Origin of the sequence: Streptomyces sp. G45 (assembly GCF_049542095.1) — a bacterium.
Classification (GTDB): Bacteria; Actinomycetota; Actinomycetes; order Streptomycetales; family Streptomycetaceae; genus Streptomyces.
In genome coordinates this window covers 9,041,225-9,153,068 of sequence record NZ_JBMUZU010000001.1, presented here as the reverse complement: position 1 = coordinate 9,153,068, position 111,844 = coordinate 9,041,225, and the positions used below count along the sequence as shown (strand labels likewise).

The window sequence follows — 111,844 nt, the reverse complement described above, 5'->3', positions numbered from 1 at the left end:
CGCTGCGCGCGAAGAAGCCAACCGCCCGCTGTGCGGGCGGCCGCTCCCGCTCCGCGTGAGCGCGAGCGGTTCGCTCCGCCTCCCCGCCAGGCGGCACGCGCGCCGCGCGCGCACCGTCAACTGCAGCGCAGGCGCCTCGCGTTGCGAGGCGCGGCCGGGCTTCGCCCGGCCGGCGGCTTCCGCTGCGCTCCAGCCACCTGTGGCGCTCCGCGCCGAGCAGGGCCGTGCCACGCTTCGCGTGGCCCGTCCAACGGGCCTGCGGCCCGGGCAACAGCGAGAGAGGGGGTGTGTTCGGGCTCTGTGTGGTGAAGCATTGGGCGGTAGATGGTTAAAGACCTCAGCCCCGCCTCACGCCGTGTCTCCCTCATGCATCAAAATGTGGTGCGGATCGTTTCTGGAAGGAGCGCCTCCCTCGCGGTGCGCCACCGGATCGGCACCCGGGTGTCACTGGTCTGCGCAGCCGGTGCCCGGATCTGTGGGGCCTTCGTGAGGGTAGGCCTGGGGAGGTTGTGCCTGATACCCCCGCGTGGGTGAACTCGGAGCTTCGTGCAACGCAGCACCTGAGCCAGCTTCCTGATATGGCGTCAGGCTTCACCCGAGTCTTGCTAAAGGCCCAGCGGAGCGTTTCCTGGTCAGGGTTGGCGCGACTGGTCCGTTCGAGGGCTGTGAGGGTGTGGGCAGTGAGCCGAGCCCAGTTGCGGAAGTTGCCGTGCGCTGCGTGGCGGTCAGCGTAGGCGATGTCGTCGGGGTCTGCGTCGGCCCAGATCGGGTGGTAGAGCGGGATAACCTCCAGGACCTCGTCAGCAGTGAGGCGAGTGAAGCGCTGCCAGATGAAGATCCGGGAGGACAGCATCGGTTCCTTGCGCAGCGCGGCGTGGCAGACTTCGCCGCCGACGAAGATGACGGCGAGCTGGGTGTAGGGGTCGTCCCAGAGGTATCGGACGTACTCCAACTGGTCGCTTTGGAGCCACTGGGCTTCGTCCAGGACGAGCGTGCGCGGGTGGCTGGCCAGCGTGTGTTTGAGGAGGTGATCGAACTCGCTGGCGTAGCGCGGGGGCTGGCCCGGCATTTCGAGGGCGGTGTGCAGTTCGTGGCGCACCGCCCGGGTGGTGGCGCGGGCGTGGAAGGTGATGCGGCGGATGTCCTCGTCCGGTTCGAGTTCGCGCAGGCAACTGGTGACGGCCATGGTCTTGCCGAATCCGGCGCCGCCGTGGACGCGCCAGTTCATCGCGCGGGCATCGATCGTGTCTGCGAGGTTCTCCCGGGCAGTGAGCAGCGCGCGGGTGCTCACCAGGCGGGCGTCGGGCGGAGTGACGTACTGGTCGGTGGGCGCGGGTGGCAGGTGGCTACCGGTCATGGGGTGTCCTCGCTGGAGGCAGAAGGTTCGGCAGGACGGGTACGGGCCCTCAGTGCCTTGGGGATGGCCCAGTCGGATGGGGGTGGGGCGGGTGGGATCGAGGTCGGGCAGCGCCAGGGCTGCGAGATCTGGGGGCTGGTCGAGTTCACGGGCGGCGGCGGTGGCGGTCATGGCATCCAGGCGGCGCGGTTGACCCGGTTCGGTGGCGGGGGCGAAGCGGGTATGACGCAGATGTTCAGCAGTCTTCGCCTCGGCGCGCAGGCGCCGGGCGCGCTGAGTACGGGTACGGCGCAGTGCGGCGAGTTGCTCGTCGGTGGCCTGATCGGCCAGATAGGCAGTGCCCAGGTGACGGCCGTGAGGTGTGCAGAGTTCGAGCTCGTGGGTGTGGTGGGGCATGAACCGCACCGTGACCTTCAGACCTGCTTGTCCGGTCATCCAGTCGGCGATGTAGTCGCGGTTGCGGAAGCGTACGCCGTGGCTGGTGATGGTGCGGGGGCGGGCGTCGTCCTCAAGCATGAACGACCATACGTCTGCCGGAGGGACATCGTTGAGCGGGGTCGGATCGGTCTGCCACGCTTCGAGTGGGGTGGCGCCGCGCAGTTCAGCGGGACGGTGCTCGGTATTCCACCACAGGGCCCAGGCCAGCAGGTGCTCGGTGAACGCCTCGAACGACAGCGGCTGCGCTGTTCGCGGGCGGGGGTCGGGACGGCGGCGCGGCTTCTTGGGGACGTAGCCGGGAAGGGCGGTGAACAGCATGGCGGTGGCGCAGTGGTTGAGGTTCTCGATACTGCCCTTCAGGTGGGGAGTGTAGGGCGGCAAGACGGTGATATTCGCGTCTAGGGCGGTCAGCGCGGTGGTGACGGTGCGGGAGGAAGTCACGGCCGCGGTCGAAGCGGACGTGCTCGGGCAGTCCGCCGAAGGGGCCATAGGGTTCGGTGCGCAGGACGGCGGAGCGCAGCGCGGCCAGGACCGAGGCACGGGTGGGGGTGCCGGGGGTGACGGCGAGGCCGGTGATGGCCTTGGTCACGCAGTCGATGAACCACGTGACGTACGGGGGAACGAGGTCGCCGTCCGCGTCGACGCGCAGCGGGGCCTGGACGTGATCGGCCTCCCAGACGTGATTACGCCACATGCGGGGCCGCTTGGCGAAGACATCCCGGGCACGGGCTACTTCAAGGCCGTAGCGGTAGCCAGCCCGCTCCCCCGGTGTCAGATCCCGGCGCACCGCGCGCAGGAACGTCGGCAGCGACGGCACAGGATCCAGCAGCGGCACGGCAGCTGGTGGGGCGCCGCCCGGAACAGGTTTGGCAGGCCGCGGCGGGTCGGGGTCGATGCTCGGCGGGGTGTCGGTCTCCTCGGACGGCTCGGGATCGGTGGCGGCCCGGGCGCGGGCGACAAGTTCACGGTGGACCGCGGAGGCATTGCCGTGCCAGTACGCCAACAGCACCCGGATCTCAGCAGTGATCTCGAACCGTTCGACACGGCGTGCCCCCGGACGGGCGGCCGAGGCGGGTGTGGCGGTGGCTTCGGCGAGTCAACGCCACACGGTGCGGTCCGAGACATTCAGGCACTGGGCGGTGGTGCGCACGTGGCCGCGGGTGAGCCGGCGCTGGGCACGCAGCGCGAGCAGACGGCGTACGGCCGGGGCCCGCAACGCGGTCAATGATGCGGCGTCCAGCACGGGCTCGTCCAGCGGTGGTGACAGCGTCGGGGCGTCGTCGTCGGGGGTGGTCGCGGTCATAGGGATGTCCTTCGGCCCGTGGGGTGGGGTCGGTCAGGGGGTGGGACCGAGACGGGAACAGGCCCCGGACAACAGGGCACGGTCCACCACAGTCCCGGGAGTGCGGGCGAGAGCCGCGTACGCGTGAGAGGTGATCTTCGCCCAGGTATGAAAGTTCCCCTTCGCGCACGTGGCATCGGCGTGCAGCAGGTCAGCGTCCGTCGCGGCGTCCCACAGCGGATGGAACAGGCGCAGCACCGCGGGGACTTGGGCCCCGTCCAGGCGGGGCACCTGCTGCCAGGTCAACACCCGGGAGGCCAGCGCGGGAGCCCGCGCCAGGGTGCGTTCGGCACCCGCACCGCACAGCACGAGGGAAGTCTGGGTCGTCGGCGCGTCCACGAGCAGACGCAGATAGTCCAGTTCGGGCGCGGCGATGCGCTGCACGTCATCGGTGACCAGCACGCCCGGGGCCCGGAATGCCTCAAGCAGCGCGCGATCAGCCGCATCCGTGCGACTCGACAGCGCTTTGGCGGGCAGGTTGAACGCGGCGAGCAGCGCAGCCCGTAGCTGCGGCAAGGCGGGTTTCACGGCCACCAGCGCGCGGTGCACCGGAAAGCGGCGTGGCAGCAGGCGCAGCGCCTGATGGACCGCGACGGTCTTGCCGTGCCCGGGGTCCCCGTACACGCACACGATCCCCCGCGCAGCGATGGTGTGGGCGAGAGCCTCAGCCACCTCGCCGAGCTGGCTCGTCGACACGACATGCGCACCCGGTACATACAGGCGCACACCGCTGTCGCTGAACGGCGAGGCACTGGCCGACTCAGCGCTGTCCGCACCCTCCTTCGGGGCAGGATCGGCAGTCGCCTGGCCAGCCTCGTCGACCGTACCCGGCAACGCCAGCTCAGCCAGCGCACGGTCGTATCCCGCGGGATCCACGCGGGCAAAGCGAGGGCGGGTGACCTGAAGGACGCGGCCTTGGCTGTGTTCACGGCGCACCGCCAGATGCAGCGTCGCGAGCGACGGCAGTGCCTCTCTGCCCAGATCGGGCAGGACCTCATCAACATGGTCGGTCATCCAGCGGTGCAACGCGGCCACGTTCCCGCCCACCTGGGACAGGCGCTTCCAAAGCGCGTCAGTGAACGTGAACGCGGGACGGCGTGGTACAGGCTCCATACGACCCGACTCCCGCGCAGCTGCAAGCCAGCGCCATACCGTGCGTGCGGATACCCCGGCGGACTGTGCCGCGATCCGCACGTGCACTGTCTCCAGCTTCCCGGCCTCATCCAGCACGAGAAGACGACGCACCACCACCTGCCAGGACAGGGCACGCTCCCGCGAACGCGACGCGGTGCGCTTCCAGTCCGGTGACAGCGACAGAGACGACTCAGCAGTCATAGCCCTCAGCACACACCCGCCGCCCAGACCCGAACACAGGAATGCTCATCCCCACTACAGCCAGAGACCAGGTGTGCTAAGCCGAACTCTCATGCCATAACAGCCAATTGATCACCTCATGACAGCCACAATCCAGCAGCGCTTGCCATCAGACATACCGCTCAACAAGCCATCAACCACTCAGAACCCACTGCCGACCAACCCACCACCACAACCCCGCCCATTCACATCTCTGATGAACCCCTAGATGATTGAGTCCGATGTTTGGGCTGGCCGCGACCATGGCGAAGGGCGCCCGTTGGCTTGGGTGTGATTCCTGGCCTGGACGCCCTTCTGGCGGCACTGTACGTGTTCATCGATGACCATGTGGTCCCGCGTCGCCGGATCGGGCGACCTCCGAAACTGGCAGACGCCGAACTGCTGTGCCTGGCGGTGGCCCAGGTCCTGCTCGGGTTCCCTTCCACCCGCCACTGGATCCGCTTCGCGCATGCCCGGCTGGGGCACCTGTTCCGCTATCTGCCCCAGCAATCGGCCTACAACAAGCGCCTGAACGCAGCTGGCCCGCTGATCAGCCACGCAATCGAGGCGCTGGCCCGGCAGATCCCGACCTGGCACGACAATCTGCGACTGATCGACTCCGCCCCGCTGCCCTGCGCCGCGTCCCGCGAGACCGTCAAACGGTCCAGCCTCGCGGGACACTGCGGCTACGGCTACTGCCGCTCCCACTCCCGGTTCTTCTGGGGATTGAGGCTCTACCTGGTCACCACCGCCGAGGGCATGCCCGTCACCTGGTGCCTGGCCAACCCCAAACTCGGCGAACGCGAGGTGATGGCCGCCCTGCTGCAACGCGACCACCACCTCCTCCGCCAAGGACAGGTGATCCTCGCGGACAAGGGCTTCGCCGGGAAAGAGTTCGAGGCCCTGCTGACCGATCGGTTCGGCGTCTACCTGGTGCGGCCCGACCGCAAGGACGAGCCGCTCCGGCACGGCAAGACCGCCCGTGTCCGCCAGTGGATCGAAGCCGTGATCGACACGCTCAAGGGCCAGCTCAGCCTCGAACAGCACGGCGGCAGAACCCCGGCCGGAGTCTTCGCCCGCACCGGACAACGACTCCTCGCCCTCGCCGCCGCTATCTGGCACAACTGGACCACCGACACCAAGACCAAACGATCCCTGATCGCCTACGACCACTGAAGACATCGGACTCAATCATCTAGTGGGGCTGCAGGGCTCGGCTTCTCCTGCTCTCGTCTCGGGCTACAGGGATGACTCCCAACAGCCAGTGTGGGGCCTGGAGTTCGCGCAGACCGTAGTCAGGGGCAACTATCCCTTCTTCCTCAGGACCGAGGCGAGGACGTCCGTCTTGGCGCGCTCCGCGGCCGCGTACGCGCGGGCCGATGCGGCGGCGTGCTCGTCGAGGGGCTGACGGGCGGACGCGGGGGCCGGCTGCTGGCTCATCCGGGGCTCCTGGGCTTCTCTCTGGCGTGTGTCACCACGGTATCGCCGGGGCGGGGCGCGGGAGCCGGGTACGGACGAAACCCACCCGATGACACAGCTGAGCAGTGACACAGGTGGTCGCGACGACCTGGGGAAACGGGGGCTCGATGACACAGGTCGGACTGTTCACGGCTGGCTGTTCAGGCGTTGGCGCATGGTTGGAGCAGGCTGGAGGTATGCGCGCTAAGGACGTCCAGGTGGGGCAGACGTATCGCTGCGAGGTGCCGGTCGCGCTGCCGCACCGGCGGTACCGGCCGGAGACGATGGACGACTCCTGATTGGCCCTGATCTGGCTGCGCGGAACGTACTTCCCGCTGTCCGTCACGGACGTCGACACCGAGGCCCGGACCGCCCAAGGCCCGTGGATGGTCTCCACGACCCACGTCACGTTGGAGCTCACCGAGGACCAGGTGGAGGCCGTCGGCCTGCCGCCCGGTCACGGCTACCAAGTCACCGGGACGCTCGAGGCCGCGGGCGATCCCGTGAAGCTCCCCCGGGGTCGGCACGCTCACCATTCCGCTCCGTTGGCTGCACCTCATGGACGCGCCCGTCTCCGGCGGCCACCACGACGCCTCGCTCCGAGGCTTCTGACCTGCCGGGCCCTAGTCGTGCTTCGGCGAGGCAAGTGTCCTGTCTCAGATGATCTGGTTCTGGATTGGGTCATTGGCCTGCGGCAACCAGTTCAACTGGAACGCGAGAGCAAGGTCGTAGACCTATCTGAGGTCACCCGCGTGACGTTGAGGGGTCTGCTGCAAGGCCATCGGCAAGGGCGGTTGATGCGGTGTTCGGTCGTCAGGTGATGGGCCCGACGCGGAGGCCGGGCCCATCTGCGCGAGATCAGTTGTACGGGCGGATGACCAGTTCAACGATCAGGCCCCAAAGGACCTTGACCGCCGCCGCGATGGCGAATCGCTCCACCAGTTCTCCGTGCTTGTTCTTGATCTTCGACACAGTCCGCACCTCCGAAATCCCGCTGATGGAACACGGACGGCTAATGAACCGCCCCTGTCGCGATGGGAGTCGAACCCATCCGCGCCGGCGCAAGCCGGTCGGGCTTACCGAGCCCTGACAGGACGGAACAATCGCAATTCCGAGCCCCGCGCGAGCACTTCAGGCTGCTTGGACGTCGCAAGCGTAAGCGGTGGGGTGTCACGCTGTCGCGTCTTGTCACGCGAAATCGGCCCGGAGGAGGAGCCGGGCCGATTTCGCACCTGAATGTCCGAATTAATTCGCTTTGGAGCGAGTGCTGTCACGCAGCTTCCCGGTGACGTGACAGGCGGCGTGACAAGGGGACGTGACAACCAAGCGTGACGCTCGGTGAGCGCGACAGGGGTGATCAGGTCTGTAGCGGCGGCCAGACGTGCGGGCCGGTGCACTGCCCGCAGGCGGCGTAGCCGGCGCACTCCAGACAGAACTGGCGCGGGTCGCGCAGGCAGTGGCAGCTCGGGTTGTAGTCGGGGCCGTCGTCGCCGGGGTAGAGCGTCTCGCCGAAGTGTGGCTCGGTCCAGGCGATGACCGAGCCGTCGGCGAGCAGGTCCTCGTAGTGGTGGCCGGTCTCGCTGTGTTCGCTCCAGGTGGCCACTACCTCGTCCGCCGCGCTCATGCCGTGCCGCCCTTCACCGCGGCCGCGTTGTCGAGCCAGGCGGCGAGTGCGGTCGTGGCGTCCGGGTCGGCCTGGGCGAGACGGCCGGCGAACTCGAGGTCGCCATCGGCGACCGGAGCGCCGGTGCGAGCGAGGGCAGTGAGCAGCGCGGCATGGGCCCTCACCCGGTCAGGCAGCGAGTCGGCGGCGGCCGTGCGCGTGGCCGGGTCGGCGTAGTGCCCGGAGCGGTCGGCGAAGGCCTGCGCCAGCCAGCCCTCGACCACGGGGTGGTGGTCGCCTCGGTGGATCAGGAGCTCGCGGGCCAACTCGTCTCCGGGCCGGGTCTTCACGGTTCGGTCGAGTCGGCCGGCTCGGGCGAGCGCGGCGAGTTCGTCGGCGCGGGCGGCGAGCTGCTGCTCCTGGAGGCGCTGCTGCTCGGCTTCCGCGGCTCGCTGGTGGGCGGCGAGCTCGTCCTGGACGACGGCGTCGCCGTTTGGGTCGTAGGTGCCGCCGGTGGTGGCGAGCAGCTGCGCGATGCGCTGCCACTCAGCAACTTCGGCCGGGCCGCGTTCGTCGTCGGCCAGGTTTTCGCGATCCCGGTCGATGTGCTGCAGCCGGGCGTCCTCGAGCGTGACGGCGGCCTCGTTGGCGGGTCATACCGGTTGCCCGCCGGGAGACCGAGCTGCGGCCGCCCTTCGCTTGGTCGACCGGCTGGCGGGGCGCGGCCGCGCCGGGCGCGGGAACGCGGGGACGGCGGCGGGAACGGGGCGCAGGGGTGCTCACACGGGCCTCTCAATCGTCACGGAGAATGGACGGGATATCCGACCGACGCGCGTCGGACGCGGCGGCTACGGATGTGCCGAAGCGCGATAGTTGTCACTGTCGGTGGCCCCTGACCAGCGGGGTCGGCGCGGCGAAGCACGGTAGTTGTCACCAGGCGGGCGCACTACCTGTCACCGGCAGCGCAAGCATGACTGTTGTCACCAGATGTACTGCTCCGTCAGACCATGGACAGGACAATGAGCCCCCGTCAACCTTGTGTGGTGATCACGCTTATGACTGCCATCGTCGGCTTACTCACCAGCCTGACGGCGCTATGGATCACCGTTGCGGACCGTCGGCGGGTCATCGCGAAGGAGCGACGAGAGAAGGCCGAAGCGGACCGGCAGCGTTCCGCCGACGAAGCCGCCGAGATGGCCCGGTCGCTCAGCCGCGCAAGGTCTGAGGAGGTGGCGCAGGCCAGAACCGTACAGATCAGGCTCACTCGCAGACCGACCGCTGATGACACAGACAGTGCGCCAGGCCCTTGGCTGGTCTCGGTCGCCAATCGGGGCCCGCTACCAGTCACGGACGTGCAGGTGGTCCACACCGTGGGCTCTGCGGTGCTGCACTGCTCGCAGCCCTTCGACCTGCAAGGCGAATGCACACATGAGGTCGAGCTGCCCACCTCAGGTGAACAGCCGCGCCTGGCCGAAATCACTACGCTGTTTACCGATGCGTCGGGCCGCCGCTGGCAGCGCAACCTCACCGGTGGACTTTGTCTAGGCACTCTCCAAGACGACGGTACATATCGGTGGGGCCCGCCCCGCCTCCCCGAGATCACCGGATCCATCGTTCTTGGCCCTCTGCCGTTGTACACGAGGTGGAGGGTGCGCCTCGCCCTCTTGGTACCGTTGCTAGTGCTCACCGCCGTCTGCTGCCTGCTTTACATTCTTCTCCGCTGAAAGGCGAGGCAAGTGGCCTGCACCGCGATCTTGGTGACAACTACCTGCTTCGGTGGCACCTATCGTGCTTCTGATCAACGGACAAGTTGATCGCAGCCGGGAATTCTGCGCTGCTAAAAGCGGATGTTGAGCCACTCCACGTCTGCGAATTTCACCTCCAGGCCCGCACGTCCGCCACCGCCTTGACGGAAATAGGCGTCCGCGATGGCCTCCGCGACCGCGTTATGCAGATCGCTCTGCGTCGCACCTTCCTCCTGTGCGGCGATGATGGCGCCCGCGGGGGAGGGGCTGACGGCGACCGTGATGTCCCGTACCCGGCCCGCGTCCGAGGTGCCCTCCGGACCGAGGCCGAAGTACGCCCGGCAGGAGATGACCAGCCCGCCCGAGGACGCCGCCCGCTGCCTGGCCTGCGCCCTGACCTGCGGTTGCCACACAGACTCGGTCTCTTCCACCAGCACGGCTTGGAGGCGCTTGTTGGGCTTGGTGGACGCGCCCGAGAGGTAGCGCTGCACCGTCTTGCGGGAGACGCCCAGACGCTCGGCCAGGGACTTGGTGGAGCCCTTCTCCCGCGTGCGAAGGAATTTCATCTGGGCTCGCGCGGATTTCGGCGCGGGCCGGGTGAACAGGGCCCGCTCCGCGCGGTCGAGGCCGTCCAAGATCTTGGCTCGGGTCCGGGCCGCGCGCTTCACGTCGTCGTCAGTCATGTGATCATCAGGCCCGACCGGGCCCGTGGACAGGGTCCCGCGCCTGGCAACCCGCAAGGTCGGCCGGGTCTGCATACCGTGGACGGCATGACGACGCCCTCGGACGGACCGCCCGCCCCCGTGCCGGTGCTGGTGGTCCTGCCGGACGGGCAGGAACTTACCGCCCGGCTGTGGGCCCGGCGCGAGACGCCGCGCGGCTGGCTGTACGAGGTGGGACTGCCCACGTACCACAACACCGCCGACGGCGACGTCCAGGCCGCGGAGTACCGGGTATGGGTGCGCGCCCCCGAGCACGTCCGGCCGGTCGACGGCATCTCCTATGACGCTGTGCCTACCGAGCGCCTGCCGCCGCCGTCGGCGGTCCGCAAGGTGCTAGGTTCTGTCGTCGAACGTCACGCCCACATCAGGAGTGACGCGAGGGCGACTGCTGCGTTGTAGGACTCGGCGGTCTTGTCGTACCGGGTGGCGATGCCACGCCACTGCTTCAGGCGGTTGAAGCACCGTTCCACGACGTTGCGGTGCTTGTAGATCACGCGGTCGAAGGTCGGCGGGCGGCCTGCGCGGCTGCCTCGTCGGGCCCGGTTGCGGACCTGGTCGGCCCGTTCGGGAATCGTGTGGGCGATGCCCTCGCGGCGGAGCCAGGTGCGGATCGCCTTCGAACTGTAGCCCTTGTCGCCCAGGACGTGGTCGGGCCGGACCCGGGGCCGCCCCGGTCCCCTGCGGGGCACCCGGATCGCCTCCATCACGGCGGTGAACCGGGTGCAGTCGTTGGTGTTACCGCCCGTCACAGGCCAGATGGATCTTGCTGGTCAGGCCGCCTCGGGACCGGCCGAGGGCCGGGGCACCGAGCCCCCTTTCGAGCCCCGGCCGCGTGCTGGTGAGCCCGGACGATCGTGGAGTCGACCGACACCAGCCACTCGACATCGCCCGCCACGTCGGCCTTGGCCTGAGCGGCCCGCAGCATCCGGTCGAATGTTCCATCCTCCGCCCACCTGCGAAAACGCGTATGCAGCGTCGCCCACGGACCATAGCGCTCGGGCACGTCCCGCCAGGCCGTCCCGGTCCGGAACTTCCACACGATCCCGTTCAGGACCCTACGGTCGTCCAGCCGCTTGCGCCCTCGCACCGACTTGCGCAGCAGCGGCCGGACGAACTCCCACTCGACGTCCGACAGTTCATGGCGACGTATCACGACACCATGATCCACCAGCAGTGACCATTTGAAGACCCTGCCTAGAGCCCCAGGCGCTGAAGCATCCAAGACTCCTGACGACGAGCCGACCGTCAGTCCGGGCGACGAGCTGAAGGCCACGACCGAGCGGTACCAGGCCGACAGCCGCAAGTACCAGCGCATTCACAACAGCCTGCGGACCCTCATCATGTTCAGCTCAGCCTCCACGACCAGGATCGCAGCCCTGGACACCGGCAAGGAGCTGACCTGGCAGAGCGTCACCCTGACAGGCATCAGCTTCGCCATCACGGTGGCCGCGTTGTTCACCGGCTACTACAACTACTTCCTCCAACAGACAGCCGACGCCATCGGAGAGGAGGCCAACGCCGTCCGGCTCGGCATCGGCCCGTACAGCGAGTACGGGAACGGCCGCGAGGGCGAGGCGCTGCAGGTGTTCATCCAGCGCGTCTACCAGCACCGCGACGAGCAGCGGCGCCACCAGCAGCTGGACCAGTCCGCCGATCAGGCCACGCCCTCCAGCCAGCCGCCCGCGGCCTGACGGCGAGCCGTCTACCGGCGTCGGCGGCCGCGGCCCTCGATGTGACGGTTAAGGATGTCCCGCCGCGCCTGGTGGGATCCGGCGGGCAGAGCGCACTCGGCATCCGGCTTGGCTATGAGTGAGCCTTCGTCAAGCGGGGCACACTGCCGCCCACACCCGCCCCGGCGGATACCCCGGACGCCTCGAGTACGGCGGGCTCGACTTGGACCAGGCCGCCGCGTTCTGCGCCCTGGCACCCGACCAGGTCACCGAGCACCCCGAGCTGCTCCTCGCCACCGACTGGCTCACCGACATCGAAGTCGACGCCGGTCACGGGCGGCTGCGCGGGCAGCTCACCGAGCGCGTCCTGCCGCTGTCCGGGCTGCTGTAATGACGGTGAACGCCACTGCGGCCATACACGAGGTTGCTCCACCGTATGAGCACTCGTATGCGCACTACGGTCACGCTGCCGGATGATCTTGTTGCCCATGCCCGCGCCGCCTCCGGCGGCAACCTGTCGGCCTACGTGGAGCGCGCACTCAGGGCCCAGCAGCTGCGCGATGCGGCCCCCGCCGTAAGGGCCTGGCGTGAGGTCGATTCTGAGACCGTAGACCGCATCCCCGCAGCCCTGCGCGTCGCCCTGGGCCTCATGTAGAAGCAAGCAGCTCCTCGGGGCCCGTCTTGCCGCTGAGCGGGCTGCTGCCACACGCCGGGCCGACCGGGCCCGGCTGGCTGTTCCGGCCGGATCGGTGGCCAGTTCTCACAAATGCACATAGCCTCCAGGTGCTGGCCACTACCGCCGTGATCATGGCGAGGGGGAAGATGTGCACCGGCCCGGCCGACTGGGCGCTGCGAGCGGCGCTGCGGCTGTGCACGCACGTCAGCATCCCGCTGTACCTGTGGTTCCTGCACCACATGGGCGGCCGCCGGGGCCAACAGCTTCCCGCCGACGATAACCGCCCCTGGCTGCCGATCGTCGTCCCGCTCCCCGGCTTCAGCCTCACCACGCTCTCCAGCACGCCCTGGTAGTGGAGCACCAAGGCCCGCCCGTTCCTCCTGGGCCGCACAGGCTGGGCGGTTCCTCACGGTCTTCGTCGTCGCCCTGTCCCTGATGGCCCGCTTTCGGGTCCGCGAACAGGGATGTCGACGCCGTGGTGCTGACCGTGATGGTCACGGCCATCGGGGTCGCGGGCCTGTGGCTCCTCCCCGCACCTGCTCGACACCCTGCGCTCGAACAAGACGCCGACGGGGACCCGCCTGACGACGCCCGAGGGGCACGCTCCGCTGACCGGCGAGTTCGCCGCCGACCTAGCCGTGTGCCATCACGCCTGCCAGGTCGCGATCGACTTCGGTCTCGTAGCCGTCGACGCCATCGCCGATCTGCTTCCCCAGGAGGAATCCCTCGCTCTGGTCCAGTGCATGGGGGTTCTGCGTCGCCCTGGACGACCACCTCACCCGCCGGGCCCTGAGCGTCGTGGCGGCCGCCAACATGACTGCCTGCCAGGCCTTGGTGCTCGCCGCGATCGACTACGCCCACCGCACCTTCGACGACGACGGCCTCAGCGCCCTGATCCACGAACTCACCGGAAGCAGCCGAGCGACCTTCGGTTCCCCACGCGAGGATGTGGCCCAGACGGCCGCCTCCTCGATGCCCGGACTCATCCCGCGCTCCTGACTCGCCATGGCGCCCCTGGCATCGGCGTACCGCATGAAAGCGAGGCGACTTCGTTGATCACGCCCCGATCGGGCCGGGTGCGCCGTACGGTCGCTTCTACAGATAGCGACCGGGCGGTGACGCCGGGTCAGATATGGGAGGGGATTCCGAGGATGGTCAACGCCCGTACGTACCCGCTGTGGCGGGATCTCGCGCTGAGCGAGGAGCTCCCCAAGGAAGCGCTCAAGACGGTGATCGAAGCCCTGTGCACTCCGGCGACGACGCCGGAGGGTTTCGACGCCCAAGCCGACCGGTGGCGAGAGAAAGCCCTCAAGGCCGCACTGCCCGCGCTGCTGGCCCGGACCTCCGCCAAGCGGCTGCGCGGCCAGCTCCTGATGCACGCCGACGAGAAGACGCTGGCAGCCCTGGCATCCGACGGCACCGTAACCGCCGCCGACGTGCCCGCTGTCCTCCGGCACCGCCGGGCCTGGGCCGGGCTCATCTCCGCACTGGCACGCCACGCCGACCAGGTCGCGGCGGCCATCGCGCTCCTGCCCCGCCTCCCCCAGCACGAGGTGGAACAGGTCGTCCGGGACTGGGACCCCGACCGCTACACCCGCACCAAGAACACTCCGTCGGCCCCGCCCGTGCCGCAGAAGCTGTTCGACGCCGTCCTGGAAGCCTGCCTCACCCCGCTCGCCGCGTACCTGCTCCACCCGGAGCCCGAAGAGGGCTGGAAAACCCTGTCCGCGTACTCGAAGGACTGGTCGCTGGAGCTGAGCGGCCGCGACGGCTGGGCGATGCTGGCCCGCTGCCCCGAGCGGTGGGCGCAACTCACCGCTCACCCCGAGCTCGGGGCGGCTGTCCAGCACCTGCTGCTGGACCAGGCCGAGACGCGGGCCCTCGAGGACGCCCGGCTCCGCGCCACCGACCCCCAGGGTGAGGAGCTCCCCGCCGACCCGGCTCCCGCGCTCAGCGAGGATCTGCTGCGCGCCTGCCTTCCGGCCCTGTGCCTGCCCGAGCTGGCCGACCTGCCCAACCCGCAGGTGACCGCCCGCCGGACCCTGCACCACCTCGCGAACCGCGTCCGCAGCAACCCGCGCCTGGCCGACCTTGCCGCCGACCAGCTACACGCGGCCGCCGACGCGCTCGTCACCCGCGGCCAGCTGCTCACCTGGTGCGACAAGCAGGAGGGCGACTACGAGTTCGAGGGCCGCGTCCTGCGCCTCGCCGAGGATCTGGCCCTCCTCAGCGCCAATCCCGACCACCTCGCCGGGGCCTGCGCCCAGCTCGCCCGGCTGGATCCGCCAGCCGTCGTCTCCCCCAAGCCGAGCCGGGCCCTGATCCGCGTGCTCGGCAACGTCGACCCGAACCACGACCGCCCGGCCCGGCTCCTGGAACGCCACTTCGAGCACCGCCGGGTCCAGGCCTTGACCGTTCTCGCCGCCAACCCGCACACGCCGCACGCCGCCGTCGCGGACGTTCTGAATGGGCTGCACCCCGCTGAACTGGCCTGGATCGCTGAGAAGGTCGACGGCCCCGACTGGTTCCTGGCCGCGGCGGCCGCCGTCCCGGTGCCCGAAGACGAGGGCGACGGTGTGGTGCGGCTGGTGGACGACGAGGAACTCGGCAAGCACCCCGATCCCGCGGCCGTCCTACAGTCCTGGCTCGATTCCCCCGCCGCCGGTGAGATCCTCTCCCGCTCTGAGGTCTACGGCGCCGTCGTGAAGTCCCGCTACCGCACTTTGGAGCACCTGCGCCAGATCCCCGCTGACGAGGTTCTCACCGGCCACGAGCCCGAAGTCGCCCTGACGATCCTGCTGGAGCATTGCGGACGCAGCAGGCAGCGGTGGGAGGCCCTCGCCGCCGCCATGACCTTCGATTACGACGATGAGAAGATGACCTTCGGCCAGGTCCTCGACTCCCTGGACGACACACCCGCCCAGGCACGCATGTCCTGACCTGGCGCTCCGCCAGCCACAGGCTCCGAAACAGGCTCGACTTCACCTGCCTTGGCCCGTGTGCCGCATATGGTGGCTTCGCCGCCCGCAGACACGCCTGGCACAGCAGGGGAAGCGGCGGCAGGCATCGCAGACCCGCGCTGCTCGGCGAGCGCCGCGGTGAGGCTGTCGTTGCCGACTCCGCTCGAGCGGAGGTGATCCGGCGGTGTTGATCGCCTCCGACTCAGGATCGCAACTCGCGCGGTAGCTCCCGTGCCCGTGGCACAAGACGAGCGCGTCCAGGACGCCACGAGCGCTCCTCCGCCTCCGCGATCGACGGGACCCGCGGCGCCCCAGGACGACGGCCCAACGCGCCGCGAGCGTGTCTTGGCACTCCTGCGGGTCCGGTGCATGGCGACCTGGGGAAGGTCGACACCGTAGACGCCTGCCGCCGCTCATGTGATAGCGGGCGATCCGGTGCGTGCGGCGCGGGCACGCCGCCCCAGCACCCCGGGCACAGGGCCAGGCCCTCAGGGACCAGCTCCTGGCCGCCGACGTCTGTGCCCGGGGCCGGAGCCGGGTCACGTCGGGACGGGGCGGGGCAGCACGGGCGATTCACCGCGCCCATCGTGTTGTGGCCGCGACCACTGCGGCTGCCAGCAGCGGAATGGCAGCCGGGACGAGGGCGGCGGACACGGACACGTGCTCGGTGAGCATGCCGGCGGTCAGGGTTCCCAGTGCGGTTCCCACCGCGTTGACGGACATGAAGAGGGCGAAGGCCTCGCTGTGCCGGTCTGGGCTGACGCGCTGGGGCACCAGAGCGAAGGTGAAGCTGACCGCGGGGCCCAGGAAGCATCCGGCCAGCAGGACAAGTGCCAGCACGGCGGCGAAGGGAGGCAGTGGCAGCAGGGCGAGGAAGACCAGCCCGTACATGGCGTGGCACACCACCGACCGGCGTGCGTCAGAGCCCTTGTCGAGGAACCGTTCAGCCGTCGGCACGGTCAGCAGCAGAACAGTCGCTGCGCTGGACAGCGACAGCGCAGCGATGAGCAGCCCGCTGCCTGCCGGTGCTGCGCCGCGCGTGTGCAGCAGTGCGGGGAGCGCGACATCGAGGGTGCCGAGGTTCATGCCGATGCTGAAGTCGAGGAGCAGCAGGGGCAGGACGGCTGGCCAGCAGTTTTCCGGTGCTCTGGGAGGCTGCTGAGGCTGGCGTGGGTGTTCGGTGGCCCGGGATTCTGCGTACTAGGAGGCAGCCGGTTGCCCAGAACGCGGCTGCGCAGGCGATCGGGGCGATGTGGCCAAGGCCGGTGATGAGAGCGGCGGTGAGTGCGGGCCCGGCCACCCAAGTGAGTTCGGTGATGGCGGAGTCCCCGGCGAAGGCCCGTGCGGTGGTGCGTTCGCCCCACAGTACGGGCAGCAGGCTGCGTATGCCTCCGGGTACTCCGCCAGTGGCCACGGCGGCCGCTGCGGCCAGTGCGGCCAGCAGCGGAACGGGCGCTCGGGCTGCCAGTGCGGCGACGAGCGCGGTCAGCAGTACGGCTCCGCCCGCCAGGGGCGGAGTGAGTCCGTTGGGCAGTGTGGTGCGGTCCAGGCGTCGGCCGCGCCAGGGGGCGCTCAGTGCTGCTGCGGCCGCGTACGCACCGGCCAGGATGCTGCCGGATGTGAAGGATCCAGTCACTGACTGTCCGGCCAGCACCAGGCCCAGCGGGAGCATGGTGCCCGGCAGCCGCGCCGCGGCAGCCGCGGCCGCGTAGAGGAGCCAGCGCCGGTCCGTCCACAGCCGCTGCCCGTGCGGCGGCCCATCGGTGTGTGCGGTTGTGTTGCTGGCGGGCATCGTTCGTTTCCTTCTCGCCGTCGTCCTTGAGCTCCTGTCCCATCAGCCGCTGTTGTCACCTCGCTTTTCAGCCACAGCGCAGCGCTTGCGTTCGACGAGGGCGGCAAGGTGCGCGACCGTGGGCTTGTCGAGAAATTCCCGCAGAGTGATATCTGTGTGCAGTTCCCGGCGGGCCAGGGACACCAGTCGCGCGGCGCTCAAGGATGACCCGCCCAGCTCGAAGAAGTCAGCCTGTGGATCTACTGTCACAGTGCTGCGGAAGGTAGGCGGCTCCGGCGCACAGGACCCCGAGAACGGTGCTGACCGGTTCCATCGAGGCCGGTCCGCACAGAGCGACGAGCTGCCCGGGCCGGATACCGGCCTGCTACAGGTCCACAGCCGTTCGCTCGGCGCTTTGCCTGAGATGTTGGAAGGTGCCCCGTGAAGAACCGCTCAGGAGGGCCGTGTGCTGCGGCGTAGCGGCGGCCTGACGTTGGAAAACCGCCCATAGATCGTCGATGGCTGTCTGCCGCTGTGGGTGCCGTGCGGCGGTTTGTGGCCGCGGTCGGGTCATCATGTCGGCCTCCTCGTCGCTGCTGACTCCTCGCTCCACCACGGTTGTGTGCCCGAGGGCTGAAGGTGGCTGAACCAGGTCGCCTCGGTGGTGGTTTTGGCAGTGAAGGGCCGACCGACCCACGCGGCGTTCCTGGACTGAACGAAGCACAGCTGCATCGTGACGTGGTCGCCCTCTTGTCGCTCATAGCCGTCGATGACGACCTTCCCTGGCGTTGCCGACATGACGGGGCCTTTGACCGTGCGGGCGAGCCCGGAGGACATCCGGTAGGCGGTAGCGAGGATGTCGTGAGCGCGGATGAGGGGCACCTCGAAGTAGCGGCGGGGGCCGGTGTCCCGTTCCACGAACATGTAGTAGGGGACACATCCGAGCTTCACCTCCGCGTTCCACAGCCGCTCCCACGTCTCCGGCCGGTCGTTGACGTGAGCGACGAGCGGAACCTGGCAGTAGATGTTCGCTCCGGTGCTGCGGGCCAGGCGTATCGCCCGACGGGTGGCGGCCGACTGCAGTTCGCGCGGATGTGAGAGGTCGGCCACCAGAACGAGGCTGCGGCCGGGTGCCACCACCTGTTCGAACAGCCGGAGCAGGTCCGGCGCATCAGCGTCGCTGCAGAAGCGGGCGGGCCAGAACGTCAGGGATTTCGTTCCGATACGGATGGCCTCAAGCCGATCCAGCCGGGGATCGAGCAGCGGTTCAACGTGGCGGCGCAGCACCGCAGTACTAAGGCGCCGCATCGTGGCCAGACCGGCGGGATCGAGCATGCCGGGCTGTGGGAACAGCAGTTGGAACATCGGGTCGTGGGGGATGTCGTCCCAGTCGATGAGGTTGTCCAGGACATGATCGTTGACGCGGAACGGCAAGACGGCGCCCACAGCGCGCACGTCGTCCACCACGTCCGGGCCGACTCCCCGCTGTTTCAGTATCTCGGTGACGTCCCGCAGGGACAGCGCTCGGTAGCGGGTGGTGCCTTGCGCATGCCGGTGTTCGGGTCCGACCGTGACGGTCACGGTGTGCCTCCCTTGCCGTGCGGCGTGTCCGGCCGCCCGGCGACGGTGTGCGGTGTCTCTTCGCAGTCGGTGCCAACCGTGGTGGAGACGATCCTGGCCACCTCCCTGGCTGTGTACGGGGCGGCTTCGGCCAGCACGTCATGCCGTGCAGGCACCCAGCGCAGCCCGTGCCAGTCCTTGGTGAATTTCGACCATCTCTCCAGCCTGACGGGCTCGATGCCGGTGTTGTACCGGCCCGCTACCACGGTGACCGGCACAGGCAACGGTGCTGCTCCCGTCGGGGCACGGTAGTTCTGCCAGGCGCGCAGGTCGCTGCGCAGATCCTGTGGTACGACAGCGTCCGCAGCGGCCGACAACTCGCCAGTGGCCATGAGGTGCTCCACTGGATCAACGTCGTCGTCCTGGGGCTCTGTCGGTGGCGAAGCGGCGGACAGTCGGTCGGGTGCCGGGCACGCCAGCACAATGAGGTGCAGTACTCGCGGCCCGACAGGCAACGGAGACGCCGCCCGGGCCATCTCATAAGCCACGAGCGCGCCCAGGCTGTGCCCGGGAAGGATCACCGAAGGGAGGGCGAGAAGACGCGCCGACAGCCGCTGGGCGTAGGTGGCGATGCCGACAGTAGCGCTTTCGCCCCCGGGACCGGGCGACGGTGCTGCGCGCGGGAGGTCCAGCGGGACGACGTTCACCCCGGTCAGGTCCGTCGCCCGCGACAACGGGCGGAAGGACATGGCGCTGCCGCCAGCACCCGCCACGCACAAGAGATCCACAGTCCGGTTCTCGGTGGTCGCCATCATCACCCGTCGACATCCCTGTCACTGGCTTGCGGGGGCGGTCGGCCCGGCGCTGGTACGCCGGACCGACGCACTGGGGGCACCGGCCTACCTGGTCGGCTTCACGGCCTCGACCAGGAGGTGGTAGCCGAGGTGGTTGAACGGCGGCACGTCGGCCAGGGTCCGCTCGAGCCCGCGCACGGCCAGCGCGACCGACGGGTCACGGAGCACTTCATCGGCCAACCACACCGCCAGGGGGAGTTGCCCCGCATGTGAGTGACGGTCATGCCGACCTGCGCGGCCAAGGCGTTGATCTCGTGCGGGCTGAAGCTGTACCACGGCGCCTTGTACTCCTCCCCCGACTGCGTCTGGGTGAAAAGGAGCTGCTTGCCGGGGACATCGGTGATGTCAACGGCTGCGAACCGGTCGGCCTTGAAGAACTGCTCGATGAGGGTGTTCTTCACGCCCAGCAGGATCCGGCCGCCGGGCCGCAGCACCCGGCGCACCTCGTGGAAGACGGCCTGCCGGTCCTCCAGCGGTATATGCATCAGGGCCAGCATGCTGGTGACGGTGTCGAAGGACGCGTCGTCGAACGGCAGGTGCGCCATGTCCCCCTCGCGCAGGTCGGCGGTGTGACCGCGTTCGGCCAGCTTCTGCCGGGCCTGGTCGAGCATGGCCTGCGAGATGTCCAACCCGCTCACCTTGGCACCCGCCTCGGCCATCAGCACGGTGAAGCGGCCGGTGCCGCACCCCATGTCGAGCACGTCCTCGCCGGGCCGGACCTTTCCGAGGATGAAGTTCCGCTCCGACTCGGTGAACATCTCGTCGGACGGGCCGCTGCCCGGTATGCGCTCGTCGTATTCCTGGGCGACCTTCTCGTAGACCGAGCGAACGGTCTGCTTCTGTTCCTGCACGCGCCCGTCGGCGTCGGCTTCATGCTGGCCGTTGGGCTGAGGCTCGGTCACCGGCTGATACGTGGTCATGTGCACTCCTGATGAGTCGTTTTTGTGTCAGCAGATACGTGTGCTGCCCGCCCGGCGTACGTGTTCAGGCGAGGGGTGCTGGCGCTGCTGTAGCCGCCCGGCGGGCTTCGCGTGCGGTGTGCCGCGATCGTCCGTCAGCCGACGGGGTCACGCAGCAGGGGGCAGGACAGACAGTGCGGCCCGCCCCGTCCACGCGCGAGCTCGGAGCTGGGCACGGTGACCACCTGGACGCCCGCCCGTTCCAAGTTGGCGTTGGTCGTGGTGTTGCGGTCGTAGGCGATGACGGCGCCGGGGCGCACCGCCAAGACGTTGGCCGCGTCGCTCCACTGTTCACGCTGTGCGCTGAACCGGTCAGTTCCGGTGTCGATGACCCGCAGGGCCGGAAGTCCCAGCGCCCGCGCGAGGACCTGCAAAGGCCGGTCCACCGTCTGAGCCTCGATCGATCCGTTCCGGCTCAAGGTCAGCCGGACCCAGGTGCAGGCGTCCTGGTGCACTGCACTGACCAGCATGGTCTCCTGGTCGACCATCGTGGTGACGGTGTCCAGATGCATGGTGGAGCGAGCCACCGGAAGCAGAACGGCGAAGACGTGCCGGGCCGCACCGGTGCACAGCAGATCCCGTGCCAGCGCTTCCGCGGCGTCGACCGTGGTGCGCGCGCCGACACCGATCAGCACGCGGCCCGCGCCCGCGAGCAGGATGTCACCGCCTTCCGCCCTGCCGCCCGAGCATGGGTTCATGCGGTACGTTCCGCCTGGCAGCAGCCTCCCGTGCCCTTCTTTCCGGTCCCGTCCCACGACGGACGCCTTCGCGGCCCGCAGCAGGCCCTTCAGAAGGTCGCCCTCCACAGCTCTGGCGGGCGTCGCCATGAGGCCAGGCACACACCGGGAGCCGACCCAGCTGCTGCTGTCCCGGACGAACATGGTGTTCACGCAGGGCTGCAGCAGCATGCGGTTCGAGGGCTGGCTGCGGATGCCGAGCGTCCGACCGGCTGCGAGGCGCATGTCGTCAGGAAGATCGTCGTAAGCAACGCCGACGAGCAGACGGTCGGCAAGGTCCGCCGGAGCGAGAGCCTCCAGCCACGAACATAAGACGTCTGCCAGATCCCTCCCCAGCCTGACTCTGCCGACGCCCGCCCGAGTCACATCGTGCCGTATGGAAGGCAGGGTCAGTGCTTCGGTGAGAGCCGACAGCAACGGCACCACCGAAACGCCGTGCTGACGCAGAGCGGCGGTGAACGCGTCGTGTTCCCGCTGCGCCCCGGGCAGCCAGGGAATCTCATCGAAGAGCAGCCCACGATGGTTGTCAGGCACCAGGCGCTCCAGCTCCTCACCTGGCCGGTGCACGAGGACACGACGCAATCGGCCGACTTCCGAGCCGACGTGGCAGTCGGTGAAGGCGGACAGAGGTGATAGGGGTTCGTCCTGGACTGGTCGCCGATCCATGACGCCTTCCTGCACGGGGGCGTCGGGAAGTGCGACGTCAGGCGGTAATCGCATGGGGCTCCCGGGTCTGGTTTGCCTGGGTCATGTCATCGTCTGGTTTGCCTGAGTCATGTCATCGGGCGACGCGTGTCTGCGAAATCAGGCCCGTCCGGGGCCGTTACCGCACAAAACTGCAGGTGAGAACACGCGCGCATTACCGGATAGCGCAGGAGTGGATGAGGTAGGGCATGGTCAGTGTGCGGCGAAGCTACATAAACACTAAGAGCCACCCGTGTAGGCATCAATCAGAGTTTCGGCCTGTCGCATCACAGGCCGAAATTTTCACTCTTCCAGGATTCCGGTAGCACCTCTCCAGCGGCGGCCGCTCTCGAACAGCAGCGCCTTTCACCGGACAGGGCCATCCTTCAACAACTTTTTACGGAGCGTTCGCACCGCACAACGGCCTGTGTCTTCTCCTGCGAGTCCACTGTGATTCTTCACGGGAAAGCGTACGCGACAGCAATCTGCTGTTTGACCGATGAAGCACCGGGTACCCGGTAATAATTTTCCGCCAGCGACTATGCATGGGGCACAAAGTGGACACCCCCGACCTGTCTTCAGGACAAGAGGCCCGGTGCACCACGAGCGAAGATGGCGAGATTTTCCAGGTTAGGAAAACTCTGCATGCGAAAGGAAGCGGCAGAAGGGGCCGCGCCCGCCAGCCATCCGCGGGCTTCACCCCCATTATGAAACGCCGCTGAATTATTCGGCTCCGCCGACTGCGGGCTGCGAAGAAGGCGTGTGCGCCCACCGGAAGGGCTGGATGCCGAGCAAGCGCGGCGGCATGACGAGGCGGAGGCATGCTGCGAGCGAGAGCCGACCTGGGGGCGCGCAGATCACTGTGCGCTGTCTGCCGCAGCTGTGGCCGCGCGGCGGTCCGCGGCTGCGGACGGCTCATCACGTCGGCCACCTCATCGCCGCGGGCTCCTCGTACCGCCGCGCGGTTGTGTACAGGGCCTGAGGACGGCTGAACCGGGTTTACCGGTGATGCGGTGCTGCAGCCCTCGTCTACCGCCCCTTTCTGCAGCAGTTGCGCAGCGGATACGGAGGCCGCCCGCAGCTGTCGCGCCCGATGTGCCTAGCCGTCGGCGAGCACACGCTTCTTTCCTCGCTGCACACCGACCGGGGACCATAGAGTGCGGTCGCCGGTGCGGTTGTCCTGGCGGCCTTGGCGAGGGAGCTGGCGTAGAGCCGGGGTTGGCGCCTGCCAGCAGGGCCGGACAAGGCTACCGAAGGCGGCGGGCTGGAGGCCGTGGCCTTCGGGTGTGGAGGCGGTGCCCCGGGGCAATGCTGCGGACACCGCCTTGGGAGCGACGGTCCGGCCCTGACTCTGGTTAGGAGGGCTCGGTGAGGACCCACAGCTGCCAGACTCCGGCGGGTCGGCACTCGTAGGCGCGGACGCCGTTTTCCAAGTACCACCGGCCGCGCTCGTGGCAGCGGTGCTCCTCGGCCGGAGGAAAGTCCGCCACGTGGTGCCAGCCTGGCGCTGCCGCCACCGTGGACTGTACGGGTGTGGGTGCGAGTTCGGAGGCTACGGCCGTTGCGCCGTGGGTCGCCGCAAGCAACGAAGCGGCCGCAGCCGCGAGGAGAACGCGTTTCATGGTTCGCATGGAATGCATCCTTCCGCAGCTGGCATCCAACGTCGACGGAGACCGCTCCCCCTTCCCCCGATTGACCTAATGGGCAACGCATGCAGCCTGCCTGTGGACATGACGCGGTTCTTGAAGGAGCGGCCGTCCGTGTGCCCGGCCATGACTCACCGCGTTCTCCGTTTACGGCGTCCCGCCCGGCCTTTCGCAATGCTTCGTGCCTTCTTGCTGTTCTTGCTGCGGCCTGTGGCTCTGTTCACGAGAACGGGTTCTGGCACGACTTCCGTGAAGCGGTCACGATCAGTGATCAATGGGTGTCTCGAGTGCTTGGAGGATCTGTCGTACTTCCTGGCGCCACTGGTCGGCGTCGGCGCTGTCCACCCAGCCGGTTGCCATTTCTGATCCGTCCTGGAGAACCCGGTCCAGTGCGAGTCTCGCCGACGCGCGAAGGGAGGCTGGCAGTTCGGGCAGCGGTTCCCTGGGGCAGTCGTCCGGGTCAATCACGATGGGACTGTCCGGGAGGGTGCTCGCGACGAGAGCACCGGCGGCAACAGCTTCGGCCCCGTCCCCGCCATCGACGCGTTCTCCCGAGTCGGTGACTCGCTGGAATGCCCGCCCCAGCACGTCAATGACCTGCTTGTGGGTGAGCCCCTCAAGTTCATCGACGAAGTCTGCGGCGAGGTCGCTGTCGAACGGGCCGGTTCCCCACGTTCCCATGCATGGCTCCTGATACGGCTGTCTCGGACGAAGGCATGGTTCCAGGAGCCACTGACATCGGTCACGGGGCGAGGAGGACCCGCTTGCGGAGGAGTGCGAAGCCGACGCGACCGAACATCTGGCGTTTGAGCATCTTGATCCTGTTGACGTGTCCTTCGACGACGCCGGAGTTCCAGGGCAGGGTCAGGCCGGCGATGACGGCGTCGCGGTCGCGGTCGATGCCAGCCGCGAGAGTGTGGAGGCTGGGGAGGTCGTCCTGGCGGACGGCGTCGAGCCACTGCGGAAGTCGTTCCCCCTGCCGCTCGGTGAGCATCTGGGCGAAGGACCGGACGTGACCGGTCAGGGCTTCGAGTTCAGGGCAGTTGGCCAGGACGGCCTTGAGCCGGAGCTGTTCGATCTCGGTCAGCGTCTCGGGTCGGCTGAGGATCCATCTCGTCACCACGCGGGGTGCCGGCGGCTGCGCGGTGACCGGCCGTGGCGAGGTGCGCTTCTCTCGCAGGTAGGCGCTGACCAGGCCGTAGCTGCCTCGATAGCCCAAGGGAACGATCTCCTCCCAGAGCTTCCAGGCGTTGGTGCAGCCCTCGTCCCAGCGTTCGTCCAGGTAGGGCTTGTACTCGTCGAGGACGGAGATCCTGTTGTGCTGCCACTGGCCGCGAAAGAGGTCTTCCGGCTTCGCAGCGTCGGCGAGGCTCTTGACGGTGCGGTGGGTCATGTTCAGCTGGCGCCCGATGGAACGGCGGCTGTGGCCGGCTTCCAGCAGCGCGTGGACCATGGCGTGCCTGGCTCGGACGCGGTTGGCGAACCGCTCGCTCCGCCATGGAGAGTCCGCCTTCTCCTCGGGCGGCGCAGGTGGTTCAGCCTTCCCCTCGCGATCGGGGGCCAGGACGCGAAGGCACTGGCGGTGTCGGGCGACAGCCCGCTCAGCGGCCTCCCCAAGGTTGTGCCACAAGTGCCAGCGGTCGGCGACCTGCGTCGCCTGGGGTGCCCCGGCTGTGGCGCCTTCCGCGAAGAACGGGGCGCGATCCCGGCAGACGATCTCGATCCCGGGACGCTTCTCCAGCCATGCGGCCAGGCTGGACGCCTCCCGGTCAGGCAGCAGATCCACCGGCCGACGGGACTCGACGTCGACGAGCACCGTGCCGTAGACCCGTCCTTTGCGTGTGGCGTACTCATCAACACCAACCACTCGCGAGGCCGGGACTTCGGGTTCGGGCAAAGCATCGAGCAGCCGCAAGACCGCGCTGCGACTGATGGGCGCCCCGAAGGCCCTTGCCATCCGGGCGCCGACCCGGCCGGCGAGGGCGAGACCCACTGCGGCAAGAGTCGACCGCAACCGCTCCGTCCACCTGCTGTGCCGCCGCGTCAGTCCCGGCATCTGCTCGGCGAACGTCCGCCGAGCACACGAAGCCTCTGGGCAGAAGAAGCGCCGAACTCGCAGTTGTAGGACCACGAGACGTCCCCCACTGGGCACGTCCGCAGGAAACCGCAGGTAAGAGCTGTGCACCCGGGTCGACTCGCTCCCACAGTCCGGGCATGCCGCCCCGACCGCCGTACTACAGACGTCGATGCATATCGCCTCGGGGCTCACGTCCAGCGACAGCACCGACACGTCCGCGATGGATGGGAACAGTAGGCCCTCCAGGCGGAGCGATGTCTCTTCCACGACGCCGCACTGTCGACCACACCAAGATCGGCCCTGGTCATTTTCAGGCAACTTCCCGGAGCCTGATTGGAGCGTCAGCCGTCACTCAGCGTGCGCGCATCACGGAAAGCGAGCCAGAACCCGTTCTCGTGAACAGAGCCAGTGGCAAAGATGATCTGATGTGCTCGTCCACGAGGGCGGGGTCGACGTCCACGCCGACGATGTTGCCCCCCCGGCCAGCAACAAGCTCAGCGCGGACTCTGCCGAGATGGGTCTACGACGACCGTGTGCGGCGGCCAGGGCCAAGCCGAGGCAGGTAGGACTCACGGCCGATGCGGCGGGCGGCGAGCGGCAGGGTCGGCCGCGGCCATGAGTAGGGCGGTGAGGGCGCTTCCGCGCACAGCCCGGGTAGCTGCTGCGTCTCTTCTTCCGCTTGGCTCTCGCCATGCTGTCCGCTGTGCGGCATACATCCCGGCCCGGTGCCAGGGCTCACGCGGGGTGCAGGAAGCTTCTGCGGGCGTTTCGGGTCGCCCGGCGCTCAAGGGCGAAGTGCGTAGCGCCGATGAGGGGAGCTGAGCAGTGTTTGTCGCCGCGAGTGGGCGCCTGGGAATGGCTTGAGCGGTGGCGGAGACCATCTTCTCTCTGACGGTGAAACGCTGGGCGGTGCGACGCGATGTGGGCTGCAGCGGCGGGGGCTCATGGGTCTTCTTCCTCCACGGGCGGCCGATGAGTTTGTGGCTCACGGCCGGTCCAAGCTCGTAGCACCCCAGAAAGGACATCGCCATGTCAGAGCTTCTCATCGACTTCATCACCTCCCTTGATGGCTACGCATCGGGCGAGGGATGGCCCGGGTTCTGGGGCCTTGAGGGCCCGGAGTACCTCGCATGGCTCGGCGAGCAGCCCGAGGCCACCTATCTGATGGGAGCGAACACCTACCGCCTGATGTCAGGCTTCGCCGCAGGTGAGGTCCCCGATGGCCAGGAAGAGTTCCGGCCCGAAGAACAGGATTCCGTCGACGAGCTCACGCGAGCGTCCAAGGTGGTGTTCTCCTCCTCGCTTGAGGAGCCCCTGACGTGGGCCAATTCCACGCTCGTCCGCGGCGACGCCGTCGAGGCGGTCCGTGCCATGAAGTCGAGTGGCTCGGGGCTTCTCAGCACGATCGGCAGCCTCAGCCTGTGCCGGTCCCTGCTACGAGCCGGGCTCGTCGACCGCTTCCGGGTCGTGATGTTCCCGGTGATCACCGGGGCCACGGGCGAAGAGCGCATCTACGACGGCTATCCGGACGTAGCCCTCGAAATGATCGAGCACCGCACCTTCGACGGCCGCATCCAGCTGGTCGAGTACAAGCCCCGCGTGCTCGAACACCCCCCGCTCGCCACCCCTGCGTGACACTGCCCCCGCCGGTGGCGCAGCCCGCCAACGAGCCTGGGGGTGTCTTGGCAATCAGCTTGCCCAAGGGGTTTCGCTACTCCGATCCCGATGGCCGCCAACGACGATCCTCGGTGGAAGAGGTCGGCGGAGGGCCCCACGCGGGAGATCAGGGAACGGGCCGAGCAGTTCGCGGCGCTGCGCGATGCGTGCGGCAAGTACCTGGAGTACGTCCGGGCGTGCTACGGGCGGGGCGTTGAACCGGCACTGGCCTTGGTCAGCGTGGCGCCGGGGCTGCGCGTCGCAAGGCGCCCAGGTGGTGGTCCTGCGGCCCAATCCCGGTAGCGGACCGCTCGCCGCCTGCGCCGCGGCGCCGTTGCCGCTGCTGGAACCCGGCCTGTCCGAGACCGAGGGCCACGGTCGGGGCGCGGACCTCGCCGGGCTGCTGCGCCGCCAGGGCTCGGCGGACGTCGTGGCCCGGCTGCTTTAGAGCTGGTCCTGGCGGTTGACCAGGTCGAGGAGGTCCTCGACCTGGAACCGGCCGCCGTGGACTAGTTCGCCGACCTGCTCATGGGCGGCGTACTGCCTGACGTCGTCCGCGTACTGATCACGCTGCGTGTCGGCTTCCTGGGGCCGCTGCTGGCCTATCCGCGGTTCGGTCCCGAGGCCGCCGGACACCTGCACGCGCGCGTTCGCCTCGCCGACGCCGGAGTGCCTGCGCTTGATCCGTGGAACTCGCCCACGAGGTGCGGTCCTTGCCTCGCGCGCCCTTATCATCCCCAGTCGGGCCCTGGGCGTATCTCCCCCGTCGGGTGGTGGCGGGCGTGGCATGAAGCCGTTCCCGCACGTGGGTGCGGCCTCGCGAGGGGAAGCCGCACCCACGCGGGGCGGGTCAGTAGCGGGTCCACACCTGCGTGGCCGCCCCCGTGCAGAGCGTCTGGCGCACCTCACGGCGGCTGCCGGAGGGTGCTGCGCCGTCGTCGAGGCACAGGCCGCTCGCGACGTTCTTGATGGTGACCTTGTTGTTGCCGAGTTCGATGAACTCCCAGCGCTGCCAGGAGATGTTGTCACAGGGCCGCTGGATGACGTTGGTGCCGGGCGTCGCGCTGACGGCCTGCATGCACTTGTTGGAGTGGGTGGCTCTCATCAGGGACGTGGGGTTGTCCACCTCGAAGCTGAGCGAGAACCGCTGGTGGGACTTGCCGTTGCAGCTGAACTGCTGGAGGGGGTGTTGTCCGCCGAAGAACCGGCCTGTACGTCGAGGCACTTTCCGGTGCCGGCGTTCTGGAACCGGTACTGGCCGGAGACCCCGGCGTGGGCCGGGCCTGCGAGCACGGCGGTGGCCGCGAGAGCGGCGCTCGCGGCGATCCCGGCACGGATGGTGAACGAGCTGGTCAGCTTCATACGAGGTCATCTCCCTGGATCGGGTGCGGGTACTGGCCGGGGGCCGCCCGGCGCCGCGCGGCGAACCGGGTGTTTCCCCCGTACGAGGGCAAGTCTTGCGGCGGCCCCGCACGGCCCTCAAAGCCCTTCGAGGAACATCGAAACCAGACATTTCATGGTCCCGTGCGGGGGCCTGGGACAGGGATGACCTTGGCCGTCCGTCGACCGTCGTCGGCAGGTCTCTGTTTCCGTGGCGGGGTGCTGCTGGGGAAGCTTCTGGGCGGTGATGTCAGTGGCGCTGGTTATGGTGCGGGGCACGAGGGCGACGTCACACAGAACGAAGGGCTTGAACCCATGAATCCCGTCAACGTCGAGCGTGAGTGCGTGGTCGATGTCATGTTCACCGGTCCGCAGCGGCCCAGCTTCGGTGACGTCTTCCTTCTCTGCGGTGACGAGAACCCGAGCTTCCCGCCCACAGACCCCCGCTGGGGATCGCTGGACCATTTGCGGTTCGAACAGGTCGACGACTACTTCGCGGTCCTCGACGAAGAGACGGATGACCCCGTCATCTGGCTGTATCCCCTGGTGCGGGGATCTGTCGTGCACCATCACCCGGGACCGTTCGAAGGCCTTCGACTGCGCTACGACCCCGAACTGGACGGCTCGGGTATGGTCGCCCACTTCGCCGACATCGTCGAGCGCCTGGCGGACCTTCTGCCCACGCAAGCCCTGTGGGGCCAGCGCCGTGAACCCCTTGGGCCGCCCATAGTCGCCGACACCCTCGCGACTAGCGTCCAGCGGTTCGTCGACACCGGCGAATGGCGGCACCAGGCGTGAGGAGTGGTGGGGCGGTCGGGAGCGGCGCGCGGCCTCGACGGTCCAGGCGAGCTGGAGCATGGGCGATCGTCTGGGGCCTCGTCGTCCTGCACCGGGTGCGGGGCCGCGGGAGCGTCGACGCTCCGCGGGCTCGAAGGGGTATCGCGCTCGACGCTACGGCCATCGTCCTGCCAGCGCTTCTCCTCCTGTGGCTGGCCTGGGCGCTCGGCCAGGCCAGCCACTAGACGGCCAGAGTCATCGTCCACCGAGGCCCGCACGTGGGCTGTTGTGCGCGGGCTGGCTCGGCCGCTCTGGCGTGCACGAGAGCGGCGCTCGCCGTCGTCGTCTCGGTGTCACGGAGGACGTGTGCGCCCCTGGCCGTACGGATAAATGGTTGGTCGGGGGCGAGCGGGGCGCGGCAGGATGCTCCGCATGACCTTGTCCACCCCTGAACTGCGCACCGCCCGGCTGCGGCTTCGGCCGTTCGGCGACGCCGATGCGGCGCCGCTGTACGAGCTGCACAGCAGCGCCCACGTGCTGCGGTATTGGGACTCCCCGCCGTGGACCGATCCGGCCCGTGCCCAGCGTTTCATCGAGGTCTGCCGGACGATCGAGGAGCAGGGCACGGGAGCGCGGGTGGCCGTTGAGCGCGTGTCCGACGGGGCCTTCATCGGCTGGTGCGGGCTGACCGGCTGGAATCCGGACTTCCGCAGCGCGTCCCTGGGGTACGTCTTCGACGCCGCCGCGTGGGGTCACGGTTACGCCACGGAGACGGCGCACGCCGTCCTGCAGTGGGCGTTCGACACCCTGGACCTCAACCGCGTACAAGCCGAGACCGACACCCGCAACGTGGCGTCCGCCCGGGTCCTGGAGAAGCTCGGCTTCGTCCGCGAAGGCACCCTCCGCGAGGACTGCGTCGTCAACGGCGACGTCTCCGACTCCTGGGTCTTCGGCCTCTTGCGTCGCGAATGGCAGCCGACGGGCACGCCGACACCTGGCCGCTAGTGCGTGCCCGCGAAGACGTCGTCGCAGCTCAACCCTCCGTCACCCACCGCAGTCACCGACGCGGGCGGTCCGGGGAGCTGTCGCTCGTCAGGAGGCGGGACAGAAGACAGCCTCCACGGCCTTGCTCACGTCGAGTTCCACGGTGCTGGGCTTGGCGCGCAGAGTGAACGACATCGCGAACTGGCGACGACCGTCTGCCGAGTAGAGGGTCAGGGCGATGGAGCCGGGGGCCAACCCGCCTGTGACAAAGAAGTCGTCACCGCAGCTGGTGCCGCCCAGGGCCTGGCGGTGCGCTGCGTTCGGCACGGCCGGGAGGTGCGTCTTCTTGGGCAGCCGTTCGGTCAGGACGCGCTGGAGTTCCGGCGGCAGCAGTTTGCCCTGGGCGAAGGCCCGGTTGAAGGTGCTGACGTCGCGCGCGGTGGAGACCACTCCTCCGGCCGCACCGGCGAGGCTAGGGTTGAACCGGTCCATGTCGCGCAGCCTGCCGTTGGTGTCGGGGTAGTAGCCGTGGCCGTGCGGTCCCTTGATGTCCTCCGGCGGCTTCACCCTGAGGTAGGTCTTGCTCATCCCCAGCGGGTCGAACAGGCGCGTGCGCATCTCGGTGGCCAGGTCGTGGCCGGTCAGCCTCTCGATGATGAGGCCCAGGAGGGTGTAGTTGGTGTTGGAGTAGGACCACTTCTCGCCCGGCTCCCCGGTGCGGGGCCGCTCGCGGCTCCACTTCACCAGATCCAGCGGCTGGTAGTGCGTCGTGAAGTCGAACACGTCGAAGGACGGGTCGCCCTCGCTCCCGTCCGGGTTCGGCTCGCTGGCCCACCAGTCGGGAATGCCGGAGGTGTGCCGCAGCATCTGACGCACCGTGATCTCGTCGGCCCGGGTCACCAGGTCCTTCTCGACCACCACCGGCAGCAGGTCGCCTAGCTTGTCGTCCACGCCCAACTTGCCTTCCTCGACAAGTTGCAGCACCACGGTGGCCACCATCTGCTTGGTCTGGGACCAGATCGGGAAACGGGCGTTCGCGGGGATCTTCCCGCCCTCGCCGTCCAGCAGCCGGGAGCCCCCGCTGCCGAGGCCGACGGGCCTCCCGTCGACGTAGGCGCCACCGACGGCCCCCACCACTCCGGGAATCCTTGCCAGCTCGTCCATCACCTTCTGGACGTTCCCGCCCCGTGCCGGGGCGTTCGTGGCAGAACGCTCCGGGGCGGCGGTGGCAGGCCCGACTTGGGCCAGCATCAGCAGGGTGACACCGGTGGCCAGACCGGCCCTCCTCAGCAGCGGACGAACGTTCCCAGACGGCATGGCGCTCTCCCTTTCGCGATCTCCATCCGAAGCCGGGGCAACAGGCCCTCGGCGGGGACCGCTGTGGTCCGTGCCGTCATTGAAGGCAGGGGGCCGTTCCAGTGGCGTATGCGTTTTTCGATACGTCCGCGATACGTCCGCGGTACGCCCGTGATCCACCCAGCCCACGGGGTTCCCCGCTCCGGGCCCTTCCCGCCCTTTCTGCCGTCGAGGAACTGGCGTATGCCGAGGGTGCGTTGGCGGTCAGGCGATGAAGGAAGGCCTCCGGACGCTTGCTCGCTCGACGTACGTCGCCATCCGCCCGGATGCGGGTCAGTCGTGCTCCTGCCGTCTGGGCGCGGTGCGTCGGCTTCGGCGTGGCTGCCCGGTGTCTTCCATCACTGCACCAGCCAAAGGATCGGCCGGGTCGCCGCCGTGTGGGGTGGCGGGGTCGGTCAGCGGGCCGATGGCGGGGGCCAACTCCCCCGGCCACGGGCAGCCGTGCAGGACCAGCAGCGGCGTCGGGTTCGGTTCCTTTCCTCGTACGTGGATGAAGTGGACCGGCGTGCCATCGACTTTGGCCTGTGCCCGACACCGCTGGCCTTGGGGTAGCGCAGGATGCTCAGCGATGCCGGGCGCTGGGGCGTTCGCCACCGAGCTGCGGGGGCCGCGCGGGTTGGGTGCCCAGGTGGCCCCGGGGCTGCTTCCAGTACTGCCCGAAGGGAGAACCGGTGTCGCGGCCGGGCAGAAGCTCCTGGTACCCGCGCAGCGGCCAGCCTCCGGAATCGGGGCAGCGGACCGCCGGTGGCCAGCGAGGAAGCTCCTGGTTCTGAGGGCGTCTTGACCGGCTCCCACCGCCCTCGCCCACGCCATGACGTCCGCGCGGAACGCTTGGGTGGCCCGCACCCTGGGATCCTGAGGCAGTCTCTTTCCTCGGCGCTCGATGCACTGGGACACGGGGTGAGCGGGAGCAAAGGGGAGCAACTGCAGCATGTGACCGGTCGGTTGAGCTCACTCGACCCGGAGGCGGGCGACACCCTGCGGATCGTGTCGTACTTCGACGTCCTCATCGCCCGGGACGCCGGACTCGACGGGCTTCTGCGCGGCGCTGCGGTCCTCTCCGGGACCGTCGCGGGCGCTGAGATCCGCGGGCGCGTGAGCCGACGCGACCCCGACGGGCCTGCGGTCACGGGGGGTCTGGAAGCCCGCCGCCGTTCCTCCCAGCTTCGACGCGGTCATCGATCGAGCCCGGCCGATCGCCGAGCGGATGGCACTCCTCGCGAGGTACCGGGTCGATCCCGCGACGCCGGTGCGGATCCTGGCCACCACTGCGGACAGCGCCGCGGTCAACGCGCCCTCCGCGATCGTGCCGACCCGGTGCGGGCTGCTGAGGGCCACCCTCGATGTCTTCGGCAGGCTCGACCCTCCGGAACCGGTCGGGCTGGGCATCTGGGTGCGTGCCGACCGGGCCCCCGAATCCTGGGACGCGGCCGTCATCGCGCTGCGCCTGACGGACGGCTCCACACCCGTCGTCGACGCGACCGACCTCGGCGCGATGCTCCTGCTCGCCCAGGCGTACGACCCGCGGCACCCGCACGACGACGTGTGCGCTCTCGCCGGACTCGACAAGCGTTCCGCGGCTGTACTCCGCACGCTGGTCGAAGCTGGCAGCATCCGCTCCGCCGCCGCCGAACTGGGCATGCACCACTCCACCGTGCAAGCACGCCACGAAGCGCTGACCCACACGCTGGGCTACGACCCGCGTACCAACGTCGGACGGATGAGGTATATCGCCGCGGCGGCACTGCCGCTCCGCCTCACCGACCCGGTCACCCCGGCACGCCCCAGGTCGCTATAGGCCCCACGGCGAGAACACTCACACCGCGCACGCCGGGCGCACGGCTCGGTCCGCCCGCGGCCGGACGGAAGCGTACAGCTGGCGGGCTGGGCGCGGGTCCGCGTCGTGGCCAAGCCCTATGTGGTCGTACGCCGCGTCGAAGGGCTGCGCCTGCGGCCCGCGCGCGGCGCGGTCCGGTCGAGTACGCCGTTCCTGGCCGCCTCCGCGAGGCGCGGCCGCCTGACGATGGGCCGCGCCTCGCGGAGGCTCGCTTCTGGCAGGCAGGCCGACCTCGGCACGGCCACGGGCAGCTGTCGGTCATGGACGCCCTCTTGGACACGCCGCGGGGTGACGAGCACGACGTGCGACGCGTCAGAGGCGTGCGACGTGTCAGAGGGGGAGGTGGAAGACGTCTTCCTGGATGTTGGTGATCTGCGTGTTCCGCTTGATCACGTCCGACATCCTGGTGCTCTTGATCGCGGCGACCTCGGTGGGTGTGAGGGCCGGGTCGTTCTCGAACCAGAGGCGGTCGCCGTCCCGGGTCCGGGTGAGCTGCTCGGTGATCACCCTGGTGAGGAGCGGCCCGAACGCCGTACCCGGGATGTGAGGTTCGGCCAGCCCGCCGATGAGCGGGTCGAGGAGGCGGACGGTGCCGTACGCGGAGGTCAGTTTCGCCTGCACCTCCGGGTCGGGGGTGAGCTCGGCGAACGTGCGGACCGGGGGCAGCCCGTACGCCTTGCGGCACTGGTTGTAGTCCGGGACGCCGTGGTCGCGGGCGCGCTGGATGTCCACGGCCACCAGGTCCAGCGGCGGTGCGCCGGGGAACTGGATGCTGCGCATCGCCTCGATCACGGACACGTCGATCTCCTGCATGATCTGTGACGCGAAGCCCTTGAGCACCGGGCCGATGCCGTACCGGTGGACGATCCCGATGTTCAGCAGCGCCTGCTCGTGCGGCACGGCTTGCAGGACCTGGCCGTCGTTGTCGACGATCAGCAGGTCCGGGGAGAGCATCGAGTGGCCGAACCGGAATCCGAAGGTGGCGAACTCGGTGGTCATCGTCGCGTCGACGTGCGGGTCGTACCCGTCGTACGGGCCGATCGCGTCCGGGCCCAGGATCGCGGGGACGAACTCCTGGAAGGTGATGGACCCGATCAGCGCGCCGACCCACTTGCGGGCGTGCTGGAAGACCTGCTCGGCGCTGGCCGTGGGGCGCTCAGCGGCGATCTGCGCCGCCAGCCGGTTGTGCTCCCGGACGAACAGCGTGTGGATGCTCATCAGGCCGTATCCGGTGTTGGCGCGCTCGTCGCCAGCCAGGAAGTAGCTGGCTGCCGGTCCGACGGTCTGGTTGAAGAGCCCCGCCGTGTTCAGCGGCAGGAGCGGGCCGTCGACTCCGGCGCTGGTCTTCAGGGCGCTGCTGTAGGCGGCTATCGGCCCTAAGTTCCGGATGGCGCGCAGCGCGGCGGCCCGTCCCTCGTCGGGGCCGTACACCGGGCTGCCGTCGATGTACGAGCTGAAGCTGTTGATCTGCTGCCTCGGCTTGCGCCGTCCCGTGCCTGTCGACGGGTCGTACGCCGAGCGGGTGAGCGGGATCTGGCTGCCCGGTGGGAACGCGGTGTCGTCGGCGGGGACCGGGATGCCGATGGTCTCCAGCGGGTCCGCGGCCGCGATGAGGTTGAACTCGTGGTTGAGGAATTGCCCCCACATCCAGGTCAGGTCCGTCAGGCGCTGGGCGTTGAGCGTGTCGGTTGTCTGGCGGCAGACGACGTTGCTCACGACGCGGGCGCTCGGGCGGTCGGTGCCAGCTGGTGCGCTCACTCCGTCGGCGTATCCGATGGGGGCGCGCCGAAGGAAGACCGAGCCGGTGGCCCCGCGTTCGGGGCAGTTGATGTTGTTGCCGTAGCCGTTGATGGAGCGGTACACCGGTGGTTTGGGCGCCGCGAGGGCCGCGGGTGCGCTTTCGTCGGTCTCGATCGCGGCGCCGTCAGGGTCGACGGCGTCGGTGCCAGTGCTGGCGTCGGCTTCGTCGGACGGAGGTCCGGTGGGACGATCGTTCGTGGGGTTGAGCCCTTCCATCAGGGATCCTCCTGACATATGAGGAGTACTCAGATTCGGACTCTATCGGGCAGGGGGGATGCCCGATGCCGGAAGGGCGTGACTGGCGCGCACCGATTCGGCGCGCTCCCCTGGGGTGTGGCGCCTCTCCGAATTCCGGTGCCAGCGGAACTGTGCCCCCAGTGCGCGCGCGGCGTGCTCATGCCCCCCTGCCCAGCCGACGCGATCAAGGGCGGCAGCGCGCGACCGTGTGGGGTGGTTAGGCCTTCCACTCCACGTCATAGGCGCCCATCTTGCTCTTGCCGCAGCTCATGCCGAACTTCCAGTTGCCGCGTCCCATCCATCGTCCGTAGTGCGATGTGCCGTCGTAGCACTCCACCATGGCGCGGGCCTGGCCGCGGGTCACGCTGCAGTCGGCGCTCCAGCCGGTGGTGGTCGTCTTCCAGTTGGTGCAGCGGTAGCCCGGGGTGGCGGCTTGGGCCGGGGAGGCCGTCATGACGCCGCAGAACGCGGTCAGGGCGATGGCGCCGACGGATGCCGCGACCTTGTTGCGCACGGTCGAGAACTTCACTTCGGGTGTCCGTTCTGTGAGTGAGAGCGGCGACTCGCCTGTCGAATCGCCTTCGCGGGCGGCCGGGCGAACCCCCGTCAGGCGGGGTCGGAAAGGCCGAATCACCGGACGGACACATGTCCCCTCCGGGCCCGCCGAAGATCATCTACTGGTCGTGGCCGATCTGCATAATCCTCCGCCTGTGAGACACCTCACCGTCCGGGTGGGAGCGGTGAGCGCCGGGCGCCGGGCGCCGTCTATGCGTCTGACCAGTGGCTTCTCTCGTCGGGCGCGCCCCGGCGGGGCCTTGCCGGTGTGTCCGCTCCCAGCTGCCGAGTCGCCTCGCCAGTCAGAGAGTCCTCACTCAACGCCGCTCTGCTGCGGCACCTCGCAGTTCCGCTTCGGCGGGCTGCCTGTGGGCCACGCCACGCCTTGGAACCTCAGCTTCTCGGCAGCGGGGTCCAGACGGACCACGGCGAGCGCCTTGTTGTACGGGTTTCCCTCTGCCGTGAGACAGATCCAGCCGCTGGCTCCCCTCACCCGGAAGGCCAGGTTGAGCGACTTGAGGTCTTCCCTGATCCGCTCGCGTGTCGGGATCTCCGCGCCGCCGACCTGAACGGACTTCGCCAGTTCCTTCGCCGCAGTCAGGATGACGTCGTGGGTGAGGATCGTCCGGCCGTCGTCGAGACTCACCTCACCGATGTCGGCCGCGTCGATGGCGGCTCGCAGCTTCGCCAACGCCTCCTGGGGCTCGGCCAGATAGCGGGGCCGGTCCTTGTCCGCTGTGCGCTTGCTTCCGTTCCGCGCGGTGCGTTCACGCCATCGGTCGACCTCGGCGTCCCAGGCGTCAGGGTGGGCCGGTGCCGCGTACAGCACGGACACCGAGGGTCGACCGGCTCCCGCGTCACCCCGCAGGAGTCGACGTTCGCCCTGGTCCAGGCGGCCGTCGAGCGTCGTGGCGTCGGAGCCCGTGATCACGGTGTACCCCTTCCCGTCGGCCTTGTCGGCGCAGTACGTGCCCGCGAGCTTCTTGATGAAGATCTCCAGGTGGTACGCGCGGCCCGCGAAGTAGACGTACCGGGCGCGTGACTGGCAGAGGTTGAGGGCGAAGTCCTCGAACTTGTTCGGGGTGACGCCTGGTTCTTCGAGACCCGGCGACACATACGTCATGTCCTGGACGCCTGACTCGTTCTCCCTGCCCTCCCCGCCCTCCGTGCCTTCCCTGCCTTCCCTGCCTTCCCTGCCTTCCCTGCTCTTCCTGCCCTTCCTGGCTTCGGTGAAGGCGGTCGCAGCGAGCTGTTGTAGTTGTCCCTCTTCCGGGTGTCGGCGACGAGCGCCGTCTGGGCGCCCGCCAGCCGCGGGTCCAGCTTGAGCAGTGCCTTCGCCTGTTCCCGCGCGGTCGAGACGACCCGGGCCAAGCCCGGAAAGGGGTCCTTGTCCCGGTCGCGCGTCTCGGGGTTGGCGAAGTCGGTCGAGGTGACCAGACTGGCAACGACCGGCACCTGATGGACCTTCGTCAGGTCGGTCAGGGCCTTGAGGCTGGTGCCCAGGCTGAGGTTGAAGCCCGCGACGACTCGGAGCCTCGGCTCCTTGAGCAGGCTGTCGACGGTGTCGTCCCAATGTCCGTAATTACGGCCCGGGTTGGCCAGGACGAGCCGGATGGGCGGCTTCGCGGCGGTGTCGGAGCCGGGTGCGTTCGTCGTCCGCTGGGCCAGGTACGCCCCTTGGACCTCGCTCAGGATCTGCCGCTGCACCGCCGGGTTGTCCGACTCCATGGGAATCATCAGGGCGACCGTCGCGTAGTTCTGCTTGGCGATGCGGTTGTTCTCCGCCTCGATGGCAGAGGACACCTCTCGCATGCCGTCGACGTGCGGCATGTAGACGCCGGTGCCGTCCGAGACGCCGACGCAGTCCCGTCCCGCCCTCCACAGGCCCTCGCCGCAGCTCTCGGGGCCGCTGGGCGAGAAGAGAGGCAGGACCCCGTACACCGTCATAGTCAGGGCGACGAGGGTGAGGGCCGCGACGGTGACGGGGCCCGGGCGGCTGCGGCTGTGATGGCGGGTGCGGCGAGAGTCCGAGGCGGCGGGGCGGGAAGGATGCGCGTAGTCGCCGAGGTACACGGGAAGCAGACGGCTCGGCAGGGGCACGTCCTCGCCGCGGCGACGCCGCTCGGCGGCCTCCTCCCGCGCCCGGAACAGCCTCGGGATCTCGGCTGCGAGTTCGCCGGGCCGGACGGCGTCGTTCGCCCCTTTCGAGGGTGGGGCGGCGCCCGGTGCCGACGTGGTGATGACGACGGGATGCACACGCAGTTCACGGGACTGGTCGGCGTCGTACGCCGCGAGCAGGGCGTCTCTGATGGCGCGGTGGGCGGGAACGCGGTCCACATCGGGCAGCAGGATGACGGGCCTGCGTGCCCGGTTGAGGCGGCGGAACAGGCCGTAGTGCGCGTCGATGTCCGCGAGGAGCGCCTGGACCATGAGCAGTTCCCGCTCCGCGCGGGGCCGGGAGCGCAGATAGCGCAGTTCCTGTACGAGCAGCCGGTTGGTCGGCGGCGACGGGCGGTCGAGCGCCTTGTTGCGGTACCAGCGCAGGGTCCTCAGGTGCGGGAAACGGAAGGCGTGGATGACCCGCACGCAGAGCCCGATGAGCCCGTTGAGTGGTGCGTTGACCGACTGGTCGTCGCCCAGAGCGAGCCCGGAAACGCGTGTGCGCAGCTCAAGGAGGGCGTAGCGCTTCGCGTCGTGGATGGCCTCCTTGATGAGGCGCTCCAGTGCGTCGTTCTGCGCGGCGCGGGTGGTGCTCCCGTCCTCCGCCTCCTCGTCCGGCTGCCATGCGTAGAAGGCCGCGCACGACGCCGCGAAGCGGGGGAAGAGGATGGGGAGACGGCAGGCGGGGCGGCCTTCGTAGCCGCAGCACTGGACTATGCCGCGGAGGCAGTCGGCCAGTTGGCGTTCGGAGCAGGACGGGGCGGGGAGCGGCGGGAGGTCCTGGTCAGGAGGCGGCTGAGACTCGGGGACCAGCACGTTCGGATAGTTGATCGGCAGGAGACCCACGTACTCCCGGTAGAAGTCCGTGGGCCACTTCCTCAAGTCGGGGCCCTCGGCCTCCAACTGCAGCACCAACGGTCCTGTTCTGCGCCCGAATCGCAGCCTCCGGCGGAGATGGAGCCGGTCCCTGACGACTAGTTGGGCGATGACCTCTTCTGCTGCTTCTACTTCCCGTTCCACTGCTTCCCCATCCGCGCCGCGCCTTGCGTGGTCGGGACTGTAGGGCGTGAAGCAACGCGTTCGCCAGCCTCGGGTTGACGTCGGACGGGGAAGTGTCGAATCTGGAACGGTTAACGAACTCACCTTGATATAAAGGGAGTTGGGGCCGCATCGGTGAACTTCCACGGTGCGGCCGCGAACGCCGGGTCTGCAGGTGGCCTGCCAGTGCGGCGCTGCGTACGGCGGCCCTCCCCACTGCTGCTCACGCCGAGGCGGCCCCAGCGGAAGGTGGCGCCCTTGGCCGTCCAGGTTCCCTGTCAGTGGCCTCTGCCATGCTGCCCCGCATCATCGTCGGCACGGGACAGAACCGGGAGCGGAGCATGGTCGAGCATGTGACACGGCCGATTGTCGAGGCGGTCACCGACGCGGTCCTCGCGAAGGCGCCGGACGGCTGGGAGGGGGCCGTGCTGCACGGTCAGGCGGGGCGAGGCGGCTCTTGCGTCAGCGGCGGCTACCGCCCTCGGGGGGACGGCTGGGGCGCGTCCCTGCCTGATGTCCACCTGGAACTCGCGGCCCTGGCGGAGGAACTGCGCGCGGACCGCGGCTGGGAGGCCGTCAGTGTGGAGATCGGGTGTCGGCCTTCGGGTGAGTACTGGCTCGTCGCCTTCCGCTCCACCGTCACCAGCGTGACGGGCGCGGACGGCTTCCAGGTGGTCCTCGACGACGACTACCGGTTGCCGCAGCCCGGCGTGTACGCGGAGCCCGGCACCGCCGCGCCCGCCGGTGACCCCGAGGTGGCCGTGGCCCGTATGCGCGCCTACCTCGAGCGGCGTGCCGCGATCCTGGGGCACGCCGAGGAGTTGCCCCGCCCGCCACCGTCGCCGCGATCGACGAGGCCGAGCGGCGCCTGGGACACCGCCTGCCCGCCGACCTGCGCGCGCTGTATCTGATGGCGGACGGCGACGGCGTGGGGCACGACCACCGCCATCTGTTCGGCCAGGCCTGGCTGTCGCTGGAGTCGATGGTCGCCGAGAGCACCGGGTGGGGTGCGGCCGAGCGGCCATGGTACGGCTGGGACCTCGAGTGGGACGCCATCGTCCACGACGCCTCCCCCGCCGACACCGTGCGCCGCTGCGGCGGGCATCCGGGCTGGTTGCGCTTCGCCAGCGGCGAGGACGGAAACTTCCTGGCCGTGGACATGGCTCCGGCCCGTGCGGGCCACCCCGGCCAGGTCATCGCGACCGGCCGCGACTACCAGGACGGCCCCGCCTACCTCACCGACTCCCTCACCTCACTCCTCGGCCAGCGCCTGGAACTGCTCGACCAGGGCGCCTACGAGAAGTACGACGACCACATCGCCCTGTTCCCGCCCGACCCCGGTCCTCCCCCACGGGAGTTCGTCGGCGGCCCCATCCCCGAGGAGGTTCCGCCCACCCTCCAGGCCATCCACGTCAACGACGTCACCGGCCTGGTCGACCTCTCCCCGCTCACCGCCGCTCCCCAGCTGCGCCGCCTGCACCTCAACCGCTGCGCCACCGCGGACCTGTCCCCCGTCCGCGACCTGCCCGTCGAGGACCTGCGCGTCACCCTCGCCGACGGCGACCTGGCCCCGCTCCAGGCCCACCCCCACCTCACCTCCCTCAGCCTGACCAGCACCGCCCCCACCGACATCGCCGTCCTGCGCACCCTGCCCCGCCTGCGGAGCCTGGACCTCTCCGGCGCCGACGTCCCCGGCCTTCCCGCGCTGGCCGACCTTCCGGGCCTGCGCTATCTGTCCCTCGACGCCCGCCAGTGGAACTCCTTCCTCAACGATGCCGAGCCGCCCCCGACACTCGCCGCCGCCCGCCTGGCCGGGCCGGACGTCAGCCTCGACGACGCCCTCGCCTGGGCGGCCCGCCTCGGCATCGACACGGACGACACCGTCCGCGTCACCGGCACACTGCGCAGGCGGGCATGACCACATGAGCCCCGCCGCGGCCAGGTCGGGCCGTCGTACAGGAGGAGCGGACCGGCGCACGGGGAGTCAGCGGGGCCCGCTGACTCCCCGTGCGGCGAGTACTACCTGCCCTCCACCTTCCAGTTCACGGTGGCGTTGTTGCCGCTGCCGTTGCTACGGGTCATCTTGAAGGCTCCGTCGGTGCCGTCCTCGTCGTACTTGTTGCTGCCGACGAAGGGGTTGTCCCAGTGGACCCGGACCTGCTTGCGGTTGAGCGAGCTGTTGCTGCACTCGTAGGCGGTGAACTCGGCCCGCCCTTCGGTGCCCGTCATGAAGCCGCTGCTCTCCGACTCCCAGGTGATGGTCTGCCCGTCGGAGACGTCCCTCGGGACGCCGTTGGTCCAGATGCCGTGGTCCAGCGAGGAGGCCGTGTTGACGAGGATGCAGCCGGTTCTGTTCTCGAAGTACACCTTCGTGCTGCGCGCGGCGTTCGCGCCAGCATCGGTCGCGTTGGCCGGAGCCGCCAGGACGACCGTGGACGCGGCAGCCGCGAGCGCCACTCCCACGCCTACCACCTTGATCTTGAACATGGTTCCACCTTCGGTCAGGGACGGATGCGTCCGCGTGTGCTGTGACTGCTTTCGCCCCTCACGGAAGCCGAGGGGGACCCACGCGGACTCAACAACGCCTCAACATCCCTGGCCCGTACAGCAATTGGGCATAGGCTCCGGGGGCCGCCGGGGCTGGCGAGCCTCTACTCGACCCCGTCGGCCACCGCGTCCAGGGCGTCGAGGAGTTCGGGGGTGACGAAGCCCTCGACCGGGCAGGCGCCGGAGAGCGTGGAGAAGTACCGGTCGGTGAGTTCACCGCTGGTGACGAGCGCCTGGAGCAGGTCCAGGTGGTGGGCGGGCGGGTTCAGTTCGGCGGTCTTCAGGGTGCTCTTGTAGTCCGGGAGCAGCATCCGCGTGCGTCTCTCCGCGAACTCCTCCAGCGCCTTGTCCAGGCGCGTCGGATCCTCCAACTCGTCGCCAAGGCAGTCGGCCAGGAGCTGCGCCTGGAGGAAGGCGTCGGTGATGCCGCGGGCGGTGATGGAGTCCTTGTGGTGACCGGCGTCGCCGACGAGGGCCCAGCCGGGTCCGGCGGCCCGGCGGAAGAAGTTCAACTGGCTGCCGGTGCCGAAGAGCCGGTCGATCTGCTCGCCCTGGGCCATCTCCGCCCGTACGTCGGGCGCGGTCGCCTCGACGGCGTCCAGCAGGGCCCGCTGGCCTCCGCTTCTGACCCGGGCGAACTTGGCTTGCGGGAAGTACGCGGCGACCAGCGTCGCACCGTCGTTCGTCGGCACGGTGCCGACCCAGTTTCCCCGCTTCTGGTACAGCCGGAAGCGGGTCGGCAGTCCGGTCCAGTACCCGTAGTAGCAGCAGGTGAGCGGCGGCGCCTCGACCTCGTAGGGCGCCTTGGCCCGCGCCGCCACCGTCGACCGCATGCCGTCGGCGCCGATCACCAGGCGGGCGTGTTCCGTAGTCTCGGCACCGCCGCCCGCGCGCAGGCGGACGCCCACGACGCGGTCCTCCGCGAAGACGAGATCGGTGAGCGCGCAGTCCTCCCGGAACTCCACACCCGCTTCGACGGCGGCACGTGCCAGGATCTGATCGATCAGGAACCGGCGCGGCGCGTACGCCGCCGCATGGCCGTCCACGGGCCACGACGCCCCCTCGATCCGCACGCCGCCGTAGCTGTAGGCGACCCGGTCCAGCGGCGGGCATCCGGTGTCCATGACGTCGGGCAGGACGCCCCAGGCGCCGAGACGCGCGATGCCGGGCTGGTGGATGTACAGGGTCGACAGCGTGTCCTTGGGGAACGTGCTCCGCTCGGCCATGAGCACGCGGTATCCGGCCCGCGCGAGCAGCATCGCGGTGGGAGAACCGGCACACCGCCCTCCGATCACTATCACGTCGTACACGAAGAGCTCCTTTGTCCTGCGGCGGTCTCGCGGGGAAAGCGCGCGACGGGGCGTCCGGCGCGCGGGGCGATGCGGGCGTGGAGGCACATCAGGCGCGGTTCCGCGCCTGATGTGCCTCCCCTTTCGGAACGGGGTGGGCGGGTCGGGACGGATCTGGCCGCCGCTAGTCGGGCATGGCCTCGCGCAGGGTCCGGGGCCGCAGGTCGGTCCAGTTCAGCTCGATGTGGTCCAGGCACCGTTGGCGGTCCTGCGGGCCGAAGACGCTCCGCCAGCCGTCAGGCACGTCGGCGAACGACGGCCACAGCGAGTGCTGGTTCTCCGCGTTGACCAGGACGAGGAAGACACCGGACTCGTCGTCGAAGGGGTTCGTTTGCGTCGAGGCGTCCGGGTTCGCGTTCGATGAGGAGTTCGTGTTCGTCGAGCGGTTCGCGTTCGTTGTGGGGGTCGTGTTCGTTGAGGGGGTCGCGTTCACAGACAGCTCCTATGCTTCGAGGAATCGCGTGACGATGGCGGAGATCTCGGCCGCGTGCCGCGGCGAGGTCATGCCAATGTGGGTGGCGTGGATGTCGTAGGCGTGTACGTCGCCGTCCACGTGCGGCTCCCACAACGCGGCTTCGGCGTCGGGGGTGAGGGTCGCGTTGAAGAACAGTGCCGTGCCCCGGTAGACCGGCTGGGTGAACTCCCGCATGAGGCGGGCGTGTTCGGTGGCCAGGGTCGCCCCGTTCTCCACGAGGGACCGGCGGGCGGGGTCGTGTTCGTCCCCGGGCAGGTGCTCCAGGAGGGCCGCGCGTGCCTCGGCGCGGCTGAGCACCGGCCCCCGTTCGGCGAACCAGCCGCTCGGCACTGCGTCCAGGAGCGCGATCACCGGCACCTCGTGTCCCCGGCTCTGCAGTGCGGCAGCGACCGCGTGGGCGAGGGGGCCGCCCAGGGAGTGGCCGATCAGGGTGAACGGCCCTTCGGGCTGGACGGCGAGGATCTGCTCCAGGTAGTCGGCGACCATCTCGGCGATGGACTCCGGCAGCGGGGAGCCGTCGAAGCCGCGGGCCTGGATGCCGTAGACCGGCCGGTCGCCGAGCCGCCCCGCCATCCCCAGGTACGGCCAGCACAGGCCGACTCCGGGGTGGATGAACCACACGGGCGCGCCGCTTCCGCCCGCCTTCAGGGGCAGCACGACCCCGTACGGGTCGCTGTGCTCGTCCGGTTCGGCCCCGCCGTTCAGGTACGCGGCCAGGCCCGCGACCGTCCGGTTCTCGAAGATCACCCGCATGGGTACGTCGGTCCCGAGTTCCGTGCGGATGCGGCCGATCAGCCGGGTGGCCAGCAGTGAGTGACCACCCCGCGCGAAGAAGTCGTCGTCGATGCCGACCGCGGGCAGCGAGAGCACCTCGGCGAAAAGCCCGCACAGCACGTCCTCACGCCGGTCGCGCGGTCCGCGTCCGGTGGTCGCCCGAGAGCCGTGGTCGGGTGCGGGCAGCGCGCGCCGGTCCAGTTTGCCGTTCGGGGTGAGGGGGAGTTCGGCGAGCGCGACGAAGGCGACCGGCACCATGTAGTCCGGCAGGCGCTCCCGCACGTACGCGCGCAGCACCTCCGCCAGCGGCTCGGCGCCGCGGGTTTCCTCCGGGCCGTGGGCGAGCGGCCCCTCGGCGCGCGCCCTGGCCGCGTCGGCTCGGGCGCTCGCCCTGGTCGCGTCGGCTTCGGCTGTGCCGTCGTCCGGGACCACGTACGCGACGAGGCGGTGGTCCCCCGGCCGGTCCTCCCGTGCCACGACGACTGCCTGTCCGACGTCCGGGTGCGTGACGAGCACCGACTCGACCTCCCCGAGTTCGATGCGGAAGCCCCGCACCTTCACCTGGTGGTCGGCCCGGCCCACATAGGTGAGGACGCCGTCGCCGCGCCACTTCACGAGGTCACCGGTGCGGTAGACGCGTTCGCCCCTGCCGAACGGGCTCGCCACGAAACGCTCCGCCGTGAGACCCGGCCTGCCCTGGTATCCGCGCGCCAGGCCCGCGCCCGCGAGGTACAGCTCGCCGACGACGTCCGCGGCCACCGGACGCAGCATCCGGTCCAGTACGTACGCCTGGGTGTTGCCGAGCGGCGTGCCGATGGGCGGGTTCCCGTCGCCCGCGGTCACGCGTGCCGCGGTGGACCAGATGGTGGTTTCCGTGGGCCCGTACACGTTGATGACGTCGCGCGCGTGCGCGCTCAGGGCGGCCGCGAGCGCGGCGGGCAGCGCCTCGCCGCCGACCAGCACGCGCAGGCCGCGCGGCGCTTCGGCCCGGTGGTGCACGAGCAGCTGCCACAGCGTGGGCGTCGCCTGCATCACGGTGATGCCGTGGTGCTCCACCAGTTCCAGTACGGCGGCGGGGTCGGCGCCGATCTCCTTGGGCGCGATCACCACGCGAGCCCCGGAGACCAGCGGCAGGAACAGCTCCAGTGCCGCGATGTCGAAGGCGACCGTGGTCACCGCGAGCAGCCGGTCGTCGGGGGCCAGCGGGACCCTGCCGCCCATCGACGCCAGCAGGTTGCCGAGGGCCCCGTGGGAGACCACGACTCCCTTGGGCCGCCCGGTGGAGCCGGAGGTGTAGATCACGTACGCCGCGTTCGCCGTGACCACGGGGGCGGTGCGCGGCCTGGTGCCGGGGTAGGCGCTGAGGTCCGCCGGGAGCGTGTCCGCGGTGAGGTTCAGGACCGGCTCGGCGTCGTCGAGGACGTGTGCGACGCGGGTCCGCGGGTGGTCCGGGTCGATCGGTACGTAGGTGCCGCCCGCCTTGAGTACGGCGAGGAGCGCGACGACCAGGTCGGCGGAGCGGGGCAGCGTCACGGCGACGGTGGACTCCGGGCCCACGCCGCGCTCCAGCAGATGGTGCGCGAGCTGGTTCACGCGCATGTCGAGCTGCCCGTAGGTGTACGTCACGTCACCGCAGACCACGGCCACCGCGTGCGGGGTGGCTGCCGCGCGCCGTTCGAACAGCTCGGTGACGGGGGCGTCCGGCACGTCCTCGGCCGTGTCGTTCACCGCGACGAGCAGTCGCTGCCGCTCCCCCGGCTCCAGGATGTCGACGTCCCTGACGGGGGTGTCCGGGTTGGCGGCGATCTGCTGGAGCACCCGGCCGAGGCGCCCGGCGATCTGCCGGACCTGGTCCTCGTCGTACATGGTGTCCTGGTACTGGAGGCCCATGCGCAGGTGCGGGGAGGCGTCGGCGCCGACGATGAGGGGGTAGTGGGTGCCGCTGGAGGCACGCAGGCCGGTGACGGCGATGCCCGCGGTGGCGTTGGCGTCGCTCATGCCCGCGTGGTCCACGGGGAACGACTCGAACAGCACGATGGTGTCGAAGAGCGTGCTGAGCCCGGTGGCGCTCTGGATGTCCGCGAGGCCGTAGTGGTGGTGGTCGAGCAGCGCGGTCTGCCGGTGCTGGAGGCCGGTCAGCAGGTCGGCGAGGGTTTCGCCGGGGCTGGCGGCGAGGCGCACGGGCAGGGTGTTGATGAACAGGCCGACCATGGAGTCGACGCCGTTCACGGACGGCGGGCGCCCGGACACGGTCGCGCCGAAGGTGACGTCGTCGCGGCCGGTGAGGTGTCCGAGGACCAGGCCCCAGGCGCCCTGCACCACGGTGTTGAGCGGTGATGCCAAGCTCGGCGGCGCGCCGCCCCAGGGCACGGGCGTCTTCCGCGGGAAGGGGCACCTCGACCAAAGCGCAGGCGGCCCTGCTCTTCGGTGACGCCGGGGGCCAGCAGCGTGGGTTCCTCCACCCCTTCCAGTTCCCTGGCCCAGGCGTCAGCGGCCGCCTGCCGGTCCTGGCGGCCGAGCCAGGTCGAGGAACTCCTTGTAGCCGCGCACGCCCGGCAGCGCGGTGGTGTCGCCCCGGGTGCCGTACAGGCGCAGCAGGTCGCTGATGAGCAGCGGGAAGGACCAGCCGTCGTAGAGCACGTGGTGGGCGCTGAACACCAGCTCATAGCGCGTGGTCGTCCAGCTTGACCAGGCACATCCGCAGCAGGGGCGCGGCCGCCGGGTCGAAGTGGGTGACCTCGTCCTCGGCGAGCAGCCGCCTCGAACGCGGCATCGCGTTCGGCTTCCGGCAGGTGGCTGAGGTCGATCTCGCGCCAGGGCAGTACGGCGCCGTCGACGATGAGCTGGACCTGCTGGCCGCGCGTGTCGCTGACGAACGCCGCCCGCAGGTTCGCGTGCCGTTCCAGCAGCGCCTGCCCGGCCGCGCGCAGGCGGTCCGGTTCGACGCTGCCGGACAGGTGCAGGACGAGCTGGATGTGGTACGCGTCCCGGGCCTCGGCGTCGCTGGCGGCACCCAGCAGGCTGTGGAACAGCAGGCCTGTCTTGCGTCGACGTCAGCGGCCAGATGTCCGACAGGCCTGGATACTGCCGCTCCCAGATGTCGATCGTCGGCTTGGTCGACGTTGACGAGGGGGATGTCGGAGGGGGTGAGGCCGCCCGCGCCGGGTTGGGCCGTGTGCTGGACGAGGCCGTGGAGGGCCTGGCGCCACAGGTCGGCGAGGTGCTGGACGTCGTCGTGGGTGAGGACGCCGGTGGGGAAGCCGATGCTGGCGGCCAGTTCGGGCCCCTGGGCGGTGTCGGCGACGTACGCGGAGAAGTCCACGGTGGCCAGGGCGGGCATGTCGGCGTTGAGGTCGGCGATCAGGTCGTCGGTGTCGGCGGCGATGCTCCAGCCCAGGCCGCGCAGTTCCTCGGGCATGTCCTCGGCGGAGAAGCGGCCCAGGTAGTTGAAGGAGATCTGCCCGGTCGAACGGCCCGCGAGGGCGGGGGCGGTGTCGGGGTTGAGGTAGCGCAGCAGGCCGAAGCCGATGCCCTTGTCGGGGACGGCCGCCAGCTGTTCCTTGACCGCCTTGATGACCCCGCCCGCCGCGCTGCCGCCCGCGAAGGCGTCCGCCACGTCGAACCCGGCCACATCGAGCCGGACGGGGAACATGCTGGTGAACCAGCCCACCGTGCGGGACAGATCCGCGCCGGGGACCACCTGTTCCTCACGGCCGTGGCCCTCGAGCCGGATCAGCGTCGAAGGCTCGTCCACGCCGCGTTCGGCGCGCCAGCGTGTCACCGCCAGCGCGAGCGCGGCCAGCAGACCATCGTTCACGCCGCCGTGGATACGCGGCCGGGAGGCTGGTGAGGACCGCTTCGCGTGACCGCCACCGGCAGTTTGATGTGTACGGATCTCGACGGTGGCGGTCACGTCGACCGCCGGGTCGAGGGCCCGTGAGCCCATCACCGGGTCCGGGCCTGCCAGAGCACGCTGTCCCACAGCGGTAGTTCGGCGGTGCGGGCCTCGGTGAGCGCTTCGTCGCGCATCGCGTGGGCCCAACGGCGCAGCGAGGTGCCGATGGGGTCGAGCCTGGGGGTGCGGCCTGCTGTGACGTCGTTCCAGGCGGCGGCGAGGTCCGGTACCAGGATGCGCCAGGACACGCCGTCGACGACCAGGTGGTGCAGGACCACGATCAGTCGGCCCGCCGCGCCGGGTGCGTCGAGCCACACGAACTGCGCCATCACGCCCGCAGCCGGGTCCAACCGCCCGGTCGCGGCGTCCAGTTCGGCGCGAGCGCGGTCCTTCCAGCCCGCCGTATCCCAGGCACCGTCGCACTCCACACGGTGGAGGAGCGCGGCGACGTCCACCGTGCCGGGCGCGGTCACTTCCAGAGCGCCCTCGCCGTCGGTGAGCAGCCGCGAGCGCAGTCCGTCGTGGGCGTCGATGACGGCGGTGAGGGTGGCGATCAGGCCCGCCTCATCGATGCCCTGGGGCAGGTCCAGGACGGTGGACATGGAGAACCGGTCCGTGTTCTCCCCCAGTTCGCCGGTCATATAGCGGGCGATGGGCAGCAGCGGCATCCACCCCACCCCGCCGCCCTCCAGCTCGGCCAGGACCGCGCCTGCACCCGCGAGGCGGTTCTCCACCGCCGCCAGGGCCAGCTCGCCCACGGTGCGGCGCTCGAAGATCTGCCGCGGGGTGATCTCCACACCCTGGGCCTTGGCCCGGGAGACCACCTGGATCGAGCGGATGGAATCCCCGCCCACGGCGAAGAAGTCATCATCCACACCCACCCGGCCCAGGCCCAGAACCTCGGCATACACCCCCGCCAGGACCCGCTCCTCCTCGGTGCGCGGCGCCCGGTACTCCCCGGCGGTGAACTCCGGCCGCGGCAGCGCCCGCCGCTCCAGCTTCCCGTTCGGCGCCAGCGGCAGCCTCTCCAGCACCACGAACACCGACGGCACCATGAACTCCGGCAGCCGCCCCGCCACATACCGGCGCAACTCCTCCACCGACACCCCAGCCGTCAGGTCAATATCGGCGTTCACATCCTCAACCAGCTCGCCCGCGGGGACCACATAGCCGACCAGCTGCTTGCTGCCGCGCCCCTCCACGACCGTCACCACGGCCTGGGCAACCCCCGGGTGCCCGGCCAGGCACGCCTCCACCTCACCGGGCTCGATACGGATACCGCGCACCTTCACCTGCGCGTCATCCCGCCCCACATACTCCAGCTGCCCCTCAGCCGTCCACCGGACCAGATCACCGGTGCGGTACATCCGCGACCCGGCAGGACCGTAAGGGTCGGCGACGAACCGGTCCGCCGTCAGGTCAGCCCGCCCGAAGTAGCCACGCGCCACATTCCCCGCCACATACAGCTCCCCCACAACCCCCACCGGCACGGGCGCGAGCCCGGACCCCAGGACGTAGGCACGCATGTTGCCCAGCGGAGCACCGATCGGCGCACTGGCCTGACCATCCCACGCGGCCTCAGCGGGAAGCGCGAACGTCGTCGCGTAGAACGACTCCGTCTGCCCATAGGCATTGACCACCCGCACACCCGGAATCGCCTCACGCGTGCGCGCCACCAGAGACGCAGGCAGCGCCTCACCGGCAAACACCACCGACTGCACATCCAGTTGGCCCTCGACCTGCTCAAGCAGCTCGGCGAACACCGACGGCACCGTCGACACCACCCCGCCGCTCCAGCCACCGCGCTCACCGATGACGAGGACGTCGCGGGCCACCTCCACGGTGCCGCCCTGGCTGAGCGTCGTCACCGTCTCGAAGACCGACACGTCGAAGTTGATCGACGTCGCGGCGAGCATACGGGTACGGGAGTCGATGCCCACCGACGCGGCGAGGCGCAGGACGCCATTGACCACGTTGTGGTGGGTGACCGCCACGCCCTTCGGCGTACCCGTCGAGCCGGACGTGTACATCACATACGCCACATGGTCCGGCCGCAGTACGGAGGTCCGGTCCGCGTCGGTGACCTTCTGGGCGCCGGGCTTCGGCTCAAGGTCGAGGTCGTCAACGAACAGACGCGGCACATCGCTCTCCGGTAGCACGCCGACCGTGTCCGCGTCGGTGAGCAGCAGCGTCGGCCGCGCGTCCGCGAGGATGTGGTCCAGGCGCGTACTCGGGTACCTCGGGTCGATCGGCAGGTACGCGCCGCCCGCCTTCAGCACGCCCAGCAACGCCACGACCAGCTCGGCCGAGCGCGGCAGCGCCAGACCCACCACCGACTCCGGACCCACCCCACGCCCGATCAGCACCCGCGCCAACAGGTTCGGCGCGGGCGTCCGAGGTCGGCGTACGACCACTCCACGTCCCTCGAAGACGACCAGCGACGGTCGCGTCCGGGGTCTGCTCGCCGCCTGCCGCTCGAACAGGCCGGGCATGTGTGACGTCCGGCGTTTCGGCGCCGCCGTGTCGTTGAAGGCACGCGGAGCACCAGGTCCCGCTCGTCGGCCTCGACGAGTTCGACGGCTGCCGACACGCTGTTCGGGGTCGGCGGCCAGCAGTTCCACGACGCGCAGGAACCGATCGGTGATCGTCTGAGCGGTGGCACGGTCGAACAGATCGGTGGCGTACTCCAGATGCCCCACCACGCCGTAGCCGGGGATGTCGGCCATGTTGAAGAACAAGTCGAACTTCGCGCTCTCGTTGCGGATCCGCTCGAAGCTGACCTCCAGACCAGGCAGCGCGAAGTCGTCCCGGTTGAAGTTCTGCCAGGCGAACATCACCTGGAACAACGGCGAATACGCCGTGGAGCGCTCCGGGTTGAGCACCTCCACCAGCCGCTCGAACGGCACATCCTGATTGTCGTACGCCGCGACCGACTTCTCCCGCGCCTGGTCCAGCAGGTCCACGAACCGCGGATTGCCCGACAGGTCAGCGCGCAGCACCCAGGTGTTGACGAAGAACCCGACCAGGTCGGCGAGCAGGTCATCGGTACGGCCCGCGATCGGCGAGCCGACCGTGATGTCATCGCCGCCGCCCAGGCCGTGCAGCAGCACCGTCAACGCCGACTGAAGCACCATCGAGGCGGTCGCGCCCCGGCCCTGGGCCAGCTCCTCGACCTGGTCCATCACCGCCCGGTCCAGACGGAACTCCACCGTCGCACCCCGGTGGCTGGCCCGCGGCGGACGCGGCCGGTCGGCAGGAAGCCGCAACGGCTGCGGCACCCCCGCCAACTCCGCACGCCAGTACTCGACCTGAGCCGCCTGCACACTCTCCGGGTCATCCTCATCACCCAGCAGCTCACGCTGCCACAACGTGTAGTCCACGTATTGCACCGGCAGGTCTTCCCAGGCTGGAGGACTGGTTCTCCAGACGCGGCGGTGTAGGCGGCGTCCGAGATCCCGGGCCAGCGGGCCCATGGACACGCCGTCGCTGACGATGTGGTGGAACAACAGCAGCAGGACATACTCCTCAGGCCCGCACCGGAAGACCGTGGCCCGGGTCGGCACCTCCCCCGCCAGATCGAAGCGGTACCCGGCGGCCTCCGCCAACGCGTCCGCCACACCCTCCGGCGCCACCTCCACCACCGGCACCTCAACGCGCACCTCACCAGCGGGCAGCACCCGCTGGAACGGCACCCCCTGACTGTCGTCGACGATCAGCGTGCGCAGGCTCTCATGGCGGGCCACCACATCGTTGACCGCCGCCTCCAGCGCGGCCACATCCAGCGAACCCGACAAGCGCAGCGGGAAGGGTGTGTTGTAGGTAGCCGACGGCCCCTCGAAACGGTCGATGAACCACAGCCGCCGCTGCGCGAACGACAACGGCACCGTCTCAGGACGCTCCTCCACCCGCGCCAGCTGCGGACGCACCCTGTCGCCCTGGCCCAGGTGCCCGGCCAGCTCCGCCACCGTCGGCGACTCAAACACCACCCGGATGGGAATTTCGGCGCCCAACGTCGTACGGATGCGGCTCACCAGCCGCGTCGCAAGGAGTGAATGGCCGCCGACGGTGAAGAAGTTGTCGTCGATGCCGACCCGCTCCAGGCCCAGTACCTCGGCGAACAGGCCGCACAGGGCCTCCTCTTGCGGGGTGCGCGGGGCCCGGTAGACCGTGCCGGTGAACTCCGGTTCCGGCAGCGCCCGCCGGTCCAGCTTCCCGTTCGGCGCCAGCGGCAGCCTCTCCAGCACCACAAACGCCGACGGCACCATGAACTCCGGCAACCGCCCACCCAGGAACGCCCGCAGCTCCGCAACATCCACCGCGCCCTCCACGGGCACCACATACGCCACCAGACGCTTGTCAGCCGCGCCCTGCGCAACAACGGCACCCTGCGCCACACCCGGGTGCGCCACCAGCACGGCCTCGACCTCACCCGGCTCAATGCGGAAGCCCCGCACCTTCACCTGGGAGTCACCCCGGCCCACATACTCGATCTGCCCGTCAGACCGTCCACCGCGCCAGATCACCGGTGCGATACATCCGCGAGCCCGCAGGCCCATACGGGTCGGCGACAAAACGGTCCGCCGTCAGGTCAGCCCGCCCGAAGTAGCCACGCGCCACATTCCCCGCGACATACAGCTCCCCCACGACCCCCACCGGCACGGGCGCGAGCCCGGACCCGAGGACGTAGGTGCGCATGTTGCCCAGCGGAGCGCCGATCGGGGCGCTGCCTCGACCCTCCCACTCCTGCCCGGCCGGGAGCGCGAACGTCGTCGCGTAGAACGACTCCGTCTGGCCGTAGGCGTTGACCACCCGCACACCGGGCAGCGCCTCACGCGCGCGCGCCACCAGGGAGGCGGGCAGCGCCTCACCGGCGAACACCACCGACTGCACATCCAGTTGGCCCTCGACCTGCTCAAGCAGCTCGGCGAACACCGACGGCACCGTCGACACCACCCCGCCGCTCCAGCCACCGCGCTCACCCACGACCAGCACGTCCCGGGCCACCTCGAGCAGTGCCGCTCGTCGGCTGAGCGTCGCGACCGTCTCGAAGACCGACACGTCGAAATTGATCGACGTCGCGGCGAGCGTGCGCGTGCCGGAGCCGACACCGACGCGGTCCACGAGCCGGGTGACGCCGTTGACCACGTTGTGGTGGGTGACCGCCACGCCCTTCGGCGTGCCCGTCGAGCCAGAGGTGTACATCACGTACGCCACATGATCCGGCCTGAGCACCCCACGGCGCTCGGCATCGGACACCGGCGCACCCGGACCGGACACCAGGTCGACATCGCCCACGAACAGGCGCGGCACATCGCTCTCCGGCAGCACACCGACCGTGTCCGCGTCCGTCAGCAGCAGCGTCGGCCGCGCGTCCGCGAGGATGTGATCCAGGCGCATGCTCGGATACTTCGGGTCGATCGGCAGATACGCGCCGCCCGCCTTCAGGACGCCGAGCAACGCCACGACCAGCTCGGCCGAACGCGGCAGCGCCAGGCCCACCACCGACTCCGGACCCACTCCGCGCCCGATCAGCTCCCGCGCCAGCCGGTTCGCGCGGGCGTCCAACTCGGCATACGACTGCTCCACGTCACCTCGTCGCACGTCACCGCGAGGGCTTGTCCGGTGTGGCCGCCACCTGTCGTTCGACGAGGCCGGGAATGGTCAGTGCGGGTGTGGGCACCGCGGTGTCGTTGACGTCGGTGACGCAGGACCAGTTGACGCTCGTCGGCGTGCCAGGACGTCCACGGCGGCCGATCAGGCGCTCTCGCGGGTCCTGGGCCACATGGAGTCAGGACGCGGGCGAAGCGCGCGGGCGATCGCCTCGACTGTCCGCTCCGCGGGCGAGCAGGTGGTGCTGGTACTGGAGGCTGAGCCCTCAGGTGCGGTTCGGCGACGGCGCACGACGACCAGCGGGTAGTGGGTGCCGCTGCGCGGGCTGATGCCGGTCACCGAGAGTCCGGCCGCGGAGTGCGCCTCGCTGAGGGCGACGCTGTCGATCGGGATAGGACTCGAAGACGACCAGGGTGTCGAACAGCGAGTGCGCAGCCCGGTGGCGCGGTGCAGGTCGCTGGAGACCGATGATGGTGGTGGTCCAGCAGCGTGCTCTGTCTGCTCCTGCAGGTTTCCGAGGGCGGCGGCGAGCGGCTGCGCGCGGGCGCCCGGTCCACGCGTACCGGCACGGTGTTGATGAACAGGCCGACCATCTCGTCGATGCCCGGCACCTGCGGGCGGACGGCCGGAGACCGTGGCGCCGAACACCACGTCGCGGCGGCCCGTCAGCTCGCCGAGGAGCAGGCCCCACGCGCCCTGCACCACGGTGTTCAGGGTGAGGCCCAGGTCGCTCGGCGCGGCGGGCGAGGTCGCGGGCCTGCTCGGGGGTCAGCGGTACATCGACCTGGCCGATGCCGAGCGGGCTCGGCGTTCCGTGGACGGCTGGCGGCAGCGAGCAGGGTGGGCTCGTCGAGGCCGTCCAGCTCTCGCGGCCCAGGCCGTCGGTCGTCCGCCCGCGTGGTCCTGCTGGCCGAGCCACGGCCAGGAAGTCGCGGTAGGCGCGGGCCCGCGCCAGGCGCGGCCGGCGTCCGTCGGCGGAGGCGTACAGGCGCAGCAGGTCCGGTGAGGAGCAGCGGCACCGACCAGCCGTCGAACAGGACGTGGTTGGACGGTGAGCACCAGGTCCGCCGGTGTCGGCGGTCTGAGCGTGAGCAGGGACAGCCGCAGCAGCGGGCCGCGGTGCGCGGGTCGAAGTGCAGGTGCGGTGGTCCGTCGGCCAGGAAGCGTGCGCGCCGCTCGGCGTCGCGCTCCGGCGCCGGTGCAGGCCGCTCAGGTCGTCGTCGCAGCCAGGGCAGTGCGACGTGGTCCTGGACGAGCTGGACCTGGTCGCCCGTCGCTGGTCGGTGGCGAACGCGGCGCTGCAGGTTGGCGTGCCGGTCGAGGAGGGCCTGCCCGGCGGCGCGCATCCGGTCGCGGCTCGACGCGCGCCGGACGAGGTGGAACGATGAACTGCATCTGGTACGCGTCGTAACTCGGCGTCGGCCAGGGCGGCGTGGAAGAGCAGGCCCGGACTGGGCGGCGGTGAGCGGCCAGATGTCGGTGACACGCCGGGGTAGCGCCGCTCGACCAGCTGTCCGATGTTCGCCCTGGCTCGACCCGTCACCAGCGGCACGTCGGACGGGGTGAGGCCGCCCGCGCCGGGCTGCTCGACGTGCCGGGCGAGGCCCTTCGAGGGCCGTCGCGCCACAGGTCGGCCAGCTCGTCGCGCCTCGGTCCGCGTGAGACAGACGCCGGTGGCGAAGTCGAGGCGGGCGGCCAGGCTGCGGGCCCTCGTTCGGTGTCGAGACACGTAGGGCGGTGACGTTGAAGACGGGGCCAGCGCGGGCATGTCCGCGGCGAGGCCGCGCCACCAGGTCGACGGTGCCGTCGGCCTGGGTGAAGCCGAGGCCGGTCGCCGGTGCTCGGGATGTCCGTGGACTGCGGGGACGCTCGAGAAGCGGCCGAGGTAGTTGAAGGCGATCTGGCCGGTGGCGTGGCGGCCGCAGGATCGTCGGCGGTCTCGCGGGTTCAGATAGCGCAGCAGGCCGTAGCCGAGGCCCTTGTCGGGCACGGCGAGCAGACTGTTCCTTGACGGCCTTGACGGCGGCCCCGGCGGCCGGGCCGCCGGTGAAGGCCTCGTCGACGTCGATGCCGGCGATGTCGAGGCGCAGTGGGAACATGCTGGTGAACCAGCCCACGGTGCGGGTCAGGTCGGCGCCGGGCGCCGCCGGCTTCCTCGCGGCCGTGGCCTTCGAGGCGCAGCAGGACGCGCGGACTCGTCGACGCCGCGCGCGCGCGCGCCAGCTGGGTGACGGCGAGGGCGAGGGCGGCGAGCAGGCCGTCGTTGACGCCGCCGCGGTAGGCGGCGGGCAGCCTTGGTCAGGAGCGCTTCGGTGGCCGGGACCGGCACGCGTACCAGGTGCGCGTGGCCGACGGTGGCCATGGTGTCGGTGGCGGGGTCGAGGAGGTCGGCTGCCCAGGACTCGGGGTCGGGGTCCGGTGACGATGGAGCGTCCACCGGTCCAGCTCGGCGGTGCGCCCGCGCGGCTGGCGGCCTCGTCGCGCGAGGGCGTGCGACCAGCGGCGGACGGAGGTGCCCACGGGTGGCGAGCACCGCGCTCGCTGGCCCGCCTCGGACGTGCTTCCCAGGCCTCGACGAGGTCGGGCAGCAGCACGCGCCAGGATACGCCGTCGACGGCGAAGTGGTGCAGGACGGCGATGCAGGCGGTCCGGCGCGTTCGGCACCGGCGTCGAACCAGACGAACCGCGCCATGGACTCCGGCCCGCGGCGTCGAGGCGGTCGGCGGCGGCGTCCAGTTCGGCGGTGCGCGGCCCGCGCGCGCCAGGCGTCGTCCCAGACGCCGTCGCAGGTCAGGACGCGGTGGATCAGCGGAGGGCACGTCGACGGTCCCGGGCGCGGCCACCTCCAGGACGTCGCCGTTGCCGTCATCGCGGTCGACCGTCGGTGACCAGGCGTGGAGCGGAGCATGTCGTGCCGTGTCGAAGACCGCCGTGAGTGTCGCGGTCGAGGCCGGGCGCGTCGATGCCGACTGGGCAGGTCCACCGTCATCGACATGCTGAAACGGTTCAGGCCGGTGCCCAGGTCCAGCAGGTAGTGGCCCATCGGCGGCAGCGGCAGGAAGCCCGATGCCGCCGCCGTCCAGCTCCTCCAGGACCGGCCGGGCCGGGCTGCCGCCGCTGAGGCGACTCTCGGCGAGTTCGGCGACCGTGCGGGCACTCGAAGATCTGGCGGGGGCTGACGTCCACGCCGTGGGCGCGGGCCCGGGAGACGACCTGGATGGAGCGGATGGAGTCGCCGCCGACGGCGAAGAAGTCGTCGTCGACGCCGACCCGGTCCAGGCCCAGGACCTCGGCGTACGCGGCGGCGAGCGTCTCCTCCACCGGCCCGCGCGGGGCCCGGTAGGTGCCGCCGGTGGGCTCGGGTTCCGGGAGCGCGGCCGCGGTCGAGCTTGCCGTTCGGGGCCAGGGGGAGCCGGTCCAGCATGACGTACGCCGCGGGCACCATGAACGCGGGCAGCCGGTCGGCGACGAACCCGCGCAGGTCGCGTGCGGACACCGCGGCCGTCAGGTCCACGTTCAGGTCGCCCAGGCTGTCGACCGTGCCGAGCCCCGACTCTCCCGCGGTCACCGGCACCACGTAGGCGACGAGCCGGGTGGTGCCCCGTTCCTCGTGCGTGACCACCACCGCTTGCGTGACGGCCGGGTGGGCGGTGAGCGCGGCCTCGATCTCGTCGGGTTCGATGCGGAAGCCGCGCACCTTCACCTGGGCGTCGCCGCGGCCCGCGTACTCCAGCTGGCCCTCGGCGTTCCAGCGGGCCAGGTCACCGGTGCGGTACATGCGGGCGCCGGGCGGGCCGAAGGGGTCCGCCACGAACCGTTCGGCCGTCAGTCCGCCGCGGCCGAGGTAGCCGCGCGCCGACATCGCCCGCGACGTACAGCTCACCCACGACTCCCGGGGCCACGGGCCGGAGGGCGGGGCCGAGCACATGGGTGCGCATATTGCGCAGCGGCGTGCCGATGGGGGCGCCCGCGGTGCCGGTCCAGGTCTCGTCGGCGGTGAAGGCGGTGGCGTAGAACGACTCCGCTCTGGCCGTACGCGTTGATGACGCGCACGCCGGGGATGGCGTCCCGGACCCGGTCGACGAGCGCGGCGGGCAGGGCTTCGCCCGCGAAGACGACGGCGTCAGCGTGGATCTTCCCTCCGACCTGGTCGAGGATCCCGGCGAGCACGGACGGGACGGTGCTCACCACTCCGCCGCTCCAGCCGCCGCGCTCCGCGAGTGCCAGCACGTCCTGGACCACTTCGACGACGCCGCCGTGGGCGAGGGTGGTGACGATCTCGAAGACGGACACGTCGAAGTTGACCGAGGTGCCCGCGAGGACCCGGGTGCCCGGGCCGATGCCGACGCTGTGGGCGAGGGCGAGCACGCCGTTGACCACGTCGCGGTGGGTGACCGTCACGCCCTTCGGGGTGCCGGTCGAGCCGGAGGTGTACATCACGTAGGCGGCGTTCGCGGGCCCGCACGGGGGCGGGGCCGCGGCGGCGGCTTCGACGCCGGTGCTCGCGGTACCCGTGATGTCCGTGAGGAGCAGTCGGGGATGTCGTTCTCGGGGAGCGCCCCGGCCGCTTCGGCGTCCGTGAGGATCAGGTGCGGCGCGGCGTCGGCGAGGATGAAGTCCAGGCGGGCGCTGGGGTACTTGGGGTCGATGGGCAGGTAGGCGGCGCCTGCCTTCAGCACCGCCAGCAGGGCCACGACCAGCTCGGCGGAGCGTGGCAGGGCCAGGCCCACCAGGGTCTCGGGGCCCGCGCCCCGGTCGGCCAGCTCCCGGGCGAGCCGTCCGGCCCGCGCGTCCAGTTCGGCGTAGGTCAGTTCCACGTCGTCGCAGACCACCGCCGTCGCGTCCGGGGTGGCCGCCGCGCACCGTTCGACCAGCTCGGCGACGGTCAGGTCCGGCACCGGCGCCGCCGTGTCGTTGCGGGCGCGTACGACGAGGTCGCGCTCGTCGGCGTCCAGGACGTCGGCCAGGGCGGCCGGGCGGGAAGGAGCGCCCACCAGCTGCCGGACCAGGCGCTCGAAGCGGGCCGTCATCGCTTCGGCGGTGGACCGGTCGAACAGGTCGGTGGCGTACTCGAGGAAGACCAGCAGCCCTGGTGTGTCGGGGTCGTTGAAGAAGTTGAACTCCAGGTCGAACTTGGCGGTCGAGGTCGGCAGCGGGCCGAACTCGGCCGCCAGCCCACCGGGCAGCTCGAACGCCGTCCACCCGCGGGTCTGCCAGGTGAACATGGTCTGGAACAGCGGGTGGTAAGCGGTGGAGCGCTCCGGGTTGAGGCTCTCCACCAGCAGCTCGAACGGGGCGTCCTGGTTGTCGTAGGACATCAGTGCCTTCTGCCGCACCTGCGCGAGGACCTGCTCGAACGTCGGGGTGCCGGACAGGTCGGTGCGCAGGACCCACGTGTTGACGAAGAAGCCGACGAGGTCGGCCAGTTCGTCGTCGGGGCGACCGGCGATGGTCGACCCCAGCGCGATGTCGTCGCCCGCGCCGAGCTGCTGGAGCAGAAGGGCCACGGCCGCCTGGAACAGCATCGGCACGGAGACCTCGGCGTGCCGGGCCAGCGCCTCGGCGCGGGTGAGCAGCGCCTCGTCCAGGGTGAGGGCGACGCCGTCGCCGCGGTGGCTGGCCACCGGTGGCCGCGGCCGGTCGGCGGCCAGGCGCAGGGGCTGCGGCACGCCCGCGAGTTCCGTGCGCCAGTAGCCGAGCTGGGTGGACAGGACGCTGTCCGGGTCGTCCTCGGTGCCGAGGACCTCGCGCTGCCACACGGTGAAGTCGACGTACTGCACGTCCAGGTCGGGCCAGTCGGGCGCGCGGCCGGTGGCCCGCGCGGTGTACGCGGCGGCCAGGTCGCGCGACAGCGGGCCGATGGATTCGCCGTCGCTCGCGATGTGGTGGACCAGGAGCAGCAGTTGGTGCTCCCGCGGGGCGGTGCGGAACAGGGTGGCGTGGAGGGGGATCTCCTCGGCCAGCGTGAAGGCGCGGCTGGCGGCCGCGCGCACGGCCCGGTCCGCGTCCTTCTCGGTGACCTCGATCAGGGAGACGTCCAGGTGGACGTCGTCGGCGGGCAGCACGTGCTGTCCGGGGACGCCCTCGGTGTTCTCCACGATCAGCGTGCGCAGCGTCTCGTGCCGGGTCACGACGTCGCGTACGGCGGCGGTGAGCGCCGTGACGTCCAGGTCGCCGGTGAGGCGGACGAGGAAGGGCACGTTGTAGGTCGCGGACGGTCCCTCGAACTTGTCGATGAACCACAGGCGTCGCTGGGCGAAGGACAGGGGGATCATCACTGGGCACTCCTGTCGATCCTGCGCAGGCGGGGTTTGGTGGTCGCCGACGCGCTCTTCATCGAACGCGCCAGGTCGGCGACGTCCTTCGCCTCGAACACGGCCCGCATGGGCACGCTGATCCCGAGGACCTTGCCGATCCGGCTGGTGAGGCGGCTGACCAGGATGGAGTCGCCGCCCAGGGAGAAGAAGTCGTCGCGCAGCCCGACCCGCTCGACGCGGAGCACCACCGCGATCAGGTCGCACAGCTGCTTCTCCAGGGCCGTGGTGGGAGGGACGTAGGCGGGGCGCGGGGCGACGGGCTCGGGCAGTTGGGCGGTGTCCACCTTGCCGCCTGCGGTCACGGGCAGTTCGTCGATGACCATCACGACGGCGGGCACCATGTACTCGGGCAGGGTCCGCGCGGCGAACGCGCGCAGGTGCTCGCCCTTCGGCCAGGGGGACGGTGTGTCGTCGCCGCGGGCCGGGACGACGTAGGCCACCAGCCGCCGGTCCGGTCGCTTGGCGCTCTCGTGCGGCACGACCACGGCGTGTGCCACCTGGGGGTGCGTCTCCAGGGTGGCTTCGATCTCGCCGGGCTCCACACGGAACCCACGGATCTTGACCTGGCTGTCGGCGCGGCCCTGGAACTCCAGGTCGCCGTGCTCGTCGCGCACCACGATGTCGCCGGTGCGGTACATGCGCTCGCCGGGTTCGCCGAAGGGGCAGGCCGGGAAGCGCGCCGCGGTCAGGGCGGGTCGGCCCAGGTAGCCGCGGGCCAGGCCCACACCGGAGACGTACAGCTCACCGGGTACTCCGGGGGCCACGGGGCGCAGCCGGTCGTCCAGGACGTGGGTGCGCAGGTGGTCCATGGCCCGGCCGATGGGGATGGGGCCGGTGACCTGGTCCGCGTGGGTCAGGGGGTGGCAGGTGGCGTAGACGGTGGTCTCGGTGGGCCCGTAGACGTCGTAGACGGTCGTGTCCGGGCAGGCTTCGAGGACGCGGCGCGCGGCCGCCGGGGCGACCACCTCGCCGCCGGTCCAGATCGCCTTCAGGCCGGTGAACGCCTCCGGCTGCTCCTCGGCGAGCAGCCGGAACAGGGCCGGGGTCAGCAGGGTGGCCGTGATGGCGTGCCGGGCGACGAGGCGGGCCAGGGTGGTGGCGTCGAGGCGGCCGGGCGGGGCCACGACGACGGTGCCGCCGCGGAGCAGGGGGACCCACAGTTCGAAGGTCGAGGCGTCGAAGGCCAGCGCCGCCTGCTGGAGGACACGGTCGTGCGCGGCGTTCTGGAAGCGGTGTTCGACGGCGAACACGGCCACGTCGCGGTGGGTGATGGCGACGCCTTTGGGGGTGCCGGTGGAGCCGGAGGTGTAGATCACGTGGGCGAGCTGTTCCGGGTGTCCCGCCTGGTGGAGCGGTCCGCCGGGGGCCGACGCGAGGGCGGAGGCGGTGGCGGTGTCGTCGAGGACGAGGCGGGAGCAGTCGCTCTCGGGCAGGTCCACGCCGGTGGCGGTGTCGGTGACGAGGAGGGCCGGGTCGGCGTCCCGGAGCATGAACAGCAGGCGCTCGTCCGGGTACTGGGGGTCAAGGGGCAGGTAGGCGCCGCCCGCTTTGAGGATGGCGAGGAGCGTCACCACGTACGCGATGGAGCGTTCGAGGAGCACGCCGACGACGCGGTCCTGGGTGACGCCGTGCTCGCGCAGCAGGTGCGCGAGGCGGTTGGCCCGCTCGTCGAGCTGGCGGTAGGTGACCTCGGTGTCGCCGAGGACGACGGCGGCGGCGTCCGGCCGCTGTGCCGCCCGCTGCTCGAAGATCCGCCCCAGGGTGCCGCGCGGCACCTCCTGTAGGGAGTCCTCCGCGAGGCGTGTGCGTGGCCGGTCCGGGGCGTCGTCCGCGTCGGCGGCCAGGTCGCTCAGCCGGGTCCGCGGGTCCCGGGCCACCTCTTCCAGGACCCGGCCGTACAGGGCCGCGATGGCCGTGGCCCGCTCGCGGTCGAACAGGTGCGGCTGGTACTGCACGCTCATCCGCGGGTACGCGCCGTCGGGGTAGACGAACACGGCCAGCGGGAAGTGGCTCGCGGTGAACGAGCGGACGCCGGTGACGGTGAGCCCGGCGGCCGCGCTCGCCTCGGCGAGGTTCGCCCGGTCCAGGGGGAAGGACTCGAAGCCGATGAGGCTGTCGAACAGCACGGGCAGCCCGGCGGCGCGCTGGATCTCGGGGAGCCCGTGGTGATGGTGGTCGAGCAGGGCCGCCTGCTGCTTCTGCAGGTGGGACAGCATCTGTACGAAGGTGCTGTCCGGTGTGTACGGGATGCGCACCGGCAGGGTGTTGAGGAACATGCCGACCACGCTGTCCGCGCCGGGCAGCGCGGGCGGGCGTCCGGACACGGTGGCGCCGAGGACCACGTCCGGGCGGCCGCTGAGCCGCCTGAGCACGACGCCCCAGGCGCCTTGGACCAGGGTGTTGAGGGTGACGCCAGCGTCGGTGGCGCTCCGGGGCAGCGCGCGGGCCGCCGCGGGCGACAGCGGCACGTCGACCTGGACGATGCCCGCGCTGTCGGCGTCCGGGGCCGCGTCCGGCGCGACCAGTGTCGGTTCCGTGAGCCCGGCCAGCGCCTCGGCCCACGCGCGGGCCGACTCCGCCGGGTCCTGCCGGGCCAGCCAGGCCAGGTACTCGCGGTAGCTGCGTGCCCGGGGCAGCCCGGTGGCGTCGCCCCGGGTGGCGTACAGCGCGAGCAGGTCGTGGAGGATCAGCGGCAGGGACCAGCCGTCGAAGTGGGTGTGGTGTGCCGTCAGGACGAGTTCGTGCCGGTCGGCGGCGAGGGTGAGCAGCGACAGGCGCAGCATCGGCGGGTTCGCCGGGTCGAAGTGCACCTTCAGGTCCCCGGCGAGGAACTGCTCGTAGGCCGTGTCCCGCATGGCGGGGTTCAGGCTGCTCAGGTCGAGGTACTGCCAGGGCGCCTCGATGCCGTCGACGACGAGTTGGAGCAGGTCGCCGTCGGGACCCGGGACGTAGGCGGTGCGCAGCGCGGCGTGCCGGTCCAGGAGGGCCCGCGCGGCGGTGCGCAGCCGGTCGGGGTCGACGGTGCCGGAGAGCCGGAAGGCGTACTGGACCTGGTAGGCGTCGAACTCCGCGCCTGTCTCGCGGGCCATCGCCGAGCGCACCAGGAGGCCGAGCTGGAGCGGTGAGACGGGCCAGATGTCGGACAGGCCGGGGTAGTCCCGCTGCCATCCGTCGATGTCGGCCTGCGAGACGCTGACCAGGGGCACGTCGGAGGGGGTCAGGCTGCCCGCGCCGGGCTGGGCGGCGTGCCGGGCGAGTCCTTTCAGGGCCTGGCGCCACAGGTCGGCAAGCCGGGCTGTCTCGTCCGCGGACAGGACGCCTCGGGGTGCGGTGAACAGGGCGCCGAGGCACGGGCCGTGGTCGGTGCCGGTGACGGAAGCGTTGATGTCGACTTCGGAGTGCGCGGGTGTGCGCGGGTCGTGGCCCACGTCCAGCTCCGCCAGTTCCGCGACGCCGGGTGCCTGGGTGAAGCCGAGGCCGCGCAGGTCCGCGGGCATGTCGGCGGCCTCCGAGAACCGGCCCAGGTAGTTGAAGGAGATCTGCCCCTGTCGTACGGCTCCAGGGCGGCCGCGGTTTCGGGGTTGAGGTGGCGCAGGAGGCCGTAGCCGATGCCCTTGTCCGGCAGGGCGAGGAGTTGCTCCTTGACCGCCTTGACGGCGTGGCCCGCGGCCGGGCCGCCCGCGAACGCCTCGTCCAGGTCGATCCCGGTCACGTCGAGCCTGGCGGGGAAGACGCTGGTGAACCAGCCGACGGTGCGTGACAGGTCGGCGCCGGGCGCGGCGGCGTCCTCGCGGCCGTGGCCCTCCAGCGTGATCAGCGTCGACGGTTCGTCCACGCCGCGCTCGGCGCGCCACTTGGCCACGGCCAGCGCGAGAGCGGCCAGCAGCCCGTCGTTGACGCTGCCGTGGTAGGCGGCGGGGAGGCTGATCAGCAGCGCCTCGGTGACGTCGGGCGGCACGTGGACGCGGTGGTGGGTCAGGGTGCTCTTCACGTCCACCGCGGGGTCCAGGCGGCGGGCTCCGAGCGCCGGGTCGGGTCCTTCGAGGATGCCGCGCCACACGTCCAGTTCGGCGATCCGCCCGGGCCGCCGCGCCTCCTGCGTCAGGGCGTGCGCCCACCGGCGCATGGAGGTGGGTACGGGGGCGAGTTCGGGGGTGCGGCCCGCGCGGACCTGGCGCCACGCGGTGGCCAGGTCGGGCATGAGGATGCGCCAGGAGACGCCGTCCACGACGAGGTGGTGGAGCACCATCAGGAGGCGTCCCGGTCGCGCGGGGCCCGGGTCGAACCACACGCACTGCGCGACCGCGCCCGTCTCGGGGTCCAGTCGCCGTGTGGCGGCGTCGAGGTGGGTGCGCAGCACGGTGTGCCACTCCTCGGTGTCCTCGCCCTGTGCGGCGTCCCACGGTGCGTGGCGGGGGACGCGGTGGAGCAGGCCGTCGATGTCCGCGGAGCCTTCCGCGCCGACCAGGAGTCCCCCGCCGCCGTCGTCCACGAGGCGGGCCCGCAGGAGGTCGTGCCGGTCGAACACGGCGCTGAGGGTGGCGCGGAGGCCCGGGTGGTCGATGTCCTCGGGTAGCTCCAGGAGCACGGCCTGGGAGAAGCGTTCGAAGCCGGGCCCGTGGGCTTGGAGCATCCGTGTGATGGGCAGGTGCGGAAGCCAGCCCACGCCTTCGCCCTCCAGCTCCGGCAGCACCGGGCCTTCGGCCTGTGACGCGCCGTCGGCCAGTTCGGCCAGCGCGGCCACGGTGCGGTGCTCGAACACCTGCCGGGCGGTCACTCGGACGCCCTGTGCACGGGCCCGGGAGGCGATCTGGAGGGACTGGACGCTGTCGCCGCCGAGCGCGAGGAAGTCGTCGTCGGCGCCGACCCGCTCAACGGACAGCACCGACGCGAACGCGTCGGCCAGGGCCCGCTCCGTGCGGGATGCGGGGGCCCGGTACGCCGCGCCGTGGAACTCCGGTGCCGGGAGGGCCTTCTTGTCCACCTTCCCGTTGGCGGTCAGCGGCATCTCGTCGAGGGCCGTCACCACGGCGGGCACCATGTAGTCCGGCAGTCGCGCGGCCGCGAACGCGCGCAGGTCCGCCGCGCCGAACCCGGACTCCAGCGCCCAGTGTCCGGTGCCGCTGCCCCGCTCGGCCGCGTGCTCCTCGTCGTCGGGCACCAGCACCACGTAGCCGACGAGTTGCCTGCCGAGGCCGTCGGCGCCCTCGTGGGCGACGACCACGGCCTGGCGCACCCGGGGGTGGGCGGCGAGTGCCGCTTCGACCTCCCCCGTCTCGATGCGCAGCCCGCGCACCTTGACCTGGTCGTCGCTGCGGCCGAGGAACTCGAACTGCCCGTCGGCGCCCCTGCGGACCAGGTCGCCGGTGCGGTACATGCGGCCGCCCTTGGGGCCGAACGGGTCCGCGACGAAGCGGTCGCCCGTCAGAGCGGGGCGCCCCAGGTACCCGCGGGCGAGCCCGGGTCCCGCCACGTACAGTTCGCCGGGTTCTCCGTCCGGGACGGGGGTGAGGCGGTCGTCGAGGAGGTACACGCTGGTGTCGGTGATGGCCGTGCCGATCGGGGCGGCGCCCTCGCCGAGGGGTCCGCTGAGCGTGGCGCCCACGGTGGTCTCCGTCGGCCCGTAGCCGTTGACGAACCGTCGCCCGTGGCTCCACTCGGCCACCAGGCCGGGCGGGCACGCCTCGCCCGCGACCGCGAGGACCCGCAGGTCCTTGAGTCCGGCCGCCGTGCCCTTGGGCAGCGTGGCCAGCAGGCTGGGCGGCAGCAGTGCGTGGGTGACGCCCCGCGTGACCAGGGTGTCGACCAGGTCGTCCCCCACGAGCCGCTCGTGCGCGGGCAGGATGAGGGCGCCGCCGGTGGTCACGGCCATGAGCAGTTCGCAGAAGGACACGTCGAAGCTCGGGGAGGCGAACTGCAGGACCCGGGTGTCCCCCGTCACGTCGAGGCCATCGAGGATCGTGGCGCGCAGTGCGGCGAACCCCGAGTGGGTCACCACCACGCCCTTGGGCCGTCCTGTCGAACCCGAGGTGTAGATCGCGTACGCGCCGTGGGCCGGGGTCAGGGGTGCGGCCCGCTCGGAGTCGGTCAGGTCCGACGTCGGCGTCCGCTGCCAGGCCGCCACCGTTTCCGGCGCGTCCACCGCGACGGCGTCCGCCGCCAGGCCGTCGGGCAGGCGTCCTACCGCGTGCTGGGTGGTCAGGATGAGTGAGGGGGCGGCGTCGGCGACCATGTAGGCGATGCGGTCCTGTGGGTAGCTCAGGTCCAGGGGGAGGTGCAGTGCGCCTGCCTTCAGGATGCCGATGACCATGGCGATCTGCTCGGCCGACCGGGGGACCGCCACCGCGACCAGGTGTTCCGGGCCGATGCCCCGCCCTGCCAGCCAGTGGGCCACTCGGTTCGCGCGGGCGTTGACCTCACGGTACGTCCAGGCGTGTTCGGCGGACTCGACGGCCAGCGCCTCGGGGGTCTTGCGCACCTGCGCCTCGAACAGTGCCGAGAAGGTGGCCTGGGGCAGGGGCGGTGGCGCCGGGGAGGCTGCGGGCGGTGCGTGGGTGGTCATGACGGCTCCAGATGCTCAGTGCGGTGCGTGGAAGTCAGGTGGAAGTCAGGGGTCTGCGAGGTGCCGGAACACTGGACGGCTCCGACCGGGCCTGGGGCGCTCGAAGCGTCGGACCGGCGACGGAATTCGGCCTTCCCCCTCCCTGGAATCCCCGTTTCTTTTCGGGCACCCTGAAGGGGCGGTCGGCCTAGGAGTGGCAGTGCGTCACGGGCAATTGGGCGCGCGTTCCGTGATGCGGTCGCGTTTTTCCGCGCCGGTCTGCCCGTTGACCGGAGTTTTTCTGCTGATCGGGTTCCAACAACACGCGTGGCGCACGGCACGCCTGGCTGAAGAGTCACCCATCACCCACACCACGATCACCATGCACATGAATCGCAGCCGGAACCCGGGGCGCACTCCGCCCTCAACCCGCTGTGCGTTGTCCTGCGTTACGAGAACAGTAGCTCCGGCTGATCCGCCGCACCTTGCACGACCGCTTCTCAATTCCATCACGGGGCCTTATGGACACGCTCCCATGAAGCGGGGTTATACGAACGATAAGAACCGATGGCATCGCCGCGACCGGCGCTTCTCAACGCCCTTTATCGCACGGCGCGTTATCGCGCGTCGGTCCCGCGATGACGTTGCCCGTTGAAGGAGCTTGGCGGTTGGTGAAATCGGGCGGGCCGATCCGTCGACCCGAATGGTTGACGACGAGTCGTTGAGCCTTTCCAACCTCGGCTGGTGACAGCGGGCGTAGTCGCTGGGCGGAATTCCGGTGGACATCGCAGCGTGCGTTGACCAGGATGACGACCGTGTCAGAGCCCGGCGGCATCCACATAGCCGACTACGACCCGAGCTGGCCCCAACAAGCCGCTACCGCCATCGATGCCCTGCGTGCAGCGGCACCTGGGCTGTTCCTGGAGATCGAGCACATCGGCTCGACCGCTGTCCCGGGGTTGGCGGCCAAGCCCGTCATCGACCTGATGGCTGCCGTCCACGACCTGGCGCACGCCGCACCCCACCAGGCGGCGCTCTCCGACCTCGGCTTCCACCCCCACGACAACGGGATGACCGACCGGTTGCTGTACGTCCGCGCAGAGGACAGGGTCCGCAGTCACATCCTGCACGTGGTGACCCTGGAGAGTTGGCCTACCCGGAACCAGCGGATCTTCCGGGACTACCTGTGCGCCCATCCCGAGGACGCGACCCGGTACGCGCAGCTCAAACGGGCGATCGTCGCTGCCGGTACGGGACCGGCGGAGTATGCGCGTGCCAAGACGGTGCTGGTGCAGGAACTCACCGACCGCGCTCGCTCACAACTCGGCCTGCCATCGGTGCCCGTATGGGAGAAGTAGCGGCTCCCTGTCAACCAGGCCACAGCGTTCGGCAGTTGCATCATCGATGCCCTCGCCGACGCCGGGATCAAGTACGGGGTCGACAAGGGCTACCGGGGCGCTGGCGGCAGGTCCGTGTCCCATATTGGGGCAGGTGGGAGGCTCTCTCCGATGGCCGGAAGGCGGTGGACGGGTCCCACGCGAAGATTCGGGGACTCGTCGAGCAGGCCGTCGCCACCCTCAAGTCCTGGCGGCTGCTTCGCAAACCGCGGTGTTCAACTACCCGGATCAGCAGGCTCGTCCAGGCCGTCCTCACTCTTCATCTGACCGAGTCGGAGTGAGGTTGAAAAACGCTCGTTGTCGCGGATCGAGGGGTGATTGCCGGACCGAGCATGTGCGCGGGGCGCTTTCAGAAGGCGCGGGTTGCTTTCAGAAGGCGACGAGGGCTGGAACTTCCTACACCGGGGGAATGCGGTCCCCTGTCCCGTTGACGAGACATCACGCCATTCCCGCCCGCGCCGGAACCATTTCGCCAGCGGGCTCTGAAGGTTCAGCGGGTCGGGGCCCAGCCACCGTTGATAGCGATGCCCGCCAGGAAGGGGCGCAACAGCGCCAGCAGGGCACGCGGCCGGTGCAGCGGAATGATGTGGCCGCAGTCCTCGATGACGTGCCCGGTGAGATCGTCGGCGATCGTGCGGAGTTGGCGTTCCAGCGCGGCGCCGACGGGCCGGGCGCCCAGCGCCAGCGTCGGCACCGTCAGGCGGGCGGTGGCGGTCTCCCGCGCGATCTGTTCGGCGCTCTCGGGCAGGGCCCGGTAGTACGAGAACGCGCAGCTCAGCGCCTGGCGGCCGGTGTACGCGCGGACGAAGGCGTCCCGGAGGGCGGGGCGCACCCCGTCGCCGAGCGTGCCGGTGTTCAGGAACCAGTCGACGTATTCGGCCTCGTGCCCCTCCAGCACGGTCTCGGCGAGGCCGGGCGCGGCGGAGTGGAAGCCGAACCACCACGGCGGCCCGTCGGCGAGGAAGTCCTCGGCGCCGGGCAGCCCGCCCAGCACGGATTCCATGACGACCAGGCGCCGGACGAGACCGGGGCGCCGCAGGGCGAGGAGGAAGGCCGGTGCGGTGCCCGCGTCGATGCCCACCACCGCGGCCGAGGGCACGCCGAGCGCGGCGAGAAGCGCCGCGGCGTCCTCGGCCAGGGTGCCCGCGTCGTACCCGGAGGCGGCCCGGCCGCTCGCGCCGAACCCCCGCAGGTCCGGCGCGATGACGCGGTAGCGGCCGGTCAGGTCGGCCATGACGTCCGTCCACAGCTCCCAGGTGTGCGGGAAGCCGTGCAGCAGCAGGACGGCCGGTCCCGATCCGGCGAGGGCGACGTTCAGCTCGACGCCGTTGGCGCGGACGCGACGCAGTTCGGGCATGACGGGGCTCCAGGTGTGTGGTGAGGGATGGAGACCAGGTCACGCTAGGGAACTATCCTGTTCCGCCCAAGACGGCACTTTCCCTTCAGGTGGTGAGCTCCAGGTGACCACGTCCAGTCCCGGCGGACCCGACCGGCGGGCCGGTGACCGCGGCGACCTGCTGGATCCGCTCTGCCCGACCCGCCAGCTGCTCGACCGCATAGGCACCAAGTGGACGTCCATGGCGGTGAAGGTGCTGGCCGAGGAGGCTCCGGGCGAGCTCCGTTTCGCGGAACTCCGGCGCCGTGTCCCGGGCATCTCACAGAAGATGCTGTCCCTCACCCTGCAGAGCCTGGTCCGCGACGGCCTGGTCGCGCGCCGCGTGGAACCCACCGTGCCGCCCGCCGTCCACTACCGGCTCACCGAACTCGGCCTGTCCCTCGAAAGGCCGCTCTCCGCCCTGCGGGACTGGGCCGAGACACACATGCCGGAGATCGACCGCAACAACCGGCTCGCCCACCGTTCCGCCGCCAACGGCGAAGCGGCGCAATGAGTCGAGCAGGCGGCCGGTGCCGCTCGGGAGGCGGTGCCAGCGGTCCGGGCGGCCTCTGGCGCGCAGGCGGGCGAGGCCCACGTCGGTCTGGGCCTCCAGGTGGCGTCCTCCGGCCGCACCGCGAGGACGCGAGGTCCCACCGGTGGACGTGGCGACGACCCCGGTGCGTCAGCAGAGTGTCAGCGGAGTGATCGAAAAGACGTTGCGGGCGCGAGGCGCGGTCGGATAGGCATGAGCGCTGAGCCCCCGTCACGAGGATCGCGGGGCCACGACAGCGAGAGGAGGGATAAGCCATGATCGCCATGATCACCGCGCTTGTGTCCTCCCGGGGTGCGGACCGCGTCTGACCCCGGAACGGACGGGCGCCTTCACCGGAGTGTGCCTTCACCGTGAACACGCACGACCTGACCATGCGCCCGATCACCGGGCGCGAAGAACTCGACCTCTTCTGCCAACTGCCCTACGTCCTCAACGAGGAACTGCCGAACGACCTCGCCGACGGCCGCCGACGCCCGGAGTGGATGTGGGTCGCCCTGCGCGGTGACCGCCCGCTGGCCAGGGTGGCCTGGTGGAGCCGCGCACAGGGCGAGGCGCCGCTGATCCTGGACGTCCTCGACATCGAGGACGGCGCCTCGGGCTCCGATCACATCGACATCGGGGTGCGGCTCCTGCGCACGGCGATGGCCGCGACCCTCCCGGAGGGGGCGCGTCGCCCTGAGTACAGCCGCTTCGTCCCACCGGACTGGCGTGACGACGCGGGTACGAGACGGGCTGTCGAGGACCGCATGTCCGTGCTCGAACGGACCGGTGCCCGGCTCTTCGTCGAACGGCTGCGCCTGGAGTGGCGCCCGGAATCACCGGTTCCACAGCCCGGCGGGCGCCTCGTCTTCCGGCCGGTCCGCGACGCCGAGGAACTCGTCGGCCTGATGGCCTCGGTGCTGGACGGAACGCTGGACGCCCACGGCCGCGACGACCTGACCCGGATGTCCGTCCGCGAGGCGGCCACTCAGCACTACGAGACCGAATTGGCGCGGTACACGAGCCCGCACGACTGGTGGCGCGTCGCGACGCTGCCCGACGGAGAGCCCGTGGGGTTCGTCATCCCGGCCCGCAACGACTACAACCCGATCATCGCGTACATCGGGGTCCTGCCCGCCCACCGCGGCAGGGGCTACATCGACGACGTCCTCGCCGAGGGCACCCGCGTCCTCGCCGAGCAGGGCGTCCCCCGTGTCCGCGCGGCCACGGACCTCGGCAACGTCCCGATGGCCAACGCCTTCCGGCGCGCCGGATACGTCAACTTCCAGCGGGAGATCAACATGACCTGGGACTGATCGAGCGCCGGGTGGGGCGCCGCAGCCGGTGCCCCGCCCGCGGCCGAAGCCCGGAACACCGGCGGGTGACCAGCCCCTGAACAGCGCCATCCAGGGCAGCCCTGGTGCCAGGCCCCCTGCCTCAGCCCATCCGCATCGAAGATCGACGCTGTGGAACGATGATCGGCATGGCAGGTCAGATCTGGGTGTCCCTCATATCGCTGGGCGGCGTCGTCCTGGGCGGCGTCCTGTCCTTCCTCGTTCAGCACAGGACCCAGCTGTCAGCGGAACGCGCCGAACAGCAGCGGCAGCGGATCGCGCTGTCGGAGACCCGGCGCGCGGAACGGCTGGCGCTGCTTGAGCGGTTCATCGAGGTGTCGGCGGAGGCGGAACGCTGCGCCTACACGCGGCCCTCCGAGTGGGACGACACCGATGACTGGTACCTCACGACCCGGGACGTCATGGCCAGGTTGTGGGTCGCGGACCGGCTCCTGCGCGTCCAGTTCGCCCAGCCCGTGCCCGATGCCGCGCACGCGCACTTCCTCGACCTCAACAGGACCGTGTGGCACGGGCTGCCGGACGACGAGAGCGTACGGGACTACCTGGAGGGCAACCGGTCGAGGTTCCTGGACGCGGCCCGCGACGCCCTGGGGTAGCGGGCCGCGGGCGCGCCGTCACGGCGCCGCCACCAGGCAGGACCCGCGGCGACGGGGCGGCACCGGCGACAGCGCCAGCGGCGAAGCGGCACGAAGATCCGTACAACCGTTCGCGTGCGGTGGAGGTCTTGGAGTCGTCCATCTGATCGACTCCCTAGGGGGAAACCGGACGTGCGACGCCACATCCGTCACGCCATCGCGGTCGCCGCGGCGGCCACCACGCTCACCGGAGGCCTGCTGGTCTCCACCGGCACCCAGGCCGAGGCCGCCACCGCGGCTCCCGCGGCCAGCCGGTACGCCGACGACTTCAACGGCGACGGCTACCACGACCTGGCCATCGGCTCCCCGAGCGCCACCGTGAACGTCCCCGGTCCGGACGGCACCACCACGGCGTTGGCGGGCGCCGGATACGTCACCGTCTCGTACGGCGGCAAGAACGGCGCCCAGAAGACCGGCCTGAAGGCCCTCTCGCAGAACAGCCCCGGAGTGCCGGGCGACCCGAGGCAGGGCGGTCGGTTCGGGCGGGTTCTCGCCACCGGCGACTTCAACGCCGACGGCTACGCGGACCTCGCCGTGGGCGGCCGGGACCAGGTCAGCCTGGTCTGGGGCAGCCGCGACGGCCTCAAGGGCGGCACCGAGGTGGCCGACCCCCTGCACCGGCCCGGCTTCGGCTCGGTCCTGAAGGCGGGTGACTTCACCGGCGACGGGAAGACCGACCTGGTCGTGGGCTACTCCACGTCGCTGCGCCTCTTCAAGGGCCCCTTCAAGGCGGACGGCTCGCCCGCCTCGACGCGGAAGGTGGACACCGGCCGCACCTACCCCGTCTACGGCGACGACGCGCAGGACCGGATCGCGGTGGGCCGCGTCAACAAGGGGTCCATCGACGACCTCGTCGTCCTCGGTGAGGAGCGCATGCGCGGCCGGGTCCTGCTCGGCGGGGCGTCCGGGCTGCGTCTGACGCCCGCCACCATTCGGGGCGGCAACAGCGTCGCCATCGCGGACTTCGACAAGGACGGCTACGGCGACGTGGCGGTGGGCGACGCGGAGTCCACGCTCGACACCGAACGCGCCGCGGGCGTGGTCCGGGTCAACTACGGCGGGTCCAACGGCGTGGACGAGAACCGCCGCATGCGGATGTTCACCGAGGACACCCCCGGCGTCCCCGGCGGGGTGCAGCAGGCCGACCGCTTCGGGTTCTCCGTCGCCGCGGCCGACCTCAACCGCGACGGCTACGCCGACCTCGTCGTGGGCGCCCCCGGTGAGCGCAAGCCCACCTGCGAGCACTGCTACATCAGCGGCGGCGGCCTCTACACGCTGAAGGGCTCCTCCAAGGGCGTCACCGGCACCGGCGCCGCGTTCTACGCCTACAACGCGCCCGGCCTGCCCCGCCCGACGGGCACGTACCGCATCCCCACGCAGCTCAAGACCACGGACCTGAACAACGACAAGCAGCCCGAGATCACCATCCCGGTCCGGGCGACCACGCCGGAGGTCTGGTCGGTCGGCACCAAGGGCGGCAAGGTCGCCGGGTCCTCCCCCACCCGCGTCGTGAAGCCGCCGGTCGACTCCCAGGTCGTCGACGGCACCGACTTCGGCGTACTCGCCCGCTGACGGGTCACCGCACCGCACCAACCCCGGGGGCCCCGGGTCCCGCCGCTGCGGCGGGACCCGGGCCCCCGCGGCACAAGCACCGCCGCGCCCCTTGTCACCCGGCCTTCCTGAACAGCTCCGACATGCGGTCCCCCACCCCGTGGCCCAGCACCGCCGAGTCCGCCCCGACCAGGCCGATCCGCTCGGCCAGTTCCCGGGCGTGGACGTCGACGGCGGCCTCGACCAGCTCCGCGAACGCGTCCAGGGCGTCGTGGGCGCGGGAGCGGGCGACGACCGCGCAGCAGACGGCGGCCACCGCGGTCGGCCACCACCAGCAGGCGAGCAGAGCGTAGCCCACGGCCCAGGCGGCGAGGCGGGCGGCGGCGGTGAAGGAGTCGTGGGCGGACTGGATCTGGCGTACGGACCACCCGGACCGCCCGGCGGCGCTCGACGACCTCGGCCTGGTGCTGATCGCCCGCTACCAGCGTTCGGGAGACCCACAGGAGTTGAACGAGGCGGTGCGGGTCCACCGGGAGTCGGTGGCCCGCACCCCGCAGGGGCACGGGTCGCTGGGGCTGCGGCTGCTCAACCTGAGTGCCGCGCTGGGTCTGCGGCACCGGCTGACCGAGGACGGCGGCGACCTGCGCGAGGTCGAGGCGATCCGGCGGCGGGCCGCCGGGCTGCCCGGCCTGGGTCCCGCGCACGAGGCGGCCCTGGTGAGCTCGACGGGGCTCAGTCTCCTGGCGGGCGCCGAGCGTGCCGCCGACCCCGTAGCCCGGCTCGACGAGGCGGTGCGGCTTCTGCGGCAGGCGCTCGCCCTCACCCCGGAGGGCGACCCGCTGCTGCCCCGGCGCCGCCACAACCTCGCCGTCGCCCTGTTGAGCCGTATGGGCAGGACCCTGCGGATCGACGAGGCGCGGGAGGCGCGCGGCCTTGCCGACGCGGTGACCGCGGCGCTGCCCCCGGGCTCGCCCGACCTGCCCGGCGCCCTCACGGCGGCCGCAGCCGCGCGGCTGTTGAGTCCGCGCACCCTGCTGTCGTCGACCGCCCAGGACGAGGTGGTCTCCCTGTACCGCCGGGCGGTCGAGGCCACCCCGCCCGGCCACCCCGCGCGCACCGGGCGCCTGGCGAACCTGGGCAGGGCCCTGCGCGGTGCGGGCGGTCGCCGCCGTCGCCGCCGCCGCGGCGATCTGCTCGAAGCGGCCGAGCGGTTCCGGGAAGCGGCCCTGGAGCAGCAGTGCGCGCCCGTGCCGCGCCTGGACGCGGCACGGGACTGGGGTGAGGTCCTGGCGGAGCTGGGTGACTGGGCGGGCGCCCTGGACGGCTATGTGGTGGCAGTCGATCTGCTGCACTCCGTCGCGCCCCGCCATCTCGTCCGTGACGACCAGGAGTTCCTGCTGAGCCGTACCGTCGGGCTGGGTGCCGCCGCCGCGGCGTGCGCGGTGCGGTGCGGTCGGCCCGGGCTCGCGGTCGGTCTGCTCGAACAGGCGCGGGGCGTGATCCTCTCCCACGCCTTCGACGCCGACAGCGATCTGACCCGGCTCCGCGAGGCCGCCCCCGCCCTCGCCGACCGCTTCGAGGAGCTTCGGGACGTCCTCGACACGGCGACGGACGGCCTGGGTCCGCTGCCGGAGGGGCCGCCCGGTGCCGCTGACGCCCGTGCGGACGTACGGCAGCGGCTGGCCGCCGAGTGGCGCGAGCTGTCCGCCCGGATCCGCGCCGAGCATCCCGGCCTCGGCCTGCTGCGCCCGGTGCGGGACTGGGACGAGGACGAGCTGCGCGCCACGGCCGCCGCGGGCCCGGTGGTCCTGGTCAACGTCTCCCCGTACGGCAGCCACGCCCTGCTCGTCACCGAGCACGCCATCGACGCCGTACCGCTCCCGGACCTCGATCCGGAGACGACGGCGACGCGCCGCCGGGCCTTCGAGGACGCGCTGGTGCGCCTGGACGCGCCGGACACCTCGCGCAAGCACTCCCAGCGCGCGCAGCAGGTCGTGCGGGACACCCTCGCCTGGCTGTGGCGGGCGGTCACCGGTCCGGTGCTCGACCGGCTGCCCGGTGCGCGTCGTGTGTGGTGGTCGCCCGGCGGTGTCCTGGGCACGCTGCCCCTGCACGCGGCGGCCCCCGCGGGCACCGGCGCCGCTCCCGGCGCGCTGGACCGGGTGGTGTCCTCGTACACGCCGACGCTGCGGGCCCTGCACCACGCCCGTCGGCGGGCCGCCCGCCCGGCAGGCGAGGGGACCCTCGTCGTCAGCGTCGGCGAGGCCGCCGGGGTGGCCGCGCTGCCGGGCGCCCGTGACGAGGCCGACGACCTGGCGCGCCGTCTGCGCGGGTCACGGCTGCTGGCGGACGGCGCCGCCACCCACGCCGCGGTCGTGTCCGCCCTGCACCAGCACGCCTACGCCCACTTCGCCTGCCACGCCCTGGGTGACCTGGAACGCGCCTCGGGCAGTCGGCTCGTCCTCCACGACCACGCCGAACGCCCGCTGACGGTCCGCGAGTTGGCCCGGCTCCGGCTGCCGTCGGTCCAGCTCGCCTACCTGTCCTCCTGCGACACCCTGCTGACCAGCCCCGAACTCGCCGACGAGGCCGTCCACATCGTCAGCGCCTTCCAGATGGCGGGCTTCCCGCATGTCGTCGGCTCCCTGTGGCACGTCGACGACACGATCGGGCGCGAGGTCGCACTCGCGGTGTACGACGTCCTGGACCGGGGCGACGGCACGCTCGACGTGGCCCGCACGGCCGAGGCCCTGCACACCGCCGTACGCACTGTGCGCGACGCCTATCCGCAGACGCCGAGCCTGTGGGCCTGCCAGGTGCATGCGGGGCCGTGACGCGGGCCGGGGGCGACGACCGTGGCCTTCCCGCCCCATGCCCGCACATCAGGTTTCCGGGCGCCTCGCAGGGTCCGCTGTCGGACCCTGCTCGTAGCATCCGCTTGTGAACCTCGAAACCCTTCTGCCTCATGGCGCGGCCCTGCCGCCCGGCCGCATGATCACATCTGACGAGGGGGACGGCGAGACGCGGCCGCTGTGGCTGAGCGACGGCCCGGCGACGGCCCGGCTGTGGTCCCGGCTGCGCGCCGAGCACGCCGCCTCAGGTCTCTGGCCCCTCCTGCTGGACTGCCTGGCCCTGGACGACACGGCCTTCCGCCCCTGGGCCAGCGGCGAACTGTCACCGGAGGGCATGTCCTCCCCGGCAGAGCACGACCCCCAGGAAGTCCTCGCCCGCTGGTGGCAGGAGAGCACCGCGACGGGCGGCGAGGGCGACCAGCTCTCGGCGGCCGAACGCCTCGCGGTCACCGCCCCCTTCGGCCGGACCTGGCCCGGCCTCTCCCCCGCCCTCGCGCCCTCCACCGACCCCGACAAGCTGGCCGAGCAGTACGCGCTGGTCTTCCAGTCCCTGAACCCGCACGTGCGCCTCGGCCTCGTCGCGGCCCCCGGCGGAGCCGAGGCCCTCACCGCCGTCGGGTGGACCGGCCCCGTCAACCACCACGACGACACGGCCGCCGTCTCCGCCGTCGTCCGCGACTGGGAGGGCCGCTTCGGCGTACGCGTCGTCGGCGTCGGGTTCAGCACCCTCCACCTCAGCGTCGCCGCACCGCCCAGACGGCGCGAGGAGGCCCTGGCCGTCGCCGCCGAGCACTTCGCCTTCTGCCCCGACACCGTCTGGCAGGGCGCGCACCGCGACCTGTCCGCCTACGCGGACGCTCTCGTCGACCTCGACTGCTGGACGTTCTGGTGGGACTGACCAAGAGGCTGTCGCCCGGGGCAGGTTTCACGGGCGTCCCGTAGCGAGCCGGGGCCCGGCCATGGCCGGGCCCCGGCCACGTGCCATGGTGGCCGGGGGCGCCGAGGGGCAGCTCGGGTCGAGCTGGCCGCCGGGTCGGCCGCGCCCGTCACGGCTGAGGGGTTTCCTCCGCGTGACGAGCGGGCCGCGGTCACGGCAGCGGCGTACGTACTGTCCGATACCCGCGGCGTCACGCCCGCCGCCTCCGCGTACGGTGCGAGCACGCACGACGGCCTCCCTCGCGGTGAGGCCCCGCTCGCATCCACAGCTACGGGAAGGCACCCCATGACTGCCAGCCCAGAGCCCCGCCTCGTGCCCCTGCCCGCGTCCGTGACGGTCATCCACGGCCCCCTGCACGACCCCTACCGCGACAAGGTCGTCTCCACCTACGCCGACCACTCCGACCGCTGGCGCGCGGTCCTCGGCGACACCTGCCTGTTCGAATGGGGCGTCTACGAGGGCGCCCGGCGCCGTCTGAGCCTCGGCGAAGCCGGGATCCGCTTCTTCGACCGCCAGCTCGACCACGCCGGACTGCTGACCGGCCCCCGCCCGCCGATCGGGCGCGTCCTCGACCTCGGCTGCGGCTGGGGGTTCGTCAGCTACCTGCTCGCCCGCCGCTTCCACGACAGCCAGCGGATCGACGCGGTCAACGTCAGCCCCCATCAACTCGCCTACTGCGCGGACTACTTCGCCGACCACGACCTGACGGGCCGCGTCCGCCTCTACCTGTGCAACGGGCAGGACGTCGACCGCCTCCCCGACCCCGAAACCCCCTACGACCTGGTCGTGGCCCGCGGCGTGTACACCCACTTCCGCGACGACGTCTTCGAGCGGTCCGTGAAGGCCCTCGCCGACCGGGTGCGCCCCGGCGGCACCGTCATCATCTCCGACACCCTCTACAAGGACACCGGCACGTACGCCTCGGCGGTCCCCGACGCGCTCGACCGGCTCGCCTGCGGCAACCGCAAGACCTCCCACTACTTCGCCGATGTCATCCGCACGGGCGGCTTCACCATCACCGACATGCGCGTCCTGCCCTCCAACGCCGACGTCGCGCACTGGTTCGGCCAGGTCAAGGCCCGTATCGAGCGCGCCTTTCCCGAGGGGGCCAGCGGCCCGCTGGAGGAACTCCGCGTCATGGCCGACAACATGTCCGCCGGACTCCTGAAGGACGAGGTCTCCGCCTACAGCATCATCGCCGTACGGGAAGGAGCGCCGCGCGCATGACCGGCACCCCCGTCGATCCGGTGGCCGTCCAGGCGGCACCGGGACGCAGCTTCGTCCTCCCCGAGATCGTCACGCGCCTGCCCGAGGACCGCCACCGCGACTGCCGTCGGCTCGACGCGCGCACGGCGTCCAGGGCGCGGCCGCTGCTGCGCGCCTACTTCGGGGACGAGCGGCGCGCGGAGCGGTATCTGCGGCAGCGCATCAGCCACTACGGCTGTCTGGCGTTCCCGCAGGCCGACGCCGAACGCGGCCGTGTCCTCGGCGATCTGTGCCTGGCGGTCACCCTCTACGACGACACCTTCTCCCGGCCCGGCATCCAGGAGCGCACCGCGGCCGCCGGGCAGCTCTGCGCCCGGTGGCTGGAGGTGTTCGACGGGAAGGCCCCGTCCCCGGAGCACCCGGCGTTCACGCTGGTCCACCGGGCGGTCGAGGCGGCCGACGCCCTGATGCCGCCGCACCTGGCCGCCCGCGCCCGGCAGGCGTGGCGGGACATGGCCCACAGCCACCACGCCGAGGCGGTCGACCGCAACAACCGCGTCACCCTCGACCTCGACCACTACGTCGAACGGCGGCTGACCAACATCTACGGCTGGTGGCTGACCACCCACGTCGAGTTCGCGACCGGGATCGACCTCGGCGACCTGCCCGCCACCGCGCAGGTCATGGCCGCCCGCCGCGCCGCCATCCGCCACATCACCCTCGTCAACGACCTGTACTCCTTCCCCAAGGAACTCGACGCCCACGAGGCCATGAACGTGCTGCTGACGTTCATGCGCCATGACCGGCTCCCGCTCCAGCGGGCCGTCGACCGCACGGCCGAGCTGATCCACCGTCAGGAGGCCGAGTTCCACCGGCTCCGTGACGGCCTGCTGCGCGGCCCGCTGGGGCGACGTGCCGACGTACGGGCCTATCTGCACGGCATCGGCTATCTGATGACCGGAAACCTGCGCTGGTCCCAGATCTCCACCCGGTACTTCGGAGACGAACACGACGGCCGCCCGGTGACCTCCGGCACCGTCGTCCTGCCCCGACGGCCCACCGTGCACACCTGATCCTCGCCTCCACCGCGCGGTGGCCGTCCCGCGGAGCGAGGCGAGGACCTCGTGCGGGACGGCCTCGGCCGCCCGGGAACCCGGGGCCGGAGCGGAACCCGTGGCCGGAGCGGTCGGAAGAGCCGCCGGGCCGTTCAGAAGAAGCTCAGAAGAAGCGGCGGACGAAAACGTCGGGCTTGCCGTTGGTGTCACCGGGGACGATGCCGTCGGCCTCGGACTGGAAGACCACGTCGCGCCCGCCGGCGCTGACCGAGTCGACCTCGGCCGTGGCGGGCTGGTCGGAGACGGTCTCGTCGGCGCCCGTCTGGAGGTCGCGCAGGACGAGCGACGGGCCGCTCGTGTCCCTCGGGGCGTACAGCAGGTAGCGGCCGGTGGGGTCGATGGCGAGGCCCCGCACGTCCGGCACCCGTTGGGCGTTGCCCGTGCTGACGTCGTGGACGTAGGTGTCGTTGTCCGAGAGGTAGACGACCTTGTCGCCACTGTCGCTGAGCTGGACGAGCGTGGCGTACTTGGACGGGCCCTGGAGCGGGCCAGAGCTGGTGCCGGTGGTGCGGTCCCACAGGTAGACGCCCTGTTTCTGCGGCGCGAGGTCCTGGTAGGCGACGTAGCGGCCGTCGCCGCTGATGGAGGGCCGGGCCGGGGCGCCAGTGCCGAGGGAGGCGATGGTCTGGCTCCCGCCGTTGCGGTCGGCGATCACGACGCGCCGGTTGCGGGACACGTAGTCCAGGACGCCGAAGGCGAGGTAGCGGCCGTCCGCGTTCAGTGAGGGCTGGTTGCAGCGGCCGCAGACGACGGGAAGCAGGCCGAGGTCCACGGAGTGCTGCTGGATCCGCTCGGCGCTCATCCCCTTCGCCGGGGCGTTGGCGGCGACCTGCTTGCCGTCGCCGCTGATCGCGGGGACCCAGCCCTCGGCGATGGGCTCCGTCCTGGTCTGTCCCGCCCGCCGGTCGTGGACGTACACCTCGTTGCCGTCCGCCGACGGGCCGTTCTTCAGCGACTTGAAGACGACGCTGCGGCCGTCGGGGGTGATCGAGGGGGCGCCGTAGCCGTCGTCGGTCGCGACGCTCACCCGCTCGACGCCGACGCTGAGCCCGCCCACCGCGACCGACGGCCCCGGCGGGGCGGCGATGGCGGTGGGCGCCGCCGCCGTGACCGCGCAGACCACGACCGCCGTGCTCAGGGCGGCCCGCACGCGTCTGGTGGTGCTCCGGTTCGTCCTTCTGCTCATGTTCCCCCCAGAAAAGACACAGACTGTCCCCCAGATCTCCACTGGAGGGTCGTCGAATATGCAACCGTCATGGCGTTGAGGAGTCAATGCGTCACGCGCCGCATGCACGACATCCCGTCACTTCCCCTGATGCCGCCCCCGGTCGCCGCGCCCCTCGCCGCAACTCCGCCTCGTACGCCTGCCGTTGGCCCGAACTCGCCCTCACCTCCGGGTCAGTGGAGCGCCCGTCCGTTCCGGCAGCCGGAACGATGGCGCGCGGCTCGGGTCAGGCGTAGGTCCGTCGGGCGGTGGTGTCCCGCGCGACGACGCGGTGGCTGAGCACGGTCGTCGCCGCGCCGCCCGGGTCCGCGGTGCGGGACGCTCCCGCGCGGGCGGCGGCGGTGTCGATGATGTGGCGGGCGGCCAGGGAGCCCATCTCGTACAGCGGCAGGCTCACCGTGGTCAGGCCGACGAACTCCGCGATCCGCAGGTCGTCCATGCCCGCGACGGAGATCTCGCCCGGCACGTCGATGCCCGCCCGCCGCAGGGCGCTCAGGGCACCCACGGCGACCTCGTCGTTGGCCGCGAGGATGGCGTCGGGGAGCGGGCGGCGGGCGATGAGCCGCAGCGTGGCGGCGTGCCCGGCCTCGTGGTGGAAGCCGCCGGGAACGCAGTGCGCGCCCTCGCTGAGGCCCGCGGTGGCCATGCACGTCAGGAAGCCCTCGCGGCGGTGCTTGCTGACCGTCATGCCGGGCGGGCCCTCGATGAACGCGATGCGCCGGTGCCCCAGGGAGACGAGGTGGTCGGTGATGTCGTGGGCCACGGCACGGTTGTCGACGACGACGGACGGGCAGCCCAGGTCGCGCTCGGCCAGGGACACCGTCTGGACGCCCTGCTCCTGGGCGCGGCGCACGGCCTTGAGCAGGTTCGGCGTCTGCGGGTCGTCCTCGTGGCCGCTACCGGCGAAGACGACGCCCGCGGCGCGGTAGTCCCGCATGGCCTGGAGGCGGCTGATCTCCGTGGCGGTGCGCCGGTCGACGTTGGACAGCATGGTCACGTACCCGGCGCGGGTCGCCACGTCGTCCACGCCGCGGGCGATGACGGAGAAGTACGGGTTGTCGATGTCGCTCACCAGGACGCCCACGAGGCGGCTGTGCGGCGAGACCATGGCGCGGGCGAGCGCGCTGGGCGAGTACTCCAGACGCTCGGCGGCCTCCAGGACCTTGGCCCGGGTCTTGGCCGAGATGGGATGGTCGGACCCGCTGAGCACGCGCGACGCCGTGGACACGGCCACGCCCGCCTCGCGGGCGACTTCCACCAGGGAACTCACACACCACCGTCCACGCGGGTCCGGAGGCTTCCGGGAAACGCTTGCCTCCACTGGCCACAACATGGCACAGGGCAGGACCCCTTGGCAATTCGCGTACTCAACTCCTGGCGTTTTCTTACCTGTTGGCGCTTGACGGCGCGGTGTCGCGGACGCCTAGCATCCTCGGCAAGGCATACGTTTGCCTAACCGATGACCTCGGGGAACCGAGGCCGAACGAAGGGGATGCCCATGCCCATCCGGACCCGGGCCGCGGCCTGGACCGCGTGGACGCGTACGAAGCGCTTCACCGCCACCGCCCTGTTATGCGCCACGGCCACGCTGGCGACCGCCTGCGGCGGCGGCACGGGCACCGAGACCCGCGCGGACGGGACGCTGTCGTTCACCGTGGCGGTCGTCGAGCCGGACATCACGACCGTGCCGGTCCTGGCGGCCGTGGACGCGGTCCGGCGCCAGGGACACGACGTGAACGTCATGGAGCTCGCCGCTCCCGAACTGGCCATCGAGGGCCTCGCTCTGGGCGACTACGCGATCTCGGCGGAGGCGACGGGACCGGCCCTGAGCGCCATCGAGCAGGACGCCCCCATCAAGATCATCGCCGATGTCGTCGGCAACCAGTGGGCGCTCTACGGCAGGCCCGGCGTCACCTCCTGCGACGACCTCGACGGCCGCCCGTTCGGGACGTTCAGCGCGGGCGCGGTCGCGACGGCCATGGCCAAGGACTGGGTGCGTACGCACTGCGGCGCGAACAAGCGCCCGCGCTATCTGACGCTGGGCGGCTCGGACGTCCGCGCGCAGGCCCTCGCCTCCGGGGAGATCGACGCGACACCGCTGGAGGTCTCCGACGCCGTCGCCCTGGAGTCGTCCGCGGAGCCGGGCGCCACCGGCCTCACCGAGCTGGCCGACTTCGCCCGCACCCTCCCCGACCTGCACCCGCAGACCGTCTACGCCAACGCGGGCTTCCTCGCCGAACACCGGCCGGTGGCGCAGGCGTTCGTCACGGCCCTGGTGCGTGAGCACGCCCGGATCAACGACCGGCCCGGGTACCTCGCGCGTCTGGTGCGTCACTACCTGCCGGAGCAGGACGGCGCCGACGTGGCCCGGATCGCCGAGCGGTACCGCTCGGCGCGGCTCTTCGACGCGGCGGCCCTCACCCCGCGGAACGTGCAGGGCACCATCGACTTCTTCGCCCGCGCCGGGGTCATCGGACGCGGTGTGTCCGTGCGGGACGCCGCCGACCTCAGCTTCCTCAGGGCCGCGTCATGACCGCCACGACGACGCCCCTGAAGGCGGCGCACCGCAGAACGCGCGGGCGTGTCGCCGCCCACCAGGCGGGCCCCCGCCCCGCGCGGCGCCCCGGACCGCTGCGGCGGTTCCTCGACCGGAAACTGCCCTACCAGCTCCTGACGTTCGCGCTGTTCGCCACGGCCTGGGAGCTGTACGCCCGCGCACGGGGCGGCCTCCTGCTGCCCGGCTTCGCCGAGACGCTCCGGGCCACCGTCGACCTGCTCGGCGACGCCGAGCTGTGGCGCGCCCTGTACGTCAGCAACCAGGCGCTGGTGCTCGGCTTCGCCCTCGCCGTCGTCGTCGGCGTCCCGGTCGGCGTCGCGCTCGGCCGCTTCCGGCTCCTGGAGCGGTACGCGGACGTCTACCTGAACATCCTGCTCGTGACGCCGGTCGCCGCGGTCATTCCGCTCCTGGTGATGTCGGCGGGCGTCGGCCTGACCTCGCGGGTGGCGCTCGTCGCGGCCTTCTCGGTGGTCATGGTGGTCGTGAACAGCCGCGCGGGGGTACGGCAGGTGGACCCGGCGCTGATCGAGATGGCCCGCTCGTTCGGGGCGGGCGAGCGCTGGATCTGGCGGTGGGTCCTGCTGCCCGGCGCCCTGCCCGCGATCATGACGGGTGTGCGCCTCGGCCTCGGCCGCGCGGTCACCGGCATGGTGCTCGTCGAACTCCTCATGGTCTCCGACGGCCTTGGCGGGCTGATCCTCACCTATCGCGGCCTGCTCAAGGCGCCGCCGCTCTACGGCACCATCGCGATCATCCTCGCCGAGGCGCTGCTCCTGGTCTCCGCCGCCCACTGGGCCGAGCGCGCGCTGACCCGCTGGGCCTCCCCTCCCGAGAACCGTACGCACCCGGCAAGGAGCACCCCATGATCACGATTCACGGACTGAGCAAGGACTTCACGGCGCGGGACGGGACGTCCGTGCGCGCGCTGAGCGACGTCGCCCTCGACGTGGCCGAGAACGAGTTCCTGACCGTCCTCGGCCCCAGCGGCTGCGGCAAGACCACCCTGCTGCGGGCCATCGCCGGGCTCGTGCCCTGGGACGAGGGCGACATCCTCGTCGACGGGGTGCCGGTGCGCGGGCCCGGCCCCGACCGGAGCATGGTGTTCCAGAACTTCGCGCTGCTGCCGTGGGCGACCGTCCTGGACAACGTCGCCTTCGGCCTGCGCCTGCGCGGCGTCGGCCGGGCCGAGCGCACCGAGCGCGCCCGCGCGCTGCTCGCCCTGGTGGGCCTCGCGGGCTGCGAGGCGAAGCTGCCCGGCGAGCTGTCCGGCGGCATGCAGCAGCGCGTGGGCATCGCCCGCGCCCTCGCCGTGCGCCCCCGCGTGCTGCTCATGGACGAGCCCTTCGGGGCGGTGGACGAGCAGACGCGGCGGCTGCTGCAGGAGGAGTTGCTGTCCCTGTGGGAGGAGCAGCGGCTGACCGTCGTGTTCATCACGCACAGCATGGAGGAGGCCGTTCTGCTCGGTGACCGCGTGGCCCTGATGTGCGCGCGCCCGGGGCGGATCGCCGAGATCGTGCCGGTGCGGCTGCCCCGGCCGCGCGCGCAGGACGTCGGGGGTCTGGCGCGGTCCGGCGAGTACGCCGAGCTGACGGCGTACCTGTGGGAGCGGCTGCGCGCGATGCACGCCGAGCACCAGCCGCAGCGGGCGGCGAGGGGGGCCTCGTGAACCCCCGGATCTCGTTGCGGCGGATTCCCGCCGCGCCGGTCAGCCTCGCCTTCGGTGCCGCCGTCTGGGAGGCGGTCGGGCGCACGGCGGACGCGTCGTCGCTGCCGCCGCTGAGCCGGGTGCTCGACCGGCTCGTGGAGCTGACCCGAGAGGGCCTGATCTTCAGCAGCCTCGGCGACAGCCTCCTCAATCTGGCCCTGGGCCTGGCCGTGTCCCTCGCCGCGGGGCTCGCCGTCGGCACCGCCATGGGCCGCTCGCGCCGGGTCGAGGCGGCGCTCGGCGCCTACGTCCACGCGCTCCTCACCGCTCCGTCCCTGGTCTTCGCGCCGGTGTTCTTCTCGCTGCTCGGGGCGGGGCGCGGCTCGATCGTGGCGGTGGTGGTGATGTACGCGGTGTTCGTCGTCATCGTCAACACGGCGGCGGCCGTGCGGTCGGTGCCCCCGCACCTGGTGGAGATGGCCCGCTCGTACGGCGCGAGCGAACGCCAGGTGCTGCTGCGTGTGGCGCTGCCCGCCGCCGCACCCATGATCATGGCCGGGGTGCGGCTCGGCGTCGGGCGGGCCGTCACCGGAATGATCAACGGCGAGATGTTCATCGCCGTCGTCGGGCTCGGCCACCTCGTCACCGAGGCGGGCGGGCGCTTCGACAGCGCCAGCGTGCTCGCCGTGCTGCTTGTCGTCGTCGCCGTCGCGCTGGGAGCCCTGGCGCTGGTGGAGGCCGTCGACCGCCGCATCACCCGATGGATTCCCCCGACCGCGAGGAGCGCGCGATGAAACTCGACGCCTACAGCCACATCCTGCCCGAGCGCTACTTCGCGCGCATGCGCGAGCTTGCCGTCGACACCGCCGCCCTCAAGCGGTGGCTGGAGCTGGACGCGCTGCACGACCTGGACGCGCGCCTGCGGATGATGGACGAGTTCGGCGACGGCTACCAGCAGGTCCTCACGCTGTCCTCACCGCCGATCGAACGGCTCGCCGCGCCGCACGAGTCCCCCGCGCTCGCCCGGCTCGCCAACGAGTGCCTGTACGAGCTGTGCGAGCGGCACCCCGACCGGTTCCCGGCGTTCGTGGCGTCCCTGCCGCTCAACAACCCGGACGCGGCGCTCGCCGAACTCGCCTTCGCCCTCGACGACCTGGGCGCCCGAGGCGTCCAGCTCTTCACCAACGTCAACGGCAAGCCCCTGGACGCTCCGGAGTTCCGGGACGTCTTCGCCGAGATGGCCCGGCGGGACCTGCCCATCTGGCTGCACCCCGCCCGCGGCGCCGCCTTCGCCGACTACGCCACCGAGGACACCTCCCGGTACGAGATCTGGTGGGCGCTCGGCTGGCCGTACGAGACGAGTGCCGCCATGGCCCGGCTGGTCTTCTCCGGCCTGCTCGAACAGCACCCGTCCATCAAGATCATCACCCATCATCTGGGCGCCATGATCCCCTCCCTCGAAGGGCGGATCGGGCTCGGCTGGGGCGACCAGCTGGGCAGCCGCACCGCGGGCGCGGACCTCGCGCGCCTGCGCGACGCGGCGCTGCCGCACGGCCCGCTGGAGTACTTCCGCCGCTTCTACGCCGACACGGCGCTCTCCGGTTCCGCCAGCGGCATCCGGTGCGGCCTGGACTTCTTCGGCACCGATCACGTCCTGTTCGGCACGGACTGCCCCTTCGACCCGGAGGGCGGCCCCGGTTTCATCCGCGAGACGATCCGCGTCCTGGACGCGCTCGACCTCACGGACGCCGCTCGCGCGCGGATCTACCACGGCAATGTGCTGCGCCTGATGCGGCTGCCGGTCCCGGTGCGGGGCGCGTAGCCCCTCCGGGCGCGGCGTTGGCCCGGGGCCCTCCCTCTTCAGGCCCCACCCGTTCCCATGCGCTAGCGGCTCTGGGCGTCCGCCCAGAGCCGCTGGACGTCCGCCCACACGTTCTGAGCGAAGGTCCAGAGGTCAGCGCGCAGTTCAGGGTTCCGCACGAGCACGACGGCGCCCACCACGAGGACCAGGAACTGAAGCAGGCCACCGAGCCCGGAGCCGGAGCGGCCCCCGTTGCGGCTGCTCCTGCGGCGCATCGCGTCCATGTGGCGGTCGTTCGCCTGCCGCCTGACGGCGTCGTTGAAGGCCTGCTGGCTTGCCTGCTGAGCAGGGTCGGGAAACATCGTCGGCCACCCCCGAGGTCCAACGTCCATGTGAGACCTCCCACGCGTCCGGCCGGGCCCCAGGTTGCCCGTGGATGAGGTCTGTCACGGAAGCCTGACGCCGTCGTGACATGCGTGACGGAAGGCCGGGGGTCCTATGGGCTCGGGGGTCGCCGCCCGGAAGCGGACGGCGCGCCGCGGAGGCGTGGTGTCGCCTCCGCGGCTCGGTGGTTCTTCGGGTCAGTCCCCCAGCGTGTAGAAGTGGATGGGGGTGTTCGGTGTGAAGCCGATGCGCGGGTAGACGGGGGCCCCGGCGACGGTCGCGTGGAGGGTGGCGCGGGTGAGGCCGGTGGCGCGGGCGCCCTCGTGGAGTGCCTTGCGGGTGACCGCCTCGCCGTAGCCCCTGCGCTGCCACCGCGGGTCGGTGGCGACGAAGGTCACGAAGAGGCGACCCCGCGCTTCGACGGTGGCGGCGCACGCCACCGGGACGTCGCCCCGCATGCCCAGGTAGGCGTACATGTCGTCGCTCTTCCAGCGTGCGGATCCGGCCAGGCCGTCGCGGCCCTCCGCCACGTCGAGCCCGTACGCCCGCGACTGGAGGTCCGCGTAGGCCAGCAGCTGCTCGTCGGTGCGCACCCGCGCGAACGTGAGGTCGGGGTGGACCGGGTCGGGGACGGGCGGCAGGTCCGCGGCCATGCCCCTGCCGGGGAAGGCGTACCGCAGACCGGCCTGTTCGGCCAGCGTGGCCCGCGCGGTGCGCGCGTCGTCGTCGAGGAGGTCCTCGAAGAGCCACAGGAAGCCAGGGTGCTTCTTCTGGCGCATGAGGTCCGCCGCCTGGCGCAGGCGCTTGGCGAGGAGGTCGGCTCCCGCTCCCGCGTCGGTCAGGGTGACGCAGTTCCAGAACGCGAAGCGGCAGTCGGCCCAGCGGACGGCGATGCCGGGAAGGTCGCGCACATCGGCGTCCGCGTCGCGGTCGAGCACCATGGCGCGCCAGGCCACGGCGAGTTGCTCGGCGGACTCCATGGCCTCGGGGCCCGCGACGCGGTGGTCTCGTGGTGTCGCTGTCATCAGATGATGCCTTCGAACTGCTTGTCCTCGGTGGGGAACTGGACTGGGGCACGTGGTAGGAGTCGCGTCCGAAGCGCCGCCAGACGGCCGCGATGAGGAAGGCCACCACTACCGCGACGGGCGTGTAGTTGAAGGTGCTGGCGGTGATCGGCCGGGTCTGCGGCAGCAGGAACAGCACCGTGACCCCGGCCGCCCACAGCACGGCCACCCAGCCGATGGGGCGGCTCCAGCGGCCCAGGTTCCAGGGCCCGGGGCTGAAGCGGTCGCCGTGCAGGAGCCGCAGCAGCACCGGGATGGCGTAGGCCGAGGTGAATCCCACGACGGAGATGGCGGTCACCGCCGCGAACGCCGTCGAGGAGTACAGCGACGGCAGCGCGAGCACGAAGGCCACGGCGACGGCGAGCCAGACCGCGTTGGCGGGGATGGCGGTGCGGCGGCTGACCTTCTTCCAGTGTGCAGAACCGGGCAGGGCGCCGTCCCGGGCGAAGGCGTAGATCATGCGGCTGGCGCTGGCGGTCACCGTGTAGCCGCACAGGAACTGGGCCACGATGATCACCAGGAGCAGGGCCTTGGCCGCCGCCATGCCCAGCGCGTCCAGGAGGATCTGCGCCACCGGCACGCCGGAGGGGCTGTCCAGGGTCGCGGCGTAGTCCTGGATGGCGAACAGCAGCGTGGTCAGCAGGATGCCGCCAGCGATCCAGGACACCGTCACCGAGCGGAAGATGCCGCGGGCGGCGGCGACGGAGGCGTGGTTGGTCTCCTCGCTCAGGTGGGCCGAGGTGTCGTATCCCGCGAGGGCGAAGACCGGCAGCAGCATGCCCAGCAGGATCACGTAGACCGGGACGCCCCAGCCGGTGTTGTTGGTGAACTCGGTGAAGACGAAGTCGGCGGACTGGTGCCGCGAGGGCGCGAAGGCGAGGGCGCCGATGATGACGACGGCCCCCGCCAGGTGCCACCAGGCGCTCACGGACGTCAGGATGTTCATCAGCCGGGTGCCGAAGAGGTTCAGGACCGCGTGCAGCGCGAGGATGACCGCGTACAGGACCAGGAGGGAGCCCGGCGTCGGCGTGTAGTCGAACTGCAGGTTCATCCAGGCGGCGGTGAACGTCGCGATGCCGTAGTCCTGGGCGGCGATGCCGCCGAGCAGGCCGAGCAGGTTGAGCCAGCCGGTGTACCAGCTCCACCGCTCGCCGCCGAGCTGGCGGGCCATGTAGTACAGGCCGCCGCTGGTGGGGTAGCGGGAGGTGATCTCCGCGAGGGCCGCGGCCAGGCACAGCACCAGGGGGCCGACGGCGAGCCACCCCCACATGATCACCGCGGGGCCTCCCGTGTTCAGGCCGTAGCCGAACAGCAGCAGGGTTCCCGACATGATGGAGATGACCGACAGGGAGGCGGAGAAGTTGCCGAACGCCCCCATCCGGCGGTGCAGTTGCTGGGTGTAGCCCAGCGACTGGAGGATGCGCGCGTCCTCACCGTCGTCGTCGACCGGGTGCTGCTGCTGGCGCGGTGCTCTTACCGAAGTCATGGGTTCTCCGCACGGAGGGCTGGAAGAGGGGGATGCGGGCGGGGCGGCGGCCGGGCCGCTACGGGGACGCGGCGGGGCCCGCCCGCGGGGCACGGGCGGCGGTCATGGGCGGTTCCCCCGTCGCGGGCGGGACCTCCGGCAGGCGTGGCGGTCCTCCTCGAACGCCTTCCGCCACTGGCTGTTGGGGTACCGGGCGTCGTACAGCCACGGGGCGGGCGTGGCGAAGTCGCCGATGGCGTCGAACACTTCGGTGGCCCACTGGGGGAACCCTCCTCTCGTCAGGGCGTAGGCGAGGTAGTTGAGGTCCAGCTGGGAGCTGGTCGCCGGATCGCACTTCTGGAACCAGCCCTCGTACGCCTGCGTGACGGCCCGGGTGGTGTCCTCCCTGGTCCACAGCAGGTTCAGCGTGACCTCGGTGCCCTGGTTCCGCCGTTCGCGGTGCTCCTGCACGCGGGCGTACAGGGGCAGCAGGAGCAGCGGCGAGTCGGGCGGCGCGAAGGAGACCGTCCAGCGGGCGAAGTCCGTCGCGACCGCCTGGCGGCCCGCCGGGCCCGGGCGGGCCTGGAGCGCCTGGGACATGCGGTGCCACGCCTCCCGGTTGAACGGATCCCGCCGGTGCACGTCCGCCAGCAGTCCCCACGGCCCGGCGGGCAGCAGGTACTCGTGCGGGGGCGGAGCCGTGTGGTGCTCCGGGTAGCGCTCCCGCGCGTCCGTCTCGGCGAGGGCCAGGCGGCAGATCCCCGGCACCGGGTCGTGGGGGTTGCCCTCGCTCGCCTTGTGGCACGCCTGCCGGGCCCGGTCCGCCAGCTTCTCCAGGTCCCGCGCCTGCTGGGAGTCGTGGGCACGGTGCTCGCGGTGGGCCTGCAGCACGCGTTCGGTGGCGACCCTGGCGAACATCACCCGGGCGGCGAGGCTCGCCGGTTCCTCCTTCAGCCACAGCTCCACGACGTTGGTCTGGGCGGCGACGACGCCCAGCACCTGCGTACGGGACGTCCACTGCGGCCAGCTGCCCGTGCGGGCCAGCACCTGCCGCATCTGCATCCAGTAGCCCGCCTGGATGTCCTGCACCGCCGGGTAGAGGTCCGCGTCGCGGCCAGCCGGGTTCGCACTGGCCATCAGCGCTCTCCTCGGCGGGCCGGGCGCGGGCCGGGCGCGGTGCGGCCGCTGATGGCCGGGGGTGCTGGGGTCCGTGCGCGGCGTGCTGGCGGTCCCGCCGCGTTCACGCGGCGACCGGCCGGTTCGGACGGCCCTGCCGGGAGCCCCTGCCTCTGCCGTCGGCCCTCCCACTCGCCAGATGGTGTGAACACGACACCGCAGGGTGTGCGTTGGCGGCCATAGGCGGAGGATCCTTCGGGCAGTGGGAACGGAGGCGGAACGGTGATGCGAACGGTGTGGCACGGTGTGGTGCGAGGGACAGCGGCGTGGGCCGACGGGCAAGGCGGGGATGACCGCCGTCGCATGGCCCGGGCGGTGGCTGTCGCCCTTGGCTGGGAGCGCGGCCCGACAGGTACTTAAGTGCCTGGAGGGGCCCATGACCAGAGAATTCCAAGATTGTTTAGCCGTTCGGCTACGAGTTTCGGCCACGCGGCACACCCGTGTCGCCATCCGTAACCGGACGCTTCAGCCGCGGCGCTCCCCCGGCACGCCACCGCGTTCCGTCCGTGCGCGGTCCCGCGCCCGCCGCGGTCAGGGGCCGCCGCCCCGAGCGGACGCAGGCACACCGTGAGTGACCTGGTCATTCCCCTGCGCTTGGGGCAGGGTACGGCTTTCATGGGCCGACGGCGGCGTCGGCAAGTCCCCGCCGCGGACGGGCCGTTGGCCATGGTCCGGACCAGCCGTACGACCCCGGGGCGGAACGCGTGATCGCCCGCCGCGAGCACATCCGCCGGGCCGCGAGCCCGTGGCGACGGGCCGGACGGTTCACCCTCGCCACCGGGAAGCCCGGGCACCGGAAGGCGCGATCACGCAACAGGACTGTCCCGTTATAGGCAAGTTGAGACGCGCTGGCGGCGCGCAGACGGCACGAGGAGCGTGCCACCCGGCCACTCCCGGGCGTCCCCGCGACGGCCGCCGGGACGCGGGATCATTCGGCTAGTTCGGTGCGGTGGTCACCGAATGTGACCGGCTGGTGTCGCGGGCGGAACGAGGCGGCCGCGCCTCGCCGAGGCCCCGCCGAGGCATGGTCGGCACGGACCGCTTGACGTATGCCTATATGGGCATACGATGACTGCCATGGCACGGGCAGCGACGACGTCGGACGCGTTCAACGCGATAGCCGAGCCGCAGCGCCGGGACATCCTGGCGCTGCTGCGGGCGGGTGAGCGGCCGGTGAACGACCTGGCCCAGGAGCTGGGGATGAGCCAGCCGCAGGCGTCCAAGCACCTGCGGGTGCTCCGGGAGGTCGGGCTCGTACGGGTTCGCGGGGCGGGCAAGCAGCGCCTGTACGGCCTGGACGCCCGCGGGCTGCGGCCGGTCCACGAATGGGTCGGAGGGTTCGAGCAGTTCTGGAGCGAGAGCTTCGACCGGCTGGACGCCTATGTGCGGGACCTCAAGCAGACACGACAGGAGAAGTGACCCATGGCAGGCGCACGGCAGGAAGAGCGGACGGAGCCGGTGACGGCCGACCGGGAGATCGCCATCGACCGGGTCATCGACGCCCCGAGGGAGCTGGTGTTCGAGGCGTTCACCGAGGTCCGGCACCTTTCGCAGTGGTGGGGCCCCGAGGGGTTCACCACCACCACGCGGTCCTTCGAGTTCCGCGAGGGCGGCGAGTGGGACTTCGTCCTGCACGGCCCGGACGGGACGGACTACCCCGAGTGGATCCGCTGGCGGCGGATCGCCCCGCCGGAGCGGATCGAGCTGCTGCACGGCGAGTCCCGGGACGACCCCAACGCCTTCGAGTCGGTCCTGACCTTCGAGCCGGACGGCGAGGCGACCCGCATCGTGATGCGCACCGTGTTCCCCACCAGAGAGCTGCGGGACGAGGCGGTCGAGAAGTACCACGCGGTCGAGGGCGGCCAGCAGACCCTGGGCAGCCTGGCCGCCTACGTCACCGAGACCCTCCGCGAGGGGGCGCGGGACTGATGGCCGGGAAGGTGTTCTTCAGCGTGTCGATGTCGCTGGACGGCTTCATCGCACCCGATTCCCACGCCGTCGGCCTCCGGGCCATGGACAGCTTCTTCGAGCCGGGCAAGCAGGACGACCCGGACGTGCGGCGCTGGCTGGCGCAGTGGGGGGAACTGCAGCAGTGGCTGTTCCCGCTGCGGTTCTTCCAGGAGAACCTGAAGCTGGGCGAGGGCGGCGAGGAAGGCCTCGACAACGACATCGCGAAGGACACCTTCGAGCGCACCGGCGCGAGCGTCATGGGCAAGCGCATGTTCGACCTCGGCGAGCGGTCCTGGCCGCGGGAGGCGCCCTTCCACACCCCGGTGTTCGTCGTGACGCACACCGAGCGCGCCCCGTGGGAGCGGCCCGGAGGCACCACGTTCCACTTCGTCGACGACGGCATCGAGCACGCCGTCGACCTGGCCCGCGCCGCCGCCGGAGACCGCGACGTCCGCATCGCCGGGGGCGGCGCGACGATCCTCGCGTGCCTCAACGCCGGACTGGTCGACGAGTTCTCGATCGCCCTGGCACCGGTGCTCTTCGGCGCGGGCACCCGCCTGTTCGACGGCGTGGACGCGTCCAGGATCGCGCTGGAGCCGATCCGTTCGGAGCCATCGCCCCGGGTGACGCACCTGACCTACGCCGTCCACGCACGGTAGCGACCGGCTGGGGCATCGAAGGGCGCCCGACCGGAGCGTAGGCACGAAAAGGCCGATGGACGTCTTCAGCGAGCGCCCTCCCCGCCGAGGTCGCGCGACCGACCGGCCCCGCCGGCCGCTCACCCCCTTGATCTCAACCGTGGTTGAGGTAGCACCCTCGTCCGCATGAGCACTCAAGCCACGGCGTACGCCGCCGACATCGAAGCCATCAAGCAGGTCGTCGCCACCGTCGAGCACGCCCAGCAGCACAAGGACCCCGACGCGTTCCTCGCCCTCTTCCACCCCGAAGCGGTCTGGACGACCGCCCACGGCAAGGTCCTCATCGGCCTCGACGCGATAGCGGAGTTCACCCGCAAGGTGCTCCCCGCGGCCGACTGGGACGGCAGGGTCAGCTACGAGATGGTCCACGTCCTCTTCATCCGCCCCGATGTCGCGGCGGTCAAGGTCCGGCAGCGCTATCTGAGCCCGGGCGACGAGAGCGAGGGCGCCCCGCTGTACGTGATGGCCAAGCAGGACGACGGCCGGTGGCTGCTGACCGCCTGCCAGAACACGGGAGTCGTCGCCGACTGAGCCCCCTCCCGAAGGCGGGCGGCTGATCAGCTCGTGGGCACGGCAGCCCCTTGCCGGGGGCGCACCCCGAAGGCGAGGACCGCGGCGAGAGCGGTCATCGCCGCGGCCAGCGCGAACCCGGGAGCCGCCGTGCCGCCCGCCACCAGGACACCGGCCCCGGCCGCCGCGGCCGAAGAACCCGCCTGGCCAAGCGAGTTGAGCCAGGCGAAGGACTCGGTGGTCACCGAGCGGGGCGCCGCCCTGGCGACCTCGGTGAACTGCATGGTCATCGTGGGCCCGAGGAGCACACCGCCCGCGGCGAACACCGCGTACAGGGCGAGCTGGCCGGTGAGGAGCGCGGCCGCCGTCCAGCTCGCGGTCAACAGGACGAGCGCCGCCGCCAGTTGGACCGACACGGCGCCCGGCAGGCGCACCGCCCCGTACAGCAGCCCGCCGGTCGCGCTGCCGACGGAGAGGACGGCGAGCAGCCAGCCAGTGTCCGCGGCGGTGCCGTGCCCGTCGGCGAAGCGCAGGGCCGCGACCTCGACTGCGGCGAGGGAACCCGTCGCCAGGAACGCGACGGGCAGCCTGCGGCGCACCGCTGGCACGCGCAGTGCGCCCGCCCAGTGGAGCGGACCGGAGGGGCTCGGGGTGAGGGACCGCACGGCGGGGCGGGTGGCCAGTCCCAGGCAGCCCGTCACCGTGCACAGGGCCGACAGGCCCAGGCACGCCTCGGGCGGCAGTGTCCCGGCGAGGGCGGCCAGCAGGCCCGGGCCGAGGATGTAGACGAGGTCGAGGATCACGGTCTCCCAGGCGAAGGCCGCGCTCTTCGCCTCCTCGTCGTCCTCCAGGAGCCGGTCCCACAGGGTGCGCATGATGGGCGCGACGGGCGGCAGCAGCGCGCCCACGGCGAAGGTGGCCCCGAGGAGGACGGGGGCGGGCAGCCCGGCCACCGCGGTGACCAGCAGCGCCGCCATGGCGGCGCCCTGCGCGACGGCGGCGGTGACCAGGACCCGGGTGGCGCCCCGCCGGTCGACGAGCCTGCCGCGCAGCGGGCCGCTCACCCCGGCGCCGACGGCACAGGCCGCGGACGCGGCGCCAGCCAGGGCGTAGGAGCGGCCGGAAGCGGTGACGACCAGCATCACGGCGAGCACGTTCATGCCGCTCGGCAGCCGGGCCACCAGGCCGTACAGGACGAGGGCGGTCACGCCCGGGCGGGCGAACAGCCGCCGGTAGCGGGAGCCGGGGCTGTCCGGCGGGGTGCGCGTCGAGGTCACCGTGGTCACCGCGGTCCGTCCGAGGGCGACAGGGGGACGAAGCGCTGGAACTTGCCCCGCTCGGAGAGGGGGAAGCCGTCCACAAGACGGAGCGTGACCTTCGGCTCGGTCAGGCCCGGGCGGCTCAGCAGGTCGGTGAAGGTGCGGCGCAGCGCGTCCGTGTCCAGGGGGGCGGTCGCCTGGACGTCGACGTCGACGCCCAGCGGGGTCTGGCGGACCTGGTAGTCGGCGATGTGCTGCTCGTGGTCGAGAACGGCCATGCGGAAGGTGTAGAGCGGCACGTCGACACCGCCGGGGTAGCTGAAGGAGTCGTGGCCGAGTCGGCCGCGCCCGGCGTCCACCGGGGCCATCCGGCGGCCGGTCCAGGGGCCTGGCCCCGGCTCGTCGAGGAGGGTGATCTCGTCGTCCATCTCGTAACGGATCAGCGGGAGGAGGTGGTTGATGACGTTGGTCAGCAGCACCCGGCTGGAGCGGGTGCCGGGCGGGACCGGGCGGTGGGCGGCGTCGACGGGCTCCAGTACGGCGTTCTCCTCGACCAGGTACAGGCCGGGCACGCCCGGATAGGTGTGGGCGAGGGTGCCGCTCTCACTGGAGGCGTAGTAGTCGATCAGCGGGGCGCCGAAGGAGGCCTCGATCGCGGCGGCCACCGCCGGGCGCAGCGGCTCACCGGCCACACCGAGGGCATCCGGGGTGATCTTCAGCGTGCCGTCGTCGGCCGCCCTGGCCAGACGGTGCAGGAGGGACGGGTAGGCGAGCAGGAACGTGGGGCGGAACGCGTTGAGTTCGTCGACGATGTCCGCCACGGGCAGGGACACGGGCAGTTCGATGTAGGTCTCGGGCGGTTCGAAGGTGGCGCGTCCCGCGCGGCTCATCCGGGTGGGCAGACTGGTCATCAGGTAGGCCCAGCGGTTCTCCGTGGCCCAGCCCCGGTTGCGGGCCAGCCAGGCGAAGCTGCGGATGTCGGCGAGGCGGACGTCGAGCCAGCCGGGGAAGTCCCAGGCGAAGACGGCGCGGGAGCCACTGGTGCCGCTGGTCTCGACCAGGTGGTAGTGGTCCAGGAGGTAGGCAGGGCCCGACTCCTCGATGTGGCGCAGGTGCCGCAGGGCGAGGTCCAGGGTGAGGCGGCGGTCGGTGACGATGTCGTCCCAGTGCGCCATGAGGTCGGCCTTGGTCATGACCGGGATCTCGGTGAGGTCGTCCCCGGTGATCTGCTCGGGGTCGATGTGGCGCAGCCGCTCGGCGTGCCAGGGCGAGCGTTCCTTGGCGGTGCGCAGCAGGGCCCGCAGGCGCTCGTCACGCAGGCCGCGGCGTGCGGTCTCGGGCCAGGTGAGCTGGTCGACCGCCGCGTCGAGACGGCGGGTGAAGGCGCGTACGTGGCGCTGCCGGTCGATCTCGTAGTCCCCGGTCAGCCCGTGGGCGGCGGTCGGTGCGGGGAGGGGCTCAGACATCGGGGTCCTTTTCCGGGAGGGCGGGGGTGGCCGCGGCCGCCGGGGGCGCGGCGGGGGTGAACTCGTGGGCGAGGCCGGTCCACAGGTCGCACATCAGCCGCAGTGACCCCTGGTCGATGCGCTCGTCGACGCCGTGGAACATCGTGAAGTAGTCGTCCGAGGCGATGCGGTCGGTGAACAGCCCGTACCCGTAGCAGACGGAACCGGCGGGCCGGACGTGGCGGGCGTCGGTGGCGGCGGAGCTGATGGCGGGCACGATCCGGCCGTTGGGGGCGAGGCGGGAGGTGACGCGTTCGAGGGCGTCCCACAGGGGCGTGTGGCGGGCGGAGGCGCTGCCGGGCCGCCAGGGGCCGAAGACCGGGCGAACGCCGTGGACGCCGTCGAGGCAGGCGTGGAGCAGCGCTTCGACCTCCTCTCGGGTCTGCCCGGGCATGACGCGGATGTCCAGGGAGATGTCCACGCGGTCGGGGACCACGTTGGGTTTGGTGCCGCCCTGGATGGTGTTGGGCGAGACGGTCATGCGGGTGACGGCGTGGAAGTGCCGGGCCAGGCCGAGCGGGATGGCCGCCAGGGCCTCGTCGATGGCGGCCGGGTCGAGGAGGGCGCGGCGCAGGTCTCCGCTGTGGCCGAGGCCGTCGACGTACTCCCGCCAGGTGTCGTCCAGTTGTGGGGCGGGGGTGAGGCCGGACAGCCGTCGCAGTACCTCGGCGGCCTTCACGACCGCGTTGTCGGTGCGGTACGGGAAGGCGCCGTGGCCGCTGGTGCCCTGGACGACGAGGGTGCAGGGGTAGGCGCCCTTCTCGCCGACGAAGCACTCCAGGGCGGCGGTGCCGTCCGGGGTGGGGATGGGGAAGCCGCCGGACTCGGTGATGACCGAGCGGTCGCGGAACAGCTCGGGGCGGTGCTCGGCGAGCCAGCCCGCGCCCCAGTGCCCGCCCGCCTCCTCGTCGGCCACGGCGAGCAGGGTCAGGTCGCGCTCGGGGCGGTGGCCGGACTGGGCCAGGTGTTTGAGGGCCACCGCCATGGTCGCGGTGATGCCCAGCATGTCGACCGCGCCCCGGCCCCACACGATGCCGTCGACCAGGTCGGCGGCGAAGGGGTCCCTGGTCCATCCGGCGGGGTCGGCCGGGACGACGTCGAGGTGGCCGAGGAGGCTGAGGCCGCCGTACGGGCCCGCCGTGCCGGGCAGGGTCGCGATGAGGGAGCCGCGTCCGGGCCGGGGTTCGACGATCTCCAGGTCGAGGCCGCTGCCTTCGAGGTAGTCCGCGAGCAGGGCCGCGCTCCTCGTCTCCTGCCCGGAGTCGGGGGTGCCGTCGTTGACGCAGCCGTGCCGGATGAGGCGGCGCAGCAGCGAGGTCGCCTCGTCCAGCATGCGGCCGGAGTCCGGGGTGCCGGTAGCCCAGGTGGCGGGGGTGGAGGCCGGGCCGGTCACCACGGGGCACCGGCGGGCACGAGGTCGTCGCTCTCCAGGGCGGTCAGGGCGGTGGGTACGGCCGCCGGGAGCAGCGCCCGGGCGACGCGGAGGGCGTCGACGGTTTCGGCCACGTCGTGGACGCGCACGACACGCGCGCCGAGCTGGGCCGCCGCGCAGACCGCGGCGAGCGATCCCGCCAGGCGCTGCGCGGGGGTGTGTCTGCCGGTCAGCGCGCCCAGCATGCTCTTGCGGCTCACGCCGATCAGGACCGGGAAGCCGTACGCGGCGAGCCGGGGTATCGCCCGGAACAGGGCGACGTTGTGCGCGAGGGTCTTGCCGAAGCCGAACCCGGGGTCCAGCCACACGGTGGGCGCGCCAGCGCGCCGGGCCTGTTCGGCGGTGCGCAGCAGGAACGCGGTGACCTCCCCCACCACGTCCCGGTAGTGGGGCGCGCGCTGCATCGTGCCGGGGGTGCCCCGCATGTGCATGGCCACGTATCCGGCGCCGAGTTCGCCCGCGACGGGGCCGAGGGTGCCGGACACGTCGTTGACGATGGTCGCGCCCGTGGCGACGGCGGCGCGGGCCACCTCCGCCTTGCGGGTGTCGACGGAGACCCGGCCGTGGCGGGCGAGTTCCGTCACGACGTCGACGACCCGCCCGCGCTCGGTGTCGGCGGGGACCGGGGCGGCGCCGGGCCGGGTGGACTCGCCTCCGACGTCGACGATGTCGGCGCCCGCCGCGAACAGGGCCAGGCCCGCCTCGACGGCCTGCGCGGTGCCGTCGAGACGGCCACCGTCGTGGAACGAGTCCGGAGTGACGTTGAGTACACCCATGATCTGCATGTGGGGGTCGATCCTCCCTGGTCGTACGGCGTTCAGTGCGGGAGCGGGGTCGCCGTCACGGTGTCGAGCGCGCCGCTCACCCCGTTGTGGCGGGCGAACCCGTGGTGGGCGGCGGTGTCGGTCGCGCCCGTGGGCAGGGCCCGGTCCAGGGCGCGGACCGCGTCCTGGGCGACGGTGAGGGCGCGCCGCAGCAGGTCGTCGTCGAGGTAGCGGTGTGCCGCGGCGGTGGCGGTCCCGTCGATCCACAGCGGTTCGCGCCGCCCCGTGATGGTCAGCCAGGTCAGCAGGGGCTCTCCTTCCTGGAGGTCGGCCGGGGCGCCCGCCCGGCGGGCCAGGACGGCGCGGGCGTGGCCGCCGACCACCAGGACCCGCAGGTCGAAGCGGTGTGGTGGGCCGCCGGAGGTGTCGTCGGAGGTGCGTCGGAGGTCCATCCACGGCTGTGCGATCCGGTCGGGTCCGGTCTCGGGCGGCTGTGCCCGCGAGCGCAGCGCGGCGATCCGGTGGCGTTCGACGCCGTTGCCCGCCGCGCCGACGCGGGGCTTGGTCACGACGTATCCGCTGGGCGTTCCGGTGCGCACGAGGTCGGCGAGGTCCAGGCACGGGACGACGGGCACGGCGGCCGCGGTCAGCAGCCGGGCGGTGGTGGCCTTGTCGCCGCACAGGTTCCGGGCGCCGGGCGCGTTGAGGACCTCGGTGCCGGGTCCGGCCGGGGCGCCGGGCAGCCGGTCGAAGACGAGCGTGCGGGCGGTGCCGCGCCGGGCGAGGTAGGTCTCGGCGGCGGGCCGGTCGGCGAGGTGGGCGTCCACGCCCCGCTCGTGCAGCAGGAGGAGCAGCGCCGACAGGTCCCCGAGGGCGGCTTCGGAGCGTTCGAAGTCGCCGACGAGCCGGGATTCGGGCGCCACCGTGACCGCCGCCCGGGACGGTCCTGGCGGCGACAGGCGGAAGCACTCGGGCAGGGTGATCAGGCAGGGGTCGCTTCCCGCGCGGGCGGCGAGGGCGTCGGCGAGGGCCGCCAGGACGGGCGGGTCGCCACGGGGACCGGCGGGTTCGCGCAGGACGCCGGGGTGATCGTTGACTTCCAGGACCAGGACGTCGTCGTCGGTGGTGACGACGACGTCGACTCCGGCGAGCAGCAGCCGGGGGGCGGGGAGCTGCTCCGGGGAGCCCGGCGGCGTGCTGCCGCCGGGCTCCCCGGGCAGGGTGCGCTCGGTCATCCGCGGTGGGGGCCCGCTGCTAGCTCGCGGCCTGGGCGGCGAGGGCGGCCGAGGCGGCGCGGCGCGGCTGCGCCGGGCGCTCCGTCACCGGGTTGTCCGCGAGGATGTCGGACCACAGGGTGCGCAGGTCCGTCAGGCGCGGGGCGAGCAGGGACAGCGAGGTGCCCTGCACGATGTCGACGATGGCGATCGTCTCCCCCTGTGACAGGTCGATCCCGCTGGCCTGCAGGGCCCGGAAGGGGTCCCGGGCCAGGTCGCCCAGGAAGCCCTGCGGGTCCTTGCGGGCGATCTCCAGCACTGCCTCGATCTTCTTGAGCGAGAAAATCACGGTGGCCATGGCTGTTCCTTGTTCCTTCCTGATGGACGAGAACTGATGGACGAGAACTGTTGGACGAGAACTGTTGGACGACAGACGACTAGAACTGGCTGACCGTCAGGCGCTTCATCACCTCCGTGGCGTAGCGGACGCCCGGCTCGGTGAGCCGGAGCTGGGATCCCTCGGCGCGGATCAGCCCCAGCTCCGTCAGGTCACGCAGGACGGAGTCGACGCTGTCCAGGCCGATACCGGCCCGGTGGGCCAGTTCCTCGGGCTGGACGTGGAGCATGCACAGGCCCATGGCCAGGTCGCGCTCCAGCGTCTGCCGCGGGGTCATCTCCACCGCGCGGCCGACGGGGCGGCGCCCGTTGTCGGCGTCGCGGTGGTAGGCGGCGTGCACCGTGTGGTTCTCCCACAGTTGGCGGCCGTTGCGGCTGTAGGCGCCGGGGCCGAGCCCGAGGTAGTCGGAGCCGTCCCAGGTGGTGATCACATAGCGGCATTCGAAGCCGGGCTCGGCGAACTCGGTGAGGGAGTACCGGGGCAGCCCGGCCCGGCCGAACGTCTCCACGGCGTACGCGCGCATCTCGGTGATGACGTCGGGATGGGGCTGCGGGGGCACCTCACCGGCCCGGATCATGCGGGACAGCACCTCGTCCGGGAACAGGATCATCTGGTACGCGGACAGGTGCTTCACGCCGAGGTCGAGGCACCGCTGCACCGTCTCCCGCCACATGTCCATGGTCTGGCCGGGCAGCCCGTACATGATGTCGACGTGCAGGTTCTCGATCCCGGCCGCGTGCACGGCCTCGGCCATGGCGACGGCCTCGGCGGCGTTGTGGGAGCGGTTGAGCGACTTCAGGAGCGGGTCCTGGAACGCCTGGACGCCGATGGACACCCGGTTCACCCCGGCGTCGCGGACGATCCGCAGGTCCTCCGCCGTCTTGGTGCCGGGCTCCGACTCCAGGGTGACTTCGGTGTCCTCGCGCAGTCCGAACCCGCCGCGCAGCCGGTCGAGGAAGTGGGCGATGGCGTCGTTGGGCAGCAGGGAGGCGGTGCCGCCGCCGAGGTACACCGAGTGCAGCGCGGCCGCGGACAGGTCGTCGGTGGCCTCGACGGTGTCCAGTTCCCGCCACAGCCGGGGGATGAAGCCGTCGAGGGAGTCGCGGCGCAGCCGTTTGCGCTCGAAGGTGCAGAACGTGCAGATCTTCTTGCAGAACGGCACGTGCAGGTAGACCGAGTAGCGGCCCCAGCTCTGCGGCGGAGGCTGGACGCCGCGGTCCCAGAGCGCCTTGGGCGGGTGGTGGAAGACATAGCCTCCGTCCTCGCGCAGCGCGTCGGCTTCCGGTTCCCGGCGCCTTTCGATGGTCAGCGTTTCCATGCCAGCAACCTCTCCACGGGGGTTCCGATGGGGCAGTCGTCGATGCACATGCGGCACTCGATGTAGGTCTTGTCGGTGAGGGCCTCCGCCCGGCTTCGGGGGTCCCAGGGGGCGGCGACCACCTTCTGGCAGCGGGAGCGGTGGAAGACGTCCTCGGCCAGGGCGTCGACGGGGCAGGACCGGAAGCAGTTGCCGCAGCGCACGCAGACGTCGGTGAGCAGCAGGGGGCTCTCGGTCAGCGGGGCGTCCACCAGCAGGGCGTGGATCTGGAGCCAGGAGCCGTACTCGGGGTGCAGCAGCAGGTTGTTCCAGCCGCGGTTGCCGATGCCCGCGTACTCGGCGACCTCGACCATCGACACGCCCTGCGCGGTGAGTTCGGGCAGGTCCTCACTCGCCACGTCGGTGCGTGCCAGTTCCCTGCGGATGGCGTCGGCGGCGCGCAGCAGCACATAGTTGGCCAGCAGGGAGCGGTACTCGCCGTGGTGGTGCCAGACCCACAGCCCTTCGTCGGTGATGGGCACGGCGTAGCAGAACACGCTCCACCCGACGTAAGGGCGGAGGATTTCCGTGGTCTCCTCCGGCACCAGGGCCAGGTGCTCCTCGGTGAACACGAAGGAGCCGTGTACGGCGTCGGGGATGGCGCGCACCAGTGCGGAGGTGATCCGGTCGATCAGGTCGGGGGCGGCGGGGGCGGTGTCGGCCGGATCGGTGTCGGCGGGGGAACGTGCGGCATGGCGGCCTCTCGGGTCGAGGACGGCGATGGCGGAACGTGTCAGCCGGGGCGGCTGGGCAGGCGGGCCGCGCGGGGGCGGCCGGGTCAGACGGCCACGGCCTCCTCACCGGTCCGCGCCCAGGACTCCGCCACGGACAGGGCGCGCAGCAGCGGTGCGGCCTTCAGGGCGACTTCGGCGGCCTCCGCTTCCGGGTCGGACCGCCAGAGCACCGCTCCGCCCGCTCCCGTCGACAGCAGGCCGTCCTGGGCCACGAGGGTGCGGATGGCGACACCGAGGTCGGCGGCGCCGTCCACGCCGAGCCAGCCGATGGCGCCCGCGTACACGCCGCGCGCCCCGGGTTCGAGGGCGTCGATGAGCTGCATCGTGCGGAGCTTGGGCGCGCCGGTCATGGAGCCCGGCGGGAAGGCCGCGCGGACGGCGTCCAGGGCGCCGAGTCCGGCGCGCAGCTGGCCCTCGATCGTCGACACCAGGTGGTGGACCGTGTGGTACGTCTCCACGGCCATGAGGGAGGGCACCCGCACGCTGCCCGGTACGCACACCCGGCCGAGGTCGTTGCGGAGCAGGTCGACGATCATGAGGTTCTCCGCACGGTCCTTGGCGCTGGTGCGCAGCGTTTCGGCGCGCGCCCGGTCCTCGGCCTCGTCGGCGGCCCGCGCGGTGGTCCCCTTGATGGGCTTGGCCTGCACCCGGCCGTCACGGCCCACGCGCAGGAACCGCTCCGGGGACGAGCTGAGCACGGCCAGGTCCCCGAACCGCAAGTAGGCCGCGTACGGGGCGGGGTTGAGTCGGCGCAGTACGCGGTAGAGCGTCAGCGGGTCGACGTCGGTGTGGGTTTCGGCGCGGTTGGTCAGGCAGATCTCGTAGCTCTCGCCGTCCCTCAGCCACCGTTTGCAGCGGGCGATGTCGGCGAGGTACGCGTCGTGGTCCCGGGCCCAGCGCACGGTGCGGGGCGGTCCGACGGCGGGGGTGGGGGGCACCGGCTCGGGCGGCGCCGCGCGGGCGACGCGCTGTTCGACGTCGGTGAGCCACTGGGCGGCGGCGCTCTCCTCGCCGGGCTCCGCGAGGGCCACGGCGTGGACCTCGCCGCGTTCGTGGTCGAAGGCCAGCAGGCGGTCGGCGAAGATCAGGGCCGCGTCCGGTGTGGTGGCGCGGTGGGCGGGCTCGGGGGTGCCGACGCAGTCGGCGCGCAGTTCGTAGCCGAGGTAGCCGACGTATCCGCCGAGCAGGTCGAAGGGAAGGCCGGGGGCTTCCGTCCTTGAACGGGGTGTCCCTAGGGGTGTCCCTAATCGGGCTGTCTCGCGGCGCAGGTGGTCGAACAGGTCCGTGTGCCGCTCGGCGCTGGCCCGGCCCGGGCCGAGCGTGCGCAGCGTCCTGGTGGTGACGTCGTAGCGAAGGACGTGGGACAGCGGGCCCTCTTGGCCGCCGAGGTAGGAGAACCGGGCCACTCCCGGCTCCGCCCGGCTGCTGTCGAGCCAGAAGCTGTGGGGCTGGTCGGCGTAGAGGGCGGTGAAGACGGTCTCGGGGTCCGTCCACTCGGGCAGGCGACGGGTGAGGACCCGCAGCCCGGAGGCGGCGCCCTCTGCGCCGGGGGTGCGCGCGGCGTGTCGCGGGCGGGCCGTTCCGGTGGGCCTGCCGTGTCGGCGTTTCGGGGTGAGGTGAAGGAAGTTCCGCAGCAGCCTGTGGCCGTATTCCGACGCTATGGATTCCGGATGGAATTGCACTCCCCATTGAGGCCGATCGGCGTGCGCCACTCCCATGACAGTTCCGTCGGCGCCCCATGCTGTGACCCGCAGATTCTCGGGAAAAGGTTCGGCGACCATCAAGGAGTGGTAGCGAACCGCGTGAAAGCCCTGCGGGATACCGGCGAACAGCCCGGACGCGTCATGGAACACCGGGACCGTTTCACCATGCGCGGGCCGCTCCGCCCTGACCACCCGCGCACCGGCTTCCAGCGCTATGCTCTGGTGGCCCAGACACACTCCGAGAACGGGCACGTCGGCTGATTCCACGATGGCGCGACAGAGTCCCACGTCCTTCGGCTCGGAGGGCCGACCGGGCCCCGGGCCGAGAACTATGTTGTCGACGCCGAGCGCCGCCGCCCCTTTCCAATCGCCCTCGTCATTGGCGAGAACCAACGGTTCCTCGTCGTTCACCTCGGTCAACAGCTGGAACAGATTGAACGTGTACGAGTCGTGATTATCCACCAGCAGGGTTCTCATACCCTGGTATCCCTCTTTTCCGTTCCGGCTGCAAAAACGATCCTGCCATCGCAGGCCGGGAATCGGTAGAAGAATCCGGGTGATTTCACGGTGGGCAATGCTGCCGAAACACTGCCCTCACAATGTCCGCCGCTCTCCGCCGTTCGGCAGCGGCGACATCGTGTGGTGACAGGGTACGGCGTCGATGAATTTCGGCCAGCCGCCCTCAACGCGATCCCTGCGGCCCGCGACTGCCGTCCGTCGGCAGTTCTTTTCAGCTCCCTATGGGAGGGACGGACGGGCGCCGACCGGGACTCGCTCCCCGGCCACTGGCAAATCGCCGAGCAGCCCATCTGTCAAGCCACATACAGGGCACATGGCCCGTCCCCCGACAGCCGCCCAGTGGATTCCCCGTCCCGCCGCGCCACCGCGCCCCCGTCCCTAGGCTGGCGCCGAAGGCGAAGCCGACTCAGGGGGGACATGGCTCATGAAAGCAGCGCGCAGAGGAACGTCCTTACTGAAGTCAGGAGTCAAGCGGCTCCTGCGACGCACGGGATTCGACGTCGTGCGCAGCATCAACAACCGCGGCGGCGTAGACGACTTCCTGCCCTTCGAGCCGACGATGCGGGCCGCGCGGGCGGCCGGACTGTCGATCGGCGACTACCTCGACGGGGCCATCAACGGTACGCCCGGCGCCACCCAGTCCACCATCGATGAACTACGCGCTCTCGGCGTCTTCGCCGCCGACCCGAACACGGTCCTTGAGATCGGTCCCGGCTCCGGCCGGTATCTGGAGAGGACGCTCAAGGAGTGCGCGCCGAGCCGCTACGAGATCTACGAGACCGCGACGCCCTGGGCGAACTACCTGGTGGACACGTTCGGCGTGGTCGCCCGGCCGACCACCGGCAGCAGCCTGGCGCCGACGCCCGACGGCAGTGTCGACCTCGTCCAGGCCCACAAGGTGTTCAGCTCCGTGACCTTCCTGTGCGCCTGCCGGTACTTCTTGGAGATGGCACGCGTCGCGCGCCCTGGTGGCCGGATCGTGTTCGACGTCATGACGGAGACCTGTCTCGACCCGGACGCGGTGCGCACCTGGGCCGCGCGGGGCGAGTCGGGCCACGGCTCCTACCCGGCCGCCATGCCGCGCCGTGCCTGCGTGGACCTCTTCGCCGCCCTCGGCTGCACCCTGGAAGGCAGCTTCGTGGCACCCATGGGCGTCGCCTCCACGGAGGTCCTCGTCTTCGCGAAGAGCGCCTGACCCCGGCCGCCCCGCCGACCCTCCGGGCTTCCGCGTGTGTGTCGACGGGGCCGTTCGGCGTCAGGGGAGCGTCACGCCCGGAGGGGTCCACCGGCGCCTGGGCGGTACCGAGTTGGGCACGTCGTAGTCCTTCTTGAGGTGTTCGGGGATGGCGTAGTGCATGACGCGTCCGCGGGTGAGGGAGGAGAGTTCGAAGACGGTGGTGAGGTGGCCGAGGCGGTCCAGGGCCCAGGCGCCCAGGGGTGAGCGGTCCTCGATTGTTTCGAGGACGCCGAGCAGGTGCGGGAGCGCCTTGACGAGGGTGTCCCAGCGGGTCTGGGGTACCTGGAGCCAGTTCGCGCAGGTGTCGCCGACCAGGTAGCGGATGAGGGCGGAGACGATGGGGTCCAGGAAGGTGCCGGGCACCACGTCCTCGTAGAGGTCGATGAGTTGCCGGGTCAGGTGGGCGCCCTCGTCGGAGGGGCCCATGTGGCGGACCATGTACAGGTCGTGGAACTGGCGGGCCTCGTCGACGGTCTTCGGTACGGCGTCCTGGTCGACGCCGAGCATCGCGCCCACGACCCGCCACGCGTAGTAGTAGGCCTCCGCGCCCTCCGTGGACATGTGGACGCCGAGGCGGTGGAGGCTGTCCAGGACGAGCAGCGAGAAGAACATCTGGCCGCCGATCATGTCCTCTTGGCAGATCGGCGTTCCCAGTGCCTCGGTGTCCCACCGGTTCTCGCGCGTGAGGTGGTGGCGGATCGAGGCGTGCAGCAGGCGGACCTTCTGGGCGGCGGGGATGAACCGGCTGCCCGCTTCGAAGGCGCCGGGCTGCATCAGGTACACGGTGAACTGCCCGGTCTCCGCCATCCTTTTGGAGGGGTACCGCAACGCGTGGGTGGCCGAGAGGAGCCTCGCCACATGCGGCACGACATAGCAGGCGGGCATGGAGGCGAAGGACAGCGCGGTGGAGATGTGCACGTTGTTGTCGAGGAAGAACAGCCGGGCCTTCTCCATCTCCGCCCAGTCCACCCAGGGCGGCGGAGCGCTCGTGGCCTCCAGGTACGCGCGGGCCACGTCGGGCAGCCCCTCGGGGAGCGGTGCGCCCGCGGTGGAGACGTATCGCATCAGCGTGTTGAACTTGCCGACCTCGCCGCGGTCGAAGAGCGCGGCGACGGTGGCGTCGGCGAGTTCGTCTCCCGCCGTGCGCAGGGCGTCCATCGATGCCTCGGTACGGGTACCGGTCACTGCTGGGTCCTCGTCTCGTCTGGTCGTCTGGCGGGGGCGGGGGCGCGCGTGGTGTGACGCGCGCGGCAGGGGGTCGGGGGCGTGCGGGCGGGCCCGTCAGGACGGGCGGGCCGTCGCCGAATGGGCCAGGGCCGTCAGCGCCGCCGTGGCGTGCGCGGGCAGGGGGAGTTCGTGCAGCGCGTCCAGGGCTTCCGCCACCCGGGCGGTGATCATGCCCTCGACGCGGTCGGGTGCCTTGAGCCGGACCATCACGTCCCGTACGGCCGCCAGGCCCTCCTCGTCCAGGTCCCGTCGGCCGAGGAGGCCGCGCAGCCGCTGCCGCTCCCCTTCACCGGCGATGCGCCACGTCTCGGCCAGCAGCGCCGTGGGCCGGTGCCCGCGGACGTCGTCGCTGGTGGCCTTGCCGGTGGCGTCCGTGCTGCCGAACAGGCCCAGCAGGTCGTCCCGCAACTGGAACGCCTCGCCCAGCGGCAGGCCGTAGGCGCTGTAGCCCGCGCGCAGGCGCCCGCTGGCACCGCCCAGGGCGCCGCCGATCAGCAGCGGCTGCTCGACGGTGTACTTGGCGGTCTTGTACCGGATGACCTTCAGCGACGCCGTGGTGTCGGGCTCCGCGCCGGTGTGCAGGATCTCCAGGCACTCCCCCGCGATCAGCTCCCGGGCGAGTACGGACCACAGGGGGCGGGCCCGGGCCAGATACGCGGCGGGCAGCCCGCTGGTGGTGAACAGCTGCCCCGCGAGGCCCATCAGCAGGTCTCCCACCAGCATCGCCAGCGACCTGGCGGCCGTCAGGGACCGCGGGCGGCGTCGTACGGCGCCGCGCAGCGCCACGTGTGCGGTGGGTCGACCGTGGCGCAGCGGGCTGTCGTCGATGAGGTCGTCGTGCACGACCGCGGCGGCGTGGACCAGCTCCATCGAGGCCGCCGCCCGCAGGAGCGCCTCGCTGTCCGGCTGGCCCACCGCGCGCCAGCCCCAGTAGCAGAACGCCGCCCGCAGGCGCTTGCCGTCCGCCACCGCCGTTTCCAACTGCCGGGCCACCGGTTCCAGGGCGGGGTCGATGGCCGCGAACTGCTCGGCCTCCTCGGCGACGTAACGGCGTAAGACATCGTCGACACGCGCCTTGAACGCGGCCGACTCCCACGTCTCGGACCTCTCAGGCGCCATCGGCACCCCGCCGGGCCTGGGCGTGCCGGGCGAGGACCTCAAGGCGAGCGGGCGGCATCGCGTACCGGTCGCGCACGAGGCGCCCGCGTGCCAGCAGGTCGTGCTCGGCCTCCGCCACCAGCTCGGGCCCGTCCGAGCGGTACAGCAGGCCCCGCACCGCTCCCAGGGCGGAGCCCACGGTGCTCACCGCCAGGTCGGCGAGGCCCGCCACCAGCAGCACCGCTTGCTCGTCCAGGCCCTCGCGCCGTTCCGTTCCGCGTGTCATGACGTCTCCCCCTGCCAGCTCGCCCACGCCGCGCCGAACGACGGCGCCGCCCTGCCAGCGTCACGTCGCCCGGGGCACGGGGAGAGGGGAACTCACGATTGAGTGATCGGACCGCCCATGTGTACAGGTGTCCCGCCCCGCGCCTTGCCGGCAACGGAACCTGTTCGGGGGTTCTTTTTGAACCTGTCCGGAACACTTTCACCGCGGCTGCGCGTCGGCAGGGCTCAGTGCCTGGTCGGCGGATCGTCAGGGGCGTTCATCGCCGCTTGTGGAGGCGGGCGGTGAGCGGCGGCATGGGCTGGCTGGCGTAGGCGACGCTGTGAGGCAGTTCCGTGGCGTCGGCGGCGGCCGCTTCGGCGGCTTTGGCCTGGGCGTAGTAGTCGGGGTCGGGGTTGCGGCTGCGGTGGCCGGTCTGGTCGGTGAGCTTGTGCCGGGTCTCGGGTGCGCGCTCGGCGGGCCAGACCTGGATGAGGTGTTCCTCGGGCGGGCTGCCGGGGTGGTCGGCGGTGTCGCGGCCGCGGGCGTGTAAGCGGAAGCGCCACCAGCGGTAGTCGTCCTCGTCGCCGGGTAGGGGGGCGTCGAGGAGGTCGTCGCCGACTGGCTCGCCGATCATGGGGCCCTGTCCGGAGAAGTACATGCTGATGTCGACGACCTCGTCCCAGCCGTCGGTGTCCAGGGCCGGTTCGGCGGGGTGGACGTCGAAGGTGACCGGGATGTCGCCGTGCGGGGTGCCTGTCATCACACTGGCGTAGGTGCCCTCCGCGTTGACGGAGACGAGACCGTTTCCGTTCACGTAGTCGTCGATGCTCCCGTCCGGCGCCTCGGCATCGGTGTCCAGCAGGACGTACTGGTGGTACAGCACGGATACGTTCATGATCTCGGCCATGGCTTCCCCCTCATCTGCGGTTGGCCGCCCCGCCCGTCCGGACGGGGCGCGCGGTGGCCGTGTGCCCGCCGTGTCCGGCGCGGTCACCACCGGCATTACACCGTGCGCGGTATCGTCGCGGAGGCGTAACGCGGCGGATGGGGCATGCCGCGGCCGCTCGTCCCACCAGAGCGCGGGCGCCTGCGGCACGCTGGTCCTCGGTGGTGGTGCCTGGCCCGCGGGGCCGCCGTGGTCGTGCCGGGGCTCGATCCGGGTTCTTCGGAGTCCGGCGGTGCGCGGATGTCGAGAACCTGCCGTCGGCTCCGTCCCAGAGACGTCAGTGGCCGCCACCGGCCGTACCAGGAGCTAGGAGGACCAGCATGGCGATTCAGCGGATGGACAACGTCGGCATCGTCGTCGGGGACCTGGATGCCGCTATCGCGTTCTTCGTGGAACTCGGGATGGAGCTGGAGGGCAGGACGGAGGTCCAGGGGCCGTTCGCCGACCGGTGCACCGGGCTTGACGGCGTCCACTGCGACATCGCGATGCTCCGCACCCCGGACGGGCACAGCCGCATCGAGCTGGCGCAGTACCGCACCCCCACGGCGGCCAGCGCCGGGCCGCGCGACCGGCCGCACAACGTCCTGGGCACGCACCGCGTCATGTTCGCCGTCGACGACATCGAGGACACCGTCGCCCGGCTGCGGCCCCACGGCGCCGCGCTCGTCGGGGAGATCGCCCGGTACGAGGACAGCTTTCTGCTCTGCTACCTCCGTGGCCCGGACGGCATCATCGTGGGGCTGGCCGAGCAGCTGGGCTGAGCGTAGGTCGGCGGGGCGGGCGGCACGGCCGGAGGCGCCTGGCCCGGCCGTGTCCGGTCGGGCCAGGCGCCTCCGGCCTGGTATCGGGGGTCCTTACGAGCAGTAGAAGCGGAGCGAGGAGATCCTGTCGTTGACGTACGCCTTGGAGGTCCCGAAGCTGTAGTCAGCCTTCAGGCCCCACTGCCAGGACGGCGCGAAGTCCAGGTCGGAGGGGTAGAACTCGCCCTTGGGGTCGTCCCAGAACTCGATCTGGCACTGCGAGTTGTTCAGCCAGGACGACACCTGGTTGTCGGCGATCTCGCCGTTCAGGAACTTGGTCGAGGTGAGTCTCACGATCTTCGCGTTGCCGCCCGCCGCAGGGGGCGTGACGATCGCCTTCGAGCCCGTTCCCCCGCCGTTCTGGTAGAGGCAGAGCGCCCACTCGGGGCAGCCGCTGTAGGGCGGGTTGTCCGCGGCGGCCGGTCCGGCCGACAGGAGCATGGCGGCTGAGGCGATCGCGCCCGCGGCAGCGGCGGCCGTCAACTTGAACGACTTCAGTGGCATGGGTTCCTTCTTCCTGAGGTGTGGGTGTGTCGGTTCCACCGCCACCAGGCGGTGTGTCCGCGGCATCGTCGGTGCGGGTGTGTGCCGTGGAGGTGTGCGGAGGTCAGCGCAGCGCGTCGACTTCGAGGATCGCGTCGACGAACGCGGCGGGCTGTTCCTGCGGGAGGTTGTGGCCCGCGCCCGGCACGACGTGGTGCGACCAGGGGCCGGAGAAGTGCGCGGCGTACCCGCTGCCGTCGGTGGGCGGGCTCACGCCGTCGGCCTGCCCGTCCAGGGTGACCGTCGGGACGGTGATGCGCGGCTGGCCGAGCAGCCTTCGCTCCAGCCCGGCGTACCGGCGGTCTCCGGGTGCGGCGGCCATGCGGTGCCGGTAGTTGTGGATCACCACGTCGACGTAGTCGGGGTTGGCCCACAGCCGCGCCGCCTCGGAGAACTCGGCCTCGGTGAAGCGCCATTGGGGCGAGTTGCGCCGCCACACCACGCGGGCCAGGCCCTCCCGGTCGCGCTGGAGCCCCTTCCGCCCGCGCTCGGTGAGGAAGTAGAAGAAGTACCA

96 protein-coding genes and 9 pseudogenes (1 of these 105 only partly in view) are annotated in these 111,844 nt (G+C 71.2%); 39 read left to right on the top strand and 66 right to left on the bottom strand.

Features of this window, described 5'->3' with window-relative positions:
- Nucleotides 1-364 precede the first annotated feature (364 nt).
- The 3 genes from ACOBQU_RS38920 to ACOBQU_RS38910 form a co-directional block, all read right to left on the bottom strand.
- Nucleotides 365-2,236 (bottom strand): AAA family ATPase, encoded by a 1,872-nt coding sequence (locus ACOBQU_RS38920; protein ID WP_423634165.1) that lies wholly within the window; start codon nucleotides 2,234-2,236, stop codon nucleotides 365-367.
- 655 nt (nucleotides 2,237-2,891) lie between these two features.
- Nucleotides 2,892-3,098: a hypothetical protein gene (locus ACOBQU_RS38915; protein WP_423634163.1), complete on the bottom strand. Its 207-nt coding sequence runs from the start codon at nucleotides 3,096-3,098 to the stop codon at nucleotides 2,892-2,894.
- Nucleotides 3,099-3,131: 33 nt separating this feature from the next.
- Nucleotides 3,132-4,472, bottom strand: coding sequence for an AAA family ATPase (locus ACOBQU_RS38910; protein WP_423634161.1), 1,341 nt, complete (start codon nucleotides 4,470-4,472; stop codon nucleotides 3,132-3,134).
- A 309-nt stretch (nucleotides 4,473-4,781) separates the two neighbouring features.
- On the opposite strand from ACOBQU_RS38910, the gene ACOBQU_RS38905 reads away from it, so the two are divergent.
- Nucleotides 4,782-5,666 carry an IS982 family transposase gene (locus ACOBQU_RS38905; protein ID WP_423634167.1) on the top strand — a complete coding sequence of 295 codons (885 nt, stop codon included), beginning with the start codon at nucleotides 4,782-4,784 and terminating at the stop codon, nucleotides 5,664-5,666.
- A 129-nt stretch (nucleotides 5,667-5,795) separates the two neighbouring features.
- Here the strand turns inward: ACOBQU_RS38905 and ACOBQU_RS38900 are convergent, their stop codons facing one another.
- The 3 genes from ACOBQU_RS38900 to ACOBQU_RS38890 form a co-directional block, all read right to left on the bottom strand.
- Nucleotides 5,796-5,930, bottom strand: coding sequence for a hypothetical protein (locus tag ACOBQU_RS38900; protein WP_423623426.1), 135 nt, complete (start codon nucleotides 5,928-5,930; stop codon nucleotides 5,796-5,798).
- A gap of 1,375 nt (nucleotides 5,931-7,305) precedes the next feature.
- On the bottom strand, nucleotides 7,306-7,572 hold the full coding sequence (locus ACOBQU_RS38895) for a hypothetical protein (protein WP_423623427.1): 267 nt from the start codon (nucleotides 7,570-7,572) through the stop codon (nucleotides 7,306-7,308).
- Entirely contained in the window at nucleotides 7,569-7,877 is a 309-nt protein-coding gene (locus ACOBQU_RS38890; protein WP_423623429.1) for a hypothetical protein, read from the bottom strand. The genes ACOBQU_RS38895 and ACOBQU_RS38890 overlap by 4 nt, the downstream gene beginning before the upstream one ends.
- Here ACOBQU_RS38890 and ACOBQU_RS38885 point away from each other — a divergent pair.
- The gene (locus ACOBQU_RS38885) at nucleotides 7,854-8,447 is read left to right on the top strand and encodes a hypothetical protein (RefSeq protein WP_423623431.1); all 594 of its coding nucleotides are present in this window, start codon (nucleotides 7,854-7,856) and stop codon (nucleotides 8,445-8,447) included. The two genes, ACOBQU_RS38890 and ACOBQU_RS38885, sit on opposite strands and share 24 nt — an antisense overlap.
- A 159-nt stretch (nucleotides 8,448-8,606) precedes the next feature.
- A complete protein-coding gene (locus ACOBQU_RS38880) occupies nucleotides 8,607-9,275 on the top strand; it encodes a hypothetical protein (protein WP_423623433.1) in 669 nt (222 codons plus the stop codon).
- A gap of 113 nt (nucleotides 9,276-9,388) precedes the next feature.
- Here ACOBQU_RS38880 and tpg read toward each other — a convergent pair whose 3' ends face one another.
- On the bottom strand, nucleotides 9,389-9,979 hold the full coding sequence (gene tpg / locus ACOBQU_RS38875; RefSeq protein WP_423623434.1) for a telomere-protecting terminal protein Tpg: 591 nt from the start codon (nucleotides 9,977-9,979) through the stop codon (nucleotides 9,389-9,391).
- Between the two features lie 87 nt (nucleotides 9,980-10,066).
- Between tpg and ACOBQU_RS38870 the strand changes: the two genes are divergently transcribed.
- A complete protein-coding gene (locus ACOBQU_RS38870; protein WP_423634159.1) occupies nucleotides 10,067-10,417 on the top strand; it encodes a hypothetical protein in 351 nt (116 codons plus the stop codon).
- On the opposite strand, the pseudogene ACOBQU_RS38865 reads toward ACOBQU_RS38870, so the two are convergent.
- Nucleotides 10,372-11,168, bottom strand: a pseudogene (locus tag ACOBQU_RS38865) (IS5 family transposase). The gene ACOBQU_RS38870 and the pseudogene ACOBQU_RS38865 overlap by 46 nt on opposite strands.
- 190 nt (nucleotides 11,169-11,358) lie before the next feature.
- Here ACOBQU_RS38865 and ACOBQU_RS38860 point away from each other — a divergent pair.
- The 6 genes from ACOBQU_RS38860 to ACOBQU_RS38835 all read left to right on the top strand — a co-directional run bounded on the left by ACOBQU_RS38860 (nucleotide 11,359) and on the right by ACOBQU_RS38835 (nucleotide 15,303).
- Nucleotides 11,359-11,709 (top strand): hypothetical protein, encoded by a 351-nt coding sequence (locus ACOBQU_RS38860; RefSeq protein ID WP_423634157.1) that lies wholly within the window; start codon nucleotides 11,359-11,361, stop codon nucleotides 11,707-11,709.
- Between the two features lie 118 nt (nucleotides 11,710-11,827).
- Nucleotides 11,828-12,079, top strand: a complete 252-nt coding sequence (locus tag ACOBQU_RS38855) for a hypothetical protein (RefSeq protein WP_423634155.1) — start codon at nucleotides 11,828-11,830, stop codon at nucleotides 12,077-12,079.
- A gap of 57 nt (nucleotides 12,080-12,136) precedes the next feature.
- Nucleotides 12,137-12,343 (top strand): type II toxin-antitoxin system CcdA family antitoxin, encoded by a 207-nt coding sequence (locus ACOBQU_RS38850; protein ID WP_423634153.1) that lies wholly within the window; start codon nucleotides 12,137-12,139, stop codon nucleotides 12,341-12,343.
- Nucleotides 12,344-12,495: 152 nt separating this feature from the next.
- Nucleotides 12,496-12,717: a hypothetical protein gene (locus ACOBQU_RS38845; protein WP_423634151.1), complete on the top strand. Its 222-nt coding sequence runs from the start codon at nucleotides 12,496-12,498 to the stop codon at nucleotides 12,715-12,717.
- Nucleotides 12,718-13,177: 460 nt separating this feature from the next.
- On the top strand, nucleotides 13,178-13,363 hold the full coding sequence (locus ACOBQU_RS38840) for a hypothetical protein (protein WP_423634149.1): 186 nt from the start codon (nucleotides 13,178-13,180) through the stop codon (nucleotides 13,361-13,363).
- A 152-nt stretch (nucleotides 13,364-13,515) separates the two neighbouring features.
- Nucleotides 13,516-15,303, top strand: coding sequence for a hypothetical protein (locus tag ACOBQU_RS38835; protein ID WP_423634147.1), 1,788 nt, complete (start codon nucleotides 13,516-13,518; stop codon nucleotides 15,301-15,303).
- 594 nt (nucleotides 15,304-15,897) lie between these two features.
- Here ACOBQU_RS38835 and ACOBQU_RS38830 read toward each other — a convergent pair.
- The 9 genes from ACOBQU_RS38830 to ACOBQU_RS38790 form a co-directional block, all read right to left on the bottom strand.
- Nucleotides 15,898-16,434 carry an MFS transporter gene (locus ACOBQU_RS38830; protein ID WP_423635007.1) on the bottom strand — a complete coding sequence of 179 codons (537 nt, stop codon included), beginning with the start codon at nucleotides 16,432-16,434 and terminating at the stop codon, nucleotides 15,898-15,900.
- Nucleotides 16,435-17,158: 724 nt separating this feature from the next.
- Complete coding sequence (locus ACOBQU_RS38825; RefSeq protein ID WP_423634145.1) at nucleotides 17,159-17,365, bottom strand: phosphopantetheine-binding protein; 207 nt, start codon at nucleotides 17,363-17,365, stop codon at nucleotides 17,159-17,161.
- Nucleotides 17,366-17,668: 303 nt separating this feature from the next.
- A complete protein-coding gene (locus tag ACOBQU_RS38820; RefSeq protein WP_423634143.1) occupies nucleotides 17,669-18,676 on the bottom strand; it encodes a hypothetical protein in 1,008 nt (335 codons plus the stop codon).
- Nucleotides 18,673-19,470, bottom strand: coding sequence for a thioesterase II family protein (locus tag ACOBQU_RS38815; protein ID WP_423634141.1), 798 nt, complete (start codon nucleotides 19,468-19,470; stop codon nucleotides 18,673-18,675). The genes ACOBQU_RS38820 and ACOBQU_RS38815 overlap by 4 nt, the downstream gene beginning before the upstream one ends.
- A gap of 98 nt (nucleotides 19,471-19,568) precedes the next feature.
- Complete coding sequence (locus tag ACOBQU_RS38810; RefSeq protein WP_423634139.1) at nucleotides 19,569-20,429, bottom strand: class I SAM-dependent methyltransferase; 861 nt, start codon at nucleotides 20,427-20,429, stop codon at nucleotides 19,569-19,571.
- A 134-nt stretch (nucleotides 20,430-20,563) separates the two neighbouring features.
- Complete coding sequence (locus ACOBQU_RS38805; RefSeq protein ID WP_423634137.1) at nucleotides 20,564-21,739, bottom strand: arginine deiminase family protein; 1,176 nt, start codon at nucleotides 21,737-21,739, stop codon at nucleotides 20,564-20,566.
- A gap of 1,505 nt (nucleotides 21,740-23,244) precedes the next feature.
- A complete protein-coding gene (locus ACOBQU_RS38800; RefSeq protein ID WP_423634135.1) occupies nucleotides 23,245-23,406 on the bottom strand; it encodes a hypothetical protein in 162 nt (53 codons plus the stop codon).
- 393 nt (nucleotides 23,407-23,799) lie between these two features.
- Entirely contained in the window at nucleotides 23,800-24,216 is a 417-nt protein-coding gene (locus ACOBQU_RS38795) for a DUF4259 domain-containing protein (RefSeq protein ID WP_423634133.1), read from the bottom strand.
- Between the two features lie 61 nt (nucleotides 24,217-24,277).
- Nucleotides 24,278-25,879 (bottom strand): ISL3 family transposase, encoded by a 1,602-nt coding sequence (locus ACOBQU_RS38790; RefSeq protein ID WP_423634132.1) that lies wholly within the window; start codon nucleotides 25,877-25,879, stop codon nucleotides 24,278-24,280.
- Between the two features lie 762 nt (nucleotides 25,880-26,641).
- Between ACOBQU_RS38790 and ACOBQU_RS38785 the strand changes: the two genes are divergently transcribed.
- Both ACOBQU_RS38785 and ACOBQU_RS38780 read left to right on the top strand, forming a co-directional pair.
- Nucleotides 26,642-27,247 (top strand): dihydrofolate reductase family protein, encoded by a 606-nt coding sequence (locus tag ACOBQU_RS38785; RefSeq protein ID WP_423634130.1) that lies wholly within the window; start codon nucleotides 26,642-26,644, stop codon nucleotides 27,245-27,247.
- 295 nt (nucleotides 27,248-27,542) lie between these two features.
- The gene (locus tag ACOBQU_RS38780; protein ID WP_423634128.1) at nucleotides 27,543-27,716 is read left to right on the top strand and encodes a hypothetical protein; all 174 of its coding nucleotides are present in this window, start codon (nucleotides 27,543-27,545) and stop codon (nucleotides 27,714-27,716) included.
- Here ACOBQU_RS38780 and ACOBQU_RS38775 read toward each other — a convergent pair.
- The 3 genes and pseudogenes from ACOBQU_RS38775 to ACOBQU_RS38765 all read right to left on the bottom strand — a co-directional run.
- Nucleotides 27,713-27,910, bottom strand: coding sequence for a hypothetical protein (locus tag ACOBQU_RS38775; RefSeq protein WP_423634127.1), 198 nt, complete (start codon nucleotides 27,908-27,910; stop codon nucleotides 27,713-27,715). The genes ACOBQU_RS38780 and ACOBQU_RS38775 overlap by 4 nt on opposite strands.
- Nucleotides 27,911-28,118: 208 nt before the next feature.
- Nucleotides 28,119-28,493, bottom strand: coding sequence for an RICIN domain-containing protein (locus ACOBQU_RS38770; RefSeq protein WP_423634125.1), 375 nt, complete (start codon nucleotides 28,491-28,493; stop codon nucleotides 28,119-28,121).
- Nucleotides 28,448-28,630 (bottom strand): annotated as a pseudogene (locus ACOBQU_RS38765) (hypothetical protein); the annotation flags it as partial. The pseudogene ACOBQU_RS38765 and the gene ACOBQU_RS38770, both read right to left, overlap by 46 nt.
- A 237-nt stretch (nucleotides 28,631-28,867) precedes the next feature.
- Between ACOBQU_RS38765 and ACOBQU_RS38760 the strand changes: the two are divergent.
- Nucleotides 28,868-29,446, top strand: a complete 579-nt coding sequence (locus tag ACOBQU_RS38760) for a hypothetical protein (protein WP_423634123.1) — start codon at nucleotides 28,868-28,870, stop codon at nucleotides 29,444-29,446.
- 411 nt (nucleotides 29,447-29,857) lie between these two features.
- Nucleotides 29,858-30,430 carry a GNAT family N-acetyltransferase gene (locus tag ACOBQU_RS38755; protein ID WP_423634121.1) on the top strand — a complete coding sequence of 191 codons (573 nt, stop codon included), beginning with the start codon at nucleotides 29,858-29,860 and terminating at the stop codon, nucleotides 30,428-30,430.
- An 87-nt stretch (nucleotides 30,431-30,517) separates the two neighbouring features.
- Here the strand turns inward: ACOBQU_RS38755 and ACOBQU_RS38750 are convergent, their stop codons facing one another.
- Nucleotides 30,518-31,726 carry a serine hydrolase domain-containing protein gene (locus ACOBQU_RS38750; protein ID WP_423634119.1) on the bottom strand — a complete coding sequence of 403 codons (1,209 nt, stop codon included), beginning with the start codon at nucleotides 31,724-31,726 and terminating at the stop codon, nucleotides 30,518-30,520.
- A gap of 312 nt (nucleotides 31,727-32,038) precedes the next feature.
- Nucleotides 32,039-32,578, bottom strand: coding sequence for an epoxide hydrolase N-terminal domain-containing protein (locus ACOBQU_RS38745; RefSeq protein ID WP_423635005.1), 540 nt, complete (start codon nucleotides 32,576-32,578; stop codon nucleotides 32,039-32,041).
- Between the two features lie 394 nt (nucleotides 32,579-32,972).
- Between ACOBQU_RS38745 and ACOBQU_RS38740 the strand changes: the two genes are divergently transcribed.
- On the top strand, nucleotides 32,973-33,563 hold the full coding sequence (locus ACOBQU_RS38740; RefSeq protein ID WP_423634118.1) for a hypothetical protein: 591 nt from the start codon (nucleotides 32,973-32,975) through the stop codon (nucleotides 33,561-33,563).
- A gap of 369 nt (nucleotides 33,564-33,932) precedes the next feature.
- Here ACOBQU_RS38740 and ACOBQU_RS38735 read toward each other — a convergent pair whose 3' ends face one another.
- The 4 genes from ACOBQU_RS38735 to ACOBQU_RS38720 form a co-directional block, all read right to left on the bottom strand.
- Entirely contained in the window at nucleotides 33,933-35,618 is a 1,686-nt protein-coding gene (locus ACOBQU_RS38735; protein WP_423634116.1) for a peroxidase family protein, read from the bottom strand.
- A gap of 238 nt (nucleotides 35,619-35,856) precedes the next feature.
- On the bottom strand, nucleotides 35,857-36,168 hold the full coding sequence (locus tag ACOBQU_RS38730) for a hypothetical protein (protein WP_423634114.1): 312 nt from the start codon (nucleotides 36,166-36,168) through the stop codon (nucleotides 35,857-35,859).
- A gap of 339 nt (nucleotides 36,169-36,507) precedes the next feature.
- The gene (locus tag ACOBQU_RS38725; protein ID WP_423634112.1) at nucleotides 36,508-37,317 is read right to left on the bottom strand and encodes a hypothetical protein; all 810 of its coding nucleotides are present in this window, start codon (nucleotides 37,315-37,317) and stop codon (nucleotides 36,508-36,510) included.
- Nucleotides 37,314-39,266, bottom strand: coding sequence for a hypothetical protein (locus tag ACOBQU_RS38720; RefSeq protein ID WP_423634110.1), 1,953 nt, complete (start codon nucleotides 39,264-39,266; stop codon nucleotides 37,314-37,316). Before ACOBQU_RS38720 ends, ACOBQU_RS38725 begins: the two co-directional genes overlap by 4 nt.
- A gap of 407 nt (nucleotides 39,267-39,673) precedes the next feature.
- Here ACOBQU_RS38720 and ACOBQU_RS38715 point away from each other — a divergent pair, with 407 nt between their 5' ends.
- Entirely contained in the window at nucleotides 39,674-40,303 is a 630-nt protein-coding gene (locus ACOBQU_RS38715) for a hypothetical protein (protein ID WP_423634108.1), read from the top strand.
- Nucleotides 40,240-41,310: an SMI1/KNR4 family protein gene (locus ACOBQU_RS38710; RefSeq protein WP_423635003.1), complete on the top strand. Its 1,071-nt coding sequence runs from the start codon at nucleotides 40,240-40,242 to the stop codon at nucleotides 41,308-41,310. Before ACOBQU_RS38715 ends, ACOBQU_RS38710 begins: the two co-directional genes overlap by 64 nt.
- A gap of 101 nt (nucleotides 41,311-41,411) precedes the next feature.
- Here ACOBQU_RS38710 and ACOBQU_RS38705 read toward each other — a convergent pair whose 3' ends face one another.
- The 10 genes and pseudogenes from ACOBQU_RS38705 to ACOBQU_RS38660 all read right to left on the bottom strand — a co-directional run bounded on the left by ACOBQU_RS38705 (nucleotide 41,412) and on the right by ACOBQU_RS38660 (nucleotide 54,214).
- Complete coding sequence (locus tag ACOBQU_RS38705; protein ID WP_423634106.1) at nucleotides 41,412-41,879, bottom strand: aegerolysin family protein; 468 nt, start codon at nucleotides 41,877-41,879, stop codon at nucleotides 41,412-41,414.
- 164 nt (nucleotides 41,880-42,043) lie between these two features.
- Nucleotides 42,044-43,249 carry an FAD-dependent oxidoreductase gene (locus tag ACOBQU_RS38700; protein ID WP_423634104.1) on the bottom strand — a complete coding sequence of 402 codons (1,206 nt, stop codon included), beginning with the start codon at nucleotides 43,247-43,249 and terminating at the stop codon, nucleotides 42,044-42,046.
- Between the two features lie 163 nt (nucleotides 43,250-43,412).
- Nucleotides 43,413-43,619, bottom strand: a pseudogene (locus ACOBQU_RS38695) (MbtH family protein); the annotation flags it as partial.
- 111 nt (nucleotides 43,620-43,730) lie between these two features.
- Nucleotides 43,731-46,880: a non-ribosomal peptide synthetase gene (locus tag ACOBQU_RS38690; protein ID WP_423634102.1), complete on the bottom strand. Its 3,150-nt coding sequence runs from the start codon at nucleotides 46,878-46,880 to the stop codon at nucleotides 43,731-43,733.
- A gap of 144 nt (nucleotides 46,881-47,024) precedes the next feature.
- Nucleotides 47,025-47,195 carry a condensation domain-containing protein gene (locus tag ACOBQU_RS38685; protein ID WP_423634100.1) on the bottom strand — a complete coding sequence of 57 codons (171 nt, stop codon included), beginning with the start codon at nucleotides 47,193-47,195 and terminating at the stop codon, nucleotides 47,025-47,027.
- 131 nt (nucleotides 47,196-47,326) lie between these two features.
- Nucleotides 47,327-47,494, bottom strand: a pseudogene (locus ACOBQU_RS38680) (hypothetical protein); the annotation flags it as partial.
- Nucleotides 47,495-47,703: 209 nt separating this feature from the next.
- A pseudogene (locus ACOBQU_RS38675) lies at nucleotides 47,704-48,483 on the bottom strand (condensation domain-containing protein); the annotation flags it as partial.
- Entirely contained in the window at nucleotides 48,483-52,892 is a 4,410-nt protein-coding gene (locus tag ACOBQU_RS38670; RefSeq protein WP_423634098.1) for an amino acid adenylation domain-containing protein, read from the bottom strand. The gene ACOBQU_RS38670 and the pseudogene ACOBQU_RS38675, both read right to left, overlap by 1 nt.
- Nucleotides 52,893-52,929: 37 nt before the next feature.
- On the bottom strand, nucleotides 52,930-54,018 hold the full coding sequence (locus ACOBQU_RS38665; protein WP_423634096.1) for an amino acid adenylation domain-containing protein: 1,089 nt from the start codon (nucleotides 54,016-54,018) through the stop codon (nucleotides 52,930-52,932).
- Between the two features lie 16 nt (nucleotides 54,019-54,034).
- Nucleotides 54,035-54,214 carry a hypothetical protein gene (locus ACOBQU_RS38660; RefSeq protein ID WP_423634094.1) on the bottom strand — a complete coding sequence of 60 codons (180 nt, stop codon included), beginning with the start codon at nucleotides 54,212-54,214 and terminating at the stop codon, nucleotides 54,035-54,037.
- Nucleotides 54,215-55,283: 1,069 nt separating this feature from the next.
- Here ACOBQU_RS38660 and ACOBQU_RS38655 point away from each other — a divergent pair.
- On the top strand, nucleotides 55,284-55,430 hold the full coding sequence (locus tag ACOBQU_RS38655) for a hypothetical protein (protein WP_423634093.1): 147 nt from the start codon (nucleotides 55,284-55,286) through the stop codon (nucleotides 55,428-55,430).
- 1,618 nt (nucleotides 55,431-57,048) lie between these two features.
- Here ACOBQU_RS38655 and ACOBQU_RS38650 read toward each other — a convergent pair.
- The 7 genes and pseudogenes from ACOBQU_RS38650 to ACOBQU_RS38620 form a co-directional block, all read right to left on the bottom strand.
- Nucleotides 57,049-57,363, bottom strand: coding sequence for a phosphopantetheine-binding protein (locus ACOBQU_RS38650; RefSeq protein ID WP_423634091.1), 315 nt, complete (start codon nucleotides 57,361-57,363; stop codon nucleotides 57,049-57,051).
- Nucleotides 57,364-57,490: 127 nt separating this feature from the next.
- Nucleotides 57,491-57,820 (bottom strand): annotated as a pseudogene (locus ACOBQU_RS38645) (AMP-binding enzyme); the annotation flags it as partial.
- 101 nt (nucleotides 57,821-57,921) lie between these two features.
- Nucleotides 57,922-58,479, bottom strand: a complete 558-nt coding sequence (locus tag ACOBQU_RS38640) for an AMP-binding protein (protein WP_423635001.1) — start codon at nucleotides 58,477-58,479, stop codon at nucleotides 57,922-57,924.
- The gene (locus ACOBQU_RS38635; RefSeq protein ID WP_423634089.1) at nucleotides 58,479-60,317 is read right to left on the bottom strand and encodes a condensation domain-containing protein; all 1,839 of its coding nucleotides are present in this window, start codon (nucleotides 60,315-60,317) and stop codon (nucleotides 58,479-58,481) included. Before ACOBQU_RS38635 ends, ACOBQU_RS38640 begins: the two co-directional genes overlap by 1 nt.
- Nucleotides 60,317-60,838 (bottom strand): phosphopantetheine-binding protein, encoded by a 522-nt coding sequence (locus ACOBQU_RS38630; protein ID WP_423634999.1) that lies wholly within the window; start codon nucleotides 60,836-60,838, stop codon nucleotides 60,317-60,319. The genes ACOBQU_RS38635 and ACOBQU_RS38630 overlap by 1 nt, the downstream gene beginning before the upstream one ends.
- A 60-nt stretch (nucleotides 60,839-60,898) precedes the next feature.
- Nucleotides 60,899-63,448, bottom strand: a pseudogene (locus ACOBQU_RS38625) (non-ribosomal peptide synthetase); the annotation flags it as partial.
- A gap of 173 nt (nucleotides 63,449-63,621) precedes the next feature.
- Nucleotides 63,622-66,921: an amino acid adenylation domain-containing protein gene (locus ACOBQU_RS38620; protein WP_423634087.1), complete on the bottom strand. Its 3,300-nt coding sequence runs from the start codon at nucleotides 66,919-66,921 to the stop codon at nucleotides 63,622-63,624.
- A gap of 794 nt (nucleotides 66,922-67,715) precedes the next feature.
- Between ACOBQU_RS38620 and ACOBQU_RS38615 the strand changes: the two genes are divergently transcribed.
- Both ACOBQU_RS38615 and ACOBQU_RS38610 read left to right on the top strand, forming a co-directional pair.
- Nucleotides 67,716-68,258 (top strand): GrpB family protein, encoded by a 543-nt coding sequence (locus tag ACOBQU_RS38615; RefSeq protein ID WP_423634085.1) that lies wholly within the window; start codon nucleotides 67,716-67,718, stop codon nucleotides 68,256-68,258.
- Nucleotides 68,259-68,297: 39 nt separating this feature from the next.
- Nucleotides 68,298-68,578, top strand: a pseudogene (locus ACOBQU_RS38610) (transposase family protein); the annotation flags it as partial.
- Between the two features lie 209 nt (nucleotides 68,579-68,787).
- Here the strand turns inward: ACOBQU_RS38610 and ACOBQU_RS38605 are convergent.
- Entirely contained in the window at nucleotides 68,788-69,654 is an 867-nt protein-coding gene (locus tag ACOBQU_RS38605; protein ID WP_423634084.1) for an alpha/beta fold hydrolase, read from the bottom strand.
- A gap of 103 nt (nucleotides 69,655-69,757) precedes the next feature.
- Between ACOBQU_RS38605 and ACOBQU_RS38600 the strand changes: the two genes are divergently transcribed.
- The 4 genes from ACOBQU_RS38600 to ACOBQU_RS38585 all read left to right on the top strand — a co-directional run bounded on the left by ACOBQU_RS38600 (nucleotide 69,758) and on the right by ACOBQU_RS38585 (nucleotide 73,766).
- Nucleotides 69,758-70,186 carry a winged helix-turn-helix transcriptional regulator gene (locus ACOBQU_RS38600; RefSeq protein ID WP_423634082.1) on the top strand — a complete coding sequence of 143 codons (429 nt, stop codon included), beginning with the start codon at nucleotides 69,758-69,760 and terminating at the stop codon, nucleotides 70,184-70,186.
- 410 nt (nucleotides 70,187-70,596) lie between these two features.
- Nucleotides 70,597-71,520: a GNAT family N-acetyltransferase gene (locus ACOBQU_RS38595; protein WP_423634997.1), complete on the top strand. Its 924-nt coding sequence runs from the start codon at nucleotides 70,597-70,599 to the stop codon at nucleotides 71,518-71,520.
- A gap of 158 nt (nucleotides 71,521-71,678) precedes the next feature.
- Nucleotides 71,679-72,155, top strand: coding sequence for a hypothetical protein (locus tag ACOBQU_RS38590; RefSeq protein WP_423634080.1), 477 nt, complete (start codon nucleotides 71,679-71,681; stop codon nucleotides 72,153-72,155).
- Nucleotides 72,156-72,326: 171 nt separating this feature from the next.
- Nucleotides 72,327-73,766, top strand: coding sequence for an FG-GAP and VCBS repeat-containing protein (locus tag ACOBQU_RS38585; protein WP_423634079.1), 1,440 nt, complete (start codon nucleotides 72,327-72,329; stop codon nucleotides 73,764-73,766).
- A 94-nt stretch (nucleotides 73,767-73,860) separates the two neighbouring features.
- Here ACOBQU_RS38585 and ACOBQU_RS38580 read toward each other — a convergent pair whose 3' ends face one another.
- Nucleotides 73,861-74,103 carry a hypothetical protein gene (locus ACOBQU_RS38580; protein ID WP_423634077.1) on the bottom strand — a complete coding sequence of 81 codons (243 nt, stop codon included), beginning with the start codon at nucleotides 74,101-74,103 and terminating at the stop codon, nucleotides 73,861-73,863.
- A 28-nt stretch (nucleotides 74,104-74,131) separates the two neighbouring features.
- Between ACOBQU_RS38580 and ACOBQU_RS38575 the strand changes: the two genes are divergently transcribed.
- From ACOBQU_RS38575 to ACOBQU_RS38560, 4 genes are all read left to right on the top strand, one after another.
- A complete protein-coding gene (locus tag ACOBQU_RS38575; RefSeq protein ID WP_423634075.1) occupies nucleotides 74,132-76,579 on the top strand; it encodes a CHAT domain-containing protein in 2,448 nt (815 codons plus the stop codon).
- A 157-nt stretch (nucleotides 76,580-76,736) separates the two neighbouring features.
- Nucleotides 76,737-77,495 carry a DUF4253 domain-containing protein gene (locus ACOBQU_RS38570; RefSeq protein WP_423634073.1) on the top strand — a complete coding sequence of 253 codons (759 nt, stop codon included), beginning with the start codon at nucleotides 76,737-76,739 and terminating at the stop codon, nucleotides 77,493-77,495.
- A gap of 324 nt (nucleotides 77,496-77,819) precedes the next feature.
- The gene (locus ACOBQU_RS38565) at nucleotides 77,820-78,761 is read left to right on the top strand and encodes an SAM-dependent methyltransferase (RefSeq protein ID WP_423634071.1); all 942 of its coding nucleotides are present in this window, start codon (nucleotides 77,820-77,822) and stop codon (nucleotides 78,759-78,761) included.
- Complete coding sequence (locus ACOBQU_RS38560) at nucleotides 78,758-79,813, top strand: terpene synthase family protein (RefSeq protein ID WP_423634069.1); 1,056 nt, start codon at nucleotides 78,758-78,760, stop codon at nucleotides 79,811-79,813. Before ACOBQU_RS38565 ends, ACOBQU_RS38560 begins: the two co-directional genes overlap by 4 nt.
- Before the next feature lie 145 nt (nucleotides 79,814-79,958).
- On the opposite strand, the gene ACOBQU_RS38555 is transcribed toward ACOBQU_RS38560, so the two are convergent.
- Both ACOBQU_RS38555 and ACOBQU_RS38550 read right to left on the bottom strand, forming a co-directional pair.
- Nucleotides 79,959-81,041, bottom strand: coding sequence for a TolB family protein (locus ACOBQU_RS38555; RefSeq protein ID WP_423634067.1), 1,083 nt, complete (start codon nucleotides 81,039-81,041; stop codon nucleotides 79,959-79,961).
- A 265-nt stretch (nucleotides 81,042-81,306) separates the two neighbouring features.
- Nucleotides 81,307-82,350, bottom strand: coding sequence for a LacI family DNA-binding transcriptional regulator (locus ACOBQU_RS38550; protein WP_423634065.1), 1,044 nt, complete (start codon nucleotides 82,348-82,350; stop codon nucleotides 81,307-81,309).
- Nucleotides 82,351-82,578: 228 nt separating this feature from the next.
- On the opposite strand from ACOBQU_RS38550, the gene ACOBQU_RS38545 reads away from it, so the two are divergent.
- Genes ACOBQU_RS38545 through ACOBQU_RS38525 form a run of 5 tightly spaced genes read left to right on the top strand, consistent with a single transcriptional unit; the run spans nucleotide 82,579 to nucleotide 87,104 of the window.
- Nucleotides 82,579-83,613: an ABC transporter substrate-binding protein gene (locus tag ACOBQU_RS38545; protein ID WP_423634063.1), complete on the top strand. Its 1,035-nt coding sequence runs from the start codon at nucleotides 82,579-82,581 to the stop codon at nucleotides 83,611-83,613.
- Nucleotides 83,610-84,503 (top strand): ABC transporter permease, encoded by an 894-nt coding sequence (locus ACOBQU_RS38540; RefSeq protein WP_423634062.1) that lies wholly within the window; start codon nucleotides 83,610-83,612, stop codon nucleotides 84,501-84,503. Before ACOBQU_RS38545 ends, ACOBQU_RS38540 begins: the two co-directional genes overlap by 4 nt.
- Nucleotides 84,500-85,303 (top strand): ABC transporter ATP-binding protein, encoded by an 804-nt coding sequence (locus tag ACOBQU_RS38535; RefSeq protein WP_423634060.1) that lies wholly within the window; start codon nucleotides 84,500-84,502, stop codon nucleotides 85,301-85,303. Before ACOBQU_RS38540 ends, ACOBQU_RS38535 begins: the two co-directional genes overlap by 4 nt.
- On the top strand, nucleotides 85,300-86,076 hold the full coding sequence (locus tag ACOBQU_RS38530) for an ABC transporter permease (RefSeq protein WP_423634058.1): 777 nt from the start codon (nucleotides 85,300-85,302) through the stop codon (nucleotides 86,074-86,076). The genes ACOBQU_RS38535 and ACOBQU_RS38530 overlap by 4 nt, the downstream gene beginning before the upstream one ends.
- Nucleotides 86,073-87,104 carry an amidohydrolase family protein gene (locus ACOBQU_RS38525; protein ID WP_423634056.1) on the top strand — a complete coding sequence of 344 codons (1,032 nt, stop codon included), beginning with the start codon at nucleotides 86,073-86,075 and terminating at the stop codon, nucleotides 87,102-87,104. The genes ACOBQU_RS38530 and ACOBQU_RS38525 overlap by 4 nt, the downstream gene beginning before the upstream one ends.
- Nucleotides 87,105-87,166: 62 nt before the next feature.
- On the opposite strand, the gene ACOBQU_RS38520 is transcribed toward ACOBQU_RS38525, so the two are convergent.
- The 4 genes and pseudogenes from ACOBQU_RS38520 to ACOBQU_RS38505 form a co-directional block, all read right to left on the bottom strand.
- A complete protein-coding gene (locus ACOBQU_RS38520; RefSeq protein ID WP_423634054.1) occupies nucleotides 87,167-87,475 on the bottom strand; it encodes a hypothetical protein in 309 nt (102 codons plus the stop codon).
- Nucleotides 87,476-87,664: 189 nt separating this feature from the next.
- The gene (locus tag ACOBQU_RS38515; protein ID WP_423634052.1) at nucleotides 87,665-88,492 is read right to left on the bottom strand and encodes a GNAT family N-acetyltransferase; all 828 of its coding nucleotides are present in this window, start codon (nucleotides 88,490-88,492) and stop codon (nucleotides 87,665-87,667) included.
- A gap of 34 nt (nucleotides 88,493-88,526) precedes the next feature.
- Nucleotides 88,527-90,017: pseudogene (locus ACOBQU_RS38510) on the bottom strand (amino acid permease); the annotation flags it as partial.
- Nucleotides 90,018-90,119: 102 nt separating this feature from the next.
- Complete coding sequence (locus ACOBQU_RS38505) at nucleotides 90,120-91,133, bottom strand: hypothetical protein (protein WP_423634050.1); 1,014 nt, start codon at nucleotides 91,131-91,133, stop codon at nucleotides 90,120-90,122.
- Between the two features lie 1,116 nt (nucleotides 91,134-92,249).
- Here ACOBQU_RS38505 and ACOBQU_RS38500 point away from each other — a divergent pair.
- The 4 genes from ACOBQU_RS38500 to ACOBQU_RS38485 all read left to right on the top strand — a co-directional run bounded on the left by ACOBQU_RS38500 (nucleotide 92,250) and on the right by ACOBQU_RS38485 (nucleotide 94,351).
- Nucleotides 92,250-92,591 (top strand): ArsR/SmtB family transcription factor, encoded by a 342-nt coding sequence (locus ACOBQU_RS38500; RefSeq protein WP_423634048.1) that lies wholly within the window; start codon nucleotides 92,250-92,252, stop codon nucleotides 92,589-92,591.
- Nucleotides 92,592-92,594: 3 nt separating this feature from the next.
- Nucleotides 92,595-93,101, top strand: coding sequence for an SRPBCC family protein (locus ACOBQU_RS38495; RefSeq protein ID WP_423634046.1), 507 nt, complete (start codon nucleotides 92,595-92,597; stop codon nucleotides 93,099-93,101).
- Complete coding sequence (locus ACOBQU_RS38490; protein WP_423634044.1) at nucleotides 93,101-93,781, top strand: dihydrofolate reductase family protein; 681 nt, start codon at nucleotides 93,101-93,103, stop codon at nucleotides 93,779-93,781. Before ACOBQU_RS38495 ends, ACOBQU_RS38490 begins: the two co-directional genes overlap by 1 nt.
- A 165-nt stretch (nucleotides 93,782-93,946) precedes the next feature.
- Complete coding sequence (locus ACOBQU_RS38485; RefSeq protein WP_423634042.1) at nucleotides 93,947-94,351, top strand: SgcJ/EcaC family oxidoreductase; 405 nt, start codon at nucleotides 93,947-93,949, stop codon at nucleotides 94,349-94,351.
- A gap of 26 nt (nucleotides 94,352-94,377) precedes the next feature.
- On the opposite strand, the gene ACOBQU_RS38480 is transcribed toward ACOBQU_RS38485, so the two are convergent.
- From ACOBQU_RS38480 to pabB, 9 genes are all read right to left on the bottom strand, one after another.
- Nucleotides 94,378-95,616, bottom strand: coding sequence for an MFS transporter (locus tag ACOBQU_RS38480; protein ID WP_423634040.1), 1,239 nt, complete (start codon nucleotides 95,614-95,616; stop codon nucleotides 94,378-94,380).
- Nucleotides 95,613-97,055: a phenylacetate--CoA ligase family protein gene (locus tag ACOBQU_RS38475; RefSeq protein WP_423634038.1), complete on the bottom strand. Its 1,443-nt coding sequence runs from the start codon at nucleotides 97,053-97,055 to the stop codon at nucleotides 95,613-95,615. Before ACOBQU_RS38475 ends, ACOBQU_RS38480 begins: the two co-directional genes overlap by 4 nt.
- Nucleotides 97,048-98,487 (bottom strand): M20/M25/M40 family metallo-hydrolase, encoded by a 1,440-nt coding sequence (locus tag ACOBQU_RS38470; RefSeq protein WP_423634036.1) that lies wholly within the window; start codon nucleotides 98,485-98,487, stop codon nucleotides 97,048-97,050. The genes ACOBQU_RS38475 and ACOBQU_RS38470 overlap by 8 nt, the downstream gene beginning before the upstream one ends.
- A complete protein-coding gene (folP, locus tag ACOBQU_RS38465) occupies nucleotides 98,484-99,311 on the bottom strand; it encodes a dihydropteroate synthase (protein WP_423634034.1) in 828 nt (275 codons plus the stop codon). Before folP ends, ACOBQU_RS38470 begins: the two co-directional genes overlap by 4 nt.
- Before the next feature lie 32 nt (nucleotides 99,312-99,343).
- A complete protein-coding gene (locus ACOBQU_RS38460; RefSeq protein ID WP_423634032.1) occupies nucleotides 99,344-100,525 on the bottom strand; it encodes a hypothetical protein in 1,182 nt (393 codons plus the stop codon).
- 19 nt (nucleotides 100,526-100,544) lie between these two features.
- Nucleotides 100,545-100,862, bottom strand: a complete 318-nt coding sequence (locus ACOBQU_RS38455; protein ID WP_423634030.1) for a hypothetical protein — start codon at nucleotides 100,860-100,862, stop codon at nucleotides 100,545-100,547.
- 79 nt (nucleotides 100,863-100,941) lie between these two features.
- Nucleotides 100,942-102,219, bottom strand: a complete 1,278-nt coding sequence (gene hemW / locus ACOBQU_RS38450) for a radical SAM family heme chaperone HemW (protein WP_423634028.1) — start codon at nucleotides 102,217-102,219, stop codon at nucleotides 100,942-100,944.
- Nucleotides 102,207-102,866 (bottom strand): 4Fe-4S binding protein, encoded by a 660-nt coding sequence (locus ACOBQU_RS38445; protein WP_423634026.1) that lies wholly within the window; start codon nucleotides 102,864-102,866, stop codon nucleotides 102,207-102,209. Before ACOBQU_RS38445 ends, hemW begins: the two co-directional genes overlap by 13 nt.
- Nucleotides 102,867-103,036: 170 nt before the next feature.
- Nucleotides 103,037-105,172 (bottom strand): aminodeoxychorismate synthase component I, encoded by a 2,136-nt coding sequence (gene pabB / locus ACOBQU_RS38440; protein WP_423634024.1) that lies wholly within the window; start codon nucleotides 105,170-105,172, stop codon nucleotides 103,037-103,039.
- Between the two features lie 466 nt (nucleotides 105,173-105,638).
- On the opposite strand from pabB, the gene ACOBQU_RS38435 reads away from it, so the two are divergent.
- Nucleotides 105,639-106,409 (top strand): methyltransferase domain-containing protein, encoded by a 771-nt coding sequence (locus ACOBQU_RS38435; RefSeq protein ID WP_423634023.1) that lies wholly within the window; start codon nucleotides 105,639-105,641, stop codon nucleotides 106,407-106,409.
- Between the two features lie 60 nt (nucleotides 106,410-106,469).
- Here ACOBQU_RS38435 and ACOBQU_RS38430 read toward each other — a convergent pair whose 3' ends face one another.
- From ACOBQU_RS38430 to ACOBQU_RS38415, 4 genes are all read right to left on the bottom strand, one after another.
- On the bottom strand, nucleotides 106,470-107,609 hold the full coding sequence (locus ACOBQU_RS38430; protein ID WP_423634995.1) for an oxygenase MpaB family protein: 1,140 nt from the start codon (nucleotides 107,607-107,609) through the stop codon (nucleotides 106,470-106,472).
- A gap of 123 nt (nucleotides 107,610-107,732) precedes the next feature.
- Nucleotides 107,733-108,797 carry a polyprenyl synthetase family protein gene (locus ACOBQU_RS38425; protein ID WP_423634021.1) on the bottom strand — a complete coding sequence of 355 codons (1,065 nt, stop codon included), beginning with the start codon at nucleotides 108,795-108,797 and terminating at the stop codon, nucleotides 107,733-107,735.
- Nucleotides 108,787-109,062, bottom strand: coding sequence for a polyprenyl synthetase (locus ACOBQU_RS38420; protein ID WP_423634020.1), 276 nt, complete (start codon nucleotides 109,060-109,062; stop codon nucleotides 108,787-108,789). Before ACOBQU_RS38420 ends, ACOBQU_RS38425 begins: the two co-directional genes overlap by 11 nt.
- A gap of 256 nt (nucleotides 109,063-109,318) precedes the next feature.
- Nucleotides 109,319-109,948, bottom strand: coding sequence for a hypothetical protein (locus ACOBQU_RS38415; RefSeq protein WP_423634018.1), 630 nt, complete (start codon nucleotides 109,946-109,948; stop codon nucleotides 109,319-109,321).
- A gap of 359 nt (nucleotides 109,949-110,307) precedes the next feature.
- Here ACOBQU_RS38415 and ACOBQU_RS38410 point away from each other — a divergent pair, with 359 nt between their 5' ends.
- Nucleotides 110,308-110,748, top strand: coding sequence for a VOC family protein (locus ACOBQU_RS38410; RefSeq protein ID WP_423634016.1), 441 nt, complete (start codon nucleotides 110,308-110,310; stop codon nucleotides 110,746-110,748).
- A gap of 93 nt (nucleotides 110,749-110,841) precedes the next feature.
- Here ACOBQU_RS38410 and ACOBQU_RS38405 read toward each other — a convergent pair whose 3' ends face one another.
- Entirely contained in the window at nucleotides 110,842-111,291 is a 450-nt protein-coding gene (locus ACOBQU_RS38405) for a peptidase inhibitor family I36 protein (RefSeq protein WP_423634014.1), read from the bottom strand.
- A 103-nt stretch (nucleotides 111,292-111,394) separates the two neighbouring features.
- A protein-coding gene (locus tag ACOBQU_RS38400) for an alpha/beta fold hydrolase (protein ID WP_423634012.1) crosses the window boundary here: on the bottom strand, nucleotides 111,395-111,844 show its final stretch. It continues 603 nt past the right edge of the window; the window shows 450 of its 1,053 coding nt (coding positions 604-1,053); its start codon lies beyond the right edge, outside the window; the stop codon is at nucleotides 111,395-111,397.

Coding starts and splice junctions, on each gene's coding strand:
- pabB (WP_423634024.1), bottom strand. CDS start 105,172: ATGAGAACCCTGCTGGTGGATAATCACGACTCGTACACGTTCAATCTG.
- ACOBQU_RS38500 (WP_423634048.1), top strand. CDS start 92,250: ATGGCACGGGCAGCGACGACGTCGGACGCGTTCAACGCGATAGCCGAG.
- ACOBQU_RS38405 (WP_423634014.1), bottom strand. CDS start 111,291: ATGCCACTGAAGTCGTTCAAGTTGACGGCCGCCGCTGCCGCGGGCGCG.
- ACOBQU_RS38555 (WP_423634067.1), bottom strand. CDS start 81,041: ATGAGCAGAAGGACGAACCGGAGCACCACCAGACGCGTGCGGGCCGCC.
- ACOBQU_RS38735 (WP_423634116.1), bottom strand. CDS start 35,618: ATGGAAGGGCTCAACCCCACGAACGATCGTCCCACCGGACCTCCGTCC.
- ACOBQU_RS38535 (WP_423634060.1), top strand. CDS start 84,500: ATGATCACGATTCACGGACTGAGCAAGGACTTCACGGCGCGGGACGGG.
- folP (WP_423634034.1), bottom strand. CDS start 99,311: ATGCAGATCATGGGTGTACTCAACGTCACTCCGGACTCGTTCCACGAC.
- ACOBQU_RS38880 (WP_423623433.1), top strand. CDS start 8,607: ATGACTGCCATCGTCGGCTTACTCACCAGCCTGACGGCGCTATGGATC.
- tpg (WP_423623434.1), bottom strand. CDS start 9,979: ATGACTGACGACGACGTGAAGCGCGCGGCCCGGACCCGAGCCAAGATC.
- ACOBQU_RS38495 (WP_423634046.1), top strand. CDS start 92,595: ATGGCAGGCGCACGGCAGGAAGAGCGGACGGAGCCGGTGACGGCCGAC.
- ACOBQU_RS38815 (WP_423634141.1), bottom strand. CDS start 19,470: ATGATGGCGACCACCGAGAACCGGACTGTGGATCTCTTGTGCGTGGCG.
- ACOBQU_RS38870 (WP_423634159.1), top strand. CDS start 10,067: ATGACGACGCCCTCGGACGGACCGCCCGCCCCCGTGCCGGTGCTGGTG.
- ACOBQU_RS38435 (WP_423634023.1), top strand. CDS start 105,639: ATGAAAGCAGCGCGCAGAGGAACGTCCTTACTGAAGTCAGGAGTCAAG.
- ACOBQU_RS38840 (WP_423634149.1), top strand. CDS start 13,178: ATGACTGCCTGCCAGGCCTTGGTGCTCGCCGCGATCGACTACGCCCAC.
- ACOBQU_RS38850 (WP_423634153.1), top strand. CDS start 12,137: ATGCGCACTACGGTCACGCTGCCGGATGATCTTGTTGCCCATGCCCGC.
- ACOBQU_RS38640 (WP_423635001.1), bottom strand. CDS start 58,479: ATGTACACCTCCGGCTCGACCGGCACCCCGAAGGGCGTGACGGTCACC.
- ACOBQU_RS38750 (WP_423634119.1), bottom strand. CDS start 31,726: ATGCCGTCTGGGAACGTTCGTCCGCTGCTGAGGAGGGCCGGTCTGGCC.
- ACOBQU_RS38795 (WP_423634133.1), bottom strand. CDS start 24,216: ATGGGAACGTGGGGAACCGGCCCGTTCGACAGCGACCTCGCCGCAGAC.
- ACOBQU_RS38895 (WP_423623427.1), bottom strand. CDS start 7,572: ATGAGCGCGGCGGACGAGGTAGTGGCCACCTGGAGCGAACACAGCGAG.
- ACOBQU_RS38845 (WP_423634151.1), top strand. CDS start 12,496: ATGGCGAGGGGGAAGATGTGCACCGGCCCGGCCGACTGGGCGCTGCGA.
- hemW (WP_423634028.1), bottom strand. CDS start 102,219: ATGGAAACGCTGACCATCGAAAGGCGCCGGGAACCGGAAGCCGACGCG.
- ACOBQU_RS38755 (WP_423634121.1), top strand. CDS start 29,858: ATGACCTTGTCCACCCCTGAACTGCGCACCGCCCGGCTGCGGCTTCGG.
- ACOBQU_RS38415 (WP_423634018.1), bottom strand. CDS start 109,948: ATGGCCGAGATCATGAACGTATCCGTGCTGTACCACCAGTACGTCCTG.
- ACOBQU_RS38565 (WP_423634071.1), top strand. CDS start 77,820: ATGACTGCCAGCCCAGAGCCCCGCCTCGTGCCCCTGCCCGCGTCCGTG.
- ACOBQU_RS38605 (WP_423634084.1), bottom strand. CDS start 69,654: ATGCCCGAACTGCGTCGCGTCCGCGCCAACGGCGTCGAGCTGAACGTC.
- ACOBQU_RS38410 (WP_423634016.1), top strand. CDS start 110,308: ATGGCGATTCAGCGGATGGACAACGTCGGCATCGTCGTCGGGGACCTG.
- ACOBQU_RS38420 (WP_423634020.1), bottom strand. CDS start 109,062: ATGACACGCGGAACGGAACGGCGCGAGGGCCTGGACGAGCAAGCGGTG.
- ACOBQU_RS38515 (WP_423634052.1), bottom strand. CDS start 88,492: ATGACAGCGACACCACGAGACCACCGCGTCGCGGGCCCCGAGGCCATG.
- ACOBQU_RS38595 (WP_423634997.1), top strand. CDS start 70,597: ATGCGCCCGATCACCGGGCGCGAAGAACTCGACCTCTTCTGCCAACTG.
- ACOBQU_RS38505 (WP_423634050.1), bottom strand. CDS start 91,133: ATGGCCAGTGCGAACCCGGCTGGCCGCGACGCGGACCTCTACCCGGCG.
- ACOBQU_RS38425 (WP_423634021.1), bottom strand. CDS start 108,797: ATGGCGCCTGAGAGGTCCGAGACGTGGGAGTCGGCCGCGTTCAAGGCG.
- ACOBQU_RS38545 (WP_423634063.1), top strand. CDS start 82,579: ATGCCCATCCGGACCCGGGCCGCGGCCTGGACCGCGTGGACGCGTACG.
- ACOBQU_RS38725 (WP_423634112.1), bottom strand. CDS start 37,317: ATGACGTATGTGTCGCCGGGTCTCGAAGAACCAGGCGTCACCCCGAAC.
- ACOBQU_RS38590 (WP_423634080.1), top strand. CDS start 71,679: ATGATCGGCATGGCAGGTCAGATCTGGGTGTCCCTCATATCGCTGGGC.
- ACOBQU_RS38900 (WP_423623426.1), bottom strand. CDS start 5,930: ATGAGCCAGCAGCCGGCCCCCGCGTCCGCCCGTCAGCCCCTCGACGAG.
- ACOBQU_RS38490 (WP_423634044.1), top strand. CDS start 93,101: ATGGCCGGGAAGGTGTTCTTCAGCGTGTCGATGTCGCTGGACGGCTTC.
- ACOBQU_RS38740 (WP_423634118.1), top strand. CDS start 32,973: ATGGCACTCCTCGCGAGGTACCGGGTCGATCCCGCGACGCCGGTGCGG.
- ACOBQU_RS38810 (WP_423634139.1), bottom strand. CDS start 20,429: ATGACCACGTATCAGCCGGTGACCGAGCCTCAGCCCAACGGCCAGCAT.
- ACOBQU_RS38520 (WP_423634054.1), bottom strand. CDS start 87,475: ATGGACGTTGGACCTCGGGGGTGGCCGACGATGTTTCCCGACCCTGCT.
- ACOBQU_RS38745 (WP_423635005.1), bottom strand. CDS start 32,578: ATGGCGTGGGCGAGGGCGGTGGGAGCCGGTCAAGACGCCCTCAGAACC.
- ACOBQU_RS38485 (WP_423634042.1), top strand. CDS start 93,947: ATGAGCACTCAAGCCACGGCGTACGCCGCCGACATCGAAGCCATCAAG.
- ACOBQU_RS38560 (WP_423634069.1), top strand. CDS start 78,758: ATGACCGGCACCCCCGTCGATCCGGTGGCCGTCCAGGCGGCACCGGGA.
- ACOBQU_RS38525 (WP_423634056.1), top strand. CDS start 86,073: ATGAAACTCGACGCCTACAGCCACATCCTGCCCGAGCGCTACTTCGCG.
- ACOBQU_RS38460 (WP_423634032.1), bottom strand. CDS start 100,525: ATGACCGAGCGCACCCTGCCCGGGGAGCCCGGCGGCAGCACGCCGCCG.
- ACOBQU_RS38455 (WP_423634030.1), bottom strand. CDS start 100,862: ATGGCCACCGTGATTTTCTCGCTCAAGAAGATCGAGGCAGTGCTGGAG.
- ACOBQU_RS38540 (WP_423634062.1), top strand. CDS start 83,610: ATGACCGCCACGACGACGCCCCTGAAGGCGGCGCACCGCAGAACGCGC.
- ACOBQU_RS38785 (WP_423634130.1), top strand. CDS start 26,642: ATGTCAGAGCTTCTCATCGACTTCATCACCTCCCTTGATGGCTACGCA.
- ACOBQU_RS38430 (WP_423634995.1), bottom strand. CDS start 107,609: ATGGACGCCCTGCGCACGGCGGGAGACGAACTCGCCGACGCCACCGTC.
- ACOBQU_RS38705 (WP_423634106.1), bottom strand. CDS start 41,879: ATGTTCAAGATCAAGGTGGTAGGCGTGGGAGTGGCGCTCGCGGCTGCC.
- ACOBQU_RS38570 (WP_423634073.1), top strand. CDS start 76,737: ATGATCACATCTGACGAGGGGGACGGCGAGACGCGGCCGCTGTGGCTG.
- ACOBQU_RS38915 (WP_423634163.1), bottom strand. CDS start 3,098: ATGACCGCGACCACCCCCGACGACGACGCCCCGACGCTGTCACCACCG.
- ACOBQU_RS38910 (WP_423634161.1), bottom strand. CDS start 4,472: ATGACTGCTGAGTCGTCTCTGTCGCTGTCACCGGACTGGAAGCGCACC.
- ACOBQU_RS38475 (WP_423634038.1), bottom strand. CDS start 97,055: ATGTCTGAGCCCCTCCCCGCACCGACCGCCGCCCACGGGCTGACCGGG.
- ACOBQU_RS38835 (WP_423634147.1), top strand. CDS start 13,516: ATGGTCAACGCCCGTACGTACCCGCTGTGGCGGGATCTCGCGCTGAGC.
- ACOBQU_RS38860 (WP_423634157.1), top strand. CDS start 11,359: ATGTTCAGCTCAGCCTCCACGACCAGGATCGCAGCCCTGGACACCGGC.
- ACOBQU_RS38620 (WP_423634087.1), bottom strand. CDS start 66,921: ATGACCACCCACGCACCGCCCGCAGCCTCCCCGGCGCCACCGCCCCTG.
- ACOBQU_RS38635 (WP_423634089.1), bottom strand. CDS start 60,317: ATGATCCCCCTGTCCTTCGCCCAGCGACGCCTGTGGTTCATCGACAAG.